The organism is Candidatus Thiodiazotropha endolucinida, from assembly GCF_001715975.1.
GTDB classification, from domain to species: domain Bacteria; phylum Pseudomonadota; class Gammaproteobacteria; order Chromatiales; family Chromatiaceae; genus Thiodiazotropha; species Thiodiazotropha endolucinida.
The window spans coordinates 1-115,015 of record NZ_MARB01000002.1 but is presented as its reverse complement, the minus strand read 5'-3'; the positions used below and the strand labels follow the sequence as shown (position 1 = coordinate 115,015).

Annotated in this window: 113 protein-coding genes (1 of these 113 cut by a window edge); 48 read left to right on the top strand and 65 right to left on the bottom strand. The window is 53.7% G+C overall.

Features of this window, described 5'->3' with window-relative positions; translation table 11 throughout:
* The 7 genes from atpA to CODIS_RS01850 form a co-directional block, all read right to left on the bottom strand.
* On the bottom strand, positions 1-1,162 hold the 5' portion of the coding sequence (gene atpA / locus CODIS_RS01880) for a F0F1 ATP synthase subunit alpha (RefSeq protein ID WP_069121034.1). It extends 380 nt beyond the left edge of the window; 1,162 of the gene's 1,542 nt are visible here — the first part of the coding sequence; it begins with the start codon at positions 1,160-1,162; its stop codon lies off the left edge, out of view.
* A 13-nt stretch (positions 1,163-1,175) separates the two neighbouring features.
* Positions 1,176-1,670 (bottom strand): F0F1 ATP synthase subunit delta, encoded by a 495-nt coding sequence (locus tag CODIS_RS01875; RefSeq protein WP_235615105.1) that lies wholly within the window; start codon positions 1,668-1,670, stop codon positions 1,176-1,178.
* A gap of 54 nt (positions 1,671-1,724) precedes the next feature.
* The gene (locus tag CODIS_RS01870; protein ID WP_069121032.1) at positions 1,725-2,195 is read right to left on the bottom strand and encodes a F0F1 ATP synthase subunit B; all 471 of its coding nucleotides are present in this window, start codon (positions 2,193-2,195) and stop codon (positions 1,725-1,727) included.
* Positions 2,196-2,250: 55 nt separating this feature from the next.
* Positions 2,251-2,481 (bottom strand): F0F1 ATP synthase subunit C, encoded by a 231-nt coding sequence (gene atpE / locus CODIS_RS01865; protein ID WP_068994713.1) that lies wholly within the window; start codon positions 2,479-2,481, stop codon positions 2,251-2,253.
* A gap of 42 nt (positions 2,482-2,523) precedes the next feature.
* Complete coding sequence (atpB, locus tag CODIS_RS01860) at positions 2,524-3,384, bottom strand: F0F1 ATP synthase subunit A (RefSeq protein ID WP_069121031.1); 861 nt, start codon at positions 3,382-3,384, stop codon at positions 2,524-2,526.
* A gap of 10 nt (positions 3,385-3,394) precedes the next feature.
* A complete protein-coding gene (locus CODIS_RS01855) occupies positions 3,395-3,775 on the bottom strand; it encodes an ATP synthase subunit I (RefSeq protein WP_069121030.1) in 381 nt (126 codons plus the stop codon).
* 212 nt (positions 3,776-3,987) lie between these two features.
* Entirely contained in the window at positions 3,988-4,290 is a 303-nt protein-coding gene (locus tag CODIS_RS01850; RefSeq protein ID WP_154722972.1) for a hypothetical protein, read from the bottom strand.
* A 199-nt stretch (positions 4,291-4,489) separates the two neighbouring features.
* On the opposite strand from CODIS_RS01850, the gene CODIS_RS01845 reads away from it, so the two are divergent.
* Positions 4,490-5,293: a peptidoglycan-binding domain-containing protein gene (locus CODIS_RS01845; RefSeq protein ID WP_069121029.1), complete on the top strand. Its 804-nt coding sequence runs from the start codon at positions 4,490-4,492 to the stop codon at positions 5,291-5,293.
* A 213-nt stretch (positions 5,294-5,506) separates the two neighbouring features.
* Here the strand turns inward: CODIS_RS01845 and CODIS_RS01840 are convergent, their stop codons facing one another.
* The 4 genes from CODIS_RS01840 to mnmG form a co-directional block, all read right to left on the bottom strand.
* Entirely contained in the window at positions 5,507-6,388 is an 882-nt protein-coding gene (locus CODIS_RS01840) for a ParB/RepB/Spo0J family partition protein (RefSeq protein ID WP_069121028.1), read from the bottom strand.
* 13 nt (positions 6,389-6,401) lie between these two features.
* Complete coding sequence (locus CODIS_RS01835; protein ID WP_069121027.1) at positions 6,402-7,193, bottom strand: ParA family protein; 792 nt, start codon at positions 7,191-7,193, stop codon at positions 6,402-6,404.
* Between the two features lie 74 nt (positions 7,194-7,267).
* Positions 7,268-7,930 (bottom strand): 16S rRNA (guanine(527)-N(7))-methyltransferase RsmG, encoded by a 663-nt coding sequence (rsmG, locus tag CODIS_RS01830; RefSeq protein WP_069121026.1) that lies wholly within the window; start codon positions 7,928-7,930, stop codon positions 7,268-7,270.
* Positions 7,930-9,804, bottom strand: coding sequence for a tRNA uridine-5-carboxymethylaminomethyl(34) synthesis enzyme MnmG (gene mnmG, locus CODIS_RS01825; protein WP_069121025.1), 1,875 nt, complete (start codon positions 9,802-9,804; stop codon positions 7,930-7,932). Before mnmG ends, rsmG begins: the two co-directional genes overlap by 1 nt.
* An 86-nt stretch (positions 9,805-9,890) precedes the next feature.
* On the opposite strand from mnmG, the gene CODIS_RS01820 reads away from it, so the two are divergent.
* From CODIS_RS01820 to CODIS_RS01810, 3 genes are read left to right on the top strand one after another with little or no spacing between them, the layout of a single operon-like run.
* A complete protein-coding gene (locus CODIS_RS01820; protein ID WP_069121024.1) occupies positions 9,891-10,808 on the top strand; it encodes an AAA family ATPase in 918 nt (305 codons plus the stop codon).
* Between the two features lies 1 nt (position 10,809).
* Entirely contained in the window at positions 10,810-11,781 is a 972-nt protein-coding gene (locus CODIS_RS01815; protein WP_069121023.1) for a DUF58 domain-containing protein, read from the top strand.
* Positions 11,765-13,747: a transglutaminase TgpA family protein gene (locus CODIS_RS01810; RefSeq protein ID WP_069121022.1), complete on the top strand. Its 1,983-nt coding sequence runs from the start codon at positions 11,765-11,767 to the stop codon at positions 13,745-13,747. The genes CODIS_RS01815 and CODIS_RS01810 overlap by 17 nt, the downstream gene beginning before the upstream one ends.
* Before the next feature lie 6 nt (positions 13,748-13,753).
* On the opposite strand, the gene CODIS_RS01805 is transcribed toward CODIS_RS01810, so the two are convergent.
* From CODIS_RS01805 to rpmH, 6 genes are all read right to left on the bottom strand, one after another.
* Positions 13,754-13,990: an HP1242/YdcH family protein gene (locus tag CODIS_RS01805; RefSeq protein ID WP_069121021.1), complete on the bottom strand. Its 237-nt coding sequence runs from the start codon at positions 13,988-13,990 to the stop codon at positions 13,754-13,756.
* A gap of 133 nt (positions 13,991-14,123) precedes the next feature.
* Positions 14,124-15,470, bottom strand: coding sequence for a tRNA uridine-5-carboxymethylaminomethyl(34) synthesis GTPase MnmE (mnmE, locus tag CODIS_RS01800; RefSeq protein ID WP_069121020.1), 1,347 nt, complete (start codon positions 15,468-15,470; stop codon positions 14,124-14,126).
* Between the two features lie 18 nt (positions 15,471-15,488).
* On the bottom strand, positions 15,489-17,153 hold the full coding sequence (yidC, locus tag CODIS_RS01795; protein ID WP_069121019.1) for a membrane protein insertase YidC: 1,665 nt from the start codon (positions 17,151-17,153) through the stop codon (positions 15,489-15,491).
* The gene (gene yidD / locus CODIS_RS01790) at positions 17,146-17,382 is read right to left on the bottom strand and encodes a membrane protein insertion efficiency factor YidD (RefSeq protein WP_069121018.1); all 237 of its coding nucleotides are present in this window, start codon (positions 17,380-17,382) and stop codon (positions 17,146-17,148) included. The genes yidC and yidD overlap by 8 nt, the downstream gene beginning before the upstream one ends.
* Positions 17,367-17,732, bottom strand: coding sequence for a ribonuclease P protein component (rnpA, locus tag CODIS_RS01785; protein WP_069121017.1), 366 nt, complete (start codon positions 17,730-17,732; stop codon positions 17,367-17,369). Before rnpA ends, yidD begins: the two co-directional genes overlap by 16 nt.
* 13 nt (positions 17,733-17,745) lie before the next feature.
* A complete protein-coding gene (rpmH, locus tag CODIS_RS01780; RefSeq protein ID WP_069121016.1) occupies positions 17,746-17,880 on the bottom strand; it encodes a 50S ribosomal protein L34 in 135 nt (44 codons plus the stop codon).
* A gap of 265 nt (positions 17,881-18,145) precedes the next feature.
* Between rpmH and dnaA the strand changes: the two genes are divergently transcribed.
* The 4 genes from dnaA to gyrB all read left to right on the top strand — a co-directional run bounded on the left by dnaA (position 18,146) and on the right by gyrB (position 24,433).
* Positions 18,146-19,480: a chromosomal replication initiator protein DnaA gene (gene dnaA, locus CODIS_RS01775; protein WP_069121015.1), complete on the top strand. Its 1,335-nt coding sequence runs from the start codon at positions 18,146-18,148 to the stop codon at positions 19,478-19,480.
* A gap of 226 nt (positions 19,481-19,706) precedes the next feature.
* Positions 19,707-20,807, top strand: a complete 1,101-nt coding sequence (gene dnaN, locus CODIS_RS01770; RefSeq protein WP_069121014.1) for a DNA polymerase III subunit beta — start codon at positions 19,707-19,709, stop codon at positions 20,805-20,807.
* Between the two features lie 36 nt (positions 20,808-20,843).
* The gene (gene recF, locus CODIS_RS01765) at positions 20,844-21,920 is read left to right on the top strand and encodes a DNA replication/repair protein RecF (protein WP_069121013.1); all 1,077 of its coding nucleotides are present in this window, start codon (positions 20,844-20,846) and stop codon (positions 21,918-21,920) included.
* A 107-nt stretch (positions 21,921-22,027) separates the two neighbouring features.
* Positions 22,028-24,433: a DNA topoisomerase (ATP-hydrolyzing) subunit B gene (gene gyrB / locus CODIS_RS01760; protein ID WP_069121012.1), complete on the top strand. Its 2,406-nt coding sequence runs from the start codon at positions 22,028-22,030 to the stop codon at positions 24,431-24,433.
* A gap of 181 nt (positions 24,434-24,614) precedes the next feature.
* Here the strand turns inward: gyrB and CODIS_RS01755 are convergent, their stop codons facing one another.
* The 6 genes from CODIS_RS01755 to CODIS_RS01730 all read right to left on the bottom strand — a co-directional run bounded on the left by CODIS_RS01755 (position 24,615) and on the right by CODIS_RS01730 (position 29,940).
* On the bottom strand, positions 24,615-25,337 hold the full coding sequence (locus CODIS_RS01755) for a lysophospholipid acyltransferase family protein (protein ID WP_069121011.1): 723 nt from the start codon (positions 25,335-25,337) through the stop codon (positions 24,615-24,617).
* Positions 25,334-25,888 (bottom strand): D-glycero-beta-D-manno-heptose 1,7-bisphosphate 7-phosphatase, encoded by a 555-nt coding sequence (gene gmhB, locus CODIS_RS01750; protein ID WP_069121010.1) that lies wholly within the window; start codon positions 25,886-25,888, stop codon positions 25,334-25,336. Before gmhB ends, CODIS_RS01755 begins: the two co-directional genes overlap by 4 nt.
* Before the next feature lie 18 nt (positions 25,889-25,906).
* Complete coding sequence (locus tag CODIS_RS01745) at positions 25,907-26,242, bottom strand: MazG nucleotide pyrophosphohydrolase domain-containing protein (protein WP_069121009.1); 336 nt, start codon at positions 26,240-26,242, stop codon at positions 25,907-25,909.
* A complete protein-coding gene (gene glyS / locus CODIS_RS01740; RefSeq protein WP_069121008.1) occupies positions 26,239-28,329 on the bottom strand; it encodes a glycine--tRNA ligase subunit beta in 2,091 nt (696 codons plus the stop codon). Before glyS ends, CODIS_RS01745 begins: the two co-directional genes overlap by 4 nt.
* Positions 28,322-29,260 (bottom strand): glycine--tRNA ligase subunit alpha, encoded by a 939-nt coding sequence (gene glyQ / locus CODIS_RS01735; RefSeq protein WP_069121007.1) that lies wholly within the window; start codon positions 29,258-29,260, stop codon positions 28,322-28,324. The genes glyS and glyQ overlap by 8 nt, the downstream gene beginning before the upstream one ends.
* Before the next feature lie 230 nt (positions 29,261-29,490).
* The gene (locus CODIS_RS01730) at positions 29,491-29,940 is read right to left on the bottom strand and encodes a DUF2780 domain-containing protein (RefSeq protein ID WP_083220496.1); all 450 of its coding nucleotides are present in this window, start codon (positions 29,938-29,940) and stop codon (positions 29,491-29,493) included.
* A gap of 190 nt (positions 29,941-30,130) precedes the next feature.
* Between CODIS_RS01730 and CODIS_RS01725 the strand changes: the two genes are divergently transcribed.
* The 9 genes from CODIS_RS01725 (at position 30,131) to CODIS_RS01685 (ending at position 39,074) form a co-directional block, all read left to right on the top strand.
* Positions 30,131-31,174: a tRNA (5-methylaminomethyl-2-thiouridylate)-methyltransferase gene (locus CODIS_RS01725; RefSeq protein ID WP_069121006.1), complete on the top strand. Its 1,044-nt coding sequence runs from the start codon at positions 30,131-30,133 to the stop codon at positions 31,172-31,174.
* The gene (locus CODIS_RS01720) at positions 31,171-31,410 is read left to right on the top strand and encodes a sulfurtransferase TusA family protein (RefSeq protein WP_083220495.1); all 240 of its coding nucleotides are present in this window, start codon (positions 31,171-31,173) and stop codon (positions 31,408-31,410) included. Before CODIS_RS01725 ends, CODIS_RS01720 begins: the two co-directional genes overlap by 4 nt.
* A complete protein-coding gene (locus tag CODIS_RS01715; RefSeq protein ID WP_069121005.1) occupies positions 31,407-32,543 on the top strand; it encodes a cation diffusion facilitator family transporter in 1,137 nt (378 codons plus the stop codon). Before CODIS_RS01720 ends, CODIS_RS01715 begins: the two co-directional genes overlap by 4 nt.
* Before the next feature lie 340 nt (positions 32,544-32,883).
* Positions 32,884-34,290 carry a glutamate--ammonia ligase gene (glnA, locus tag CODIS_RS01710; protein ID WP_069121004.1) on the top strand — a complete coding sequence of 469 codons (1,407 nt, stop codon included), beginning with the start codon at positions 32,884-32,886 and terminating at the stop codon, positions 34,288-34,290.
* A 115-nt stretch (positions 34,291-34,405) separates the two neighbouring features.
* Positions 34,406-34,906, top strand: a complete 501-nt coding sequence (locus tag CODIS_RS01705; RefSeq protein ID WP_154722971.1) for a DUF4124 domain-containing protein — start codon at positions 34,406-34,408, stop codon at positions 34,904-34,906.
* A gap of 369 nt (positions 34,907-35,275) precedes the next feature.
* Positions 35,276-36,352, top strand: coding sequence for a nitrogen regulation protein NR(II) (gene glnL / locus CODIS_RS01700; protein WP_069121002.1), 1,077 nt, complete (start codon positions 35,276-35,278; stop codon positions 36,350-36,352).
* Positions 36,345-37,754 (top strand): nitrogen regulation protein NR(I), encoded by a 1,410-nt coding sequence (gene ntrC / locus CODIS_RS01695; protein ID WP_069121001.1) that lies wholly within the window; start codon positions 36,345-36,347, stop codon positions 37,752-37,754. Before glnL ends, ntrC begins: the two co-directional genes overlap by 8 nt.
* A 167-nt stretch (positions 37,755-37,921) precedes the next feature.
* On the top strand, positions 37,922-38,323 hold the full coding sequence (locus CODIS_RS01690) for a hypothetical protein (protein WP_069121000.1): 402 nt from the start codon (positions 37,922-37,924) through the stop codon (positions 38,321-38,323).
* 157 nt (positions 38,324-38,480) lie between these two features.
* Positions 38,481-39,074, top strand: coding sequence for a histidine phosphatase family protein (locus CODIS_RS01685; protein WP_069120999.1), 594 nt, complete (start codon positions 38,481-38,483; stop codon positions 39,072-39,074).
* Here the strand turns inward: CODIS_RS01685 and nfi are convergent.
* Positions 39,023-39,673 carry a deoxyribonuclease V gene (gene nfi / locus CODIS_RS01680; protein ID WP_069121164.1) on the bottom strand — a complete coding sequence of 217 codons (651 nt, stop codon included), beginning with the start codon at positions 39,671-39,673 and terminating at the stop codon, positions 39,023-39,025. The genes CODIS_RS01685 and nfi overlap by 52 nt on opposite strands.
* Before the next feature lie 216 nt (positions 39,674-39,889).
* Between nfi and CODIS_RS01675 the strand changes: the two genes are divergently transcribed.
* Positions 39,890-40,609 carry an oxygen-binding di-iron domain-containing protein gene (locus CODIS_RS01675; protein ID WP_305782072.1) on the top strand — a complete coding sequence of 240 codons (720 nt, stop codon included), beginning with the start codon at positions 39,890-39,892 and terminating at the stop codon, positions 40,607-40,609.
* Positions 40,610-40,625: 16 nt separating this feature from the next.
* Here CODIS_RS01675 and CODIS_RS01670 read toward each other — a convergent pair whose 3' ends face one another.
* Positions 40,626-41,594, bottom strand: coding sequence for a hypothetical protein (locus CODIS_RS01670; protein WP_069120997.1), 969 nt, complete (start codon positions 41,592-41,594; stop codon positions 40,626-40,628).
* A gap of 169 nt (positions 41,595-41,763) precedes the next feature.
* On the opposite strand from CODIS_RS01670, the gene hemE reads away from it, so the two are divergent.
* The 4 genes from hemE (at position 41,764) to CODIS_RS01650 (ending at position 45,778) form a co-directional block, all read left to right on the top strand.
* Positions 41,764-42,834 (top strand): uroporphyrinogen decarboxylase, encoded by a 1,071-nt coding sequence (gene hemE, locus CODIS_RS01665; RefSeq protein ID WP_069120996.1) that lies wholly within the window; start codon positions 41,764-41,766, stop codon positions 42,832-42,834.
* 17 nt (positions 42,835-42,851) lie between these two features.
* Complete coding sequence (locus tag CODIS_RS01660) at positions 42,852-43,739, top strand: NAD(P)-dependent oxidoreductase (RefSeq protein ID WP_069120995.1); 888 nt, start codon at positions 42,852-42,854, stop codon at positions 43,737-43,739.
* Between the two features lie 496 nt (positions 43,740-44,235).
* Complete coding sequence (locus CODIS_RS01655; RefSeq protein WP_069120994.1) at positions 44,236-44,670, top strand: bacteriohemerythrin; 435 nt, start codon at positions 44,236-44,238, stop codon at positions 44,668-44,670.
* A gap of 430 nt (positions 44,671-45,100) precedes the next feature.
* A complete protein-coding gene (locus CODIS_RS01650; RefSeq protein WP_069120993.1) occupies positions 45,101-45,778 on the top strand; it encodes a hypothetical protein in 678 nt (225 codons plus the stop codon).
* Positions 45,779-46,018: 240 nt separating this feature from the next.
* Here the strand turns inward: CODIS_RS01650 and CODIS_RS20350 are convergent, their stop codons facing one another.
* The 3 genes from CODIS_RS20350 to CODIS_RS01635 all read right to left on the bottom strand — a co-directional run bounded on the left by CODIS_RS20350 (position 46,019) and on the right by CODIS_RS01635 (position 54,331).
* Entirely contained in the window at positions 46,019-47,320 is a 1,302-nt protein-coding gene (locus tag CODIS_RS20350; RefSeq protein WP_083220494.1) for an Ig-like domain-containing protein, read from the bottom strand.
* A 201-nt stretch (positions 47,321-47,521) separates the two neighbouring features.
* Positions 47,522-50,341 (bottom strand): phosphoenolpyruvate carboxylase, encoded by a 2,820-nt coding sequence (ppc, locus tag CODIS_RS01640; protein WP_069120992.1) that lies wholly within the window; start codon positions 50,339-50,341, stop codon positions 47,522-47,524.
* Between the two features lie 138 nt (positions 50,342-50,479).
* The gene (locus tag CODIS_RS01635) at positions 50,480-54,331 is read right to left on the bottom strand and encodes a DUF3683 domain-containing protein (RefSeq protein WP_069120991.1); all 3,852 of its coding nucleotides are present in this window, start codon (positions 54,329-54,331) and stop codon (positions 50,480-50,482) included.
* A gap of 135 nt (positions 54,332-54,466) precedes the next feature.
* Here CODIS_RS01635 and CODIS_RS01630 point away from each other — a divergent pair, with 135 nt between their 5' ends.
* Complete coding sequence (locus tag CODIS_RS01630) at positions 54,467-54,937, top strand: c-type cytochrome (protein WP_069120990.1); 471 nt, start codon at positions 54,467-54,469, stop codon at positions 54,935-54,937.
* Position 54,938: 1 nt separating this feature from the next.
* Here CODIS_RS01630 and CODIS_RS01625 read toward each other — a convergent pair whose 3' ends face one another.
* Positions 54,939-55,262 carry a PilZ domain-containing protein gene (locus CODIS_RS01625; RefSeq protein WP_069120989.1) on the bottom strand — a complete coding sequence of 108 codons (324 nt, stop codon included), beginning with the start codon at positions 55,260-55,262 and terminating at the stop codon, positions 54,939-54,941.
* Between the two features lie 427 nt (positions 55,263-55,689).
* Here CODIS_RS01625 and CODIS_RS01620 point away from each other — a divergent pair, with 427 nt between their 5' ends.
* On the top strand, positions 55,690-56,160 hold the full coding sequence (locus CODIS_RS01620; RefSeq protein ID WP_069120988.1) for a DUF4124 domain-containing protein: 471 nt from the start codon (positions 55,690-55,692) through the stop codon (positions 56,158-56,160).
* Complete coding sequence (locus tag CODIS_RS01615) at positions 56,160-57,389, top strand: multifunctional CCA addition/repair protein (RefSeq protein ID WP_069120987.1); 1,230 nt, start codon at positions 56,160-56,162, stop codon at positions 57,387-57,389. Before CODIS_RS01620 ends, CODIS_RS01615 begins: the two co-directional genes overlap by 1 nt.
* Positions 57,390-57,399: 10 nt before the next feature.
* Here CODIS_RS01615 and CODIS_RS01610 read toward each other — a convergent pair whose 3' ends face one another.
* Positions 57,400-58,596, bottom strand: a complete 1,197-nt coding sequence (locus tag CODIS_RS01610; protein ID WP_069120986.1) for a TraB/GumN family protein — start codon at positions 58,594-58,596, stop codon at positions 57,400-57,402.
* Between the two features lie 152 nt (positions 58,597-58,748).
* On the opposite strand from CODIS_RS01610, the gene cysC reads away from it, so the two are divergent.
* The 3 genes from cysC (at position 58,749) to CODIS_RS01595 (ending at position 60,876) form a co-directional block, all read left to right on the top strand.
* Positions 58,749-59,357: an adenylyl-sulfate kinase gene (gene cysC / locus CODIS_RS01605; RefSeq protein ID WP_069120985.1), complete on the top strand. Its 609-nt coding sequence runs from the start codon at positions 58,749-58,751 to the stop codon at positions 59,355-59,357.
* A gap of 63 nt (positions 59,358-59,420) precedes the next feature.
* The gene (locus CODIS_RS21130; RefSeq protein WP_069120984.1) at positions 59,421-59,819 is read left to right on the top strand and encodes a hypothetical protein; all 399 of its coding nucleotides are present in this window, start codon (positions 59,421-59,423) and stop codon (positions 59,817-59,819) included.
* Between the two features lie 40 nt (positions 59,820-59,859).
* Positions 59,860-60,876: an AI-2E family transporter gene (locus CODIS_RS01595; RefSeq protein WP_235615104.1), complete on the top strand. Its 1,017-nt coding sequence runs from the start codon at positions 59,860-59,862 to the stop codon at positions 60,874-60,876.
* Positions 60,877-60,880: 4 nt separating this feature from the next.
* On the opposite strand, the gene CODIS_RS01590 is transcribed toward CODIS_RS01595, so the two are convergent.
* Together CODIS_RS01590 and CODIS_RS01585 are read right to left on the bottom strand one after the other, a co-directional pair.
* A complete protein-coding gene (locus tag CODIS_RS01590; protein WP_069120983.1) occupies positions 60,881-62,137 on the bottom strand; it encodes an HDOD domain-containing protein in 1,257 nt (418 codons plus the stop codon).
* 18 nt (positions 62,138-62,155) lie between these two features.
* Complete coding sequence (locus tag CODIS_RS01585; protein WP_069120982.1) at positions 62,156-63,124, bottom strand: dihydroorotate dehydrogenase; 969 nt, start codon at positions 63,122-63,124, stop codon at positions 62,156-62,158.
* Between the two features lie 34 nt (positions 63,125-63,158).
* Between CODIS_RS01585 and CODIS_RS01580 the strand changes: the two genes are divergently transcribed.
* Positions 63,159-63,623 carry a tRNA (cytidine(34)-2'-O)-methyltransferase gene (locus tag CODIS_RS01580; protein WP_069120981.1) on the top strand — a complete coding sequence of 155 codons (465 nt, stop codon included), beginning with the start codon at positions 63,159-63,161 and terminating at the stop codon, positions 63,621-63,623.
* A gap of 33 nt (positions 63,624-63,656) precedes the next feature.
* Here CODIS_RS01580 and CODIS_RS01575 read toward each other — a convergent pair whose 3' ends face one another.
* The 4 genes from CODIS_RS01575 to CODIS_RS01560 form a co-directional block, all read right to left on the bottom strand.
* Positions 63,657-64,667 carry an NAD(P)H-dependent glycerol-3-phosphate dehydrogenase gene (locus CODIS_RS01575; protein WP_069120980.1) on the bottom strand — a complete coding sequence of 337 codons (1,011 nt, stop codon included), beginning with the start codon at positions 64,665-64,667 and terminating at the stop codon, positions 63,657-63,659.
* 54 nt (positions 64,668-64,721) lie between these two features.
* On the bottom strand, positions 64,722-65,198 hold the full coding sequence (secB, locus tag CODIS_RS01570; RefSeq protein WP_069120979.1) for a protein-export chaperone SecB: 477 nt from the start codon (positions 65,196-65,198) through the stop codon (positions 64,722-64,724).
* Between the two features lie 22 nt (positions 65,199-65,220).
* The gene (locus tag CODIS_RS01565) at positions 65,221-65,643 is read right to left on the bottom strand and encodes a rhodanese-like domain-containing protein (protein WP_069120978.1); all 423 of its coding nucleotides are present in this window, start codon (positions 65,641-65,643) and stop codon (positions 65,221-65,223) included.
* A 155-nt stretch (positions 65,644-65,798) separates the two neighbouring features.
* Positions 65,799-66,101 carry an ArsR/SmtB family transcription factor gene (locus CODIS_RS01560; RefSeq protein ID WP_108275606.1) on the bottom strand — a complete coding sequence of 101 codons (303 nt, stop codon included), beginning with the start codon at positions 66,099-66,101 and terminating at the stop codon, positions 65,799-65,801.
* Between the two features lie 355 nt (positions 66,102-66,456).
* Here CODIS_RS01560 and gpmI point away from each other — a divergent pair, with 355 nt between their 5' ends.
* From gpmI to CODIS_RS01535, 5 genes are read left to right on the top strand one after another with little or no spacing between them, the layout of a single operon-like run.
* Positions 66,457-68,013, top strand: a complete 1,557-nt coding sequence (gene gpmI / locus CODIS_RS01555; protein ID WP_069120976.1) for a 2,3-bisphosphoglycerate-independent phosphoglycerate mutase — start codon at positions 66,457-66,459, stop codon at positions 68,011-68,013.
* A 3-nt stretch (positions 68,014-68,016) separates the two neighbouring features.
* The gene (locus tag CODIS_RS01550; protein WP_069120975.1) at positions 68,017-69,315 is read left to right on the top strand and encodes a murein hydrolase activator EnvC family protein; all 1,299 of its coding nucleotides are present in this window, start codon (positions 68,017-68,019) and stop codon (positions 69,313-69,315) included.
* A gap of 54 nt (positions 69,316-69,369) precedes the next feature.
* Positions 69,370-70,707, top strand: coding sequence for a S41 family peptidase (locus CODIS_RS01545; RefSeq protein WP_069120974.1), 1,338 nt, complete (start codon positions 69,370-69,372; stop codon positions 70,705-70,707).
* A 17-nt stretch (positions 70,708-70,724) separates the two neighbouring features.
* Complete coding sequence (locus CODIS_RS01540; RefSeq protein ID WP_069120973.1) at positions 70,725-71,558, top strand: divergent polysaccharide deacetylase family protein; 834 nt, start codon at positions 70,725-70,727, stop codon at positions 71,556-71,558.
* Complete coding sequence (locus tag CODIS_RS01535) at positions 71,486-72,034, top strand: DJ-1 family glyoxalase III (RefSeq protein WP_069120972.1); 549 nt, start codon at positions 71,486-71,488, stop codon at positions 72,032-72,034. The genes CODIS_RS01540 and CODIS_RS01535 overlap by 73 nt, the downstream gene beginning before the upstream one ends.
* Before the next feature lie 19 nt (positions 72,035-72,053).
* Here the strand turns inward: CODIS_RS01535 and CODIS_RS01530 are convergent, their stop codons facing one another.
* A complete protein-coding gene (locus CODIS_RS01530) occupies positions 72,054-72,266 on the bottom strand; it encodes a magnesium chelatase subunit ChlI family protein (protein ID WP_083220493.1) in 213 nt (70 codons plus the stop codon).
* Positions 72,267-72,300: 34 nt separating this feature from the next.
* A complete protein-coding gene (locus CODIS_RS20780) occupies positions 72,301-72,495 on the bottom strand; it encodes a hypothetical protein (protein WP_154722970.1) in 195 nt (64 codons plus the stop codon).
* A 134-nt stretch (positions 72,496-72,629) separates the two neighbouring features.
* Here CODIS_RS20780 and CODIS_RS01525 point away from each other — a divergent pair, with 134 nt between their 5' ends.
* On the top strand, positions 72,630-73,196 hold the full coding sequence (locus CODIS_RS01525; protein ID WP_069120970.1) for a type II secretion system protein GspG: 567 nt from the start codon (positions 72,630-72,632) through the stop codon (positions 73,194-73,196).
* A gap of 104 nt (positions 73,197-73,300) precedes the next feature.
* The gene (locus CODIS_RS20775; protein WP_154722969.1) at positions 73,301-73,669 is read left to right on the top strand and encodes a hypothetical protein; all 369 of its coding nucleotides are present in this window, start codon (positions 73,301-73,303) and stop codon (positions 73,667-73,669) included.
* Positions 73,670-73,715: 46 nt separating this feature from the next.
* Here CODIS_RS20775 and CODIS_RS01520 read toward each other — a convergent pair whose 3' ends face one another.
* Both CODIS_RS01520 and ubiK read right to left on the bottom strand, forming a co-directional pair.
* Positions 73,716-75,227, bottom strand: coding sequence for a YifB family Mg chelatase-like AAA ATPase (locus CODIS_RS01520; RefSeq protein WP_069120969.1), 1,512 nt, complete (start codon positions 75,225-75,227; stop codon positions 73,716-73,718).
* A gap of 45 nt (positions 75,228-75,272) precedes the next feature.
* Positions 75,273-75,518, bottom strand: a complete 246-nt coding sequence (ubiK, locus tag CODIS_RS01515; protein ID WP_069121161.1) for a ubiquinone biosynthesis accessory factor UbiK — start codon at positions 75,516-75,518, stop codon at positions 75,273-75,275.
* Positions 75,519-75,907: 389 nt separating this feature from the next.
* On the opposite strand from ubiK, the gene CODIS_RS01510 reads away from it, so the two are divergent.
* The 4 genes from CODIS_RS01510 to CODIS_RS01495 all read left to right on the top strand — a co-directional run bounded on the left by CODIS_RS01510 (position 75,908) and on the right by CODIS_RS01495 (position 79,041).
* Positions 75,908-76,585, top strand: coding sequence for a TorF family putative porin (locus tag CODIS_RS01510; RefSeq protein WP_069120968.1), 678 nt, complete (start codon positions 75,908-75,910; stop codon positions 76,583-76,585).
* A gap of 70 nt (positions 76,586-76,655) precedes the next feature.
* On the top strand, positions 76,656-76,994 hold the full coding sequence (locus CODIS_RS01505; RefSeq protein WP_069120967.1) for a P-II family nitrogen regulator: 339 nt from the start codon (positions 76,656-76,658) through the stop codon (positions 76,992-76,994).
* Positions 76,995-77,024: 30 nt separating this feature from the next.
* Positions 77,025-78,287 (top strand): ammonium transporter, encoded by a 1,263-nt coding sequence (locus CODIS_RS01500; RefSeq protein WP_069120966.1) that lies wholly within the window; start codon positions 77,025-77,027, stop codon positions 78,285-78,287.
* Between the two features lie 280 nt (positions 78,288-78,567).
* The gene (locus tag CODIS_RS01495) at positions 78,568-79,041 is read left to right on the top strand and encodes a DUF4124 domain-containing protein (protein ID WP_069120965.1); all 474 of its coding nucleotides are present in this window, start codon (positions 78,568-78,570) and stop codon (positions 79,039-79,041) included.
* A 5-nt stretch (positions 79,042-79,046) separates the two neighbouring features.
* On the opposite strand, the gene CODIS_RS01490 is transcribed toward CODIS_RS01495, so the two are convergent.
* Positions 79,047-80,102 (bottom strand): GGDEF domain-containing protein, encoded by a 1,056-nt coding sequence (locus CODIS_RS01490; protein ID WP_069120964.1) that lies wholly within the window; start codon positions 80,100-80,102, stop codon positions 79,047-79,049.
* A 186-nt stretch (positions 80,103-80,288) separates the two neighbouring features.
* A complete protein-coding gene (locus CODIS_RS01485; protein WP_069120963.1) occupies positions 80,289-80,633 on the bottom strand; it encodes a TusE/DsrC/DsvC family sulfur relay protein in 345 nt (114 codons plus the stop codon).
* 224 nt (positions 80,634-80,857) lie between these two features.
* Here CODIS_RS01485 and polA point away from each other — a divergent pair, with 224 nt between their 5' ends.
* A complete protein-coding gene (gene polA, locus CODIS_RS01480; protein WP_069121160.1) occupies positions 80,858-83,560 on the top strand; it encodes a DNA polymerase I in 2,703 nt (900 codons plus the stop codon).
* A 193-nt stretch (positions 83,561-83,753) separates the two neighbouring features.
* Here the strand turns inward: polA and yihA are convergent, their stop codons facing one another.
* The 8 genes from yihA to CODIS_RS01440 all read right to left on the bottom strand — a co-directional run bounded on the left by yihA (position 83,754) and on the right by CODIS_RS01440 (position 91,018).
* Positions 83,754-84,377 (bottom strand): ribosome biogenesis GTP-binding protein YihA/YsxC, encoded by a 624-nt coding sequence (yihA, locus tag CODIS_RS01475; protein ID WP_069120962.1) that lies wholly within the window; start codon positions 84,375-84,377, stop codon positions 83,754-83,756.
* 43 nt (positions 84,378-84,420) lie between these two features.
* Positions 84,421-84,876, bottom strand: a complete 456-nt coding sequence (locus CODIS_RS01470) for a bacteriohemerythrin (protein ID WP_069120961.1) — start codon at positions 84,874-84,876, stop codon at positions 84,421-84,423.
* Between the two features lie 111 nt (positions 84,877-84,987).
* A complete protein-coding gene (gene moaC, locus CODIS_RS01465) occupies positions 84,988-85,467 on the bottom strand; it encodes a cyclic pyranopterin monophosphate synthase MoaC (protein WP_069120960.1) in 480 nt (159 codons plus the stop codon).
* Positions 85,468-85,566: 99 nt separating this feature from the next.
* Positions 85,567-86,106 carry a metallophosphoesterase family protein gene (locus CODIS_RS01460; RefSeq protein WP_069120959.1) on the bottom strand — a complete coding sequence of 180 codons (540 nt, stop codon included), beginning with the start codon at positions 86,104-86,106 and terminating at the stop codon, positions 85,567-85,569.
* A gap of 84 nt (positions 86,107-86,190) precedes the next feature.
* On the bottom strand, positions 86,191-86,739 hold the full coding sequence (gene ppa / locus CODIS_RS01455; RefSeq protein ID WP_069120958.1) for an inorganic diphosphatase: 549 nt from the start codon (positions 86,737-86,739) through the stop codon (positions 86,191-86,193).
* A 413-nt stretch (positions 86,740-87,152) separates the two neighbouring features.
* Complete coding sequence (locus tag CODIS_RS01450) at positions 87,153-89,192, bottom strand: sodium-translocating pyrophosphatase (RefSeq protein ID WP_069120957.1); 2,040 nt, start codon at positions 89,190-89,192, stop codon at positions 87,153-87,155.
* Between the two features lie 162 nt (positions 89,193-89,354).
* Positions 89,355-90,611: a 6-phosphofructokinase gene (locus CODIS_RS01445; RefSeq protein ID WP_069120956.1), complete on the bottom strand. Its 1,257-nt coding sequence runs from the start codon at positions 90,609-90,611 to the stop codon at positions 89,355-89,357.
* A gap of 62 nt (positions 90,612-90,673) precedes the next feature.
* Positions 90,674-91,018 (bottom strand): hypothetical protein, encoded by a 345-nt coding sequence (locus tag CODIS_RS01440; RefSeq protein ID WP_069120955.1) that lies wholly within the window; start codon positions 91,016-91,018, stop codon positions 90,674-90,676.
* Positions 91,019-91,355: 337 nt separating this feature from the next.
* Here CODIS_RS01440 and CODIS_RS01435 point away from each other — a divergent pair, with 337 nt between their 5' ends.
* Positions 91,356-92,765, top strand: coding sequence for an adenylate kinase family protein (locus CODIS_RS01435; protein ID WP_069120954.1), 1,410 nt, complete (start codon positions 91,356-91,358; stop codon positions 92,763-92,765).
* A gap of 128 nt (positions 92,766-92,893) precedes the next feature.
* The gene (locus CODIS_RS21665; RefSeq protein WP_083220492.1) at positions 92,894-93,202 is read left to right on the top strand and encodes a DUF4124 domain-containing protein; all 309 of its coding nucleotides are present in this window, start codon (positions 92,894-92,896) and stop codon (positions 93,200-93,202) included.
* Between the two features lie 55 nt (positions 93,203-93,257).
* Here the strand turns inward: CODIS_RS21665 and CODIS_RS01430 are convergent, their stop codons facing one another.
* From CODIS_RS01430 to hslV, 7 genes are all read right to left on the bottom strand, one after another.
* Positions 93,258-93,788, bottom strand: coding sequence for a zinc ribbon-containing protein (locus CODIS_RS01430; RefSeq protein ID WP_069120953.1), 531 nt, complete (start codon positions 93,786-93,788; stop codon positions 93,258-93,260).
* Between the two features lie 115 nt (positions 93,789-93,903).
* Positions 93,904-95,562 (bottom strand): ubiquinone biosynthesis regulatory protein kinase UbiB, encoded by a 1,659-nt coding sequence (ubiB, locus tag CODIS_RS01425; RefSeq protein ID WP_069120952.1) that lies wholly within the window; start codon positions 95,560-95,562, stop codon positions 93,904-93,906.
* Entirely contained in the window at positions 95,559-96,188 is a 630-nt protein-coding gene (locus CODIS_RS01420) for a ubiquinone biosynthesis accessory factor UbiJ (RefSeq protein WP_069120951.1), read from the bottom strand. Before CODIS_RS01420 ends, ubiB begins: the two co-directional genes overlap by 4 nt.
* A gap of 78 nt (positions 96,189-96,266) precedes the next feature.
* A complete protein-coding gene (gene ubiE, locus CODIS_RS01415; protein WP_069120950.1) occupies positions 96,267-97,016 on the bottom strand; it encodes a bifunctional demethylmenaquinone methyltransferase/2-methoxy-6-polyprenyl-1,4-benzoquinol methylase UbiE in 750 nt (249 codons plus the stop codon).
* Positions 97,017-97,080: 64 nt separating this feature from the next.
* Positions 97,081-97,449, bottom strand: coding sequence for a gamma-butyrobetaine hydroxylase family protein (locus CODIS_RS01410; protein WP_069120949.1), 369 nt, complete (start codon positions 97,447-97,449; stop codon positions 97,081-97,083).
* A 107-nt stretch (positions 97,450-97,556) separates the two neighbouring features.
* The gene (gene hslU / locus CODIS_RS01405; protein ID WP_069120948.1) at positions 97,557-98,894 is read right to left on the bottom strand and encodes an ATP-dependent protease ATPase subunit HslU; all 1,338 of its coding nucleotides are present in this window, start codon (positions 98,892-98,894) and stop codon (positions 97,557-97,559) included.
* Positions 98,895-98,943: 49 nt separating this feature from the next.
* On the bottom strand, positions 98,944-99,489 hold the full coding sequence (hslV, locus tag CODIS_RS01400; RefSeq protein WP_069120947.1) for an ATP-dependent protease subunit HslV: 546 nt from the start codon (positions 99,487-99,489) through the stop codon (positions 98,944-98,946).
* A 219-nt stretch (positions 99,490-99,708) separates the two neighbouring features.
* Between hslV and CODIS_RS01395 the strand changes: the two genes are divergently transcribed.
* The 4 genes from CODIS_RS01395 to CODIS_RS01380 all read left to right on the top strand — a co-directional run bounded on the left by CODIS_RS01395 (position 99,709) and on the right by CODIS_RS01380 (position 106,274).
* Positions 99,709-100,677, top strand: coding sequence for an outer membrane lipoprotein-sorting protein (locus tag CODIS_RS01395; protein ID WP_162420081.1), 969 nt, complete (start codon positions 99,709-99,711; stop codon positions 100,675-100,677).
* A gap of 17 nt (positions 100,678-100,694) precedes the next feature.
* Positions 100,695-103,556 carry an efflux RND transporter permease subunit gene (locus tag CODIS_RS01390; RefSeq protein WP_069120945.1) on the top strand — a complete coding sequence of 954 codons (2,862 nt, stop codon included), beginning with the start codon at positions 100,695-100,697 and terminating at the stop codon, positions 103,554-103,556.
* 211 nt (positions 103,557-103,767) lie between these two features.
* On the top strand, positions 103,768-105,270 hold the full coding sequence (locus tag CODIS_RS01385; protein WP_069120944.1) for a sensor domain-containing diguanylate cyclase: 1,503 nt from the start codon (positions 103,768-103,770) through the stop codon (positions 105,268-105,270).
* A complete protein-coding gene (locus CODIS_RS01380; RefSeq protein ID WP_162420079.1) occupies positions 105,267-106,274 on the top strand; it encodes an ABC transporter substrate-binding protein in 1,008 nt (335 codons plus the stop codon). Before CODIS_RS01385 ends, CODIS_RS01380 begins: the two co-directional genes overlap by 4 nt.
* A 50-nt stretch (positions 106,275-106,324) precedes the next feature.
* On the opposite strand, the gene CODIS_RS01375 is transcribed toward CODIS_RS01380, so the two are convergent.
* The 4 genes from CODIS_RS01375 to CODIS_RS01360 are packed head-to-tail and all read right to left on the bottom strand — an operon-like array spanning position 106,325 to position 110,787.
* Positions 106,325-107,947 (bottom strand): NAD(P)-binding protein, encoded by a 1,623-nt coding sequence (locus tag CODIS_RS01375; RefSeq protein ID WP_069120942.1) that lies wholly within the window; start codon positions 107,945-107,947, stop codon positions 106,325-106,327.
* A 2-nt stretch (positions 107,948-107,949) separates the two neighbouring features.
* Entirely contained in the window at positions 107,950-108,942 is a 993-nt protein-coding gene (locus CODIS_RS01370; RefSeq protein WP_069120941.1) for a thiamine pyrophosphate-dependent enzyme, read from the bottom strand.
* Positions 108,943-108,953: 11 nt separating this feature from the next.
* A complete protein-coding gene (locus CODIS_RS01365; RefSeq protein ID WP_069120940.1) occupies positions 108,954-110,210 on the bottom strand; it encodes a transketolase C-terminal domain-containing protein in 1,257 nt (418 codons plus the stop codon).
* Positions 110,203-110,787: a 2-oxoacid:acceptor oxidoreductase family protein gene (locus CODIS_RS01360; protein WP_069120939.1), complete on the bottom strand. Its 585-nt coding sequence runs from the start codon at positions 110,785-110,787 to the stop codon at positions 110,203-110,205. The genes CODIS_RS01365 and CODIS_RS01360 overlap by 8 nt, the downstream gene beginning before the upstream one ends.
* A 316-nt stretch (positions 110,788-111,103) precedes the next feature.
* Here CODIS_RS01360 and CODIS_RS01355 point away from each other — a divergent pair, with 316 nt between their 5' ends.
* A complete protein-coding gene (locus CODIS_RS01355) occupies positions 111,104-112,039 on the top strand; it encodes a LysR substrate-binding domain-containing protein (protein WP_069120938.1) in 936 nt (311 codons plus the stop codon).
* Between the two features lie 35 nt (positions 112,040-112,074).
* Here the strand turns inward: CODIS_RS01355 and xerC are convergent, their stop codons facing one another.
* Genes xerC through lptM form a run of 4 tightly spaced genes read right to left on the bottom strand, consistent with a single transcriptional unit; the run spans position 112,075 to position 114,651 of the window.
* Entirely contained in the window at positions 112,075-112,992 is a 918-nt protein-coding gene (gene xerC / locus CODIS_RS01350; protein WP_069120937.1) for a tyrosine recombinase XerC, read from the bottom strand.
* Positions 112,993-112,997: 5 nt separating this feature from the next.
* Entirely contained in the window at positions 112,998-113,693 is a 696-nt protein-coding gene (locus tag CODIS_RS01345) for a DUF484 family protein (RefSeq protein WP_069120936.1), read from the bottom strand.
* The gene (gene dapF / locus CODIS_RS01340; RefSeq protein ID WP_069120935.1) at positions 113,690-114,520 is read right to left on the bottom strand and encodes a diaminopimelate epimerase; all 831 of its coding nucleotides are present in this window, start codon (positions 114,518-114,520) and stop codon (positions 113,690-113,692) included. Before dapF ends, CODIS_RS01345 begins: the two co-directional genes overlap by 4 nt.
* Complete coding sequence (gene lptM, locus CODIS_RS20340) at positions 114,517-114,651, bottom strand: LPS translocon maturation chaperone LptM (protein WP_083220489.1); 135 nt, start codon at positions 114,649-114,651, stop codon at positions 114,517-114,519. The genes dapF and lptM overlap by 4 nt, the downstream gene beginning before the upstream one ends.
* Positions 114,652-115,015 lie beyond the last annotated feature (364 nt).

Sequence of the window (115,015 nt, the reverse complement as noted above, 5' to 3'; positions counted from 1 at the left end):
TCTTGATGATCTTGGTCTGCGCGGCACCACCCACACGGGAAACCGACAGGCCGGCGTTGATGGCCGGGCGGATACCGGCGTTGAACAGATCCGCCTCGAGGAAGATCTGACCGTCGGTGATCGAGATCACGTTGGTCGGTACGAAGGCCGACACGTCACCCGCCTGGGTCTCGATGATCGGTAGGGCGGTCAGTGAACCGGTCTGGCCTTTTACCTTGCCATCAGTCATCTTCTCCACATAGTCGGCGTTGACGCGCGCGGCGCGCTCCAGCAGACGGGAGTGGAGGTAGAAGACGTCACCGGGATAGGCTTCACGGCCTGGCGGACGACGCAACAACAGAGAGACCTGACGATAGGCCCAGGCCTGCTTGGTCAGATCGTCGTAGATGATCAGCGCATCTTCACCCTTGTCGCGGAAGTACTCGCCCATGGTACAGCCGGAGTAGGGGGCGAGGAACTGCATGGCCGCGGAATCCGCCGCGGGCGCCGCCACGATGATGGTGTGCTCCATGGCGCCGTGCTCTTCGAGCTTGCGCACCACCTGGGCGATGGTGGAATTCTTCTGGCCGACGGCGACGTAGATACATTTGATGCCGGTGCCTTTCTGATTGATGATGGTGTCGACCGCCACAGCCGACTTACCGGTCTGACGGTCACCGATGATCAGCTCACGCTGGCCACGGCCGATCGGCACCATGGCGTCGATCGCTTTGAGGCCGGTCTGCACCGGTTGGTCAACCGACTTACGCTCGATAACGCCCGGCGCGACTTTCTCGATGGGAGAGGTCTCATCGGCAGCGATGTCGCCCTTGCCGTCCAGGGGGTTGCCCAGCGAGTCGACCACACGGCCCAGCAGGGCCTCGCCCACGGGCACCTCGAGTACGCGGCCGGTACACTGAACGGCGTCGCCTTCACTCAGGTGCTTGTAGTCACCCAAAACCACGGCGCCGACTGAATCGCGTTCCAGGTTGAGTGCCAGACCGTAGGTATTCCCCGGAAACTCCAGCATCTCGTAGGACATGGCGTCCTCGAGACCGTGGATTCGGGCAATGCCGTCGGTCAGACTGATGATCGTACCCTCGTTTCGGGCCTCGGTCTTGAGATCGAATTTTTCGATCTTGCTTTTGATCAGGTCACTGATCTCGGATGGATTGAGTTGCATGATGGCTTCTCGCTTAGATTCCCAATTCGTTCGCCAGTTGCTGCAGTTGTCCACGGACTGAGCCGTCGATAACCATGTCGCCCGCACGGATGTGAATACCGCCGATCAGCTCGGGGTCTTTTTCACTGGTGATGGTGACGTTGCGTCCCAACTTGGCCTTTAAGGCTTCGGCAATGAGTTTTTCCTGCGCCGCATCGAGGGCGAAGGCAGAGGTGACATGTACCTTGCTGACACGCTCTTTGTCCGCTTTCAGCTCTTCAAAGAGCGCGTCGATCTCCGGCAGCACATTGAGTCGGCCGTTCTCGACCAACACCTTGATCAGATTGCCGCCCTCTTCGTCGACATTATCGCCCGCGATCTCCAGCAGCAGTGACACCAGGGCGTCCTGCTCGATCAGCGGATTACCGACGATCGGGGCCATCTCCTGGCTCTCCACCACCGTGGTGAGAAAGCTCAGCATGTCGGACCAGACGTCGAGCTTACCGCTCTCTTCTGCGCGCGCAAACACCGCTTCGGCGTAGGGACGGGCAATAGTGGTTGCTTCACCTGCCATGATTCCGCCTTAAATCTCTTGTGCCAGCTCGTTGACGATATCTTTGTGCGCCGTTGCGTTGATCTCCTTTCTAAGGATCTTCTCAGCACCGGCCACGGCCAGTTCGCCGATCTTTTCACGCAGGTGCTCACGAGCGCGGTTCGACTCCTGCTCGATCTCTGCCTGCGCAGCGGTCAGGATACGCTCGCCTTCTGTGCGTGCGGTGTCCTTTGACTCATCGACAATTTCAGCTGCCCGTTTCTGCGCCTGAGCCACGATCTCAGCTGCCTGCGATTTGGCTTCGTGCAGAACATCCTTGGCCCGCTCTTTCGCAAGCTCCTGTTCGTGCTGCCCGCGCTCGGCGGCGACCAGGCCATCGGCTATCTCTTTTTTGCGGGTCTCCAGCGCACCCATGATCGGGGTCCAGATATACTTCATCGTGAACCACACGAACACCGCAAAAGCGAGCAGCTGACCTATAAGCGTCAGATTGATGTTCATCCCGGAATTACCTCTCGTTGGACGAGATGATAGAGAGTTCGCTCAATGGCCCGGATCAGGCGACAGCGAACAGTACGTACATGGCCAGACCCACGGCGATCATGGGCACGGCGTCGACCAGGCCCATGACGATGAAGAACTGGGTACGCAGCATAGGAATGAGTTCAGGCTGACGTGCGGCGCCTTCAAGAAAGCGGCCACCCAGTACGCCGATGCCTACCGCGGCACCCAGGGCACCCAGGCCCATCATGATCGCGCCGGCAATGTACAGCAGTGCTTGTTCCATTATTGGTCTCCCGTTTAATGAACTAGATAGTTTAAGGTTAAATCAGTGTTCGTGATGCGCCATATCCAGATAGACGATGGTCAGGGTCATGAAGATGAACGCCTGCAATGTGATGATCAGGATATGGAAAATCGCCCAGCCGAGCTGGAGCACGCCACCGAACAAGCCAAGAATCAGCCCGGCATTGTACATGATGGCGATCAGAATAAAGATCATTTCACCCGCGTACATGTTACCGAACAGACGCAGGGCGAGTGAGATAGGTTTCGCGATCAGACTGACAAACTCAAGAATGAAGTTGACCGGAATGAAAAGTATGTTGACCAGGACATTGTTGGATGAGAAGGGCTGCAGGGTCAGCTCACCGGCGAAGCCGCCGATGCCCTTGATCTTGATGCTGTAGAAGAGAACCAGAATGAAAACCCCAATGGCCATACCGAAGGTGGCATTGGGATCGGTCGAAGGCACAACCTTCATGTAGTGGATACCCAGCAGCTTGGCGAGTTCCGGGATCACGTCCACCGGCACCAGATCCATCAGGTTCTGCAGGAATATCCAGACAAAGATGGTCAGCGCCAGGGGCGCCACCAGGGCGTTGCGGGCGGAAAAGGAGCCACGCACGCTCTCATCGATGAAATCGACCAGCCATTCGACGAAATTCTGCAGACCGTTGGGAACCCCGGCGGTGGCCTGCTTGGCGGTCTTGCTGAAGAAATAGAGAAACAGGATTCCGAGGCCGATGGACCAGAACATGGTATCCACGTGGATCGCCCAGAAGCCCATCTCCTTGGCTTCAGCGGCAGATTGCGCTATACCCCAACTCCCATCCGGGTGTTTGCCGAATGTCAGATTGGTCAAATGGTGTTTGATATATCCACTGGAGGTGAGCGTGTCGCCAGCCATACTTAAAAACCTATGAATGCTGTCTATCTTCAATAACCAATACAATCAGCGGAACCGCTACCTGTACGAACAGATAACTGCCCAATAATGCACCAATACTCAGCGGAGTGATGGTGACAATTGTCAATCCGAACATCAGTCCCGTGATGATCAACTTCTGGATTTCGGCGCCAAACATGCGACCGGCTATTTTTTGCGGATCCTGTGCGCGGTAGTGCGTAAAGGATCTGTGGGCAAAATAGCCGTTTGCCACTGCAGCAATCAGACCACCGATAAACCCTGACAGTGCAAAGGTCTTACCGAATGCCAGAAGCATTAACCCGATCAACACCGCCGCTCCGAATTGGAGCGCTACAATGGTACGGATCTGGTTGTTTCCGGTAAGCTGCATGCCGGTTTCCCGGTACCCTTTATATGAGCCTAACCAGCAAGGAGGGAGGAGTATAAGGGGTCTTTGATATAAGGTCAAAGGATAGATGCATAAATTTTTTCATAAGTTGTCAATTTTCGGCAATCGCCATCCGCAACAACCCGGAATATGGGTCAATCGGATATTTTCAAGCCACTTGCCTCTTCTCTGCGAAGGGTCGTTCCTTGACCGTTTCAGCGATATCTGCGGTTGGGGGAGGTGCCGGGACCGCCCCGTGGACCAGGGAGGTTTTCCCAATTGGTACCGGGTCCGCCCTTCGGTCCCGGAGGATTATTATCCCTGTCATAGCGGTAGTGGGGATATGGCCGTTTGTAATACAACCCGGAGCCCGCTCCTCCCACCGGCCCGGGTGGATTGATGCGATAGCGATATCGCCGATCGGGTGAGGCTCCCGGCCCACCCTCAGGCCTTGGGGGGTTCTCCCAGTTGGTACCGGGGCCACCTACAGGTCCCGGAGGATTGTTGTCGATATCCATTGCCAACCCTACATCTGTCGTAAAAATCAACACAAGCGACAGTAAAACCAGCCTGGATCCCCCGATCAATTCATCCTCCCTACTCCAGCATTGAAATACGCTAAATACACCTAAAGTCAACGTAATTAAGTAACAATTATGTACGAATATCACCCCTATACTTTATGTCATATAAAAGTAGAACGAATTGGGGAAGACCATGGAAACAACCTTAATACGAGTAATTAAATACGGTTCGAGAGGCGATGACGTCATTCAGGTTCAACAATATCTCAACAAGGCTGTATCCGTTAAACCCGAACTGGTCACCGACGGTATCTTCGGTGCCAAGTCAGCTGCCAGAACCCAGCAGTTTCAACGCGACAATCAACTCGTTGCCGACGGTATCGTCGGGCCGAACACGTGGGCACAGCTGATCGCGTTAATGAAGAACCTGTTGGGTATACCACCCATTGATAAGGGCAAGCATGCGGAAATACGAAAAAGGGTTTTATCGGAAGCGGGTAAACTTGTCGGCAAGGTGGATTTCTCTCAGCTCATAGGCGGTAGGCCGAAAGGTATCGATATTGTTAAGACCATCTTCAAAGAGGCCGCGAACGTCACCCTGCAGGATGCCAACTTCAAGGATCCCCATAGCAAGGTCTGGAGTCCACAACCATTCGTCGGTGGAAAGAAAAAAAGCTGGTGCGGTATTTTCTGTGTCTATTGCTATCGAAAGGCCGGGCTAAAGACCATCAGGTGGGATATCGCTGTCGGCGCGCCCAGAGGAAATATAGGACTGAATTCATGGAGTCCCCAGTTTGTACAAAACATTAAACTGGCGGACATCGGCGCCGTTGCCACACGCCAGCACCATTTTCTCATAGAAAAGGTCGATTCAGGCAATCCGTTCAAGCCCCGCCTCAATACCATTGACGGCAATCTGCTGGCGGGAAAGATCCAGCGCCGCACTGGTTTTCATCAAGTCGGCAAGGATAATTTCAACTACTACTCCCTGAAGTAGGGCTGCTGCCAGATTGTTGCGCCTGCCGGTGTTCGGGGTCACCCTACCTCGTCTACACGGTGGGTGTTGTCCAGAAAATAAATATATTTGTGCTTATTCGCGTTCATTTGCGGACTAAATTAATCATTCGCGTCTATTTGCGGCTTTCCGATACAACTCACAATCATCAAGTAACCGATTCAGTGGCTGTGTATTGTGGGTAATTTCGTTGCTTCACTTTATATGATCGAGGATCCCTTCGAGTTCATCGAGACTGTTATAGCCGATGACCAGCTTGCCTTTACCCTTGCTCCCCTGTTGCAGATCGACTTTGGCCCCCAGCTTCTCCGACAGGTCAGTGACCAGGCGGCGAATATCGGGATCCATCGCCTGAGTGGCGCGGGCGGGTTTCGGCTTCTCCTCCTGATTCTGTAAGCGGCGCACCAGGCGCTCCGTTTCACGCACTGAGAGTCCCTTGGCCACCACCTGGTTTGCCGCCCGGGTCTGCTCCTCTCCTTTCAGTCCAAGCAGGCATCGGGCGTGGCCCATCTCCAGGCGCCCGCTCTCAACCAGTGCCTTGACCTCTTCGTTGAGCTCCAACAGGCGCAACAGGTTGGTCACGGTTGTACGTGACTTACCGACGGCCTTCGCCACCTCCTGATGGGTCAGCCCGAACTCCAGCAGCAGGCGGCTCAAGGCATTCGCCTCTTCCAGGGGATTGAGATCCTCCCGTTGGATATTTTCGATTAAACCCATCGCCATGGCGGCCTCTTCGGTGACCTCCTTGATCACCACCGGGATCTCATCCAGGCCCGCCTGCTGGGCTGCGCGCCAGCGCCGCTCACCGGCAATCAGTTCGTAGCGCTCATTCTCCACCGGACGTACCACAACCGGCTGGATCACCCCCTGGGCGGCGATGGAGTCGGCCAGTTCGCGCAGGCTGTCGGCATCGAACTCCCGTCTCGGCTGATAGCGACCGCGCTGGATCAGATCCACCGGGAGTCGATGCAGATTATCGTGTTTGGCTGATGTCGTCTGTTTGCTCTCGGCCTCGGCCTGCACACCCCCCAGCAGGGCATCGAGACCGCGACCCAATCCTCTTTTCTTTGTCGCCATATCTCTCTATCCGTCAGGCGGTTTGGGTTTGCACATCGCGCATGCGATGCCGTCTCAGCAATTCACTGGCCAGGGCCAGATATGCAGTGGCACCGCGTGAGCTCTTGTCATACAGCAACACCGGTATGCCATGGCTAGGCGCCTCGGCAACACGCACGTTGCGCGGGATGATTGTGTTGAACACGGCATCCTTGAAATGGGAAAGCAACTGTCCGGAGACATCGATCGCCAGATTGTTTCGTGGATCATGCATGGTGCGCAGAAAACCCTCTATCTGCAGATCCTGATTGAGATGGGTCTGTATCTGTTCCACCGTATTCATCAACGCTGTCAGGCCTTCCAGGGCATAGTATTCGGTCTGAATCGGAATCAGTACGCCATCCGCCGCCACCAGGGCGTTGAGGGTCAGCATATTTAGGGATGGCGGGCAGTCGATCAGGATATAATCATAGCTGGCCTTCGCGGGTGCCAACGCAAGGTTAAGCCGCTTTTCCCGCATCGAACTGTTCATCAAGCCGACTTCCGCCGCCGTAAGATCCGCATTTGAGGGTAGCACATCGAAGCTTGCCTCGGGCGCCCGCTGCACCGCTTCACGCAGGGTCGAATCCCCCAGCAGCAGTTCACAACAGGAGTTCTCCAGGCTATGTTTGTCGATACCACTGCCCATACTGGCATTGCCCTGTGGATCCATGTCCACCAGCAACACCCGTTTCTTCATGGCAGCGAGGGAGGCCGCCAGATTGACGGTGGTCGTGGTCTTACCGACGCCGCCCTTTTGATTGGCGATTGAGATGATGTAACCCATGGCGTATTTCGGTTCCGCGATAACAGGAACTGCCTATCATAACGGTAGTGCCGTTGAAGGTGGTACCCTTTCTGTCACTTTGCATGAAATCCGGCGACCTGGCCGATCCGCACCAGGCAGCGTTCACCCGCCTCGAAGGGAACTCTCAGCGGGATGACATCAGTCGTCACATGGGCCGGCAGTTGCACGATCTCTTGCTCTGGAATGCTCCCTTTCATGGCCAGGATTTCTACCCCCGGCTGGTGCAGGCCGGCACTCAGTGCGAACATATTCGGCAAGGCGGTAAAGGCCCTGGCAATCAGGGTCTTAAAGGGTCTGTCGGCTTGATATTGCTCCACCCTGGCATGCACCGGTTGGACATTCACCAACCCCAATTCCAGCTTGGCTTGTCGCACAAAACGGATCTTTTTGCTGTTACTGTCAAGCAGTACGAAGTCTGAATCGGGCCGCATAATCGCCAGGGGTATCCCCGGCACGCCGGCACCGGTACCCATGTCGAGGCAGGGCCCAGGTTTCAGGTGTGGCAAGAGCGCCAAACTGTCCAGCAAGTGTCGTCCGACCATCTCAAGGGGCTCACGAACCGCCGTCAGATTATAGGCGCTGTTCCATTTCACCAGCAGTGCCAGAAATTCTATCATCAGGGTTTGTTGCCGCGCATCGAGATCCAGCCCCATCTCGATGGCACCCGCCACGAGCCGTTGCCGGCAGGCCGCATTGTCATACGTCTCATCAACCATCAGGCTGACCGCTTTTTCAGATGAATCAACAACAGGGAGATGGCGGCAGGCGTGACACCGGGAATACGCCCTGCCTGCCCGAGGGTTTGGGGCCGATGCCGCTGCAGTTTCTCCATCACCTCCGAAGAGAGTCCGCGTACCGTCGCATAATCGAGTCCATCGGGCAGTAAAACCGCCTCATTGGTGCGCTGTTTCTCTATCTCGCCCCGCTGGCGATCGATATAACCGGCATATTTTGCCTGCACCTCGAGCTGTTCGATGACTTGTGGGTCCGTTTCGCCCGGGCCCAGTTTGGTCAACCCCATCAGTTGCTGATAGGCCACGTTCGGTCTGGCGAGCAGATTGATGGCACAGGCCTCTTTGGAAAGCACGCCCCCCAAGATGGCTTCCGCCTGAGCCGGTTCGACATCGCCGGGGGTAAGCCAGATCCCCTTCAGGCGCTGTTGCTCACGTTCGATGGCTTCACGTTTACGGCAGAATGCCTCCCAGCGACGATCATCGACCAGACCGAGATGGCGTCCGGTTTCGGTCAGGCGCAGATCGGCATTATCCTCACGCAACAACAGCCGGTACTCGGCCCGGCTGGTAAACATGCGATAGGGCTCCAGGGTACCCTGAGTGATCAGGTCGTCCACCATCACTCCGAGATAGGCCTCATCTCTTCGTAGTGTCCACGGCGGTTGTTCCCGGCAGTAGAGCACCGCATTAACCCCGGCCAGCAGCCCCTGAGCCGCCGCCTCTTCATAACCGGTGGTGCCATTGATCTGACCGGCAAAGAAGAGGCCTTGCAGACATTTTGTCTGCAGTGTCGCCTGCAGATCGCGGGGGTCGAAGAAATCATACTCGATGGCATAACCTGGCCGCGTCACATGCGCCTTCCCGAATCCCTTCATGGAACGAACCAGGCGGTACTGGATATCGAACGGAAGACTGGTGGAGATACCGTTGGGATAGACTTCATGGGTATCCAGCCCCTCGGGTTCAATGAAGATCTGGTGCGATTCCTTATCCGCGAAACGCACGATCTTGTCCTCGATAGAGGGGCAGTAGCGAGGCCCGACACCTTCAATGACACCGGTATACATGGGTGATCGGGAGAGACCGCCACGGATGATTTCATGGGTTTCACGATTGGTGTGGGTGATATGGCAGCTGACCTGCCGGGGGTGCTTCTCGGGTGACCCCAGAAATGAAAATACGGGTGTGGGTGTATCGCCTGGCTGATCCTGCAGCTGTGAATAGTCGATGCTGCGGCCATCGATTCGAGGCGGGGTGCCGGTCTTCAGGCGATCGACACGAAAGGGTAGTTCTCGCAGTCGCTGGGAAAGTGCATTGGCGGGAGGATCGCCTGCACGACCACCTTCATAGTTGGACATCCCGATATGGATTCGACCACCGAGAAAGGTACCCACGGTCAGGACCACCGCATCGGCGCGAAACTTCAACCCCATCTGGGTGACGACACCGGTCACCCGTTCCTGCTCAACCAGAAGATCATCCACCGCCTGCTGAAAGATCTCCAGGTTGGCTTGATTCTCCAGGGCATACCGAACAGCCGCCTTGTAGCGCACCCGATCTGCCTGGGCACGGGTGGCGCGCACCGCTGCGCCTTTGCGAGAATTGAGAATGCGAAATTGAATCCCGCCGAGATCCGCCGCATAAGCCATAATTCCACCCAAGGCATCCACTTCCTTGACCAGATGGCCCTTGCCGATACCGCCAATGGCGGGATTACAGCTCATTTGACCCAGGGTCTCGATGTTGTGACTGAGCAGCAGAGTCCGGACACCCATTCGCGCCGCGGCCAGTGCCGCCTCGGTACCGGCATGCCCGCCGCCCACTACAATCACGTCATAACTGTTGGTATAAAACATGGGTCTCTATATTCGGTGCTGGAGTAAAAAATTCTTTAATCGCGAATCGGCTAGTTTAGCCGATACGACAGACACCACGGAAATCTATGAGTTCTGAACTAAAAAAGATTATCGACGCCGCCGGGAGGATCCTACTGGGCAAGCAGGAGGTGATTAAACTCTCCATTGCCTGTCTACTGGCGCGGGGACACCTTTTGATCGAGGATCTGCCCGGCGTCGGCAAGACTACCCTGGCCCATACCTTGGCACACATGCTGGGACTGCACTATCAACGCATCCAGTTTACCAGTGACCTACTGCCCTCGGATATCATCGGTGTGTCGATTTATGAGCGAAGCGAACAGCGTTTTCAATTCCATCACGGACCGGTATTCGCCCAGCTGGTCCTGGCTGATGAGATCAACCGCGCCACACCCAAGGCGCAAAGTGCCTTATTGGAGGCCATGGAGGAGCGGCAGGTCACCACTGATGGCGTCACCCACGGCCTGCCTGAACCGTTTTTTGTCATCGCCACGCAAAACCCGGCCCATCAAGTGGGTACCTTCCCCCTGCCGGAATCCCAGCTCGACCGTTTTCTGATGCGCATCCGCATAGGTTATCCCGAAAGAGAGGCGGAGCGAGAACTGCTAGGCGGCGAAAACCGACGGCAAATGCTCAATAGGATGCCTGCTGTGATAGACAATCAGAGACTGACGGCATATCAGCAACGGGTTTCACAGATTCATGTGGCGGACGCCTTGATCGACTACTGCCAGGACATACTTTCATTTAGCCGCACATGGCCGGACTACCGCCACGGCCTCTCCCCGCGAGCCGGTTTGGCGATCTTGCAAGGCGCGCGGGCGTGGGCGATGATCGAAGGCCGCAACATGGTTTTACCCGAAGATCTGCAGGCTATTCTTCCGGCCACCATTGGCCATCGGCTTCAACCGGCGGGCGATAGCGGTGAGCCTCAGGGCGACAGCCTGGTGATGAACTTAATCAGTTCCGTACCGATCCCTTGAGATGACTACGATAACGACGGGTCAGTGGCTGAAGCGCTTTCGCCGACGCGGGCGGCCGGAGTCCCGCGGCAGGGTCCGCATAGTAGCGCGCAGCATCTATATACTGCCGACCCGCCAGGGAATGCTATTGGCCCTGTTACTGATGACGATGCTGGCCGGTTCTATCAACTATGGCAGTAATCTGGGTCACTTGATGACTTTTCTGCTCGGTGGTATCTGGCTGATATGCATACTGCATACCTGGCGTAATCTACTAGGCCTGATGATACAGCCAGGTGAGGCTGCTTCTGTCTTTGCTGGCCAAACTGCCGATTTTACCCTCCGGGTAATGAATGACAGTAGAGCCGATCGTTATGGAATTGCCATCAAATCCAGAAACCAGCTTGGCGGTAGTGTCGATGTCAAAGCCGGCTCGGATGGCGAGCTGCATTTACCGATCAAGACAGAACGGCGCGGTCTTCTGCCAATACCTGAAATCATCATACAGACTACCTATCCACTCGGTCTCTTTCGAGCCTGGAGTTATGCTCAGCTAGAGCAAAGCTGTCTTGTCTATCCCAAACCGGCCAAACAGGGTAAACCACCAACTAGCGCGATCTACAGTCACAGCGATAGTGGTGACAGAGGCGTCGGTGCTGACGATTTCATAGGATTGCGCAGCTACCGGGTAGGGGATTCGCCACGTCAAATCGACTGGAAGGCTCAGGCCAGGGAGCGGGGACTGCTGAGCAAACAATTTGGTGGTGACAGGAGTGAACAGGTCAGTCTCGATTGGGAACTGTTGAAAGCGTTCGAAACAGAACACCGTCTCAGCCTGCTCTGTCGATTCGTTTTACAGGCTGAGGAACAGGAGCAATCTTACAGTCTGCAGATGCCTGGTGAAAAGATTCCTACCGGCTCGGGACCCTTACATCAACAACGTTGTCTCTCACTGCTTGCCCGCTACGGCACTGACAATGAAACAGCCGGTTGACTACACGGTAACACCGGCTTTCATGTCGAAGCTCACCTTGATCATGGGCTTGGCGTTATTGCCGCATGTCAGCAACATCCCGCTAAACATTTCACTCTATTTATCTCTATTGTTCATATGGCGCATCGCCGGTCTCCATTCAAGCAAACTGCAACCCGGGCGCTGGTTGCTTCTGGCGGTTACTCTCGTCTCAATCTCTATCGTCTATTCACAATACCAGACCCTGCTGGGTCGAGACGCGGGTGTCGCGCTATTGGGAATAATGTTAATGCTGAAGGTAATGGAGATAAAAAAGCGCAGGGATATCTATATTTCAGTATTTATCTCCTACTTTGTCATCATTACACAATTCCTGTTCAGCCAATCATTACTACTGACACTCTATCTCATTATCATCGTTACCTGTCTCACTGCGTTGTTACTGGAGATAAACCGGGTAACTCCTGCGCATAATTTTCTGCCGCCAATCATAAAGACAATACAGATAACCTCCCAGGCATTACCCATTGCAATCATTCTGTTCATCATATTTCCACGCATCACTCAACCGCTGTGGAGCTTTGGTTCAGAATCATCTGCCAGGACGGGTCTCAGCGATCGAGTCACACCGGGATCTGTCAGTGATCTTATCGAATCATCGGAGGTGGCATTCAGGGCAGAATTCAAACAACCCCCACCGCCGACTCAGCAGCGCTATTGGCGCGGTTTGGTACTGTGGGATACCGATGGGTATAGCTGGTACACAGATAAGGAACAGCCGATAACCAATATCAATACGCAATTGACCATGTTAAGCCAGCCGGTCAAAGATGAAATCTTCCTGGAACCACATGATGAAAAGTGGCTGATCGCGCTTGATGTTCCGCTCGAAGCACCTGCCCGAAGCAGACTGACCGATGACTTTCAATTAGTTCACAATGAAAGGGTGACTAAACCAAAAAACAATAGCCTTCACTCCTTAACCAAGTACAACATGTCAAACCTGACACCCATGCTGCGTCAAAGGGCATTGAAGCTTGGTGTGACAGTAACGGATCAGCAACGTAAACTGGTTGCACGATGGAAGAGAGAATCAAACAATGACAGTGAGATGGTTGAACAGGCCTTGCGCTTTTTCAACACCAATCCGTTTGTATATACACTCTCTCCGCCGACATACCTGAGCAATCCCGTTGATGAGTTTCTATTTGAAGGCAGGGCAGGCTTTTGCGAACACTATGCCACCAGCTTCAACCAACTGATGCGAATTGCGGGCATACCATCACGTCTTGTATTGGGCTATCAAGGCGGTGAATACAATGAGTTGGGTGACTACTTCATTATCCGCCAATATCACGCCCATGCCTGGTCAGAGGTATGGCTGGAAGGACGGGGTTGGGTAAGAATCGATCCAACCGCTGCAGTGGCCCCGGAACGGATCGAATATCCCTTGCGACTCGCTTTCGGTGAAGAGGGTGCGCCAGCCATGTTCGAGCTGGATGGGAGTGGATTGGCCGCATCGATGATCCGTCATTTCACTCATGCACTCGATAGTGCCAATATCCGATGGCGTCGATGGATTATCGGATACAGCCGGGAGCACCAGTTTACCCTGATGCGCAATTTCGGTTTCAACACCTATACGACAATTCAATGGAGCCTGATTACTGTGGGATTGGTGGCGATTGTTTTGTTGGTTGTCGTCTTCAACATCGTACGACAGGGCAGGTTACGGCTCACCCCAACACAACAACTCTATCAACGCTTTTGTAATAAGCTGTCAAAGCTTGGCATCACCCGCAGAGCCTATGAGGGTCCCATGGATTATGCTAAGCGGGCTGCTCGCAATCGTCCGGATCTGGCGGACCAGATCATGGCGATCATCGATCTCTACATCAGGCTGCGCTATGCCTCACAAACGAGGGATTATGAACAACAGCGTACATTTGCGCGACAGGTTCGTCAGTTTCGTCCGCGACGAAGATGACACCACTCAACCATGCAAAAAGGCATACAGCCTGTCTTTCAACAATACCCGGCGCTTCTTCATCTCCTCCATGTGGAAATCCGAAACAGGGTTGTGCAACTCCTCAAGATTGCGGATATGCGCATCCAACCAGTCATATTCATCCATCAGGTTGTGGAAAACATCGTTACTGGCGCGTAATTCGGCAATCTTATCGGCGTATTCCGGAAATTCATGTAACAGATCATGGGGTTCACCCAACATAATTCCGCCTCCTCGTTCATTTCGTTAACCTATTGCACCACAGTTAGCCCCGACTTTACCATGGCTGCAATGTGCTTGATCAAAAAAATCGTTAATGATACAGCTTCAATTACCCACTGCCTGAAGTCAGGCCCTATTTTCCGATACAGAAGCTACTGAAGATACGCCCTAACAGATCATCAGCCGTGAATTCACCGGTAATCTCAGATAACGACTGTTGAGCCAAGCGCAGATCTTCAGCCAACAATTCACCCGCCTGATCTCGTTGCAGGCTCAACTCCCCTTGACGGAGATGCCCGATGGCGCGTTCCAGGGCGTCCAGATGACGGCGTCTGGCGATAAAATCACCCTCACCCAGATACCGGTAACCCACACACTGCTTAAGGTGGGCTGTCAGCAGATCGATGCCATCGCCACGGGTGGCCGACAAGGCGACCTCAACCTCTGACTCATCCTCAAGTATGCTGGGAGTGTTGCCGGCAATATCGATTTTATTGCGGATCAGGGTAACCGGGACACCCTTTGGCAATTGATCTCTATCGATGGCGAGGTGATGCGGGTCAGTAGAATCGTCAAATACCCAAAGTACCCGATCAGCCTGTTCGATCTCCTTCTTTGCGCGACGAATCCCTTCTGCTTCAACCGGGTCATGACTCTCCCGCAGACCTGCGGTATCGATAATGTGCAGCGGCATGCCATCGATGGTGATGCGTTCACGCAGCAGATCCCTGGTGGTACCGGGTATATCGGTGACGATCGCGGCCTCAGCACCGGCCAGGGCGTTCAGCAGGCTCGATTTTCCGGCATTCGGTCTACCCGCGATTACCAGGGTCAATCCATCTCTCAGCAATCTGCCGCTATGTGCGCTTTGACGCGTCGATTCGATCTCATCGAGGATTAAATGTAAACGCTCACTGACATTACTGCAGGTGAGAAAGTCGATCTCCTCCTCCGGGAAGTCGATGGCTGACTCCACATAGAGACGCAATTCGATCAATGACTCCACCAGCCGGTCTATCTTGTTTGAGAATGCTCCTTGCAAGGTACGCGTGGCCGATCGAGCCGCAGCCTGGCTCTCCGCATCGATCAGGTCTGCTATCGCTTCGGCCTGCACCAGATCGAGCTTGCCGTTTAGAAAGGCCCGTTCGCTGAACTCACCCGGTCGTGCGAGACGCGCACCCAACTGAAGTGTGCGTTTGAGCAGGAGATCCATAACAACCGGACCGCCGTGCCCCTGCAATTCAAGCACATCCTCACCGGTGAATGAGTGGGGCTTGGGGAAAAAAATGGCCAGACCACTATCGATCACCGTTCGATCCTGATCGAGAAACGGTTTAAAGCGCGCTTGTCTGGGTGATGGCATTGAATCCAACAGGGCGTCGGCGATATCTCTGCATGCGGGGCCACTGATGCGGACGATGCCCACACTCCCTCGCCCCTGGGGGGTCGCTACAGCCGCGATGGTATCAACCGGCTGCATGATGTCAACAAACCCTGATCAGTTCGCCGCTTGTTCGATCTTGCGCGTGATATACCACTGTTGAGCAATCGATATCAGATTGTTGACCACCCAATAGAGCACCAACCCGGCAGGGAAGAAAGCAAAGAATATGGTGAACACAAATGGCAGTGTCATCATGATCTTCGCCTGCATTGGATCAGGTGGCGCCGGATTGAGTTTCTGTTGCACGAACATGGAGACACCCATGATTAACGGCAATATGAAATAGGGATCCTTTTCCGACAGACTTTCAATCCACAGAACCCACGGTGCCTGTCGCAACTCCACGCTCTCCAGCAACACCCAGTAGAGGGCGATGAAAACAGGTATTTGAACCAATATAGGCAGACAACCGCCGAGTGGGTTTATCTTCTCCTTCTTATAGAGCTCCATCATGGCGGCCTGAATGCGTTGCTTGTCATCGCCATAGCGATCCTTGATCGCCTGTATCCGGGGCGTGAACTTGCGCATGTTCGCCATCGACTTGTAGCTGGTTTCCGACAGCTTGAAAAAAGCCGCCTTTATCAGCAGGGTAAGAATGATAATCGACCAGCCCCAGTTGCCGACCCAGTTGTGGATAGTCTTTAAAAGCCAGAAGATCGGTTTCGCAATCACGGTCAACCAGCCGTAATCGACTGTCAGTTCGAGTCCTTCCGCAATCACCTCCAACTGATCCTGCAGCTTCGGGCCAACATAGAATCTGCGGGTCAAGGTGGTGCTTTCACCTGCAGGCACGGTTACTGTGGGAGAGTAACTGCCGATCAAATACTTTCCACCAGAGAGGGCATTGGTATAGTAATGCTCGACCTGATCTTTGGGCGGTATCCAAGCACTCAGAAAATAGTGCTGAATCATCGCCAGCCAACCCTGATCCGATTCGACATTCAGCTTCTTCTTCGCCATATCGTCGAAGTCCACCTTTTCGTACTTGTCCTGAGGGTTGTAGAAGACCCCGCCCGTGTAGGTGTAGGTGGTAAAACCGTTGCCGTCACTACTCGGTTCCATTCGCTGCAACTGTCCGTAATCCCTGGCTGCCCATCCCACGGCGGATTGGTTATCTATCTGATAACGAACATCGGCAAGGTAACTGCCGGGACGGAATATGAACTCTTTGGTGACCTGAATGCCATCGCTATGCGACCAGACCAGTGGCACAACCAGTTCATCACTGCCATCGACCATCTGGTAGTGGTCCTGTTGTACCTGGTATATCGCCTCGTGGTCGGGCGCCTTGCCCTTTTCACTGCCGATCAGGCCTGATTGGGCGATGAAAATGTCGGGTTCCCGCGGACTCAGAAGTTCGACTTTCACATCAGGCTGCTCAAGGGATATGGGGTAATCGAGCAGCAGCGCCTTCTGCACCGTTCCTCCCCGGGTGGATATCTCCAGCTTCAGCAGATCGGTTTCGACGTTTACGATTTTCGCCTGGGTGGATCCGGCGGAGCCCTCCGCGTTCTCCGGTCCGGCGGCAGCAGGCAATTCAGCTGTTACCTCCACTGTCGGTACAGCAGCGGCATCAGCCGAAGTGTCGGTGCTTGCCGGAGTGGATGCGCTCTGTGGCTTTGGCTGGCTTTGCGGACCATAGTCCTGTTGCCAGGCTTGATAGAGCAGCAAACCAACGAAGGCGAGAACAAAGAATAGGATCAGTCGTATATTATCCATGTAACTGCTTTTTTCGGGGTTCGGGTACCGGATCTACACCGCCTTCATGCCAAGGATGACAGCGAGAGACTCGTTTGATAGAGAGCCAGAGACCCTGCAGGGTACCGTGCTTTTCCAAGGCCTCCAGCGCATAGGTGGAACAACTGGGATAAAAACGGCAATGCTGTCCCACAAACGGGCTCAGGATCGTTTGGTAGAGTTTGATCAGAGAGATCACGATGCGGCGCATTTTTCCACCATCTTTCGCCAATGTTGTTCAAGGGAATTCAAACATTGCCTATTCTCGGCATTTACAGCGCCATGTCTAGACACAACCACCAGATCGAGTCCGGTGAGCAGCGCCTGGTTTAGTCTGAAACTTTCCCGAATCAGACGCTTGATGCGGTTTCTATGCACGGCACTGGGACTGCTTTTTTTTGAAACCGCCAAACCGAGTCGTGCGCAATCAAGCTGGTTGGATCTGGCCAGCACCAGAAACAAGCCATCGGAAGAGCGTTCCCCATCATCAAAAACCCGACGGTAGTCGCCGGGCTTAACAAGTCTGCAACGACGGGGAAAAGTCCCTTCGGATGTTGGCAAGGAGCGTATATATTCAGAGTGCCAGGCGTGCACGTCCCTTGGCCCGACGTGCCTTCAGCACCTTGCGGCCGTTACGTGTTGCCATACGCGCACGAAAACCGTGGGTACGCGCCTTCTTCAGATTACTGGGTTGAAAGGTTCTTTTCATAGCTGCTTACCGGTAGATCCGCCAATAAATTGAAAAATAATTTATGGTCGAAAAAAAGACGCGTAGCCTAGTCCTAAACACCTATCCCTGTCAATAGACAATCCGCTAAAAAAAGTGGACGCCTACTCCCATTCGGCTATAGATAACTGCTCCGACCGCAGGTAGACTTGACAGTTCGAAAGGGTATGGCCAGAGGGCGTCGCGGAGCCGGTTAGCTGGTTATAGGAATCGATCTCAACTCATCCAACGCTGCTGGAGAGAGAACTTGAACCTTTGGCAACGATGTACAGAACATCTTGAGCAGGTATTATCACCTCAACAGTTCAACACCTGGATACGCCCGCTGCAAATCGTTGAAGATCAAAACCATCTGAAACTTCTCGCACCCAACCGGTTCGTACTGGATTGGGTACGCAACCACTACCTGGATACAATTCAGGATCATCTGAATAGTTTGTGTGATGGCAATCCGCCGACCGTCAAAGTGGAGATCGGCAGCAAACGACGGCCTACACAAAAACAGAACAACCAGGTTAACTCCAACAAGCTTACCGCCTCCGAGGATAAGAACCCTTCAATCGACAGCAACCTCAATCAAAGCTTCGTATTCGATACATTTGTCGAAGGAAAATCTAACCAGATTGCGCGCGCTGCCTCCATGCAGATCGGTGAAAATCCCGGAAAGGCCTATAACCCGCTCTTTATCTATGGGGGCGTGGGTTTGGGAAAGACCCATCTCATGCATGCGGTGGGCAATATGATGCTAAAGAAAAATCCGCAGGCACGTGTAGTCTATCTTCATTCGGAACGATTCGTCGCCGAGATGGTTAAGGCTTTACAACACAACACCATCGAACAATTTAAGAAGCACTATCGCTCAGTCAATGCCCTGTTGATCGACGACATACAATTTTTCGCCGGCAAGGAGCGCTCTCAGGAAGAGTTTTTCCACACATTCAATGCACTGTTCGAATCCCAACAACAGATCATCCTCTCCAGCGATCGCTTCCCGAAGGAGGTCAGCGGCCTGGAAGAGAGGCTCAAATCGCGATTCGGTTGGGGCTTGACCGTCGCCATCGAACCCCCTGATCTGGAGACACGGGTCGCCATCCTGCAAAGCAAAGCGCTTCAATTGAATGTCGAACTACCAAACGAAGTCGCTTTTTTCATGGGCAAACGGATTCGCTCCAATATCCGGGAGTTGGAAGGGGCGCTACGCAGAGTCATTGCCAATGCCACTTTTACTGGGCGTGAAATCAATCTCGACTTTGCCAAGAATGCCTTGCGCGACATGCTCGCAGCTCATGACAAACAGATCACGATTGAGAACATTCAAAAGACTGTTGCGGAGTATTTTCAAATCCGCACATCTGATCTAACCTCTTCAAAACGCAGCAGATCCATCGCCCGACCCAGACAGATCGCCATGACACTTGCCAAAGAGCTGACAAATCACAGTCTTCCGGAGATCGGTAATGCCTTTGGCGGTAGAGACCATACAACAGTCATCCACGCCAATCGCAAGGTCAAGGAATTGCGTGAGAGCGATCCTCGCATTTCTGAAGACTATTCCAATCTGTTGAGAACCCTCAGCAGTTAATGTGGATAAAATGTTGAGAAAATCGGGTAAGATTAAAATGCCGGGCTATCCACAAACCATCAACAGATAATAGCCAAGAACAGAAAGCGGTAAATCACAAGAGAAAATGAAAAAAACCTATAAGAATCAATTAGTTAATAACTTACCCCCATACTTAACCAGGGTCTAATAATAATAACAGTTCTACTTTCTTAAAAAGAATTAATTAAATGCTGAGTGGATAAACATGAAAATAAAGACAGATAGGGAAAACCTTCTCGAACCAATGCAGAAGATTGCTGGTGTCGTAGAAAGACGCCAAACACTACCTATACTCGCCAATATTCTTGTCAATGCCGGAAACGGTATGATCCAGCTCACAGCCACTGACCTCGAAGTCGAATTGAAAACAGAGGCTCAGGTTGAATGTGAGGGTGAGGCCGATTTCACACTGCCTGCCAGAAAGCTTCTGGACATCTGCAAAGCACTCCCTGAATCTGCCCCGATTACACTTGATGTCAGTGAAGACAAGGTTCGCCTACAGTCAGGCAGAAGTCGATTTTCACTCAGCCTGCTTCCCGCAAGAGACTATCCGGTCATAGAGCCAACACCCAGTAACAACATAATGACCATCAAAGAGGCAACACTCAATCGACTGATTGAAAAGACACAATTTGCAATGGCTCAGCAAGATGTACGTTATTACCTCAACGGCATGTTGTTCGAGATAAACAAGGGTGACTTAAGGACCGTTGCAACGGATGGACACCGACTGGCTATGAGTCAGGCTATGAACGCTGCGCCTGAAGAAATCAACCAACAGATCATTCTACCGAGAAAGGCGGTGTTGGAATTAGGCCGTTTACTCACAAACAATGATAATGACATCAAAATTGAGTTGAGCAACAGCTATATTCGCGTATTACTTGATAACGCTATCTTTACATCAAAACTGATCGACGGCAGGTTTCCTGAATATCAACGGGTGATGCCTACTGGATCAGACAAAGAAGTCGAGGCAGACAAAAACAGTCTCCGACAATCACTTACTCGTGCATCGATTCTATCAAATGAAAAATATCGCGGTATCCGATTTGAATTAAAAGAAAACTTGTTACAGCTTCAGGCCCACAATCCGGAGCAAGAAGAATCGGAAGAGGAGCTCGAAGTGCAATACAGTGGAGAAGAATTGAAAATTGGATTCAATGTTGGATATCTGTTAGATGCAATCAATGCGATAGGAGAGGAGGCAATAATCATAGAACTCAAGGATACAAACAGTAGTGCCCTGATCTATGGTAAGGAAAACGAAGAGAGCAGATACGTTGTAATGCCTATGAGGATCTAGAAAATAATCAGGATTGAAAGCTAGTAACACAACAAATTGCACATAGAAACAATAAAGATCGAGAATCTGCGCAATATAGCCAACGCGGAACTATCCCCACATAAAAAGATAAATATCATCGTCGGGTGCAACGGAGCTGGAAAGACAACCCTATTAGAGTCAATCTATCTACTTGCCAGAGCACGCACTTTCAGACAACAAAAAACAGGACGTCTGATAAGAGAGGGCGAGGAGCAGCTCAGCCTATTTACGTCTTTTCAGACGGCAACAAATAACAGACATCACATAGGCCTACGAAAAACAGTCAGCGGCACTGTGATACGCAAAGATGGCAAGAACCTAAAAAAACGCTCAGATCTTGCTAAATCAATACCACTTTCAATCATCACACCCAATATACAACGCATTATTGAGGATGACCCCAATAACAGGAGAAGACTCTTAAATTGGGGAATGTTCCACGTGGAACACGAATATGCATACCTGGCCAATAGATATAAGAAAACACTGATTCAGAGAAACAACGCACTACGAGGATCGAGAGAGCAGATAAAGGTTTGGGATAGGCAGCTTATCCAGTTGGGTAATGAGATAGACAGGAGAATGTCCAGATATACGAAAATCTGGAATGACACGCTCAATGCTTTAATCGATGTAACAGGCTTAATTAAACCTATTTCACTGGAAGTAAAACAGGGATGGAAAGAGGAATTATCGTTCGCTGAGGCAATAGATAGAAATAGCAAAATAGACAAAGAACGCGGTTTTACAAGTTGTGGACCTCACAGGTCTGATCTGAAAATATTGCAGGATGGAAAACCAATAAAAAATATCTTTTCAAGAGGCGAGGCAAAAATAGCAGCAGTCATCATGCTGCTGTCTCAGACGAAAATATTGGAAGATAGAACAGGGGAAAGTCCGGTTCTATTAGTCGATGATCTGCATTCAGAATTGGATAATGAAAGATACGCACATCTACTCAAGTTGATTGAGGAGATGAAAGTTCAGAGTTTTGCGACGACACTCGATTCAGATAGGTCAAAAAATCTACTTTCTGCAGATGCTTGTCAATGGTTCCACGTGGAACATGGCGATATTTCTTTTCTGTATTGACCAAGCCTTCTCAAATGTAGAAATGGTTCGTATGGATTGAGAAATTATAGGTATAATAGCGCGTTGGATCCCGTTTCCTGGGTTACTGATCTATTCATGGAATTTTTATGAGTTACGATTCATCGAATATCAAGGTTTTGAAAGGTTTGGATGCTGTACGCAAGCGTCCCGGTATGTATATCGGTGATACCGATGATGGTACAGGTCTTCATCACATGGTATTCGAGGTTGTCGATAACTCCATAGATGAAGCGCTTGCCGGTTACTGTAATGAAGTCAAGGTCACTATCCACTCTGATCAAAGTGTGACTGTGAGCGATAATGGTCGTGGCATACCCGTTGACGAGCACCCCGAAGAGAAGAAATCCGCCGCAGAGGTCATCCTGACTGTCCTCCATGCCGGTGGCAAATTCGATGATAACTCTTACAAGGTATCAGGTGGACTCCATGGTGTAGGTGTCTCTGTGGTCAATGCCTTATCCGAAGAGCTTAAACTGAAGATTCGTCGTCAAGGGAAGATCTGGCGACAGATCTACAAACATGGTGTTCCTCAGTCCGACCTGGAAGCGATCGGCGAGACAGAGAGGACTGGTACCAGCGTTACCTTCATGCCGAGTAGTAAAACCTTCAGCAATATTGAATTTCATTACGATATCCTTGCAAAGCGTCTCAGGGAACTCTCATTTCTCAACTCCGGAATCAAGATAATCTTGAAAGAAGAGGCTTCCGGAAGAGAGGATATCTTTAAATACGTGGGCGGGATTCTCGCATTTGTTGAGCATCTCAATCGAAACAAATCACCGTTGCATGAGAAAGTCTTCAGTTTCTGTGATGCACGCAACGATGTAACGGTCGAGATCGCAATGCAGTGGAATGAGTCATATCAGGAAAATATCTTCTGCTATACCAACAATATTCCACAACGGGATGGTGGTACCCATCTGGCCGGTTTTCGTGCAGCACTGACTCGTACCCTCAATCAATATATTGAGCAGACCGGATTATCAAAGAAACAGAAGGTCAACACTTCAGGTGATGATGCCAGAGAAGGTCTGACAGCCGTGCTGTCCGTGAAAGTACCGGATCCCAAATTTTCATCTCAGACCAAGGATAAACTTGTATCTTCAGAGGTGAAGGGTATTGTAGAGACACTCCTCGCTGACAATCTTAACGATTTTCTTCTCGAGAACCCCGCTGAAGCCAAAAATATCGCGGGTAAGATGCTGGAGGCTGCCCGCGCCAGGGAGGCAGCGAGGAAGGCAAGGGAGATGACGCGGCGCAAAGGCGCCCTGGACATAGCCGGTCTGCCAGGTAAATTGGCCGATTGCCAGGAGAAAGATCCCGCTCTTTCCGAACTATACCTGGTTGAGGGTGATTCAGCCGGGGGTTCCGCCAAACAGGGCAGGGACCGACGATATCAGGCTATTTTGCCCTTGAAGGGAAAGATCCTGAATGTTGAGAAGGCCCGTTTCGACAAGATGCTCTCATCCGCAGAAGTGGGTACCCTGATCACCGCATTGGGATGTGGTATTGGCCGAGAGGAGTTCAACCCCGACAAGCTGCGTTACCATCGGGTCATTATCATGACGGATGCCGATGTGGACGGCGCCCATATTCGTACTCTGTTATTGACCTTTTTCTATCGTCAGATGCCGGAGTTGATCGACAGGGGGCATATCTATATTGCTCAGCCGCCGCTCTACAAAGTGAAAAAGGGTAAGCAGGAGCAGTATCTGAAAGATGATCAAGACTTGAACAACTATTTTCTGCAGAGTGCCCTCGACAACGCATCATTAGTGGTTACCAGCGGTGCACCTCCGTTGACCGGCGAGAGTCTTGAAACCCTGTCACGTGCCTTTCTTGCAGTGATGGCCAGTATTCAGCGTCTCTCGCTCAGATATGACGGTGTTTTACTTGAAAAACTGATCTATATGCCGAAAATGGATGAGGCAATGATCGAGAGTGACAGTGAAATTTCTATTTGGATCAATGAGTTAGAGTCAAGGCTCAATACAGATTTGGGAATTTCGGAATCTTGTACATTGAATCGGGTTGATGAAACGGATGCCGATGAAGCGGGAATATTACTGACCCGAAAAGTACATGGAATCGGTAATGAGCATCTAATCCCGTTCGATTTTTTCAGCAGTGTCGAATACCGTAAGATTGTCGAATTTGGTAGTCAGTTGAATGGGCTGCTAAGTGATGATGCGGTGGTCAAACGGGGCGAGAAGGAACGACCGATTTCAAGTTTCAAACAAGCCCTGGATTGGCTGATGGAAGATGCTAAAAGGGGTCAGCATGTTCAGCGTTACAAGGGTCTCGGTGAAATGAATCCTGACCAGTTGTGGGAGACTACAATGAATGCCGACAGCCGACGTCTGTTGAAGGTCAGTATTGAAGATGCAGTGGCAGCCGATCAGATCTTTTCAACCCTCATGGGCGATCAGGTCGAGCCTCGACGTGACTTCATCGAGACACATGCATTGACCGTCGAAAATCTTGATGTCTGATAAATTGAAATGTCCGCAAATAAACGCTAATTAACGCAAATAAAGAAAAATAGAGACATATAGAGTGTCGCTTGCGGTACAACTTTATTCTTAATGAGTCTGCTTTAAACAAATCCTGAAAGACCTGGTTCAGCTAATAACACAAAGATATTTGCTTTAATTAGCGGACTTAATTGTTATATCAGCCCCGGCTCTGAGGCAGATGCTCAACCGTAGACTCGATCCATTCCTCAGCCGCTTGGTTGATCTTCGCTGCGCTAAGACCCTTTGTCTGGATAAGAGGCCCTATGCGGACATCGATGGTACCCGGGTATTTTCTGATATCGCGCCGACGCCAGAACACCCCTGCGTTATGCGCGACCGGCAGTACCGGATAACCCGAATTTTCTGCCAATAACGCACCGCCGATTCCATAGCGTTTGCGTGTCCCAGGGGCAACCCTCGTACCTTCGGGAAAAACAAATACGTTCTTTCCCGATTGGAGTCGTTCTGTACCTTGTTCGATGATCTGTTCGACGGCTTTGCGCCCCGATTTTCGATCGATGGCGATGGGTTTGAAATAGTACATTACCCAGCCCATAAAGGGTACGAAAAGTAGTTCTCGCTTCAATACCCATGACTTTGGGCCTGGTATAAGACTGATGAGTGCAATCGTTTCCCAGGCTGATTGGTGTTTGGCGAAGATTATGCAGCTCCCTTCGGGGATATTCTCTTCACCCTGCAGCCTGTATTTTAAACCGCAGATGTGTTCCAGTCCCCACAGATTGATCCGACTCCAAGCATGGTCGAACCGATGGATGCCGTTCTCCGGAAGCGCCCAACCAATCAGTGTACCGACGGTTGCAATTGTAATGGTGCTGATCAACAGCAGGACAAAATAGAGAATGGATTTGAAAAGGATCATTGGTTAGTTCTTTGTTGTTCGATCAAATGCTCGGTTACGCTAAAGAGATCCTTGAATACAGGTACTTGAGGATAGGTTGCTCTAAGTTTTTCAACCGTTTTCTCGCCGTTGCCAGTGCGAACCAGGATCGGGTATGCCTTGATACTGATCGCAGCTTGAATATCCCTCAATGAGTCACCAATCACCGGTACCTCCTTGAGTGATTGTTGGGTGCGAAGACCTATCTCCTCATAGAGACCTGTTTTGGGTTTTCGGCAGTCGCAGTGATCTTCCGGTCCATGGGGACAAAACAGTATGGCTTCAATGCTTCCACCCACCGCTTGCACAGCATCGATCATTTTTTGATGAATGGCATTCAATGTCTCGATGTCGAACAGGCCACGGGCAAGACCGGACTGATTTGTGGCGACAAATACACGGTAACCAGCCCGGCTGAGTTTGGCGATGGCCCGCAGGCTGTTGTCGATGGGTATCCATTCATCGGGGCTCTTTATATATGCGTCCGAATCCTGATTGATTACACCATCCCGATCTAATATGACAAGTTTCACAGAAGTAAGTACTTACTTTTAGTCCACATCACGAAATTCAGAGACCCGGATACGACCGTTGATCATACGGGATTCGCGTATACTGAGTTTTTCCATTTTGTCCCAAAATGCCTGATTGAGATCGAAATCCTCGGCGATGGCAGTCCCCATGACCAGTATTAGAAGGTCCGCCACCTCTTCCGCCAATGCCTGTTTACTCTTACCCTTGGTGACACAACTGGAGATCTCACCCAGCTCCTCCGCCATCAAGGCGACACGATAGGTTAGCTCTTCCCCCCCTGTCTCGTGAAAACGATGTTTTTCGTGGAATGCCCTTACCTCCGCGAGCATATCCTGGTATGAGTCCCGGTTCATTTGTGCCCTTCCTGAGTCTGCAGTCTGGAGATGTCGGCCACGCTGAGGAACAGACCTTCCAGTTGTTTCAACAGAGTCAGGCGATTGTTTCGTACAGTAGTATCATCGGTCATGACCATGACCTGATCGAAAAAATGGTCTACCGGTTCCTTGAGACCGGCCAGTATTTTGAGTCCCTGCGTGTATTCGCCGCGTTCGAACAGGGGTTGGGCCTGAGGTGTCAATTCATCAAGTTTGTTGGCGAGGGTACGTTCGGCATCATCTTGAAAGAGTGAAGGATCGGCGCGTTGCGCCAGTTGTTCTTCGCTCTTTTTCAGGATATTGCGTATGCGTTTGTTCGCAGCGGAGAGGCTTTCCGCTTCCGGTAATTTGCTGAAGTCGTTCATGGCATTGATTCGACGGTCGAAATCCGCCAGATTGCCGGGCTCTACTTCGGCTACCGCCTGAAACAGATCGATACTCACACCGTCATCGATGTAGATGCCTCTGAGTCTGTCCATCATGAACTGATGGACTTCATCCACCACAGCTGTTTCAGTCAGTTTACCTGACATGGAGTGTGAAACTGCATCGAGAAGTTCTCGCAGATCAAGCGTAAGTGAGTGCTCACGTATGATGCGCAGTGCTCCCAGCGCTGTGCGTCTCAATGCAAAGGGATCCTTATCACCGGTCGGCTTTAAACCTATCCCGAAAATACCGATCAGCGTATCGAGTTTTTCAGCCAGCGAGATAGCGATACCGGTTTTTGTCTGTGGCAGTTGGTCACCGGAGAAGCGTGGCATATAGAACTCGTCCAAGGCTTGTGCCAGTTCCGGATCCTCGCCGTCTCGCAATGCCTGGTAGCGTCCCATGACACCTTGCATGGATGGAAATTCGCCAACCATATGTGTCATGAGATCACACCGGCTCAACAGTCCGGCTCGTTGTGCGAGTTCAGGATTGCCCTGTATATGGCTTGAGATCTGCTTGGCAAGGTCAGCTACGCGCTCTGACTTTTCATACATGGATCCAAGCTTGTTCTGAAAGACCACCTTTTTTAGGGATTGCAGATGATCCTCGAGTCTGACCTTGCCATCCTGTTGCCAGAAAAACATCGCATCCGCCAGCCTTGGGCGAATCACACGCTCATTTCCTTCTCGGATGATTTTTGGTTTCGGGCTTTCGATATTGGCAATGGTGACGAACTGATTCATCAGTTCGCCATCACCATTGAACAGGGGGAAGTATTTCTGATGGCCTTTCATGGTGGCGACCAGGGCTTCCTGAGGCACCTCGAGAAAACGCTCTTCAAAACTGGCGGATATCGCTACCGGCCACTCATTAAGTGCGGTCACCTCGTCAAGCAGGTCCGGATCGAAGTCGGCCGTGGCGGCGACTTCGGCTGCACTTTTCTCAACCAAGCTATGTATCTTCTCTCTTCTTTCCTCAAAGCTGGGAATGACATATCCAAGGTCCTGCAGCACCGAGCTGTAGTCTTCCGGATTGTAGATGGTGATTGCTTCCGGGTGATGAAAACGATGACCATAGGTCAGGCGGTCGGACTGTGCATCGAGTATTTCGCAGGGTACGACCTGTTCACCATGAATAAATGTCAACCAGTGTACCGGCCGCACGAATTGCGCCTCGGAATCACCCCAGCGCATGCGCTTGGGTATGGGAAGCCTGTTCAACGCCTGAGTTGCGATCTCCGGCAGAAGGTCGACGGCCGGTTTTCCAGTCTCATGAATACGATAGCTCAGCCACTCCCCCTTGTCGGTTTCCAGGCGTTGCAACTGATCTACCGTGGTATTGCAGGAACGGGCAAAGCCCTCCGCAGCCTTGGTTGGATTACCGGCCTCGTCGAAAGCGGCCTTGATCGCCGGGCCACGCCGGTCGATTTCACGATCGGGTTGACGTACGGCGCAGTCTCTGATCAGCAATGCCAATCGGCGTGGAGTGGCATAACTCTCGATCTCTGCGTGACCGAGATTGGCCTGTTCGAGTCCGAGAGTAAAATTCTCTTTCAGCGAGGCAGACAACTGCTTGAGTGCTTTCGGGGGCAACTCTTCGGTGCCGAGTTCAAACAGCAGGTGGGCCTGATCAACCATTGGCTGCCTCCTTTGTCGACTTCAACATAGGAAAGCCGAGTCGTTCGCGGGCGTCATAATAGGCTTGTGCCACATCCCGGGCCAGGCCGCGTACTCTTAGGATGTAGCGCTGACGCTCGGTGACTGAGATGGCATGACGGGCATCCAGCAGATTGAAGGTGTGGGAAGCCTTGAGAACCTGCTCATAGGCCGGTAGCGGCAGGCCCAGTTCAATCAACTTTTTGGACTCCTTCTCACACTGGTCGAAATGACCGAACAGGAAATTCACATCGGCGTGCTCGAAATTGTAAGCGGACTGCTCCACTTCGTTCTGATGGAATACATCACCGTAGGTCACTATACCCTGAGGGCTTTCGGTCCAAACCAGATCGAACAGGCTCTCCACCCCCTGGAGGTACATGGCAATACGCTCCAGTCCGTAAGTGATCTCTCCGGTCACGGGGCGACAATCCAACCCGCCTACCTGTTGGAAATAGGTAAACTGGGTTACCTCCATGCCATTCAGCCAGACCTCCCAGCCCAGGCCCCAGGCGCCAAGTGTGGGAGATTCCCAATTGTCTTCAACAAAACGAATGTCGTTGCTAGTGAGATCGAGGCCGAGCATCTCGAGGGAACCGAGATAGAGTTGCTGGATGTCCTTGGGTGAGGGTTTCAGTACGACCTGATACTGATAATAGTGCTGCAAGCGGTTTGGATTTTCGCCATAGCGACCGTCGGTGGGTCGACGGGAGGGTTGCACATAAGCGGCATACCAGGGTTCAGGCCCGATTGAACGCAGAAAGGTTGCAGTGTGGAATGTGCCGGCACCCATCTCCATGTCGTAGGGTTGCAGGATGACGCAGCCTTTGTCTGCCCAATAGTTTTGCAAAGCGATGAGCAGATCCTGAAAGGTCCTGATTTCACTTCGATTCGATTCTGTCACTTGATTCACATCGAAACCCCGATTGATGCGGTAGAAAACCGCGTAAGTATAACGATGCTCTCAGTCAATGGCTAACCCGAGCATTGTCCCGGTATCTGATCGCAGTTGGATTCAGAACGGTCTGCAGGTATAGGGTTGTGGATAGTGTCGGCGGTTCGGGTATTGAGTACCGGCCCGGGGATGGTGTCGGCCTCAGCGAGGCCGCTGCACAGATTGAGTACCTGTGAGGAAGGTTTGATCTACATGGCTAGCGCTCCTTTCATCACTTCCATCACGGTGCCGCCGCCCGCCTGTTGCAGGTATTCGAGTACGATGGGTGTGAACTGACCGATCATATCCGGTGACAGCCCCAGCTGACTGAACGATGTGGCCAGACCAGCCAGATTGCCCAATCCACTCTCACCACCCAACATGGATGCCACGGCACCGGCTCCGCTTGTGGCGTCGCTCAATGAGGGTGCGGCGGCGATAAGGCTGTCTAAATCGGGCACCACGGCTGCGATCTGGGAGAAATCCTCGTTGGTCAGACGATTTTTTGCCAGTTCGAACAAGGCACCGGCACCTCCGGCAGCCTGTTCGGTGGTAATACCCAATTGGCTGGTCAGGCTATCCAGCAGGCTATTGGCGGATACAGCGGTGGAGGAGAGAAAAAGCAGACACGCGAGGGCCAGGTTACGAACGACATCCATGGTGTACTCCGATTAAAGTCAACGTTTTTCGATGTTTACAATTCGATACAAGTGTTAGAATGGGACCATTATATCCTTATACCCTACATTGCTTTTTATACTCTTTTGTAAATTATTGTGAGGCCATTAATACCGCGTATAGCGAGAGTAGTTAAGGTATAATTCCGCACTTTTTAAACAGCACAAATCGATGAGCGAACAACGAAAAGCGGTAGCATTGATTTCCGGAGGGTTGGACTCTCTGCTGGCTGCACGTGTGATCCAGGAACAGGGCATCCATGTGGAAGGCATCAACTTCTTCACCGGTTTCTGCGTCGAAGGCCATACGCATGCCATACGCAAGCGGGACCAGAAGAAGGAAAAAAGAAACAATGCCCTTTGGGTTGCAGAGCAACTGGGCATGAAACTGCACATCGTCGATATCATCGAGGAGTACAAACAGGTACTGCTCAATCCCAAACATGGATATGGGGCCAATCTGAACCCCTGTCTCGATTGCAAGGTTTTCATGGTGCACAAGGCTTATGAATGGATTAAGGCCAAGGATTTCGATTTCATCATCACGGGTGAGGTGATCGGTCAACGACCGATGTCGCAACGCAAGGAGACAATGCCTATCGTATGCGATGAATCAGGCGCCCATGACCTGTTGTTAAGGCCGCTTTGCGCCAAGAATTTGCCCATGACAAGGCCTGAGATAGAGGGCTGGGTTGATCGAAACCGGCTTTATGGTTTTTCCGGACGAAGCCGCAAGCCACAAATGGCGCTGGCGGCGCAATTCGGTATAGAGGACTACGCACAGCCTGCCGGCGGCTGCTGTTTTCTTACCGATGAACAGTATGCAGTGAAGCTGAAGGATCTTTGGAACGCCCGCGGGAGTAAACAGTATGAGTTGGATGACATCATGCTGCTGAAGGTAGGCAGGCACCTGCGGCCATCGAGCCGTTTCAAGGTGATCATCGCCCGTGAAGAGGGCGAGGCCAATTTCCTACAAGGCTATCGGAAGCGTTATCCGCATATCAATACAGTGAGTCATGGCGGTCCGCTGGCCTTGATCGATGGCGAAATCAATGAGCGGGATATCGAGTTGATTGGGCGTGTAGTGGCCCGTTACAGCCAGGGACGGAACGCGGCGGAGGTTGAACTGCGCTTTACCGATCTATCGGGCGATAGCCGGTCATTGAAGGTAGTGCCGATGCCGGCCCACCAGGTCCCGAAGGAGTGGTTGATTTGAACCGCAGGATAATCGACTGTCGCCGCCTGCTCTGTCCGATGCCGGTGATCAATGTGCAAGATGCCGTCGAAGGTCTTCCTGCCGGTGACCAGGTCGAGGCAGTTTGCACCGATCCGGGCGTGCTTAAGGATATCCCGGCGTGGTCACGCATCAATGGCCATCGTGTCATAGAGGCAAAGAGCCTCGGCGGGGAGTACATTGTGATAGTGGAAGTCGTGCAGGACAGCGAATCATGAGTCGGGAAGAACGCTATGACGTCAGTCGCCGGGTTGCCGTAGCAGGCGCATTGACCAATACAATATTGGCTTTCGTCAAATTGTTCTTCGGTTGGTTGGGTCATTCCCAATCCCTATTGGCGGATGGTGTGCATTCGCTATCCGATTTGCTGACAGATGCCCTGGTGCTGTTTACCGCACGGCATGCAAAAGAGGCCCCCGATGAGGAGCACCCCTATGGTCACGGTCGGTTCGAGACCATCGGTACCCTGGTGCTGGGCGGTTTTCTGATCGCAGTTGGTGTCGGGATTGTCTGGGATGCCGCAGATCGGTTGTTTACACCCGAACAGCTGTTACAGCCGGAAACCTTTACCCTCTATGTGGCCGCCTTTTCCATTCTTGCCAATGAGGGGCTGTTTTTCTACACACGCTACTTCGCCAACCAGATCAATTCAAACTTGCTGCGGGCCAATGCCTGGCACCACCGAACCGACTCCGTCTCTTCGGTTGTGGTGTTCGTAGGTATTGGCGGCACCATGATGGGCCTGCCCTATCTGGATGCCATCGCTGCAGTACTTGTCGGGTTGATGATACTCAAAATCGGTTGGGATCTGGGTTGGACGGCATCCCAGGATTTGGCGGATGCGGGTCTCGAAGAGGAGTCGTTGTCGCAGATTCGCGAAGTGATCGGCGATATTTCAGGGGTCAAGAGTGTACATATGCTGCGTACCCGGAAGCTGGGAGGTCATGCCATGGCCGATGTGCATGTCCAGGTCGATCCCTGGGTGAGTGTCTCCGAGGGGCATAGAATCGCCGAAGTGGTTCAGTACGGATTGATCGACCGGGTGGACGTACTGGAAGATGTCACGGTCCATATCGACCCGGAGGATGATGAGGCTGGGCCCTCCTGTGCCCACCTGCCGCTTAGATCGGAGGCAGAGGCCACACTCGACCGGCTCTGCAGTGGCGTTTCCTGCTATGACCAGAAAGCGCGCGTGGTTCTGCACTATCTTTCAGGGCGCATTGATGTCGAGCTCTACTTGCCATTACACTGCTTCGTCTCTAATCAGCAAGCAGAGCAGTTAAATAACGATTATCAGGCGGCGGTCAGGGGATCGGAGATATTCAGGGATGTTCACATCTGGTTCGGATAGCACTGTTATGGTGCGCGAAAAAATTGACATGCACTATAATAGTGCGCTTACTCTGGCCTTATTTGTCAACACCATTTGCCTTATCGGTTGACAGCTTGAAGCCTATTCCAGTGGAAGATGCGGTAGAGTCAGATTAACTCTCTAATTTTTATTGCGTTTCAAGACTTTTTATTGGAGATGGAACTGCTTGGAATTGACATTGTAAGACCTTTTTTTTCGAGTGGCATGAAATCTGCTTTTCTGCGTTATCCAAAGCGTCCGGTATCCTTGGCCGGCTGCATAAAGCTACGAATGGCTGATTGTGCTCAGCATTTAATAACTGAAAATCCTGGAGATTAAGATGGCCGTAAAAGCCCTGAAGATGATCAAAGACAATGACGTGAAATTCATCGATCTGCGTTTCACCGACACTCGCGGTAAGGAGCAGCACGTCACACTGCCCACCACCCAGGTCGATGAGGACTTTTTCACCGACGGCAAGATGTTCGACGGCTCATCCATCGCCGGTTGGAAAGGCATCAACGAATCGGACATGATCCTGATGCCCGAAGACGATAGTTCGGTCATCGACCCCTTCGCCGACGAAAACACCCTGATCATCCGCTGCGATATCCTGGAACCCTCCACCATGCAGGGTTACGAGCGTGATCCCCGCTCCTTGGCCAAGCGTGCCGAGGCCTATCTCGCCTCCACCGGAATCGCCGACGCGGCCTTCTTCGGCCCTGAGCCCGAGTTCTTCGTCCTCGATGATGTGCGCTGGAGTATCGACATGAGCGGCTCGATGGTCAAAATCGACTCCGAAGAGGCTGACTGGAACTCCGAGCGTGTTTACGAAGACGGTAACATCGGTCACCGTCCCGGTGTAAAGGGCGGCTACTTCCCGGTCCCCCCGGTCGACTCCCTGCATGACCTGCGCGGGGCCATGTGTCTGGCCATGGAGGAGATGGGTGTGGAAACCGAGGTGCATCACCATGAAGTGGCCACCGCCGGCCAGTGTGAGATAGGCACCAAGTTCAATACCTTGGTGACACGTGCCGACTGGGTGCAGATCCAGAAGTACTGCACCTGGAATGTGGCTCATGCATACGGCAAGACCGCCACCTTCATGCCCAAGCCGCTGGTGGGCGACAACGGTTCCGGTATGCATGTGCATCAGTCCCTGGCCAAGGGAGGCGAGAACATCTTCGCCGGCGACCAGTACGGCGGTCTCTCAGAAACCGCGCTCTACTACATCGGCGGTATCATCAAGCACGCCCGTGCCCTGAATGCCTTCACCAACGCTTCCACCAACTCCTACAAGCGCCTGGTGCCCGGCTTCGAGGCCCCGGTCATGCTGGCCTACTCCGCCCGGAACCGCTCCGCCTCCATCCGTATTCCATGGGTCTCCAGCCCCAAGGCCCGTCGCATCGAGGTGCGTTTCCCCGATCCGACCGCCAACCCCTACCTGGCCTTCTCCGCCATGCTGATGGCCGGCATCGACGGTATCCAGAACAAGATCCATCCCGGCGACGCCATGGATAAGGATCTGTACGACCTGCCGGCTGAAGAGGCCGCCAGCATCCCGACAGTCTGTCACAGCTTCGATCAGGCACTTGAGGCACTGGATGCGGATCGTGACTTTCTCACGGCGGGTGGTGTATTCACCGACGACCTGATCGACGGCTATATCGACCTGAAAATGGAAGAGGTCACTACCATGCGAATGACGACGCATCCCGCTGAGTTCGATATGTACTTCAGTCTGTAAAGCGTCTCGATTTGTTTTGATATTTTGTAAAAAGCGCCCCTTATGGGGCGCTTTTTTGTGGTTATGCGAACATAGTCGCTTGTTTAGTTGGGTATGACTGGTCTATTCTTTGTGCATGCGTATTGTCGTACTGTTAATGATTCTGTTGATGGCATTGCCCCTGTTCGCCAGGGATGTCTACAAATACATCTCCGAAGACGGCGAGGTGATCTATTCCGAACGCTATCATCCGGATGCGGAACGCATTAAGGTCACCGACAGCAAGAAGTCAGCCGTGCTGTCACCGGATGATCAGAGTGATGAGGCCCGTGCGGCGGCGGGTGAATATGCCACCTTTACAATCGACCAGCCGAATGATGATGAAACCATTCGCAATGAAGACGGTTCGGTTCCGGTAGGCATCACCCTCTCGCCCGATCTTGCCGAAGGCCATGTGATTCACCTCTATGTGGATGGCACCAAACTCGATTCGGATATCAAGCAGACTCAACTCATCCTTCAGCAATTGAGTCGTGGCACCCACTCTTTGCAGGCAAAGATCGTCACGAGTGAAGGGGAGTCCCTCAAAGAGTCCAATAGCATCACCTTTCACCTGCGCCAGCCGGCGGTTAATTAAGACCCTCTCGGTCAATTATCAATAATTTGGCCTGCTTAATGGCTGGGTCGATTGGATTGGTGTCAACAGGCCCTGGGCCCAGGCGTCTGTGAAACGCTCAAATCACATGCAGGGGCAAGCCTGCCGGCCAGCTGTGCACTATAATGGTGCATAAGTTGGATTTGTTAATTCTGGTTGTATTGAGTTGCCGTCGTACTCGATGGCGCATCGCCATGCAACATTGTGATCTGGTATCCAGACTGTGACCCTAACCAGAATTTCTGCCTTCTTAATCAATCATTTAACAGGTCAAGCGGACAGTCACCATCGATGGGACAAGATTATGCTTAGGTTCGGAAGTGTTGGCCCGCAAATTGCTCAAATTAGGCCATGACTACCGATCAGGCAATCACAGGCATGGAGAAACGGGTACTCGATAATCTGAGTACCGCCATTCTGCTGTTTGATAGGGAGTTCAGACTGCAATATATCAACTCTTCAGCTGAGATGATGTTTGGTGTCAGTGCCCGTAAGGTGATCGGCATTCCCGCCGGCGAACTGGTCAGCTGCTCCGGAAATGTGGTGCACGAAAACCTTGAAAGGTCATTGCAGACCGGCCAGCCATTCACTGAGCGGGAACATCAGATAATTGTTCATGAAGACAAAGAGATCATGGTCGATTGCACTGTGATACCTATAAGGTTGGATCAGTATGTCAATGAATTTCTGGTCGAGATTCAGCAGGTCGACAGGCAGCTGAGAATTTCGCGGGAGGAACAGTTACTGGCACGTAACCAGGCCAGTCGGGCATTGGTGAGAGGCCTTGCCCATGAGATCAAGAATCCCCTGGGCGGACTCAGGGGCGCGGCACAGCTGCTGGAGAGAGAGCTTCCCGATGCCGCCCTGGCGGAATATACCCAGATCATCATAGAAGAGGCCGACCGGCTGCAGAATCTGGTGGACAGGATGTTGGGACCGAACAAGATTCCGGTGATGAAGCGAGTCAACATTCATCAGGTGCTTGAACGGGTCTGCAGTCTGGTGCGGGTGGAGACCGGTCCGGGGCTGGAGATCATCAAAGACTACGATCCGAGCATTCCCGATTTAAAGGGGGATATGGATCAATTGATCCAGGCATTTCTCAATATATTGAGAAATGGCGTTCGAGCTGCTGGGCCCAGGGGGACCATGGGGATAAACAGCAGAATCCTTCGTCAATTCACAATCGGCAATATACGCCATCGCCTTGTGGTGTCGATCGAGATCTCGGATAACGGACCGGGTATTCCGGCTGAGCTTCAGGAGCGAGTCTTTTTTCCATTGGTATCGGGTAGCGACGGCATGGGTTTGGGTCTCTCAATCTCCCAAACCCTGATCAACAGGCATCAGGGTTTGATCGAGTTCACCAGTAAGCCGGGACATACGGTTTTTAGAGTATTACTTCCACTGGAGCAGGTAGATGGATAGATCATGCCGGGTATGGGTCATCGATGACGATCGCTCGATTCGCTGGGTGTTGCAGAAGACCCTGGAAAAAGCGGATATGGATGTCACCTGTTTCGAGAGTGCGGACGGGGTGATGAACTATCTGGATAAAGAACAGCCGGATGTTGTGGTCTCGGATATCCGCATGCCGGGAATGGATGGATTGGAACTGCTGGAGTTGCTTCATACGCGTTATCCGGATATGCCGGTGATCATCATGACCGCCCATTCTGATCTCGAGAGTGCTGTATCCGCCTACCATGGCGGTGCTTTCGAGTATCTGCCCAAACCCTTTGATGTGGATGAGGCCGTACAACAGATCAGACGGGCATGCCGCCAGCAAATCTCGGAGGATGAGAAACCAACTCAGGACAATCTTGATCAGGAGAAGGTGATTATCGGTGAAGCACCGGCGATGCAGGAAGTATTCCGTGCCATCGGACGCCTGGCGAGATCGAACATTACCGTATTGATCAATGGTGAGTCCGGTACCGGAAAGGAGCTGGTGGCCCATGCCTTGCACCGTCACAGCACTCGTTCCACTGGTCCGTTCATCGCATTGAACATGGCCGCAATACCGAAGGACCTGATGGAATCGGAGTTGTTCGGTCATGAGCGCGGGGCCTTTACCGGCGCGCAGACACGCCGTACCGGACGTTTTGAACAGGCCGATTGCGGTACCCTGTTCCTGGATGAGATCGGGGACATGCCGGCGGAATTGCAGACGCGATTGCTTAGAGTGTTAGCCGACGGTGAATTCTATCGGGTTGGTGGTCATGAGCCGGTCAAGGTGGATGTACGTATCATTGCCGCCACTCATCAGCATCTGGAAGGATTGGTAAAACTGGGTTCCTTCAGGGAAGATCTGTTCCACCGCTTGAATGTCATACGTATTCATATTCCCTCATTGCGTCAACGGCGGGAGGATATTCCGTTGTTGATGAAACATTTTCTCAAAAGCGCCGCAGAAGAGCTTGCGGTTGAGACGAAGTTGTTGTTGCCGGAGACAGAAGCCTACCTGAGCCAGTTGGAGTGGCGGGGCAATGTTCGCCAATTGGAAAATACGGCTCGCTGGTTGACGGTAATGGCCTCCGGGCAAGAGATACACGTTGATGATCTGCCGAGCGAATTGAAAGAGCGCAGTGACACGCAATCCGCCTACCCCGAGGACTGGCGACAACAATTGCGCGATTGGGCGAGAAAAAGGCTTCAGGAAGGTGGTGAAGGCATACTCAATGAGGCAGAACCGGATTTCGAATCGGCAATGATCGAAATAGCCCTGGAGCACACCGCCGGCAGACGGCAGGACGCGGCCCGCTTGCTTGGCTGGGGGCGCAACACCTTGACCCGAAAAATCAAGGAGCTTGGTTTGGAGGGGTCTTGAGTCTTAAATGTCTCAGCCTTGGTTTCCCTCCCTTACTATTAACCCGCTATCGATATGTTTGCTTGGCGTGCGCATGACGTTATGATTCAAGCCTGATTCAGGCGGCGATTGATTCAAATCGGTGGCTGCCGATCGGATGAGTGTTAACAGTCCCTGGGTAAACAGTTATGGATTCCAGTTCAGTCGAGCTGCCTGGCAGTGAAGTCGAATCAATCGTATTTGAAAACGGCACCCTTACGATACGGTTTTCACGCGCCATTATCATTAAAACCATGAGTGGTTCAGATGAACGGACCCGATGGTGGCAGGCGGGTGCCTTGGTGTATGAAGGCGCAGAGCTCGAAACAGATATACCTGTGTGTCCCTGTATCTGTGAAGGCGGTGATGTGGGTGAGAATGTCTATACCTACAGGGATATGGTCCCGATCCCTCTCAACAGTCAGGGCCGGGCCCGCTGCGATCTGAAGTTTGATAAGAGTGATGAGCGGCTCCAGGCCTGGGCCGGGGGCGTCAGATTGGTGATGGATGATCGTCCGCGCTATATCGAACATATACGCAATTCGGATTGATATTCGAATATAGGCTTCGAAACTCATTCAATGCGGGCAAGGTGACAGAAAGCAGTAAAGTCGATGGGATTCATCTTGATGAACCTGATTCTGTTCGACTATTGAGATCGTTGCGGCGAATTGGCCGTTTTGTTGAGGCTTCACACAATCTATTGCCATGCAAATTACGTTAATCAGACACGGTAGACCCGAATATCAGCTGAGCGGCCGTGTCAGAGCCGATGAGTTGCCATCGATTGCCGAACGATATGACGCATCAGGCATCATGGACACCCCACCCACAACGACAATCGATGCAATAGCAGGGCATGATATTGTCGTTTGCAGCCACCTTAAGCGCTCCCTGGAGTCGGTTAGTGAGCTTGGTATCAGTGATATACATCTCTCGGATCCGCTGTTTGCAGAAACCATGATTCCGCACTTTGACACCGGATCGATAGCACTGCCCGTTGGGATCTGGGTTGGTCTATTGAGGCTGTTATGGTTACTGGGTTTTGCCGCGAACGGAGAAGCGCTGTCGAAAGCGCAATATCGGGCGGAACAGGCGGCAGAGAAGTTGATGGAGCTGGCAACAGGTGAAAACCATGTAGTCCTGGTTGGTCACGGCCTTTTCAACTATTTTATTGCAGGCGCTTTGTTGAAAAAGGGTTGGTGTGGACCTAGAAAACCCGGAAGGGATTATTGGGAGTTCGGCTGCTATCAACCAGATGCCAAGCGATGGGCGGCGCGGGTTGTTTCAGGTAATTTATAACGGGGTGTACAAGCCAGCACCAGCTCGATCGAGCGCTCCAGGGAGATCTTGTGTCCGATGGATATATAGAGAGGTTTCACGCCGCTACGCGTACGTAAAACGGCACCTATCGTCTCATCCTTGTCGATCAGTGGAACCCATCCCCCCTTCTCCGCAGGGACAGTGGCATGGCTTCCGATCAAACGGGTTTTGGCGACGCCCACGCTGGGTATGTCGGTATACACTCCGAGATGGCATGCAAGCCCGAAACGTCTTGGATGTGCTATACCCTGTCCATCGCAGAGAAAAATATCGGGAGGTTGCTGGAGTTTGGATAGCGCTTGCAGAATGGCGGGTACTTCCCGGAAAGAGAGCAGGCCTGGAATATAGGGGAAAGAGGTGGGTAGCCTGGCGATCGCCTGTTCCAGGGGCTGCAGTTGGGGATAACTCAAGACAACAATTGCGGCACGTGTGATACTGCCATGTGCCTCGAATCCCACATCCACACCGGCAATGCGCTGCAGTTCAGCGTAACAGTTTCGGCCGACGACCTGCCGCCTCAAGCTATTCTGCAGGGCAACCGCTTCAGTTGGTGAGAGGTTCCAACCATGGGATAACATCTCGGATTCCACCATTGGTTTATAGAGTAGTTTTACAATAGTCGGCTGATTTTTCTTGAAATATACTATGATCCAGTTAAGCTTTTCCGAGTTCTGTCGATAATTGTCCCATATTGGCCATTGAATTCATCGCCAGCCGATCTTTTGGACACATGATATTTAGATGTAGCAAAGATTATGTCAGTTGAGTTATTTAATAATGGTAGTCACATCTGTGTGGCATTCAGAGATCTGGTATCGGGTGAAGCCGTCCAGGCGAATCAGTTTCTGATCTATGATCATCAACACGCGGCATTGATCGATCCAGGCGGTGAATTGACCTATTCCCGCCTGTTCATGGCCATCAGTGACTACATGAATGTCAAGAGACTGGACTATGTCATCGCGTCGCATCAGGATCCGGATATCGTCGCATCGGTGAATAAATGGCTGGTGGGCACCGACTGTAAGGTGGTGGTTCCCGCATTGTGGGAACGTTTCATACCCCACTTTACCCGTCCCGGCCGGTTACAGGATCGGGTTGTGCCGATTCCCGATGAGGGGATCAACCTGGAACTGGGCAATATACGCTTGATGGCCCTGCCTGCGCATTTTCTCCATGCAGAGGGTAATTTTCAGTTTTATGATCCGGTCAGCCGTATCCTTTTTTCGGGTGATCTCGGCGCCAATCTTCCCCCGGGTGATCTGAATGCCCCGGTGAAGAAGCTATCGGAGATCATGCCTTACATGGAAGGCTTCCACAGACGCTATATGAACTCGAACAAGGTGTGCAACCTGTGGGCGAACATGGTTCGTCAACTCGATATCGACATGATAGTACCGCAACATGGCCGGGCGTTTCTGGGTAAAAAGGTTGTCAATGAGTTCATCAATTGGATAGATGGCCTTGAGTGCGGTGTCGACCTGATGACGCAAAACAACTATCGCTTGCCCTAGGGCCTGTTAACAGGCCCTAGTCCCTCGCTGTTTGTCGGTCCGAGGCAAGTTCGCCGATCCAGAATCCCAGATTCTTCTCGATAAACTCCTCCACGGGCATGTAGTGCGAACCGTCGCAGGAGAAGGTGAGGCCCAACATGCCATTCATGATATTGATTGAGGCGCTGCGTAGATAGATGGTTTCGTCGGCAAAACGCAGTGCCTTGAACTCACTGAATACCTCGCGTATCTGATGTGGTGATACTTTAGCCCTTTCCGGATAGCGGTGGAGAGGGTAGGCCAGTACGATATCCGGGTCGACGATCTCGTCAACACCATGCACCTGGTAGGTATACGGATCGTTAAGCACCCAGAATGAGCAACGGCCGCTGGAGTAGTGGATCTTACAGTGAAAAATCCCATGTTGTGTCATCAGGTCATAGATGGTCGCATGAACCGAATCGATATTTTCATCCAGCCGGCTCTGGATCCTCTGCTGCATGAACAGGGTGCCGCGCACCGCGGGATCGCCTTTGAATTGCTGCCAATGTTGTGGTTCCTTGATGAGGCCTTCATCGGCAACCAGTTTGTCGAGGGAGAAATCGGCGGCAATGAAACCCAGCAGCGCCTCATCCCTCCTGACGGCCTGAAGCGCGGTGACACACTCCCTGTCAGAGAATTGGCTGTGGTAGACCGAAGAGAGCATGATGCCCTTGAACGGCAGATTGTTTTTCAAATAAGGGCGTTTGGAGAGGTCCCTCCCCCGCCAGCTTTTGTCCGCCTGGCCTGGCAGAATCAGTGATGATATCTCTTGTCCCTCCAGGTCCCAGGCATAGAGAAATTCACAGTTGGTGATCTGATCGATGTGTTCGAGCAGCACCCGGTCCAGTGCGTCGATATCATCCCAGACAGGAATACAGTGCCTGGCCAGCAGCGATAACGGCTCAGCCACAGTCGAGGCAAGGGCGTCCTTCTTGGCAAGGATGATCTGTTTTACGGGTGTCATAGATTTCTCATTACAGCATTGCTTTTACGCAGATAGTATCCCATACACGGATAATGGCTAAAATGGTGAGTTGGTGATTCTGCGTATTAAACATCGAGTGTCTACGGGCACTGTTTTGCGTGTACAATCGGCTGCTGTTTATAGCGTAACCGTTTCGAAGGATATCTCTGTGGCTAGATTGAAAAATGACCGATTTTTGCGGGCGCTCTGCCGTGAGCCAGTGGATGTGACCCCAGTCTGGATGATGCGCCAGGCCGGTCGGTATCTACCTGAGTACCGGGCCACCCGCAGCAAGGCGGGAAGTTTCATGGATCTGTGCCGTAACCCGGATCTGGCCTGTGAAGTCACCATTCAACCTTTGGACCGCTACCCGTTGGATGCGGCCATTCTCTTTTCCGATATTCTTACCGTACCTGATGCCATGGGACTTGGCCTCTATTTCACCGAAGGCGAAGGCCCCCATTTCGAACGGCCGGTACGGGATGAAGCCGCTATCGAAGGATTGGCAGTGCCGGATATGGAGGATGACCTGGGCTATGTCATGGATGCCGTCCGTACCATTCACCGCGAATTGCAGGGGCGGGTGCCGCTGATCGGGTTCAGTGGCAGCCCATGGACCCTGGCGACCTATATGGTAGAGGGTGGCGGCACCAAGAATTTCTCAAAGGTAAAAGGGATGATGTTTGACCGCCCGGATTTGATGCACCGACTGTTGAGTAAAATCACTGATGCAGTCGCTGCCTATCTGAACGCGCAAATTGATGCCGGCGCACAGGCTGTGATGATCTTCGATACCTGGGGTGGTGTGCTGACGCCGCAGCACTATGAGGCCTTCTCGCTTGCCTACATGCGACAGATACTGCAGGTATTGAAGCGTGAGGTGGAGGGCCGCAAGGTACCCGCTATCCTATTTACCAAGGGCGGTGGATTATGGCTGGAACAGATGGCTGACAGCGGATGTGACGCATTGGGTATCGACTGGACCTTGAGCCTGGCCGATGCAAGGCGTCGTGTAGGCGATAGGGTTGCCCTGCAGGGTAATCTCGATCCCTGTACCTTATATGCATCGCCGCAACGGATCAGGGAAGCGGTGGCTCAGGTGTTGGCCAGTTTCGGCAAGGGTAGCGGCCATGTGTTTAATCTTGGCCATGGTATTCATCCCGAGATCGACCCTGAACATGCGGGCGTGTTTGTGGAGGCGGTGCATGATCTGAGCCGCGACTACCATGCTGAAGAGTAATCCGTGAGGGAAAGACGATGAAAGTAGCACTGCTGGGGCTTGGCTTGATGGGTCTTCCGATCGCCCACAGACTGGTTCATTGTGGCCATGATGTGATTGCCTGGAACCGCTCGAAAGAACGATTGAAGATCGCGAAAGAGGAAGGATTGAGCGTGGAATCATCACTCACTGCAGCAGTGACTGCCGGAGAGGTATTGATTCTGACCCTCAGTGATGCCGAAGCGATCAAAGATGTGCTGTTCGACAGCTCGGTGAAGCCGTTGATAAAGGGTAAGTCGGTACTGCAGATGGGCACCATCTCTCCCGATGAGAGTCGTGACATCGGCGCAAGTGTGGAAACGGCGGGTGGAGACTATCTCGAGGTGCCCGTATTGGGGAGTATTCCGGAAGCAAAATCCGGTGAACTGATTGTCATGGCGGCAGGTTCAGAGAGCGCATACCACCAGACCCTGCTGATGCTGCGGGGGCTTGGAAAGGAGGTTGAGCACCTTGGGCCTGTAGGTAAGGGTGCTGCAGTGAAATTGGCAATGAACCAATTGATCGCCGCGCTTACCGCAGGATTCTCACAGAGTCTCGGCCTGATTCGCGCAGAGGGTGTGGAGGTGGAACAGTTCATGGGGTTATTGCGCCAGAGTGCCCTCTATGCGCCCACCTTCGACAAGAAACTGAAGAAATTCATGGAGCACGACTACAGCAATCCTAACTTTCCCTTGAAGCACCTGATCAAGGATATCGCCCTGTTTCAGCAGGTGACAGAGGCATCGGGTATGAACAGTGAAATTTCAAATGCCACGTTGAAGGTTCTTATAAACGGTCAGAATGCAGGTTACGGGGATGAGGACTACTCATCCCTCTATGAAGCGATCAATCCGGGATTCGATGCAGAAACAGACATCGGTTGTTAACAGTCGATTCTACAACGACAGCCTGTTTCCATGACGGGTGTCGGAGATACGCCCGGCGACTGAGATAATCCCATCACCGGGCGATGCCGCTTATCCGATGAGTACCGATGCAATAATACCGAGCAGAATGAGACCGACTGCGCCGATAATGGCCTTTTCACTGCCTAACATAGTTGTAGCCTCCTTTAACAAACACCTTAAATAAAGAGTCGTTATGTCTTGCCTTACAACCAGTCCCTTGGATCTGGTTATATGTATACACGTGGTGCGAAAAAATTGAATTTCAATATTTGCAATCAAATACCATAATATTTATAAGGCATTAAGCTTTGTAATATCTATATCGATGATTTGTTGAATAATATGGTTCACTTGCAGACAAACAATCGGTCGATCCCCGTGGCTTATCTGGCAGAGTGTTGATCGAAATCAAAGGTCTGTACAGGTCAATCGAGTAGCATGCCACGGTTTCCGACAGCCGCTACGAGAGTCCATCGTGAGTCCATATCATTTGCCCGTGGTTGATATTACTGAATTACCAAGTGTGGCCCTGACATCCATGAACGAAGTCCACATGGAGGAGGTCGGCCTGATCAATCGGCTGGGTGAGATGGTGTTGCAAGCCATTGATGGCGCTCTCGATCCTGAACAGATCAGCCATCTGCTGGCTGAGTGGGTGGAGCATACTCGTGCCCATTTCGAGGGTGAAAACAGATTGATGGAAAGCTATGCCTTTCCGCCCTACCCTGTACATAAGGCGGAGCATGCTGAGGTGCTAACACGAATCGAGTCAGTGCAGGATCAGTGGTTGAGGGAGCAGGGATTACAGCAGCTTGCCGACTATATCTTTGTTGAATGGCGGGCCTGGTTTGACCAGCATGTGAAGAGCATGGACATGGTTACCGCACAGTTTCTCAGCCAGGTCATGTAACACCGATCGATTGATTTGCGGAGGCCAGGGCGGTAGAGGCTACTCCACCGCCCATTTTCATTCAGCCAAGCAGTACTGCGGCGACAATTCCGAGTACCAAAATGGCTATTGCTCCAACGATTGCCTTTTCACTACCTAACATGGTGATGTCCTCCAAGTTTGACACTGACCATAAAAGTTCACGCAACTCGATGTAAACGCTGTGCAGCATTAACACTGCGCAGAGTAGGGTAATTGCTCTTGACGCAGAAACAACTGATTAATATCAATAAATTAGCTATTAATAGGCGCTTCACGAGCAAAATTTGGACTATTTCTCCTTTCCTGGTACTTTCCGATGGTGAACGTCGCGTAGGTCAGGAATATGCCCATTGACTGCCTTTTCATGGTAAAACTCCCTATCTAGACCTCTTCTTTGACAGAGTTAAATATGAGTTTGTTGTTTAGTGAGCGCCCGGGAAGGCATGAACGCCATCTGCTGCGAAAACATGAGAATCCCCTTTTCCCTGAGGCGGCCCGCCAGCTGACACAAGCGCAATTGAGGGAGGCCCAGCGCCGCGATCATGAGGAGCTGGTGGCCTATATCGGATATTTACGCGGCCTGGTCGGAGAGGCTGTGGCGCTAGGTCCACATGAACAGAGCGATGTCATTTTGGGATTGAAGGAACGGCTCGACCAGGCCTATGAAACAGCATGTCGCCTGGCTGATGATCAAACGCCCAACAAAGAGGCGATTAAAAAACTGGTGGAAGTGATCATGCGATCGGTGTGGAAGGGTTCGGGGAATGACTCCCTTGCGCATCAAGAGTTGGAACAAGAAGAGATAGCTCGCCGGGCACATTATGAGTTGCTTGAAAGCCCCCTGGTGGCGGACCTTCTGGATCCTGAATCACCGATTGCCCAGGATGAGCTGCTGCCTGCCCTGTTGAGTGCCGATCAGGCCGAGTTCGAGGCCGCAGTCACCCTGTTTGATCCGGTCCAGCTGAAAGCCCTCCTCACCCAGGCGGTAAGTCAACCTATTCCCGATGCGAGCGGAGAGATTTTCGAACAGGGAGTTGCGCGCATGGAACAGATAAAAGCACGGGCCAAATCACTTCAGGTCGAATAAGTTCGCAGACGCTGGCCCGTGTCGTGTCGGTTAGAGAGTAAGCTGACAGACAATCGACAAAAAGGCGGAGACGCATACGGGTGGCAGAATAGAATGGGAATGAGCACCTATGGATATGCATTCCCTCCCAGGAGCGTGGAACGGTAGAGTAGCGGTTATTTTGTGGTGATTTATGCCTATTCGCGGCCTGTTCGATTAGGTTTTTTACCGGTCTGATCTTCAGATTGTTTTAAACAGCCCCTAGAATCTGTCGGCAAAATTCTGCGTCCAGTAGATGACGTAGGTGGATGCGGAGTTTTCAGCAACCGCGGTACCCACTTCGCTAAAACCGGGATTCATGATATTGGCGCAATGACCGGGGCTGTCCAGCAAAGCGGACACGGTGCTCTCCTCATCAGGGTAACCGGCCGCGATATTCTCGCCATATGTGCGCCAGATATACCCAGTAGCAGTAATACGGTCTCCCGGATCTGAATCGTCAAGACCGGTATGGCTGAAAAAGTTGTTGTCGGCCATCGATGTGGAGTGGCCTTGAGCGGCCTGCTCGAGGCTGCAGTGCCAGGCGAGCGACGGCGCCGCCGGATAGTTGGTGGTGCCGCAGGATCTTGCTACGGCCCTGGCGTCGTTGATCAGGCTTAGCATAGCCTTATCGCTTGTGCTCATACAGAGATCGATGGTGCTTTGTGGTGTCTCTCCCAGGTTATATTGTGATCCCGTAGTGAAGTTCCAATTGACACTCGCCACAGGATTGCCGGCCAGGTCCTGCAGGTTACCGGCAAGGGTGACAGTGTATGTTGTTGCCGCGGTAAGTGCCGCATCAGGGGTCAGCGATAGGCGGTTGTTTTGGTCGTCGTAGCTGACGCTTGCCGAAACAGGGGAGGAATCGACACTTAGCTGCAGGCTTTGATTGTTGATCAAGGATTCCAGCAGTGGCTCGTCAAAATCCACACGGATACTGGTTGTGACTGAGACATCGGTGGCGCTTGGTTGTGGTACTCTTGCCACGATGGTGGGTGGCGTGCTGTCCACCATTGGCGTTACGGTGATGGATATCGCCGCACTGTCGGAGAGCTCGCCATCGTTTACCTGCAGCAGGAAACTGTAGGTGGTTGCCTGTTCGACGCTTGGAGCTATGAAGCTGAGGGTTGGACTTGCCACGTTCACCAAGCCGATCGATGATCCCTGGGTCTGACGCCAGATAAAATTCAGGGTATCTCCATCCGGATCGCTTGAGCCGGAACCGTCCAAAGTCACGGTCTCACCCGATGTGGCCAGTTGTGAGGCAGTCACCCGAGCGGTGGGCCGTTGGTTTGTCTGCACCGGATCAGGTGGTGCTGTCTCTTCTGTCTCGGGTGGGGTTTCATCACCGGCAGCCGGAGTATCCTGCTCTGCCTGGTCTTGAGTGTTGTTCTGCTCAGTACTGTTGGTGCTCGAAGTATCGCTGCTCGAGCCGCCGCCGCAGGCACTCAGCGTAATTCCCAGTGCTATGACTATCACCACCAGAGTTTTATTCTTGATCAACAACATATTCTTAATCTGCATTTCTATTTGATGCACCAACAGACAGGGTCTGCCGAATCGCTTCTTTTTAATCGGCGCACGGTGAGAAAACTACAGTAAAGAAAAGTGATGACCAATGGTTGAGTTCACAAATATGCAAGCAGCTTCACAAACATGTCCGGTTGAGACCGGAATGTTCGATGACAAGATCAGCTGCAGGGCATCCTATCCTTTGCGATACGGTTAACCGGTATTTCGCAGTCCAGCGGAAATGGCGTTGATTGAACGCAGTAGCGGACGCAACCACATCTCTTCCTCTTCCTCCTGGAGATCGGTGTGGCGATAGTGCCTGAGAAGACCCAGCTGTATGTGGTTGAGGGGGTCGAGGTAGGAGTCGCGACGACTGAGCGATTTTTGCAGTACTGGCATGTCATCCAGCAGATTATCTATTCGGGCTATCTTAAGAATCTGCTTCCTGGTCCGCTCGTATTCGAGTTCAATTTCGCTGAAGATTCGATCCCGTGTGGAGTTGTCACCACAGAGGTTGGCGTACTCCCAGGCGATGGTCATGTCGGTTTTGAACAGCGCCATCTGAGCATTGCTCAGTAGCGCGTGAAAAAAGGGCCAGTGCCTGTACATAGCCTGCAGGGTTTTCATGCGGCCTGGCTTTTGCCTGCGCCATTGCTCAAGCGCAAAGCCGATGCCGTACCAACCGGGAATGTTCTGCCTTGCTTGTCCCCAACCGAATACCCATGCAATAGCCCTGACCGATGATTTGGAACGATTGCCCTTACTACGATGCGAGGGACGTGAGCCGATATTCATCATTCCGATCTCGTTAACCGGTGTGGCCTCATAGAAGTAGTCGAGAAAGCCGTCGGTGCCTTCGGTCAATTTTCGAAAATGTTGTTCGCTGATGGTTGCGATCTCTTCCAGGGCTTCGAGATATTGTTGTTTCTCCTCCCTGATATCGCGTACTTCACCAAGACTGGCTTTGAAAAGCCCGGTGATGCCCATGGTCAATTCGAAGATGGCGGTTTCGAAATTGCTGTATTTATTTGAAAGTACCTCGCCCTGCTCGGTAAATTTTATCTCCCCTTTAACCGTATTGCCGGGCTGGGCAAGAATGGATTGATGGGTGGGGCCGCCACCACGGCCTACCGTGCCTCCACGACCGTGAAAGAGTCTGCACTGAATACCTTGTTTTTCCGCAAGCGCGATAATACGCTTTTGGGTTTGATAGAGATTCCAGGCTGAGGCCATGATCCCGCCATCCTTCGCGGAGTCCGAGTAGCCGAGCATGACTTCCTGTCGATCATTATTGGCGTTAAGCAGCTGCCGATAACAACTATTGGAAAACAGTTCGTCGAGGATCGATTCACTGTTCTTCAAGTCATTGATGGTTTCGAACAGGGGTGAAATTTCAAGCTGACAAAACCAGGCGCCGTTCTGCAGACCGATAAGACCCGAGAGGCTGCCAAGGAATGCGACCTCCATGATGTCACTGGCATGGTGGGTCATGGAAATTACATACTGTCCAATCGCGAGGGGACTGATATCGCGTTTACTGTCCGCAATAAGGTCAAATACCTCAAGTATGTCACGGGTCTCTTGAGAGAGTTTATCCACCTGCAACGGTTGTGTCGTACCCTCGGTAATCACGCTGTCGAGCAATTGTATGCGCTGCTGACTGTTCAGTTTCTGATACTCGGTCTCATCGCCGGTAATACGGAGAATCTCAGCCACGGCACTCGTGTGCAGGGAGGACTCTTGTCTGATATCGAGGCGTGCCAGGTAGAAACCAAAGGTCTCGGCAAGATGGATCAGGTCCTGCAGCTCACCCTCTGCGGCATCTTCATCGCCATGGCTGAGCAATGAATGAGATATCAGCTTGAGATCACGTTGGAAGGCTGTCTCGGTGGTGTAGGCTTCCGGATTCGAATCCTGTATTGGCGTTGGCGCCGCCTCGACGGTTTGCAGTGACTGTTTCAGTCTTTCGCGAACAATGAACAATTTACGCCGGTAAGGTTCATCCTCGAAGCGTCTGGGATTGTCTTGGAAGAAGGCTTGATAACGTTCGTTGTCGGATTTGAGGCTCTCGTTGAACGACCAGTTGGGGGTACAGAACCTGTCGGAGAAGGTCAGCTCCGCAATCAGCTTGTCGACACGACGAATATACTCACCCAGTATGGTTTGCTGTTGCAGTTTCAGTGCAAGGCGGGTGACTTCCGCTGTGACAAAGGGGTTGCCGTCACGGTCTCCGCCGATCCAGGAACCGAATCGAATAAAGGGTGGCAACTGGATACCATGATACTCCTGATGGTCGGCATAGACCCGGTCGATGCCGTTCTGAAGGCGGCGAAAAACCTGGGGGATAGCTTCAAACAGGCTGTTTTGGAAGTAGTAAAGCCCAAGACGTATCTCATTCCGAACCTCGGGTCGCACCGCCCTCACCTCTTCGGTTTTCCATAAGATCTGGATTTGCGTCTTGAGCGATTTAATCGCCGCTTGCCGTTGGTTTATGCCGCGTTTCGGTGCATCCAGCACCTCGCTTGTGAGGAATATTCGCCGTAACAGTTTCATGACGACCAGGCGTTTCGATTCTGTCGGGTGGGCGGTAAAAACCGGTATATAGGCTGCATCATCGAGAATGTTTTGCAGTTGCTGTGGTGCAATGCCCTGTTTGCGGAAGCCACGCAATGTGTGATCGAAAGACCCCTCCCAAAGCTCGCTGCCCTTGCCTGCAATACGCCGGCGTTGACGATGCAGAAACGCCTCTTCTGCGATGTTTACCAGCATGAAATAGATACTGAAGGCGCGTACCACGGCACTGAGCATCTCCGGTTGCAAGGATTCGATCAGTCGGGTGAGGCGGTTATAGAGTGCACGATCAGGTTTTGCATGCAGTTTCAGGTAGCCTTTACGCAACCGTTCAACGACTGTGTAAGTCTCCTTGCCCACCTGTTCGTGCAGGACTTCACCCAGCAGTACGCCGAACAAGTGTACGCGCTGGCGCAGTGCCTTATCATGCTTGATGCAGGCTTTCGCGAAGGTATCGGTCATAAAACTCACCTTAAATATGCTTATTATTGTATTGAGTATGAGTAAACAGTAGCAGAAGTAAGGCGCACATGATTACACCCGAACCACTCAAATAATATTGAAACGACAGTCGATGTGAATAAGGGGGATAACGTCTGGCTAGACCAATACAAGCTCGATGCCGTCCTGCATCAGTTGATCGATGAAACGCTGTTGCCACGCCTCCCCATGCAGCTGTCGGATGGTTTCAAGCACCAGATACTCAGGTCTTAAGGCGGTCTCGTCGGTGTAGCGACTGAGTCCCTGCAGGCAGGCTGGGCAGCTTGTCAAAAGCTTAATCTGCGGTACGGCAGCCGGGTCATTTTTGAGCAGTCTATCTATGCCATTGTGGAGTTCTTCCGATTTCCTGAAGCGTAACTGATTGGCGATGTCGGGGCGGCTGGTTCCCAGTGTGCCCGCTTCGCCGCAGCAGCGGTCGCTCAGCAGTATGGGTTTGCCCATCAGGTTGCTGGCAACCTGTTGTGGTGTGTAGTGTTTGATCGGGGTGTGACAGGGATCGTGGTATAGATACTCGGTCTGCTGATCACCCGGTAACGAGATTCCCCGCTCCATCATGTATTCGTGAATATCGAGCAGGCGACAGCCGGGAAAGATCTTCTCGAACTGATATTTCAGCAGTTGGTCCATACAGGTGCCGCATGAGACCAGCACGGTCTTGATATCCATGTAGTTCAGGGTATTGGCAATACGGTGGAAGAGGACCCGGTTCTCGGTGGTGATGCGATGTCCGCGTTCGTGGAGGCCGGCTGCGGTTTGCGGATAGCCGCAACAGAGATAGCTGGGCGGCAGGACCGTCTCCGCCCCCAGTTCACAAAGCATGGCAAGGGTGGCCATACCGATTTCACTGAACAGACGCTCAGAACCGCAACCGGGAAAATAGAAAATCGCATCACTCTCTTCATTGACCTTTCTTGGGTTGCGCAGAATCGGCACAGAGTCTGTGGTCTCCAGCTTCAGGGCATCCCGCAGGGTCAGTTTGAGCGGTTCGACCCGTATCGGTTTTTGCACCATCTCCACCACCATTGCCTGGGGCTTTGGTGTTCCTGTGGTGGCTTTGGGTGGTTGGTTTTTGGGCTTGCGCATACCGGCCTTGCCAGCCAGGGTGTAACCGAGATTGAGCCCTTTGAAGCCCCATTCCGCCAATCCCTTGCGTAGCCAGCGGATGGCGGCGGGGTGAGTGATGTTGAGAAAGGTCAACGCGGCGGCTGTGCCGAGGTTTCTGCGCTTTTTACCCCGGTCCACGAGGATTTTTCGCATCATTGTCGTCACTTCACCGAAATCGATATTGACCGGGCAGGGGTTTTCGCATTTGTGACAGACCGTGCAGTGGTCCGCGACATCGTTCATCTCAGCGAAGTGTTGCATGGAGATACCGCGACGGGTCTGTTCTTCGTAGAGAAAGGCCTCCACGATCAGACCGGTGGCAAGGATCTTGTTGCGGGGAGAATAGAGCAGATTGGCGCGGGGTATGTGGGTCATGCAGACCGGTTTACACTTACCACATCGCAAACAGTGCTTAATCTCGTCGTTGAGTGTGCCCAATTCACTCTCTTCGAGGATGATGGCCTCCTGTTCCAGCAAGCGCAGCGAGGGCGTATAGGCCATCTCCAGATCGGCACCCTCGATCAACTTGCCGCGATTGAACCGGCCCTGGGGGTCGACCTCCTGTTTGTATTCAGCGAAAGCGGTGAGTTTATCCGCTTCCAGGTATTGCAGTTTGGTGAGGCCGATGCCATGTTCTCCCGAAATCGCCCCACCGAGAGAGATCGCCAGATCCATTATACGGTCAACAATGCGGTCTGCTTGCTGCAGCATGGCATAGTTGTCTGAGTGGACAGGTATATTGGTGTGCACATTGCCATCGCCGGCATGCATGTGCAGGGCGACGAACAGGCGGGAATCTCGCAGACGGGCGTGGATATCACGCATCGCCCGGCGGATTCGGCGTACCTCCTGCCCGGAGAATATCTCATCCAGGCGGGTGGCGATTTCGTTGCGGTAAGAGACCACCAGGTCGCGTCTGAGCAGCAGGTCGAGCAATCGGTCACCGGGCTGGACTGTGCGCTGAACAGCCTCGTCTAAGAGTGCGCCATGGGCGTCGGCGGGGGCGTCGAGCTGAGTGAGCAGCGAGTGCCAGCGTTGGCGGGCCTGTGTCACCGCCTCCCGCGCCAGATCGAGCTTCGCCTGTAGGATGGAGCGGTTTTCGTCACTCGTCTCAAAATCGTCATCCGGTTTGCGCATTGAGTGGTCACCGGCGAGATAGGCAATAACCTCTTCGGCGATTCGAATCTTGTTCTTGATCGACTCCTCGATATTGATACGTTCGATGCCGCGGCTGTAGTCGGCCAGCTTGTCCAGTGGGATGACCACATCCTCGTTGATCTTGAAGGCGTTGGTATGGGCTGAAATCGCTGCCGTGCGGGCGCGGTCGAGCCAGAAATTGCGGCGCGCCTCCGGGCTGCTGGCGACAAAGGCCTCCCCTTCCCGGGCCTCTGTCATGCGTATGACCTCTGTGGCCGTGTGCTCCAGCCTCTCTTCATTGTCACTGGCAATATCGGCCAACAGCACCATTTTCGGATGCTCATGGCGGGGTGCCTTGGTGGAGTATTTGACCGCTTTCAAGTAGCGCTCATCCAGATGTTCCAGGCCGACCAGTTGAACCTCATCGTGCCTGTCGAGATAGCGCTTGATCTCGATGATGGCAGGTACTGCCTTACCGATGTCGCTGCCGAAAAACTCCATGCACAGGGTGCGTACCTGTTGCGGCATCCGGTGCAGGATAAAACGTGCCGAGGTGATCAGGCCGTCGCAGCCCTCTTTCTGAACACCGGGAAGCCCGGCTAGGAATTTATCGGTGACATCCTTACCGAGACCCGCCTTGCGAAAGGCGCTTCCCGGCATGCTGAGGATCTTTGGTTCGGCTTCCGGCGTATTGTTGCCGCTTTGATAGCGGGTAAGCCGGAACCGTACCTCCTCCTGTTCATGGATCTTGCCAAGATTATGGTTGAGGCGCTCGATCTCGAGCCACTCACCATTGGGCATCACCATGCGCCAGCTGGCGAGATTATCGAGGGTAGTACCCCAGAGCACCGCCTTCTTTCCGCCCGCGTTCATGGCGATATTACCGCCGATGGTCGAGGCATCCTGGGAAGTGGGATCGACCGCGAAGGCGAGACCGTTTGCCTCCGCCATCTCGGAAACACGGCGTGTAACGACACCGGCGCCGACACGGATGGTCGGGATCTTGTCATCGACACCGGGCAATGCGCGATACTCAATCTGATCGATGAAATCGAGTTTTTCGGTATTGATTACGGCGCTATGGGGATCGAGAGGTACGGCGCTGCCGGTGTACCCCGTACCTCCGCCACGGGGGATCAGCGTCAATCCGGAATCGATGCATGCCTTGACGATGGGGGCGATCTCCTGCTCGGAGTCGGGAGTGATCACAACGAAGGGTATCTCTACCCGCCAGTCGGTTGCGTCCGTGGCATGGCAGACACGGGCGAATCCACTGAAATCCACGTTGTCTGGCCGGGTCAAACCGATGAGATTGGTCTTGCTGCTGCGGCGTAACGCTATCAGTTCGTCAAATCGCCGATCGAAGCTGTTCACGGCTTCCCGTGCCGCAAGCAACAGGGTCAAGGCCTTCTGATTGCCGTTGGCGCGGTTTTCGAATTGATCAAGGCGATGTTTCAACGCCCCGATCAGGGCCTCTCGACGTGATTCATTGTCGAGCAGGTCGTCCTGGAGGTAGGGATTGCGGCTGATAACCCACATATCGCCAAGTACTTCAAACAGCATCCTTGCAGAGCGTCCGGTGCGGCGAGTTCCCCGTAGCTCCTCGATCAGTTCCCACATGGGCTTGCCAAGGAACCGGATGACGATCTCCCGGTCAGAGAAGGACGTATAGTTGTAAGGAATCTCACGTATTCGTGGCGATGGCTGCATATCGGTCTAGGGTCAGGAGGCGTGTGGCGAGGTAACAATCAGATCGACTATTGTAGCCTAAAAAAGAATGGCCCTTCAGTTTACAATTATAGAATTTATCAATACATCATCCTGTCGATTCATGGGGGATTTTCGATGAAGTGGAAAAACAAAAGTATCACTGGGAGTATGCTCTCCTTGACGCTGGCGTCATCGTTGATATGCGCATCGCCGGTAGCCTGGGCCGATGACATAGAGAGGGCGGTCGAATACCGTCAGGGCGTGATGAATGTCTTCGGCTGGAATATGAAGGCGATGTCCAACATGATGAAAGGCAAGATTCCGTTCGACCAAAAGGTGTTCGCCCATCATGCAAAAGACCTGGCAAGTGCCTCCGGGCTGAATCTGTTGCCAGGCTTTCCCGAGGATTCAGAATCTGAGGAGAGTGATGCGCTGCCGGAAATCTGGATGGAATTCGATGACTTCGAAGCCAAGTATCAGAAACTGGCAGAGGCGGCCAGGAGCCTGAGTGAAACCGCTGTCAATGGAGATAAGGCGTCCCTTGGCAAGGCTTTGGAGACGACGGGCAAAGCCTGTAAGGCCTGCCATAAGAAGTACAAAAACTGAATCAGGGAAAATCGGGGCCGGTGTCGCTCTCCGTCAGGATGCGGTCGATACTGCAGGCGATATTGAATTGATCGCTCTCGGCGGAATCGCTGCGAATTACCTTTGCATCCGCCAGCAGAGGGGGCGTGATGGAATGACCCGGTATGATGGCAATGGTTATCTTGGTGCCGGGTGCCATCTCCCTGTCGGAGCTCATCAGCAGGCCTGAATTGCTGAGATTCTTTACCTTGCCGGTGGAGACCTGACTCTCGCCTTCGATACGGTATCGGACCTCGCCATCCACCACCATCCGATAAAAGTCGCGCTTCTCGATAAAGTCATTCATATCTAATGTCTCCCCTCGGCATTGTCAGATATGGAACCCCTGGATTTCTAATCTATCAATTTAGAGTCCAGTATGTAGCGATAACAAGCACAAACCAGTCGTTTTCTTCCTGGATTTACACAATCTTGCGAAGGATACTGTGGCCATCTCGAGAGACTGTAGGCCAATCCCGGGGGAAATGACAGCAGTAACTTGTCGCTTGCTGCTGAAGTTATCTCTTGTGAGCGATCACGGGAAGACCCTATGATAGCCATGACTGAACTCAATGATTCATGAATGAAGCGAAAGATTGTTGTCTAATGAGTACGGGCCTCTTAACGTTTAGATCAAACGCGAACAGTGGTTGCTCAAAATCATGGTGCCTGCAGTGTGTGTAGTCCACACTCAGGCATGAGATAGGTCATCAACCGCGTAGTCGAGGATTAGCATGGATATACGTATAACAGTTCTGGCATCGTTGATAGCGGCCTTGCCGGCCCTGCTGCAAGCGGGAGATGTCTACCGGTCTGTGGATGCCGAGGGTAATGTGACCTATACCGATACACCGCCGAAGACAGACAGTACGGTAGAGAAGATCGAAATCCAGCCGGGTCCCTCCGAGGCATCGAGACTCGATACAGAGGAGCGCAATGCGGCCATCCGCAAGGCAATGGAAGAGGCCAGGGCAAAACGTCTGGAGAAGAAGGCTTCTCGAGAAGAGCGGTTATCCAAGGCGCGCGAGGAGCTGGAAGATGCTGAAGCCGATCTGGAACGGACCAAGGAGCTTGGCGATGATGATCGACAATATTTGAGCGGTGGAAGAAGCCGCATCAAACCCGAATATTTCGACCGCATCAAAGAGGCGGAGGATAAAGTCGAGGCCGCACGGAAAAATTTCAAGGAAATCCGCGGCTACTGATGCAGACCTATCTGGTAGGCGGGGCCGTCAGAGACAGGCTCATGGGCAGGCCGGTCAAGGAGCGTGATTTTGTCGTTGTAGGCGCCGATCCCGATATCATGTTGGCCCGGGGATTTCAGCAGGTCGGCAGCCATTTTCCGATTTATCTCCATCCCGAAACCCATGAGGAGTATGCGCTTGCCCGCAGTCGACGATCTGCGGATGGCGCCAAAGGCGACTTCGCCGACGATGGTCCGGTCACCCTTGAGCAGGATCTTGCCCGGCGTGACCTCACCATCAATGCCATGGCAGAGGATGAGCAGGGACGGCTGATCGATCCTTTCGGCGGCCGTGAAGATCTGCAAAGGTGCCTGCTTCGTCATGTCTCCGATGCCTTTGTCGATGACCCCATCCGCATTCTGCGCGTCGCCCGTTTCATGGCACGCTATGCCGATTTCGGCTTTACCGTGGCGCCTGAGACTGAGGCCCTGATGGTTGAAATGGTGGCGGCCGGGAGGTTTGACAAGCTGGTTCCGGAGCGGGTTTGGCAAGAGCTGTCCGGGGCGCTTGGCGAGCCATGTCCCAGATCCTTTTTCGAGACTTTGCGAGGGGTGGGGGCGTTGCAACGGGTGTTTCCGGAAATCGATGCGCTGTGGGGCGTTCCCCAGCCGAAGCATTGGCATCCGGAGGTGGATTGCGGTGAACATACTATGTTGGCGCTACAGGTCGCCGTTGACTTGAGTGATGATCCGGAAGTCAGGTTCGCCACGCTTACCCACGATTTGGGTAAGGCGACCACCCCAGAGCAAATATTGCCAAGTCACTATGGCCATGAGGCTCGCGGCGTAAAGGCGATTCAACGGTTTTGCAGTCGTATTAAGGCGCCGACCCGTTTTCGCGAACTGGCCTGCCGTTGTGCCACATTTCATGGATATCTGCATCGATTATACGATTTAAAGCCGAAAACGGTTCTGAAACTGCTTGCTGGATTGGATGCCTTTCGCCAACCGCAGCGCTTACAGCAATTCATCCTGGTGTGTCAGGCAGATTACCAGGGACGACTGGGTTTTCGGCAACGTCCCTACCCTCAAGCGCATGATCTGATGCGCATCTACCAGGTTGCCTCAGAGGTGTCATCGGCAACCCTTGATCCTACGCTGATGGGCAGGTTGTTAGGCGATGCGATTCGTCGAGAGAGGATTAAGCGTATAAGTGACGTAATGAACTCGCTCGAAGCAGCCGTCGATTGAGGATGGCGGCTCAATCGACCAGGCGTTCGAAAATCCTGAATCCGGCGACATAGGTGCCAATCGCCGAACCCAGGGTACTGAAAAGAAAAATCAACAGGGTTCGGGAGACCCGGTTTTTCCACCAACCACGAAATGATGTGGTGTCGTTGCGCAGACGCGCGAAGTCGGCAACTGTCGGTTTGCGTAGAAACAGCTCAGCGGCGGCGGTCACCATGCCGGCGCCAATGGTCGGATTCAGTGAGGTCAGCGGTGCCGCGAAGAAAGCGGTGAAGACGGTCAACGGATGGGCGGCGGCGAGTAAAGCGCCCAGGGCGGACAAGCCGCCGTTTATCAGGACCCAGTCGACCACCAGCTGCCAACCCAATGATGGGCTGCGTTGAAAGCCGATAATAAAGCCGCTCAGTATCAATACCACGATGATCCATGGAATCAGCTTCGGCCAGCGACTGGGTTTGGGTTCCTGTTCGAGTTGCCTGATCTGCTCATCAGGAGTGGCGGTAGGATTTTGCAGGTAGTTGGCGATACCGTTCATATGACCGGCGCCCACTACAACCAACAGATCTTCATGCCCTTTGCTTGTGACTTCCTGCAATAATCTGGCGGCCATATATCGGTCGCGTTCGTCGATCAGCGGTAGGTAGAGGTCTTGGCGGTCTTCGGCAAATTCGGCGAAGGTCGTCTCGAGAATATCTCCCTCTTTCAGATGCTCGATCTCCTCTTCGGAGACCTCCTCCTTGGACAGAATGGTGCCGAGGATGCCGGTGAAGAGGGCAAACCGCTTCCACCATGAAAGATTGCCTGCCACCCGCTTGAGTGTGGTGCTGATCTCCCTGTCGATCAGCAGCAGGTCGCGATGGGATTCCCGGGCAAGGCGGATAGCTTCCCTCTGCTCCTCTCCGGGGGAGATGTTGAACTGGTCGGCCAGCCTTTGCTGATAGGCGCCGAGGGCTAAATTCGCCATCACCATCATCACCCTTTTCTCCCTGACGACCTTTAGCAGATCCATTTTTGCCAGGTCGTCCGGATTGATCAGCGCATTGTAACGGCTTGGACACAGCTCTACCGCCACCGCATCGTAGTCACCGGTTTCAAGGAGTTGTTTAACCTTTTCCGCGCTTGAGCGCGATACGTGGGCTGTGCCCAAAAGGGTTATCTTGCTATCGCCAAGAATCACTTCCCGTTGTGGTTCCCGATCTGTCTGGGGCATGGTGTTATGTCATTCAGTTACAAAAGCCTGCCATTCTAACAGCCTCTGCATTGGAGAGTGTGGATAATTCGCTTGAATTTTGTATGGCGTTTGCCTGATTTCCAATTTACAGGTAGCGTAGGCAACTGACTTGGAGTGGTGGATTGAGCGTGATGAACAAAAACATTGTCTGGCATGAAGCGACGGTCACACGTGAACGGCGTGAAAAGATGAACAGGCACCGGGCCAAGTTGCTGTGGTTTACAGGGCTCTCAGGATCCGGCAAGTCAACACTGGCCCATGCGCTGGAGGAGGAGCTGCACCAGAGGGAGTGTCGCACCTATGTCTTCGACGGAGACAACGTTCGTCATGGCTTGTGCCGCGATCTTGGATTCAGTACCGAAGACAGGAGTGAAAATATCCGTCGAATCGGGGAGATGGCAAAGCTGTTCGTGGATGCGGGTGTGATCGCCCTTACAGCCTTTATCTCGCCCATTCGTGAAGACAGGGAGCGAGCCAGAGGGTTGTTTCCTCACGGGGATTTTATTGAGGTTTACGTAAGCTGTCCTCTGGAGGTGTGTGAGACCCGGGATGTAAAAGGGCTCTACAAAAAGGCGCGATCGGGCGAGATACCGAACTTCACCGGAATTTCCGCGCCCTATGATGTGCCGGATAAACCTGAGATAGTCATAGAGACTCAGGATCGGACAGTACAGGAGTGCGTTCATGAGTTGATCGAGGCACTGGAACAGCGAGGTGTGATACCCACCAAGGTGGTATAGCGGCCGGTTGCCTAGGGCCTGTTAACAGGCCCTAGATCGTTTCGCCTTCAGGAGGAAAAATCGTTGTCACATAGATTAATCATCACCATTGCGTTGATAAGCCTGCTCACGGCATGCCAGACCTTGGGGGAGCGTAAACGCGCACAAACGTTGCAAGACACATTACGCAGCTACGAGGCGACCGTACGTTGGAGTTCAGGTCAACATGCGTCGAAGTTTCAAGATCCGGAACATGCTGCGACGGACAGAACCCCGGGGCGTGCGAATATCAGGGTAACCGGTTATGAGGTGATTCAGGGACCGACCATGCTGGGTGATAAGCGTGCTGTTCAGACTGCGGTTATCCAATTTGTGTTTCAGGAGAGCCAGGTCGTAAAGGAGATCGCGGATCAGCAGGAGTGGCTCTACGATGAAGCGCAGGAAAAATGGTATTTGAACAGCCAACTTCCTGAATTTAAGTAGCAATCCCGCAAGCGCCTGATATAACGAATAAGCAGTGAACGTGCAGCCACACCAATTTTCGCCCACCTCCCGTTTTCTGCTGTCCATGGCTGCATTCGTGGTGGTTGTGGCGGGTATGAAGGCGGCCGATACATTACTCATCCCTTTTCTGTTATCTCTTTTTATCGCCGTTATCTCTGCGCCACCGCTGTTTTTTCTGAAGGGGAAAGGCGTGCCCGGCGGTCTGGCGATGATACTGGTCGTCGGTATGATCATAGTGACAGGCGTGCTGATGGCCTGGCTGGTCGGCGGGTCGTTGGATGACTTCACCAACAATCTGCCCAAGTACCAGGAGAGTTTAAAGCTGCAAAGCACCAACTTTGTCACCTGGCTCTCCACCCTGGGTGTGGAACTCAATGTTCAGACCATCACGACCTATTTCAATCCGGCGAAGGCGATGGCGATGGCCGGCAAGTTGATGGGCGGCCTCGGCAATGTACTGACCCAGGCCTTCCTGATCCTGATTACCGTGATCTTTATGCTGCTGGAGGCGAATGCATTCCAGGCAAAATTGAAAAATCACGCGGAAAGTCCCGAGCGATCACTGGCCAGAGTGAAGGCAATCACATCCAGTATCAAGCAGTATATGGTGATCAAGACCTCGACCAGCATGTTGACCGGCATTTTGATCGGTGTCTGGTTGTGGATATTGGATATCGACTATCCGGTGCTCTGGGGAGTGCTGGCGTTTCTGTTCAACTATGTACCCAATATCGGCTCCATCATCGCCGCGGTACCGGCGGTACTGCTGGCACTGATTCAGTTCGGACCACAGGCGAGTCTATGGACGGCTGTGGGATACCTGGTGGTGAACAGCCTGGTGGGAAATGTCATTGAACCGCGCTTCATGGGAAAAGGCCTGGGGTTATCGCCGCTGATCGTCTTTATTTCCCTGGTCTTCTGGGGATGGATACTGGGGCCGGTGGGTATGTTTCTCTCGGTGCCTTTGACAATGACCATGAAGATCGTACTCGACAGCAATCACGACACTCGTGGATTGGCTGCCATGCTCGGATAAGATCTCAGGCCGTCAGCATCTGTTTGGCGCGGGCAATCTTTTCTTCCGCCTTGTCCAGGATCTTCAGACTGAGTTTTGGTGTCAACTCACCCAGATTGAGCCGTTTTACAGCAGGGACCTGATCAAGGGTCGGCAGATGCTTCATCTCATCACTGCCGATATAGGTATGCAGTTGGGAAACGATGACCAGGTCAGCATAATCCCCCTCCCCTCCATGCTCCCGTAACCAGTTTTCCGCCTCTTCCGTAACCAGTATCAGGTCGTCGATGAAGCCCCAGCTACGCAGTATCTCGCTACCGATGGGGCCACGTAGATCGTGCATTACCTGCGCCAGCTTTTCATTGTCATTGGCGACCTCGGTATAGTTTTCCGCGTAGCTGAGAATTGCCACGTTGCCGATATCGTGCAGTAGTCCGGCAAGCAGGGCATGCTCGGCATTGAAGCGACCGGAGATTTTGGCTAGGACATAAGAGATAGCGCTCACCTTGACGCTATGCTCCCATAACCGGCGCATCTGCTCTTTCAAGACACTCGAATGTGTATTGAACAACTCTCTCAATGCGAATGTCAGGACCAGCTTATGGGTCGTGTCGGCGCCCAGGCGGACGATCGCGGCGGCACAGGAGTCGACCGGCGTCACACCGGCATAGAGAGGACTGTTTGCGGCACGCACGAGCTTGGTTGTAATCGCCGGATCGGTCTGGACGATATTGGCCAGTTTTCTCGCATTGGTTGTTTCGTCCCGCATAGCCCGGCCAACACGTACGGCCACATCGGGTAGACTCGGCAATACCAGTCGGTTGGTATTGAGGTCATCGAGCAGGACCTGTGTCATCCTGCTTTCGGCAAGTATCGGATCTATGATTTGGCTATCGCTGCCTAACTCGGTCGCGGTAAACCCTTCATCGTCATTCAAAAGGCCCTCAAGCAGACTGTTTTCGATCACCAGGTAGTCCGTTGGGGACATGGCCTCTACGGTGTAGCGTCTGGGGATCAAATTGGCGATGGGGCTCTGTGCCTGAGGGGAGTCATCGAGGATCTCAGTGACCCGGCCGTCAGTGGAGAGAAGCCGTAACTTGCCTTTGATGAGGTAGAGGCTGAATGGCGTGATATCTCCCTGCTCCAGGATCTTAAGACCCCGCCCGGCTGAATGGATCTGTATGGAACGACCAAGCAGCTCAAGTTGAATGTCGTTGAGTTGATCCAGGGGATGAAACCGCTTCAGGATTTCAGGTGTGGGGTGTACGACAATCTCACTCATGCTTAAGACTATCCTTTTTCAGCAACCACATTTTGCGGTCGGTTGTTGGTTCAACTGCAGTGTCCCGACGAGCTGATCGACTGATTGCAGTTTGTGGCGCTCCATATAGCGCATAATCCCAGTATTGATAGTTTTACAAATTAACGGATCATAAAAAAGGGCTGTGCCCACACCGACAGCACTGGCGCCTGCGATCATGAACTCAAGGGCATCCTCTGCCGAAGCAATCCCCCCCTGGCCGATGATGGGGATATTGTGATCGCGGCAGACTTGATAGACCTGATGGACCTTCAACAGCGCCACCGGTTTTATCGCCGGCCCGGAAAGGCCGCCCTGGTTATTGCCTATCAGGGGGGTACGGCTATCGATATCGATCGCCATGCCCATCAGGGTGTTGATGACGGCGAAAGCGTCACTCCCCGCCTCAATACACCCTTTTGCATTGGCAGCTATATCTGTCTGATTGGGCGAGAGTTTTGTGATCAGTGGCTTGCGTGTCGCCTTTCTGCACGCCTCCACCACGCGTGCCGACATCGCCGGATCGTTACCGAAAGCGACACCGCCCTGCTTGACGTTGGGACATGAGATATTGATCTCTATGGCATCGATGGGTGAGTCGTCGAAACGCCGGGTGACTTCAAAATACTCTTCCACCGTGGAGCCGGAGACGTTGGCGATGAAACGGGTCTCGGTGAAGTCGAGGGAGGGAAGAATCTCATTGATGACATGATCGACACCGGGATTCTGTAGTCCGATTGCATTCAACATACCATCCGGTGTTTCATAGACTCGATGGGGTTGATTGCCCAGGCGTGGCTCCAGGGTGGTCCCTTTGAGGCAGACGGCGCCGGCATCCCGATTGCTAAAACCGCTCACCCTTGTGTACTCTTCGCCGAAACCGACACATCCTGAGAGCAGTACAATGGGTGAATTGAATTTAAGTCCACAGAACGCTGTCTGCAGGGTTGAGGGGCCGCTATTGTTCATCAATCTATTCTTTTTCTCCAGCCGGGGGTGAGGAGTGTTTCATGTTGTACTCTACGAGCCGGAAATTCCACCGAATACCGGTAATATCATACGCCTCTGTGCCAATAGTGGCAGTAAATTACATCTGATTCACCCCCTGGGCTTCGATCTGGATGATAAAAGGCTGCGGCGGGCCGGGCTCGATTACCGGGAGTGGGCCGATGTCGGGGAGTTTGAGACCATCGAGGCGTTTATGGAGAGGATTGCGCCGAAAAATCTCTATGCCTGCACCACCAAGGCGCAGCGCTGCTATGCGGATGTGACATTTTTACCCGGTGATGCGCTGTTGTTCGGTCCGGAGAGTCGGGGCCTGCCGGCAAATCTGCTGGGCGGATTGGAAGCGACTCAACGTATCCGTATTCCCATGCTGCCGCACAGTCGTAGCCTGAATCTTTCCAACGCGGTCTCGTTGATTCTCTATGAGGCCTGGCGTCAAGCGGGCTTCGAGGGAGGAGTTTGATTGGATTTGGATTGAGGGGTTTCCGGCATTGAATTACAGACCTTCGGCCTTTTGCCGCCTCTCCAGCAGGTTGTGCACGGCCTCTTTAGGCGCCAATCCCTCATACAGCACCCGATAGACCTGCTCGGATATCGGCATCTCCACGCCATGCCTTTGCGACAGGGCGTAGACCTCCTGGGCCGCGTGTACCCCTTCCACTTCCTGCCCGATACTCAACCGGGCCTTTTCCATGGAGAGACCCTCGGCAAGGGCCAGGCCCATGCGGCGATTGCGGGATTGGTTGTCGGTGCAGGTCAATACCAGGTCGCCCAGTCCGGCAAGCCCCATGAAGGTCTCCTGCCTGCCGCCGAGTTTGAGGCCCAACCGCATGATCTCAGTCAGCCCGCGCGTGATCAATGCAGCTCGGGTGTTGGCGCCAAACCCGAGTCCGTCGGCGATACCGGCCGCAATGGCAAGGACGTTTTTGCTGGCGCCGCCTACCTGTACCCCGACCAGGTCATCGCTGGTATAGGCACGAAACCAGGGGGCGTGGAGGAGTTCGGCAATGCGTTCCGCGTGTTCTGTTGTAGTGGCTGCAACAGTGACAGCGGTGGGTAATCCCCTCGCCACCTCGCCGGCGAAGGTCGGTCCGGAGACGACAGCCAGCTCTCGACCGGGCAACCGTTCGGCGGCAACCTCGCTCAAAAGTTGCTGTGTTTCCGGCTCAAAACCCTTGGTTGCCCAGGTGATGCCGGGCTGGGCTTGCAGCAAGGGGGCTATGTTGGAGGCAACACTTTGAAAGGCGTGGCTGGGTACGGCGATAAGGATCTCTGAAGCGCCGTGTAAGGCCTTGTGCAATTCGATTTCAGGATGAAGCAACGGTGGAAATCCAACCCCCGGGAGGTATTGCTTGTTTTCCCGGTCCCGGATCAGCGCCTCGATCTCCTCTTGCAGATGACCCCATAGGCTGACCCTGTAGCCGTTGCCGCTGAGCAGTATCGCCAGGGCTGTTCCCCAGGATCCGGCCCCGAGTACCGCGATGGTACTGTTATTCGGCTCATCCATGGCGCTGAATTCGCTTCGAGTTCATAAGGGCCTGTTACCAAGTAACCATTCGGCTTAGTGCTGGGCTTCGCTCTCGGCCTGTGCCTTTTTCGCCAACTCCTGTTGATGCTGTGCATACAACATATCGAAATTGACCGGTTGCAGCACCAACTGCGGGAAACTTCCCTTCATGACAATGTCGGAGATGGCCTCGCGTACAAAGGGGAACAGCTGATTCGGGCAGTAGGCGCCAAGCAGCGGGCCCATCTCCTGATCGGGAAAGCCTGCGATGCTGAAGATCCCCGCCTGCTTGACTTCTACCAGGTAGGCCGTGTTGTCTCCCACCTTAGTGGTCACCGTGACAGAGAGCGTCACTTCATATGCGGTGTCAGAGAGTTTGTTTACCTCAGTGTTGAGGTTTACGCCGGTCTCCGGTTTCCACTCTTGCTGGAAAACCGCCGGCGTGTTTGGTGTTTCGAATGAGATATCCTTGGTATAGATTCGCTGCAGGGCGAATTCTCGATTCTGTTCGTCTTGTTTGGCATCTGTCATGACTGCTTCCTATGAGGTGGGGCTACTTGGATTTCCGGGTAATGGGAAGATTCGCACTTTGCCAGGCAAGTATACCCCCTTTCAGGTTGTAAACTTGTTCGAATCCGGCTTTTTTCAGTTGCGCAGTGGCTGCAGAGGACTGGGCACCGGAGCGACAGCTGATAATTATCGGTTTCTCCTTGTATTTATTGAGTACACCTATCTGATTGGCGAAACCGTTACTGGGTATGCTGATCGCATTGATGATGTGACCCTTGTTGAAGTCGGCTGCCGGTCTTACATCCACCACCACGGCATCCTGATGGTTGATCAGCTCAGTTGCGGCGACGGGATCGACGGCGTTTTTGTCACCGACAAGCAGGTTGAATATCAGGAATCCGGCCACTACGACAAACGTAAGGACGAGTATCCAGTGATTCATCGTGAATTCGATGAGCTGTTGCATTGGTGCCTCTTATGCAGATTAATCTATCAAGGGGGGGAGAGTTTATAACAGGAGGGCAATAGGGTTAAGGGCTGATTGCCGATAACCATGAGAAATGATTCGACATCACTAATCAGCGACAGCCCGCCTGAGGCGGGAACGGGCAGAATCAGCCTTCAGCTGTGTGTGCAGAAGACCTCGCGCATCATTCCGATCAGTTTAAGGGTTCGAAAATCGCTGACCCGGTAATAGACGCGATTGGCGTCTTTTCGGGATGCGAGGATGCCCTTATCCCGTAGTATGGCAAGATGCTGAGAGATATTGCTCTGTGAAGTGCCTACCTGCTCCACAATATCCTGTACACTCACCTCCTGGCCGCCCAGAGTACAAAGTATTTTCAGGCGCAACGGATGGGACATGGCCTTGAGTGAGCGCGAAGCACGGTCGACGTCTTCATCGGTGGCAAATAGATTTTCCATCCCCTCTGTCTCCTGGAGATTGAGGGGTTGGGTGCTTTTGTCGTATTTGTTTTCCATGAAACCAGCCTTTTTACCAGTAACTAGGGCCTGTTAACACTAATCCAGTCGGCCCTCCCGGGACGATCGTCAATCCGGCAAGGCGCGACAGAGCCCATCGGATTAATGTTAACAGGCCCTAATACAATAATACGCTGTTTTTCCACCGAATGAGAACCCCTTTATATTATCCGGTTAATCAGTGCGCGATTCTGGCATGCTAATCCCGACTTCCCGTGGATTCTGGCTTGCTTCGGGGATTGGTGATTTAATGGGCGATTGGCCTAATCATGAGTAGTAGATATTCAGAGAACAAATAATGACGGAGAGACCCAAACCGGTTGCCCTGATCATCCTTGATGGCTGGGGTTATAGCGAGGACACGGAAGCCAACGCCATTGACAATGCAGTTACGCCGGTTTGGGATCGCCTTTGGCGTGAGCAGCCTCACACCCTTATCAATACGTCCGGGGCCTCTGTCGGTCTCCCGGGAGGGCAGATGGGTAACTCCGAAGTGGGTCATCTCAACCTGGGGGCTGGACGGGTGGTCTACCAGGAGTTTACCCGGGTCAGCCGCTCGATCAGGACAGGCTCTTTTTTTACTAACAAGACCCTCACTGAAGCGGTTGACAAGGCAATCGCCAGGCAAAAGTCGATACATATCATGGGGCTCCTCTCTCCCGGTGGCGTCCATAGCCACGAGGAACATATTCATGCCATGATCAAGCTGGCCGTTGAGCGGGGGGCGGAACATGTCTATCTTCATGCCTTTCTGGATGGTAGGGATACCCCGCCGAAGAGTGCCGAGGCTTCGATCATTGCGGCGAACGCTGTTTTTGCCGAATTGGGCAGAGGACGGATCGCAACCCTTAGCGGTCGCTACTACGCTATGGATCGTGACAACCGCTGGGATCGAACCGAACAGGCCTACGATTTGCTTGTGGCGGGTAAGGCGAACTATCAGGTGGAAGATGCCCGACAAGGCCTGCTTGATGCCTATCTACGGGGAGAGAGTGATGAGTTTGTCAAGACTACGTCTATCGTGCCTGCCGGAGAGGAACCGGTAACCATAGGTGATGACGATGTAGTGTTTTTTCTCAACTACCGCGCAGACCGGGCCCGTCAGTTGACCAGCGCCTTCGTCGAAGAGGACTTTGCGGGTTTCGAACGCAAGCAAAGTCCCAGTCTAGGTGAGTTCGTCAGTCTCACCCGCTACCACAAACGCTTCGAGATACCGGTCGCATTCCCTCCGGAAAAGTTGCGTAATGTATTCGGTGAAACCATCTCCAAGCAGGGGTTGCGCCAATTGCGACTGGCCGAGACGGAGAAATATGCCCATGTCACCTTCTTCTTCAATGGCGGTCGTGAGCGGCCGTTTGAGGGGGAGGAGCGTATCCTGGTGCCGTCGCCCAAGGTGGCGACCTATGATCTGAAGCCTGAAATGAGCGCCGAGGAGGTCACCGATCATCTGGTGACGGCGATTGGGGATGGCAAACATGATGTCATCATCTGCAATTACGCCAATAGTGACATGGTGGGGCACACCGGGAAATATGAGGCGGCAAAAATCGCCATCGAGACCCTGGACCATTGTCTGGGCAGGGTTTTGAAGGCCATTCGTCTGGCAGGCGGTGAACTGCTGATCACTGCGGATCACGGTAATTCCGAACAGATGGAAGACCATGAGAATCATCAGCCGCACACGGCGCATACAACCAATCCGGTACCGTTGGTTTATGTTGGCCGGGGCAATGCGGAACTGCTGGAGGGCGGCGCCTTGTGCGATATATCGCCAACGCTGCTGAAAATCATGGGACTGGCTCAACCTGATGAGATGCAAGGTCATCCATTGATTAACTTTACGCGGGAGGTTTGATAGATGGGGCGGGCGAGCGGCCTGATGGTTCTCTCACTGGGATTGATGCTTAGCCTCTTATCCCACCCCATTATCGCAGAGGAGTCCGAACAAGAGGCCAGAGCCAAACTGGAGCAGGTAAAAGAACGCATCCAATCACTGCAGAAACAGTTACGCTCAACCCATGGCAAGTGGGAGCAACAAAGCCAGGCCCTGCAAAATACAGAGAAGCAGATTGGAGACTTTGCCCGCCGAATCCGGGTGACGGAACAGAGTTTGAACCGACAGAAGCGCCGTCTTGCCGGGCTTGAAAGTGAGCGTGCCGATGCACGCCTTCACCTGGATCAGCACCGTGCCTCGCTTGAGCGGCAGCTACGCGCGGGCTATGCCATGGGGCGGCAGGAAAAGTTGAAAATACTACTCAATCAGCAGGATCCCGCGGTAGTCAGTCGTATTATGGTGTACTACGATTATTTCAACTCGGCCCGTGTGCAGCAGATGAACACAATCAAAGAGAGTCTGCGGCATCTACGGAGCATCGAGCGGGAGATAGCTCAGGAAGAGCAGCGTTTGCAACAGCTGTTGTCAAAGAACCAAAACCAGAAACGACAGCTTGAATCGGCCAGGACCGGACGAAAGAAGATCATCGCGAGTCTCAACAAGCGCTTGAAGGACAAAGGGGCGGAGCTGGATGGTCTCAAGTCGGATGAGAAGCAACTTCGATCGCTGCTTGCACAGATCCAGCAGGCGCTCTCTGACATCCCCCTCGACTCCACCGCTCATGTTCCCTTCAACTCCCGTAAAGGCAAACTGCCCTGGCCCTCCCGCGGCAGGCTGGTGGCGCGCTTCGGGTCGGAGCGGGAAGTGGGTAAACTCAAGTGGGACGGGGTGCTCATCGCGGCTCCGGAAGGGCAGGAGGTTCACGCCATTCACCACGGCAGGGTCGCCTTCGCCGATTGGTTGCGGGGTTTCGGGTTGTTGCTGATCATCGATCACGGCGACGGTTACATGAGCCTTTATGGCCACAACCAGAGCCTCTTCAAAGAGACCGGCGAGTGGGTTGAGCCGGGAGAGGTGGTGGCCCAGGTGGGCAACAGTGGCGGCCGGACATCGTCCGGGGTCTATTTCGGCATCAGACACAATGGACAGCCGAAAAACCCGATCCAGTGGTGTCAGCGCATAAAAGGCAGAAAAATTGCCGATTGGGGACGTAAAATCAGACAAAAGGAACTATCTTTTTATGCAATCACTCACACTTTTCAAGGGTCAACGCCGGTGATGCCTTTGGCTATTGGACAAACTGCCGTACAACCATTGAGCTAGGGCCGATTGGATGAGTGTTAACAGGCCCTAGCTGTAAGTTAATAGGTAAAACAGATGATAAGAGTAGTAAGACAAGCTTCTCTGCGAGGTCTTGGTCTGATTATAGTTTGTGTCAGTCTCTCACTGACCGCATTTCAGACACTGGCGAAAGAGGAGCTGGAGAGCCTGCCCCTGCAACAGCTGCGTACATTTGCCGATATCTTCGGGCGCATCAAGGCCAACTATGTGGAGCCGGTTGAGGATGAGGTGCTTCTGGAGAACGCGATTCGCGGCATGGTTTCCGGTCTCGATCCTCATTCCAACTATCTGGATGCGGATGATTATAAAGAGCTGCAGGTGGGCACCAAGGGCGAATTCGGCGGCCTGGGTATCGAAGTGGGCATGGAAGACGGCTTCGTCAAAGTGATCTCCCCCATTGACGACACCCCCGCTCAGCGTGCGGGGGTCCGTAGCGGTGACCTGATTGTTCGCCTCGATGACACCCCGGTCAAAGGGCTCAGCTTGAACGAAGCGGTCGCCCTGATGCGCGGGAAACCCGGCACCTCGCTCGAATTGACCATCGTGCGGAAGGGGGAAGAGAAGCCGCTCAAGATTATCGTGGTGCGCGACATCATCCGGGTCGTCAGTATCAAGAGCCGTCTTCTGGATGAACGTTTTGCCTATCTGCGCATCTCCCAGTTCCAGACAAATACCACCAGTGACATGCTGAAATCCCTTGATAGACTGAAAGGCGAAGTGGAAGGGTCACTGCTGGGCATGGTGCTGGATTTGAGAAACAATCCTGGCGGGGTATTGAATGCCGCCGTTTCCGTCAGCGATGCCTTTTTGGAGTCCGGATTGATCGTCTACACGGAGGGGAGAGAGAACGATTCCCAGCTACGCTTCGAAGCGGCGCCGGATGATGTTCTCGATGGTGCACCGATTGTGGTTCTGGTGAATGAAGGCTCGGCGTCGGCCTCGGAGATCGTGGCGGGCGCACTGCAGGATCAGAATCGCGCCGTCATCATGGGTAGCCGCACCTTCGGCAAGGGTTCGGTGCAGACCATCATTCCCATTACCGACACTGCCGCGGTCAAGTTGACGACCGCAAGATACTTCACCCCTTCCGGGCGTTCGATCCAGGCGGAAGGGATCGAACCCGATATCGAACTGGAGGACCTGACCGTTTCGAAAGCGGAGGATACCCAGGTCAAGCCGATCAAGGAGTCGAATCTTTCCGGTCATCTTCTCAATGGAAACGGAAATGGGAAAGGGACGAAAAAGAGTGAAGAGAATAAAGAGAGTCAGGCCGATGAGAACCGGGATATGGTCAAGAAAGACTATCAGTTGGGTGAGGCACTGAATCTGCTCAAGGGTCTGGCCATTCTGCGTAGCAAGAAAACCACAAGTTGAGTGGAGAAAGGCCAGCGATGCATCGCCTTGGTTTACTGATCTGCTCGATATGCCTGTTTGCAACCACATCGGTCGGTATGGCGGATGAGGGCGATACCGCATCACCGAACCCGGTGAAGATAGCCCTGATCATCGACGACCTGGGAAACCAGAAGGATGCGGGGGAGCGCGCGCTGGCCCTGCCGGGGGCGGTGACCTACTCCTTTCTGCCGCAAACCCCTTTTGCCTGGCAGCTGGCGAGCAAGGCGCACGCCTCGAATAAAGAGGTCATGCTGCACCAGCCCATGGAATCGGACAACGGCAATCCCTTGGGCAATGGGGCACTGACCCTGGCTATGTCGAGGGAGCGATTCATCCATACCCTGCAACGCAATATTGCGTCCGTTCCCTATGTCGCAGGGGTCAACAACCATATGGGAAGCCTGTTGACCAGGGATCCCACGGCGATGCGCTGGCTGATGAGCGAGTTGCGCGCCAGCGGGCTCTATTTCATCGATAGTCGAACCACCGACGCCACAGTCGCTGAACGCGTTGCCGGTAAAAATCTGATTGCCGCTTCACGACGGCACGTGTTTCTCGACAATACACCGAAAGAGGCCGAAATCAGGCGTCAGTTGGAACAATTATTGTTCAAGGCGCGCTCTCAGGGTCATGCGATCGGTATTGCCCATCCCTACCCTCAAACCCTGAGCGTACTTCAAGAAGAGTTGCCTAAACTAAAACGACAGGGTGTTGAGCTGGTACCTGTCTCTGAACTGATCAATAGCGGGAGGCCACTATGGCACGCGTACTCGTCCCCCTTGCCGAAGGATGCGAAGAGCTCGAAGCAGTCACCATCACAGATCTACTGACACGGGCCGATATCGAGGTGGTTACCGCCGGCCTTAAAGACGGGCCGGTGAAGGCCTCGAGAGGCATCACCCTGGTGCCGGATACCACCCTCGATGCCGTCATGGATCAGGCGTTCGATATGATGGTGTTGCCCGGCGGCCTGCCTGGCGCCGACTACCTCGATGCGGATCCCCGCATCCATGAGATGCTGAAACGCCTCAATCAACAAGGCAAGTTCACCGCCGCAATCTGTGCCGCACCCAAGGTGCTGGCCGGCGCCGGCCTGTTGCAGGGACGGCGAGCGACCAGCTATCCGGGGGTGCTGGACAATATGGATCTGCCCCAGGTCGATGTACAGCTTGAACGGGTCATCAGCGACGACCGGGTGATCACTTCCCGGGGGCCGGGCACGGCAATGGATTTCGCCCTGGAGCTGATCGAGCAACTGAGCGGCCGGGAAACCAGAGACCAGGTAGAGCAAGGGCTGGTGCGCTGACTTTTACCGTTATCCACGCTTAGCTTCTGTCCAGACGTCGATAACCTATGGCCTCGCTGATATGCGGGGTCTCCACCTCCGGGCTCGCCTCCAGGTCGGCGATAGTGCGCGCCACCTTCAAGATACGGTGGTAGGCGCGCATCGACAGACCAAGTTTTTCGATGGCCCGGTGCAGTAGTGCGTTGCCCTGCTTGTCCGGCGTGAAAAACTTCACGATGTCCAATTCCAGCAGAAATTAAGAGTGGGGGTCCTATTTATGCAACTGCTTAGGCACAGATGTCGATAGCAAAGATCTCCGCCAACAATTTCATCCAATCGACGATCCACTGGCGCCGATGTTCATAGCTCTTGCCGGTATGTGAATCAACGCAGCAGTGAAAGGCGAGACGAACACAGTGGGAGACGCAGCGGTAATAAGGGGTGGTTTCCATTGATACCTGGACTTTCCTTGGCTTGGGCATGATATCGCTCCTTGATATCGAGGACTAACGAGAGATCGCCATATTGGTTTGTTTTTGGCAAATTTAGGGTGGATGTCCTATTTAACTGATGGTTATTGGCGTAGCCTGTATGACCTTCATACGAGTTTATACTTATGAAAAAATATTTTAAATGGTTACTACCGATATTAATTGTCTCAATAATTGGAATGGTGGCAACTATGCCGAATGTAGATAGTCATGGGTATTGGTTAGGAAAAAGCAAGAGCGATATAAGATATTTGAAGGATGCTGTCAATGAATATTGGCAAGACCATAAACAACTTCCAAGTGCGGAAGAGGGACTCATTAGTTTAGCTAACAATGCTAAGCAAAAGAATGATTCTAATCAGAAACGTTATCTAAACCGGCTGCCACGAGACTACTGGGGGAACAACTATGTCTATAATATTATTGAAGACGGGAAGAAATTCGAAATATATTCCGCCGGCCCAGATGCAGTAGATAATGAAGGTAAGGGAGATGACGTAGTGATAGAGGATAAGCAATATAGTTGTGAATTATACAATGACTGTTTGACATCAAGGGATTATGCTTATCGGGTCTTTATCGTAACTATGCTAATCACGATCACGATTATATTATTGGCGTTGATATTTTTAATTGGCGCCCACATCATGCTAAGGGTAAAGGATAAAAGTGCCAGTAGTTCTATTCGGTAATCATTTACGATTTATAGAAAAATATTTAATATAAATAATAGTAGTTGGGAAGACCCGATAAATCTTCTTTCGATAAAAAAATGGTCTGAAACAGAAGATGCGTTATGACAAATTCTCACAGTATTTGTGATCTAAACTTGCTACCTGAATTAGAACGGCAAACTGATAACGATGTGCGTTGGAGTGCTGCGGCGACACTTACAGACTATGCAATGTACCTCCCAGATCATGTGTGGCCTATTATATTGAAACACGGATCTAGCAGTGATGAGGACCTAAGGACTGCCGTGGCAACTTGCCTTTTAGAGCATCTTCTCGAGTATCACTTTGAAGCGTATTTTTCAAAACTCGAAAAAGTAATTTTAGATAGTAACAACAATTTGAAGGATACTTTAAGTTTGTGTTGGAAATTAGGTAAATCTGAATTACCAGAAAATTCTGCTAGATGGGAGCCTTTAATTCAATCCAATTAGCTTAAACACGAAGTGTTTTCAAGACAGTCTTTATAAAGCTACTGAGTTAGCTCCTGTCCAAACGCCGATATCCAATCGCCTCACTGATATGCGCTGTCTCCACCTTAGGGCTCGCCTCCAGGTCGGCGATGGTACGCGCCACCTTGAGGATGCGGTGGTAGGCCCGCATAGACAGCCCCAGCTTTTCGATGGCCCGGTGTAAAAGCTCGTTGCCCGCTTTATCCGGGGCGGCCACCTGTTCGATATGCACGCCTTGCAGGACCTGGTTGGTGCAGCCCTGCCGGTCGAGTTGTATTTCGCGGGCATCGATGACCCGGCGGCGAATGGTCTCGCTCGACTCCTCTTGTCTCTGCGGCGATTGACGGTTGATCTGCAGCGGCTGCCTGGGCACCTCCACATGCATGTCGATGCGATCCAGCAGGGGACCCGAGATGCGCATGCGGTAGCGAGTGATGCGGTCGAGAGTACAGTGACAGCGGTTGCTGCCGTCTCCCAGGTGGCCGCAAGGACAGGGGTTCATCGCCGCGATCAGCTGAAACCTTGACGGGTAGTCGACCTGGCGGTTGGCGCGGGAGATGGTGATGCGACCATTTTCCAGGGGTTCGCGCAATACCTCCAGGGTATGCCGATCGAATTCGGGGAGTTCGTCCAGGAACAGCACGCCGCGGTGCGCCAAGGAGATTTCGCCGGGTTTCGGATTGCTGCCGCCGCCGACCAGGGCCGCCGCCGAGGCCGTGTGATGGGGGGCGCGGAAGGGTCTTTGACGCCACTGGGCGGGTTGGAAAGCCCTGTTGTTGGCCACCGAGTGAATGGCTGCGGACTCCAGCGCCTCCTCCTCGCTCATAGGGGGCAGGATTCCCGGCAGGCGGGAGGCAAGCATCGACTTGCCAGTGCCGGGCGGACCGATATAGAGCAGTGAGTGGGCACCGGCGGCGCTGATCTCCAGGGCGCGCCGGGCATGACTCTGTCCGTAGACATCGGCCATATCGAGTCGGCTCTTTTCACTCGCCTCGATACCGTGCGTGCTTTTGTATTGTGCCAACGGGTTGACACTGTTGAGGTGTGAACAGACTTCGAGGAGGTGGCTGGCCGGATAGCACTGGAGTCCGTTGACCAGTCCCGCTTCACCGGCATTCTGTTGCGGCAGGATCAGGGAGCGCCCGGCGTCGCGCGCGGTGAGCGCTGCAGGCAGTATGCCGCTGATCGGGCGCAGTTCGCCGGACAGGGCAAGCTCGCCGCTGAACTCATAGTGGCTCAAGGGGTCCATCGTCAATTGATTCGAGGCGGCCAGGATGCCGAGGGCAATGGGCAGATCGAATCGCCCCCCCTCTTTCGGCAGATCGGCAGGCGCCAAATTGATGGTGATGCGCCGGGCGGGAAACTCAAACTGGCTGTTGATCAGTGCCCCTCTGACCCGGTCTTTACTCTCACGCACCGCCATTTCGGGCAAACCGACGATGGAGAGGCCCGGAAGGCCGTTGGAGAGATGGACTTCCACGGTGACCAGGGGTGCTTGTACGCCCTCTTGAGCGCGGGAATAGAGAATGGCGAGTGACATAGATTCCTTCCTTGGAATAGCGTTCGATCCGATGCTGATGAAGCGCTAGCCGGTTTTATCTTCCAGTTCCTTGATCTGTATCTCCAGCCGCTCAAGCTTCTCACGTGTACGTGCCAGAACCGCCTGCTGAACCTCAAACTCCTCGCGGGTCACCAGGTCGAGCTTGGCAAGTCCGGACTCCAGGGTGGCGCGTATGTTTTTTGCCACATCGGCCTGTAATGCCTGGATACCGCTGGGCATTGTCGCCGAAAGCCGGGTCGTCAGTTCATCGATAAGTTTCGGATCAATCATGCGGCAGACAATAGCCAGTGACGACCCCTTTGTCCAGCGAAAGAGGACGCGGTTCCGGATAATCTTTGTGGCGAAATTCCCCTTGCAGGATTGATAGATGGAACAGCGCTGGTTCATCGATCCACCCGCAGATATATCGATCCGGCCATTTCGCACCAAGCCGGTGCACAGGTCTGGTGCAAGGGGATCGGTTGTGATCACAAACCATGCACGGCCATGTGAACCGGTCAGCATCATGCCTACCAATTATTGGGTATTTCCTGCAATTTCAACAGGTTGGAAAAGTTGGCACGAAGTCTGAAAAGACAGCAGTAGTTTCGCCTCGTCAAGCTATGAGTCGAGTTAACTGATTAACCCATGTTTCTAATTGATTAAGAGGAAGTATAACGATGAAGATGAACCGTCTTGCCCAAGCCTGTGGCGTTGCGATGTTAGGGCTATCGTCCATCGCTGCGGCGGAAGTCAGCACCAATATCGGTGTTACCAGTAACTACATCTGGCGCGGGTTGACCCAGACCGACAACACCACCGCATTGTCCGGTGGCTTCGATTGGTCTGGCGAGTCGGGTCTCTATGCGGGTACCTGGCTGTCTGAGGCCTGGGACGATTATGAGCTCGACCTGTATGGCGGTTACGCCGGCGAGGTGGGCGACTTCGGCTATGATGTCGGCCTGATCCATTACGCCTATTCAAGCGACGCAGAATCTGATTTCACCGAGCTTGCCGTGAGTGGCAGCTGGCAGTTTCTCACCGCCGGTCTCAACTATGTCTTCTCTGCGGAGGATGCGGTCGAGGTTATCGAAGAGGATCTCTACTACTATCTGGGCGCCAGCTTTGACCTGCCGCAGGACTTCTCCATCGGCCTGACGGTCGGTTTCGTCGAACCGGATGGCGATGGCGATGATGATTTAGAGGACTACACCCACTATCAGGTCGACCTGACCAAGGCCACCGGTGATTTCGGCGACGTTACCCTGAGCGTCTCTGACACCGATCTCGATGACACGGACGCTGCCGGTGAAGACTCCGATATGCGTTTCTTCATCTCTTGGAGCAAAGGCTTCTGAGACAAATCGGCTTGAGTTAACTATTTGATGTACAGCCCGTTCAGTGACGGGCTGAACGAGGAGCAATCAGATGAAAATGGTTTCAGCAATCATTAAGCCGTTCAAGCTTGATGATGTCCGCGAAGCTTTGTCCGAAGTGGGCGTGGCGGGTATCACGGTCACCGAGGTCAAGGGTTTTGGGCGTCAGAAGGGACACACCGAACTCTACCGCGGTGCAGAGTACGTGGTCGATTTTCTACCCAAGATCAAGGTCGAAATCGCCGTCGATAACGACATTGTCGATCAGGTGGTGGAAGCGATTTCCAATGCCGCCAAGACCGGCAAGATCGGTGACGGCAAGATCTTCGTCACTGACGTGGAACAGGTCGTTCGTGTGCGTACCGGTGAAACCGGTCCCGAAGCGCTGTAACTCACTAGCAACATTTATTTGGAGAGTATCGTGGAAGCGATTACACAACTCAGTTACGCACTGGATACCTTCTACTTTCTGGTATCCGGCGCGCTTGTCATGTGGATGGCGGCTGGTTTCGCCATGCTCGAGGCCGGTCTGGTGCGAGCCAAGAATACCGCTGAAATCCTGACCAAGAACGTCGCCCTGTTCGCCATCGCCTGCATTATGTATATGTTGATGGGCTACAACATCATGTACCCGGGGGACGGCAACGGCTATTTTCCGGCGCTCGACCTGGGCTTTATGTTCGGTGGCGACAACAGTGTCGAAGATGTGCTGGCCAGCAATGGCGAGACCTACTATTCCGGTATGTCAGACTTCTTTTTCCAGGTGGTCTTCGTCGCCACCGCCATGTCCATCGTTTCCGGCGCCGTGGCCGAGCGGATGAAGCTCTGGGCCTTCCTGCTGTTTGCCGTGGTAATGACCGGTGTCATCTATCCGCTGCAGGGTTACTGGAAATGGGGCGGCGGTTTTCTGGATGCTGCCGGTTTCAGCGATTTTGCCGGTTCTGGCGTGGTACACCTCTGTGGCGCAGCAGCAGCCCTGGCGGGCGTCATTCTGCTGGGAGCCCGTAAAGGCAAGTACACTGCCGATGGTCGAGTCAATGCCATACCCGGTGCCAACCTGCCATTGGCCACGTTGGGTACATTCATCCTGTGGCTGGGTTGGTTTGGCTTCAATGGTGGATCCGAGCTGAAGATCTCAGATATCGGCGAAGCCAATGCTGTCGCCGCAGTTTTCGTCAACACCAATGCAGCCGCAGCCGGCGGCGTAGTGGCGGCGCTGCTTACCGCACGTGCGCTGTTTGGTAAAGCGGATCTGACCATGGCGCTCAACGGTGCGTTGGCAGGTCTGGTGGCAATCACGGCCGAGCCGTTGACACCGGTTCCTTTGGAAGCAACCCTGATCGGCGCTGTTGGCGGCCTGCTTGTGGTCTTCTCCATCATCACAATGGACAAGATCAAGATCGACGACCCGGTGGGTGCTATTTCGGTGCATGGCGTGGTCGGCATGTGGGGCTTGATTGCGGTTCCTCTGACCAATAGCGATGCCTCAATCGGACCGCAGTTACTCGGTTTGGGAGTAATCTTTGCCTGGACGTTCGTCGCCAGCCTCGTGGTATGGCTGATCCTTAAAATTGTGATGGGTATCAGGGTCAGCGAAGAGGAAGAGTACGAAGGTGTCGATCTCGGCGAGTGTGGACTGGAGGCCTATCCTGAGTTCACCGGAAACCGGGGTTCAGGTCTGTAATACATCTGTTGGATGATCCTCCCTTTAAGGGCGCTTCGGCGCCCTTTTTTTATATCCGGTTCAGTTCCCATCATCCCGCTGATCAAATTCAGTTCAGAAAGCCGTATATGGAGGGGTATAATCCCCATTCACAAATGCTCAATTCAGACCGAGCCATTCATTACGATAGATGTCATCATTGAGGTAGACTGGCCCTAAGCCGGTGAATTAGCCAGTACGCGCCACAAGCGGAACGGTAAAGACACGAGGGTGATAGATATATCTGCAAGGAGCTGCTCAGATGTTGGATACAACAAGTAAATTACCACGGCTGTTTACGCAATCTCTGCTGTTTGTACTGTTGATGGCGGGCTTACAACTGCAGGCGGAGGTCTATAAATGGGTGGATGAGCAGGGTCGTGTGCACTTCAGTGACCGGCCGGTGACGGGGGAATCCACAGAGATAAGGATCAGGGAACAGGAGAGTCCCCAGCCAGCGGCGGGACAACATGACAGGCAGATGGAGATGCGGCGCATGCTGGATGTCTATGCAGAGGAGCGTGCGGAGAAGAAAGAGGCAAAGCAGAAGCAACTGGCTGAGCGGAAAAGACGCAAGCAGAACTGCGTGCGCGCCAAAGACCGCTACAATTCCCATCTTCGGGCGACAGGTATCTATAATTTAGGCAATGACGGTGAGCGGCGTTATCTGAGCGAGCAAGAGCGTGCGCGGCATATAAAACGGCTTAAAGCCGATATCACGCGCTGGTGTCGGTGAAGGGGTTACATATAGGTGATTTCCGCCTCGCTGACAATCCGGTTTCTCCCCTCCTCTTTGGCCTGGTAGAGGGCCTGATCGGCACGTTCGAGCAGGGTCTCGGGACTGTCTCCCCTGCGACAGCTGGCAGCGCCCACCGAAACCGTAACCGATGGCAGTTTCTCTTTGGTGCTTCTCTTAATCAGTATCAGTTTAGCAACCGACTGGTGGATCGTTTCGGCGATGCTTATTGCATGGGTGATATCCGTTCCCGGCAGAAGCACGGTAAACTCCTCTCCACCATAGCGCGCGGGAAAGTCCACATCCCGCAACTGGTCTCTCATGATCAGTCCGACACGGCGAATAACTTCATCCCCGATCACATGGCCGAAGTTGTCATTGAACCGTTTGAAATGGTCAATATCGAGCATCAGTATGGAAAAAGGGGTGGATGCACCGTTGTGCGCCTCGACCAGTTCGTGCATACGTTTGTTGAGCGCACGCCGATTGAACAATCCTGTCAGCGCGTCAGTGGATATCTCATCGCGTAGCTTTTTCACTTCGGATTGCAGTGACAGACTCTGCTCTTCGGCCGACTCGAGGTGGTCTTGCAACATACGATTGTTTTGCATCGCTTGTGTGGTGGCCTGCATCAAGGTCTGTGCTATGCCGCGCAGATCTTCGAGACTGGGATTGGCATCCAATGCATGGCTCTGATTTAGCAGGGTCTCGCTGAAGAGATCGGTTTGGCTACAGTTGTTTGTCACTCCTTCGAGAACCTTGAATAGTAGATTGTGCAGGTCAGCCAGGTGGTCGTCCAGCTTGTCGTTTTCAGCGCCCTCGAGGCAGAGATTTTCAAACAAATGAAACAGAAAATGGCTGTCCAGATGGCCGGTTTTGTTGAGCTGGGCATCGATTATTCGTGTTAATTCACCATGACGCTGAGTGACATACTCATAGGCAACATGGTAACAGACAGGTGTAATGGGAATGTTGTAACGAATCAGCAGGTCCGTTGCCTGGGTATGCCATTCATTGGCCTCATCCGCTGCATCCAATCTGAAGCAGTGTGAATTGAGCATGGTAATCTGTACCGACTTATTATTGTCCCTGATTATTGGTGGAGATTATCTTTCCGGATCTTTCGGTTTCCCTCGTTTGCGACCGAAACGGCCACATCTTGAGGAATATATGGCAGGTAGTGTTAACGGATTGGCATTAAAAAAGGGGCTGGTCGCCCCTTGTAAGCTTAGGTGTTGAGAATTTTGTCAGTGCACACTGCCGAATGAAAGGTCCAGTGAGTAGGGTGGCAGTGGAATACCGGCAATCTTACACGCTTGGACTACCGGGCCCCTTGGAAAGAGCGTATAGAGATATCTTTTGCCGCCTCGATCCTTGACTTGTGTTGTCATCGCCTTAAGCACCAGTCTGGCGCTGCAGGTGGTGCCATGTTCTTCGCAGTGGTGGCGCAGGAAATGGATTATCTCCCAATGCGCATCAGTTAACTCGATATTCTCTTCCGAAGCCAAGGCAATCGCCTGCTCTTCGGTCCACTCATCGAAACCTTCCGGTGTGTTGCTGTTCTCGACAGCCATTGGGTTCATTTCGGGCATGGTCGTCTCCAGTGGTGATGGTCGTTCGTTTTAGCTTCATGCATTTATAGTTTTAGGGGCTCGATTGAGTCCATGCTCTAAAAAGATAGATCAGATTTTCGGAAAAACCAAGAAAAATAGTAGGACATAGTGCGGTCACACGGCAGGTTTGTGAAACTGGCGACAAAAGGGTCTGATTTAGCTACTATCTTCAAGCAAAATTTTATATGGATTTTCCGCTGCTTATGTCTAAATCATCCCAATTTGTCCTGGTCGATGGCTCCTCCTACCTGTTTCGCGCCTATCATGCCCTGCCCGACCTCAGTAACTCGCAAGGTGAACCAACAGGTGCGATTGTCGGCGTACTGAACATGCTGCGTCGGTTGATCAGCGATTTTGATCCCGACTATATGGTGGTCGTATTCGATGCACCCGGCGGCAGTTTCAGAAATGAGATTTATCCGGAGTATAAGGCCAATCGCCCCCCTATGCCGGACGATCTGCGCGATCAGATAGAGCCTCTGCATGCGATCATTCGGGCGATGGGCTTGCCGATGCTGGTGGTACCTGGGGTCGAGGCGGACGATGTGATCGGCACCTTGGCGCGACAGGCCACGGAACAGGGGATAGAGACTATGATTTCCACCGGCGACAAGGATATGGCACAGCTGGTGAATGAACGCGTCACGCTGATCAACACCATGTCAGAGACCACCACCGATATGGCGGGGGTATTGGACAAGTTCGGTGTCAGGCCCGACCAGATTATTGACTACCTGGCCCTGGTAGGTGACACGGTTGATAATATACCGGGTGTTCCGAAGTGTGGTCCTAAAACCGCGGCAAAGTGGCTGAATATCTACGGCACCCTGGATAATCTGATCGCTCATGCGGATGAGATCAAGGGTAAGATCGGCGAGAATCTGCGCGCCAGTCTGACACAATTGCCGCTCTCCCGTGAACTGGCAACCATAAAGCTCGATGTCAGCCTTGAAATGAGTCCAACTGATTACCGACCGGTTGAGCAGGACAGTGCTGAATTACGGCGTCACTATCAATGGATGGGATCGAACCGCCTGCTCGCAACCCTGGATGACGTGGAAACGGATGAGCCACAGCAGGCAGCGGAACAGACCGCTGTAAACTATGAGACAGTCTTGAGTGAGCCGGCGTTGAAAAGATGGATCGCGCAGCTGGAGGCCCATGGCTTGTTCGCCTTCGATACGGAAACCACCAGTCTCGACTATATGCAGGCCGAACTGGTCGGGCTCTCATTTGCGGTACGCCCTGGCGAGGCAGCGTATGTCCCTGTTGGTCACGACTATCCGGGTGCGCCAACTCAGCTGCCACGTGAGTTAGTGCTTACTTACATGAAGCCGCTGTTAGAGAATCCAAAACTGAAAAAGGTGGGTCAAAACCTGAAATACGATATGAGTGTATTGGCCCGTTACGGCGTCGATATGCACGGCATCGCGTATGACACCATGCTCGAATCCTACGTGCTCGATTCCACAGCTACACGGCATGACATGGACTCCATGGCCAAGCGCTATCTGCAACATGAGACAATCCACTTTGAGACGATAGCCGGCAAAGGCAAGAAGCAGTTGACCTTTAATCAAATTGATCTGGAGTTAGCCGCCCCATATGCGGCTGAAGATGCGGATATTACCCTTCGCCTGCATAATTATTTCTGGCCGAAATTCGAAAGTGAGCCTTTACTAACATCATTATTGACGGAACTTGAGGTGGCGTTGATTCCGGTGTTGTCGAGGATGGAGCGAACCGGTGTGGCTATCGACAGCAGTATGCTGCGTAAGCAGAGCGATGAGTTGGCAAGCAGTATGCACCAACTCGAACAGAAGGCCTATTCCCTTGCCGGCCATAGTTTCAATTTGGGTTCACCGAAGCAGATTGGGGAGGTCTTCTTCACCGAACTGGCACTCCCGGTGATTACAAAGACACCCAAGGGGGCGCCCTCAACGGCGGAATCGGTGTTGGTCGAATTGGCGGAACAGGGGCATGAGCTGCCGGCAGTGATTCTGGAGCATCGCGGTCTCTCCAAGCTCAAATCGACCTATACGGACAAACTGCCTGAAATGGTCAATCCGCAGACCGGACGAGTACATACCTCATACCACCAGGCGGTGGCGGCAACAGGACGACTCTCCTCCACCGACCCCAACCTGCAGAATATTCCCGTACGCACAGAGGCTGGCAGGCGCATTCGCCGGGCATTTGTAGCGCAACCGGGCTGGAAGATGCTGGCAGCGGATTACTCCCAGATAGAATTGAGGATCATGGCCCATCTGTCAGGGGATGAAGGGCTTCTGCGAGCATTTTCCGAAGGCATGGATATCCATCGGGCTACTGCGGCGGAGGTTTTCGAAGAGCCGCTGGACCGTGTGACAACGGAACAGCGACGCTCTGCCAAGGCGATCAACTTCGGTTTGATCTATGGTATGTCAGCATTTGGTCTGGCGCGTCAGTTGGGTATTGAGAGAAACGCGGCCCAGGCCTATGTGGATCTCTATTTCAAACGCTACCCCGGCGTGCAGGCATTCATGGATCGGACGCGTGAACTGGCCCATGATCAGGGTTATGTCGAGACCCTTTTCGGCCGCCGTCTTTACCTGCCTGATATCAACGCAAAAAATCATCAACGCAGGACGGCGGCGGAGCGTACGGCGATCAATGCGCCGATGCAGGGGAGTGCGGCTGATATCATCAAACGCGCCATGTTGGCTGTAGACGCTTGGATACTGGCCAGTACACCGCCCGCGCGACTTCTTATGCAGGTTCATGATGAGCTGGTGCTGGAAGTCGAAGAATCCTATGTCACTGAAGCAAAAGGCATTATTGCGAATTTTATGGAGACGGCGGCCAGTTTGGCAGTGCCCTTACTGGTGGATGTCGGGGTCGGCGAAAACTGGGATCAGGCGCATTGAACTTTATATAAATTCACCAGTCTATCTAGCTGTAAGTCGTACGACGAGGGTCGCTTTTCCTCCCTTTGCGACCCATCCTTCCCGGTGACCCCATCCGGGAAGATCCGGCCCCGTCAGTCTCTCCCCTTAGGCTGATGGGGCTTTCTTTTTTTTAGCGGCCAGCGGCCAGCAGTCAGCGACCAGCAGGTTGCGGTCAGGGGGATGGGTTTGTGTTCGAGTCCGGTTCCAGTTCGAACCACAGGTCCAGCACCCGGTGGCACTCGTCAATGCCCTGTTTTTTCAATGCGGAGAAGCGTTGGATTGAGATCTCCGGGCGATCACCGAGCTCCTTTTTGACCTTCAACAGGGTGTTTTTGGCAGCGCCGGTCTTGAGTTTGTCGGCCTTGGTCAGGAGGATGTGTGTCGGCAGGCCATGGTAGGTATTCCATTGCAACATCTGCAGATCGAACGCTGTCAGCGGATGACGGATATCCATCAATAAAACCATGCCCCTGAGACATTGCCGTTGTTCGATGTAGTGTGCAAGTGTCTTTTGCCACTCTTTTTTGATCGATTCCGCGACCTTGGCATAGCCATAGCCCGGCAGATCTACCAGCCGACGGTCGCTGTCCAAAGAGAAGAAATTCAGAAGTTGGGTCCTGCCTGGTGTTTTACTGGTTCGTGCCAGAGATTTCTGTCCGCATAAGGCGTTCAGGGCGCTGGATTTTCCGGCATTGGAGCGTCCGGCAAACGCCACCTCGAAACCGCTGTCTGTCGGGGATTGGGAAAGTCGGGCCGCACTTTTCAGGAAATGGGCCCGGTGATAATAGGGATTCATGGCATTGCTACTAGGTCTCGAAATGCCATGGCGGCTGTTTGGGTCAGCTGCTCCAGAGTCGCTGGATCCAGGATTTTTTGCTCAACCTGGGTTGAGCGCCTGCCTTGAGGAAAAAGCCGCTATATTGCATGTCCTCTTCCATGATGTGCTTGGTCAGCCAGGTCTTGAGAAAGTGCATCAGCTCAAAACCGATGGCGGTCTTGCCGGTGGCTACTTTTTCTTGCAGGTCTGCCACGGACTGGAGCAGCTCTTCATGTATCTCTTTATGGTCTTCATAACCAGGGTAGTTGAGGATTCGCATCAAGCTCTCTTCAACCGCAAAATGGATCCTCGTGTAGTCAGCCAGATCACCCAGGATACTCTTCACTACATCACTGCCATGGCGTTGATGAATGGCTTCATGCATCTTGTTGACGAGCTCGACGAGCATCTTGTGCTGTTCATCGATTTCTTCAATGCCGACACTGAGTGCGTCGGACCATTCTACGAATTTGCTCATAACTGCTTCCCTATGCCTGCGAGTAATGTCTGATTTGACAACAGAAAATCCCGGCATTGTGACAGGGATCACGCAGCCGTACAACTTAGTGCGGCAGGATTGTTTTTAACTTTAGTCGGTTTTTTTCCACTCGCCCGACTTTCCCCCGCTCTTTTCCGTCAGCCGAATGTCGCTGATTATCATGCCCCTGTCAACGGCCTTGCACATGTCATAGATAGTCAGGAGGGTGATCTGGGTCGCGCACAAGGCTTCGATTTCAACACCGGTCTGGCCTACGTTTTCCACGTGGGTATGGCAGTGGATTGCATTCTCGCTCTCATCTGGACGAAGGTCGATCTCAACCTTGGTCAGTGAAAGCGGGTGGCATAGGGGAATCAGTTCCGGCGCCCTCTTGGCGGCCATAATGCCGGCGATGCGTGCGACACCGAGCACGTCTCCCTTTTTATGGCTACCTTCCAAAATCATCCGCAGTGTTTCGGGTTGCATGGTGATACGGCCCTCTGTGATGGCCCTGCGCCTGGTCGATGGTTTGTCTCCGACATTGACCATATGGGCCTCACCGGCGGCATTGAAGTGAGTGAAATCAGTCATGAGTGCTCCTGTCCTTCATGGACAACAGAGTTTGAACAACCAAACGACTCTCCTCGGGCCTTGATTGGCGCTTTTCCGGCTAAACAGCGCCGACAGGCCCTATTGTCCAGCGTCAAGCTCAATCTGCTTGGAAACCTCTCGCGATTCAAAGGTCATATTCTCCAGGTCTGCCATGACATAGGTTGCCGGTGATTTTCCGACACCACCAATCGTACCGGGATTGACCAAATGGGTGACACTGCCTTTGATATTCACGAGTTGCTCGATTTTTAATTTATGGCTATGCCCGCAACAGACCAGGTCCCAGTCACCGGTTGCAGCCATGGCTCTTGCGTAGTGGGGATAGTGGACGAGAAAGATATTACGTCCTGCCAATTCGACCGCGGCATCCATGCCGTGGTAGTGAAAATTGTTCTCATCCCGGCTTGCAAGCCGTCCCAGGGTATAGAGATCACCGCTATTGTTGCCATGGATGACATGAACCGGCAAGTCATACTTGTCCAGACAGTGTAGCGTACTCGGCGCGACCACATCGCCACAGTGCAAAACAGCTTCCGCCTCCTCGGCCTTGGCCGCCTCAACAGCGGCTTCCAGCAAGGGAATATGATCGTGGCTGTCAGAGAGAATGCAGATTTTCATCGCGTACTACTTCCTCGCTGCAGTACCGGGATATACGGGATATAGGGGAGTAAACTTAGCCATGAAGGGCCGGCCGTTCATGGTTTAGAAGTTCGGTTTTTCCGGTGCGTCTTTGTACATCTGTACCGAGTTGCTGACCTCCTCTTTGGCGGCCTCGGCACCTTCCCAGCCCTTAACACGTACCCACTTACCCTCATCGAGGTCCTTGTAATGTTCGAAGAAGTGGGCAATGCGTTCCATCAGTTCCTCAGGCATGTCGTCCGCCGATTTGACATGTCTCCAGCGACTTGAAACGTCATCCGCCGGTACCGCAATGACCTTGGCGTCATCACCGGATTCATCGGTCATTTTCAAAACGGCTACCGGTCGGCAGCGGATCACAGAGCCAGGGATCAACGGGAAAGCGGTGGGTACCATCACGTCGCAGGGGTCTCCATCGTCAGATAGCGTGTGTGGGATATACCCGTAGTTGGCCGGATAGTGCATGGCGGTGCGCAGGATGCGGTCGACAAACATGGCGCCTGTCTCCTTGTCCACCTCATATTTGACCGGATCGGCGTTGGACGGGATTTCGATAATGACATTGATTTCATCAGGAATATTGTTTCCTGAGGCGACTCGGTCCAGATTCATATTTGAGACCCTTGCGGTTGATCGTAGCTGACTATATCCGGCAGGCGGGCCGGAATTCGTGTGAGGTGTGAAGATTACGGATAACCTCGTCGGGTGTCTAGCCCAAAGCCTGTGTGAGATTGCGAAATGTTCAAACTGATGTCCACAGTAGGATTGTGGAATTATCCGGGTTTCCGCATCTAATCAGGCCGCACAGGCGCTTCCGGGCCCGATGAGTGAGAAAGTAATTTGTACGGCAGCCTTGAACACCAATTACCACAATTCAGGAGATGCTGATCAACGGTTTTTTGTCCAGGTATGGCGTCCATTTACGGTTTGTGAATTTTGTGTCAGGTATCCGTACGACCAGGTAGGGGCCGTTACGAAAAAGGGGAGCCGAAGCTCCCCCGTGCGTGTTGACAGCGCTGGCTCTGCTAGAGAATAGGCACGATCAGCAGGGCAACAATGTTGATGATCTTGATCAGCGGATTGACCGCGGGACCGGCGGTATCCTTGTAGGGGTCGCCTACCGTGTCGCCGGTGACCGCCGCCTTATGGGCATCCGAACCCTTACCACCGTGGTTGCCGTCTTCGATGTACTTCTTGGCGTTATCCCAGGCACCGCCACCGGCGGTCATGGAGATGGCCACGAACAGGCCGGTGACGATGGTGCCGATCAACAGGCCGCCCAGCGCCTTGGCGCCGGCGTCACCGCCCATCAGCCACCCGATGCCCAGGGCCACTACGATCGGCATCAATACCGGTAACAGCGATGGGATGATCATCTCCTTGATGGCCGCTTTGGTCAGCAAGTCCACAGCACGTCCGTAATCCGGTTTCTCGCTGTGATCCATGATGCCGGGTTTTTCCCGGAACTGGCGACGCACTTCGTTGACAATGCCGCCGGCGGCTTTGCCAACCGCTTCCATGGCCATGGAACCGAACAGGTAGGGGACAAGTCCGCCAATGAAGAGACCGATCAATACCGCTGGATCGGAGAGTTCAAAGCTGATGGTCTTGCCTGCGTGCTCCAGGGTGCTGGTGAAGTCGGCAAACAGCACCAGGGCGGCCAGACCGGCGGAACCGATGGCATAGCCCTTGGTGACGGCCTTGGTGGTATTGCCCACGGCATCCAAGGGGTCGGTGATATTGCGGATCTTCTCATCCAGTTCAGCCATTTCGGCGATACCGCCGGCGTTGTCTGTGATCGGGCCATAGGCATCCAGTGCAACGATGATACCGGTCATGGAGAGCATGGCGGTCGCCGCAATGGCGATGCCGTAGAGTCCGGCCAGGTCGTATGAACCCCAGATTGCGGCACACACCGCAATCACAGGCGCAGCTGTGGACTTCATGGAGATGCCCAGGCCGGCGATGACATTGGTGCCGTCACCTGTGGTGGAGGCTTGGGCAATCTGACGCACCGGCGAGAACTCGGTAGAGGTGTAGTATTCGGTAATCACTACCATCGCGGCGGTCAGAACCAGGCCGATCATGGCAGAACCGAACAGCTGCATGGTGTTGAAACCGCCGACTCCGTCCATGATCATGTCAGTGGCGAAGTAGAAGGCGATGGCGGCGAGGAGACCGGATACGATCAAACCCTTATAAAGAGCGGGCATGACGTTGGTGTCTGTGTCCTTTGCCTTGACAAAGAAGGTACCGACGATGGACGCGATGATGGAGACACCGCCCAATACAAGCGGATAGAGTATCGGTGCTGTGCCGGCATCGGCCATCAGCAGACCGCCGAGCAGCATGGTTGCAACCACGGTAACGGCGTAGGTTTCGAACAGATCGGCTGCCATGCCGGCGCAGTCGCCCACGTTATCACCCACGTTATCGGCGATAACCGCGGGGTTGCGGGGGTCATCCTCGGGGATGCCCGCTTCAACCTTGCCTACGATATCGGCACCCACATCGGCGCCTTTGGTAAAGATACCGCCACCAAGTCGGGCGAAGATGGAGATCAGCGAACCGCCAAAGGCCAGGCCAACCAGGGGATGCAGGGGATCCTCGACCCCCATGGCGATGAGAATGGCGTAGTAACCGGCCACACCCAACAGTCCAAGTCCGACAACCAGCAGGCCGGTAATGGCGCCGCCGCGAAATGCGATCTGCAGCGCCGCGTTGATGCCGTTGTCGGCAGCTTGAGCCGTGCGCAGATTGGAGCGAACGGAAATATGCATGCCGATGTAGCCGGCAAGGCCTGAGAAGACGGCGCCGATGGCGAAACCGACCGCAGTCGCGGTTCCGAGGAAGTACCAGAGTATGACGAACAGGATTACGCCGACGATACCGATAGTGGTGTATTGGCGGTTGAGGTAGGCCTTGGCGCCTTCCTGTACGGCGCCGGCTATCTCTCGCATCTTCTCGTTGCCTTCGGGCTGCGCAAGTATCCATTTTACGGATAGGAAGCCATAGGCAAGCGCGGCAACCGCACAGGCTAGGGCGAAGATTAGTTCTGTGTTCACTTATACATCCTCCAATGAGATAGACGAAATGGGTTCTGGTAACAATTCATTTACACCACCTGAGCCCTGACGCAGTCCGGTCAGGCCGGTTTCGATCAGCAGACCATTCTGGCAGGGTTGGGCGCACAAAAAAAGGGGCTTTTAAGCCCCTATTGATTTAGATTAAAGTTCAAAGCTGTCCAGTTTCCTGGGTACCGCCACACCCTTCATGGTGACATAGTCTGGCATGCCGTTTTCAGTGTAGGGAGGATAGGCCTCGCCCTTGATCAAAGGATAGAGGTACTCCTTGCAGGCGGCCGTGATGCCGAATCCGTCATCGGTGATGAACTCCATCGGCATCATCTTTTCGACATTCGCCACCTCGCTCAGGGGGGCTTCGCCGATACTCCATTTGTATGGGCTGGAAGACTCCCGCACCACTGTGGGCATGATGGAGTTTTTACCCTCCAATGCCTTCTCCACTGCCGCCTTGCCCAAGGCATAGGCCTGCTCGACATCAGAGGCCGATGCAAGGTGACGGGCGGCCCGCTGCAGGTAGTCGGCCACGGCCCAGTGGAATTTGTAACCCAGGGCGTATTTGATCATGTTGGCGACCACGGGAGCGGCGCCACCCAGCTGGGCGTGGCCGAAGGCGTCGCGAGTACCCTGTTCGGCGAGAAATTTACCATCCGGCCAGTGACAACCCTCCGAGACCACGATGGAACAGTAACCGTGTTCCTTGACCTTGGTGTCGACCTTGGCGAGAAACTTCTCCTGATCGAATTCCACCTCTGGGAAGAGAATGACAACCGGTATGCCGTTGTCCTCAACCAAACCGCCGGCAGCGGCGATCCAGCCGGCATGGCGGCCCATGACTTCGATCACGAATATCTTGGTCGATGTGGCAGCCATTGAGCGTACATCGAAAGATGCCTCCAGTGTGGAGACGGCGATATACTTGGCTACCGAACCGAAACCCGGACAGTTGTCGGTAATCGGCAGGTCGTTGTCCACCGTCTTGGGTACATGAATCGCCTGTACCGGGAAACCCATCTTTTCAGACAGCTGGGAGACTTTGTAGCAGGTGTCGGCCGAATCACCACCGCCGTTGTAGAAGAAGTAGCCGATATTGTGGGCCTTGAAAATCTCAATCAGGCGCTCGTATTCCCTTTTATTGTCTTCCAGGCTCTTCAGCTTGAAACGGCACGACCCGAAACCGCCGGAAGGCGTGTGTTTGAGAGCAGCGATATCCTCAGCCGATTCGGCGCTGGTATCGATCAGGTCTTCGGTAAGCGCGCCTATGATGCCATTGCGTCCGGCGTAGACATTGGCAATCTTATCGGGGTGTTGGCGGGCGGTTTCGATAACCCCGCAAGCGGAGGCATTGATCACCGCGGTGACCCCGCCCGATTGGGCATAGAAGGCATTTTTAGCAGTCATTTATTATGATCCCCTTAGTTTATTGATATCTATTTAAAAATCCGGGTACGTATCAATGGCCTCTATAGGTCACCTCTCTCTCTTGCCGCATGATCGGCCTGAGCCTGCAGCAGGGAGACGATGCATTCCGTGAGGTCGTCGTATTCGTCGACACCGGTGCCATACTGTTGATAACCCCGGTAGAAAAACTGGCAGCGGTATTTGCGGCTGCCGGTTTTGAAAACAATGAAATTGCAGCCCTCTTGATTCCAATAGATGACCGGACAGCTCGATAGCTCTCGATCGGAGGGCATCAGGCGTATCTCGGCATCTGCAATCTGGGTTTCAACTTTACCTCCGTAACGTTCAGTCAACGTGGTTTCGATGATCCAGTGTTCAGATTCTGTTATATCTGGAATTTCAGGCATGAAGGCCACTCTGCATTAGGTCACTGCATGAGGCAGAGAAGAATAATCTAATTGATCTGTTTAGTACACAAAGTCCGTTGACTTTGCGGGAAATCTTGGATTAGCTTACCCAAGCTCACAGCTGGCGGCTAATGCAAAACTTGGATGGAGCCATGGATTTTCTTAATTGATACACCCGACAAAGGGATCTGACAGTGGAATTATGCATGAAGAGTACCTGTAGCAACGGTGGCCGGATTAAGCGAAAAAATATCGTGGGTGTCTACGAGATCCAGCTTAAATAGCTGTAATAAAAGGAAAAACAACTTTTTGTTTGTAGCGTTGGAGATATCAGGGGATGCGAATTGTAATACTGGGGGCACCGGGGTCGGGTAAGAGGACACAGACAGACCTGCTGGCTGATAAATACGGCCTATCCCCAGTGATGACGGGCGAGCTGGTGAAGGATGCTGTGCTGAAGCGGACGCCACTGGGTCTCGAAATTAAAGGACTGCAGGAAGCCGGCAGGGTGGTAACTGAGGATATAGTCCTGGCACTGCTGCGTGAGCGGTTGCTGAAAACTGAACTCCAGGATGGTTTCGTACTGGACGGCTTTCCCAGAAATCTCCTGCAGGCGCTGACTCTCGATGAACTGATGATCGAGATCGATCAACCCTTAGACCTGATTCTGCTGATCGATATTGAGACAGACACCCTCATGGAGCGCCTGGTGGGGCGACGCACCTGCCGCAGTTGCGGGCTGCTCTACAACATCTATAGGAACCCTCCGGTTGTTGATGGTGTGTGTGATGTCTGTGGTGGACGCCTGCACCAAAGGTCGGATGACAACGAAGAGACGGTCAGCAGTCGAATTCACGTCTTCGACCATCTGATATCGCCCCTGATCACCCACTATGGGAAGCAGGGTAAATTGGTCAAGATTGACGGCAATGGCGAGATCCATCAGGTTTTCCAGCTTATCTGCAAGACGATCGATGAAGGAAGCCGGCAATCCGGTCAGGATGCCTCGATTGAAGCTCCGCCGGTACTCGAGGAGCGTACAGAGGAGAGCGATAAGAGCCTGGTACTTGAAGAAGCAACCACCCGATCTGCCGCAGAGACAGTGGCTCCTGTGACTGTTGCAAGCCGGGAGAAGAAGGAAAAGGTTCCTGCTCCGATCAAGGTGGCGAAGAAAAAGGCGAGCCGAAAGAAGACTGATACGAAACGGGCAGCCAGGAAGCAGACAAGCAAAAAAAAGCCGGCTGCCAGGCAAGTGGCTAAGAAAAAGGCTTCCAAAAAGAAGTCGAGCACACGGACAGCGGCAAAGTCACGCGCGGTTAAAAAGAAATCAAGCACTCATCGGACTGCGCAGAAAAAGCCGGTAAAAAAGCAACCAAGCAAGAAGAAGCCAAGCAAGAAGAAGATGCCGAAATCTGAAGTGGCTCCAAAGAAGAAGGTCGCGACAAAAAAGGTTGCTACAAGGCCGTCAACCGGGAAAAAGGCAAAAGGCACAACCGGAAGTACCAAGAAACGCAGCAAGGTATCGGCCAAGTCCGATCGAACAGCTCTACGGCAGCGTGGCAAGGCGGTAAAAAAGCGCGCGAAAGTGAAAGCAAAAGCAAAGAAGAGGGTTTCCACCAAGGGCGTGGCCAAAAAGAGGACCCCTAAGAACACCGGATTGAAAAAAGTGACGGCAAAGGTTTCATCCGGCAAGAAAACAGCGGTGAAAAAAACTAAATCCAAGCGTTCCAAATCCAGGAAGAAGTAGAGACTTGGGTAGTGACTGTAAACAGCTAAGTCATGCTTTCTGTTGCTTGGGAATAATATTCGTTTGTCATAAATACCCAAAAAACGTAAGGTAATAGACATGGACCTGTGACATGGGAATCACACTTCATGGATAGGCTTAACTACTGCTTAGGATTAATCTTCGGCCCTCTTCTGCTTCTCTCGGTATTGCCTGCTCAGGCCGCCATGTATAAATGGTACGATGAGCAGGGCAAGTTGAACTACACACAATCCCCTCCTCCTCCTGGAAGCCGGCGGGCCACTATCAATAGCGACAGTTTCAGTTCGGTGAATATGCGCAAGGTGCCGACGATCAAGCGTGCCAACACAACCAAACGAAGCAGAAAAAAGGCGAGTAGGGTTGTTAAGAAGAGGCGAACCAAACGGACTACGCGTTCTACTTGTTCGCTGCGCTAGCCGGCCACAAGAAGAGAATATCCGAATCAGCGTTTTCTGCTCGTTGTTCGCTGCGCTACCCCTTTGACATTGAGGAGCGTTTAAATTCGGTGCCCTTGCAGCCGGAACAGGGTGGGATGTGTCCGGTTTTTTTGAAGTGCATCTCCTTGTTGCAGCTTGTGCAGACAAGGGTTCCGGGCCCCGTAACCTCGCCAGTGTGATAGAGTGACGATTGGCTGGCCCGTTCGGCGAGTTTCGCCAGCTCCAGCTTGGTTTGATCGGCAACCCCGGTGAACATTTCAAACAAGCGGTTTTCCACCTGCTGCACATCGAAGCGCCACCAGGCGGAGAGCTGCTCACCGGTCTCCAGCAGGTAGTTGGCCGCATCCTTCATGTCACGCTCGATGTAACCAGACACCTTCTCCGCTTCCTCCCGGCTGAGCTCACCCAGTTCGATCAATTTCTCTCTGGCATCCGCCAAGTACTCCTTGATACCTGGAAGGGTATTCTCCCTGGCGGACTCCGCCGCTTTGTGTACCTCATTCAGCATTTTATCGTAGGCTGAGGCCAAACGATCAAAGGGATCTTGGGGTGTCGAAGGTGACATGGCTGACTCCTTGGATCTGGGTGCCAATTCTTGTTGCTCTACAGATAATGATGGATCAAATTTCCGCTATCGCCAAGGGTTGGAATTCGTGGCTGTTGCCTGATTGCGGTGGTATTCAGTCTGCCGTATCGAACCAGCCTTTTATCAGCAGAAAACCTCCACCTGCACCCAACCCCGTTCCCAAAACGGTGGCCAGGGTTATTGGCAGCAATCCGCCACTGCCAAATACCAGCAGCAGAGAGCCGCTTAGCAGCATGGCCCCTCCTGCAATGGTGGTGATGGTATTCCGGTGGTTTTGGCGCAGCTGTTTGCGCAGCATGTCGAGTTCATCTGATTTCCATTTGAGCTCAATTCGGCCGGATGCCGCATCGTCGATGATCTTATTCAGCTTTTTAGGTAAATCGGGCAGGTGTTCGGCAATTTCAGGCAGGTTCTGTTTAAGCTTGCCGACGAAGGCCCGGCGTCCGATCTGCTCGCTCATCCAGCGTTCAAGAAACGGCTTCGCGGTGGTCCAGAGGTCGAGCTGAGGATAGAGTTGCCTCCCCAGGCCCTCTATGTTGAGCAGGGTCTTCTGCAACAATACCAGTTGCGGCTGAACTTCCATATCAAATCGTCGGGCGGTTTGAAACAGCCTAAGCAAAAAATGGCCAAATGAAATCTCACTCAGTGGTTTTTCGAAGATCGGTTCACTGACCGTGCGTATAGCCGATTCGAACTCCTCGACCCGGGTTACTTCGGGTACCCAGCCCGATTGGATATGGAGTTGAGCCACGCGTTTGTAGTCACGGTTGAAGAAAGCCAACAGATTTTCCGCCAGGTAGCGCTTATCCTCCTCGGTCAGGGTTCCCATGATGCCGAAGTCGACAGCGATATAACGGCCGTTGGGTTCGACAAAGATATTACCGGGGTGCATGTCGGCATGAAAGAAGTTGTACTTGAAGACCTGGGTGAAGAAGATCTCGACACCTCGCTCCCCAAGCAATTTCATGCTGATGCCCTGTTGCCGCAATGCATCGATGTCACCCACGGGGGTACCGCTGATACGCTCCATGACCAATACATTCTGTCGGGTCAGATCCCAGTAGACCTCCGGGACATAGAGGGCGTCGCTGTTGATAAAATTGCGCCTCAATTGGGAGGCATTGGCTGCCTCGCGCATCAGGTCCAATTCGTCGAATATGGTCTTCTCATACTCCTGAACGACCTCCACCGGTCTCAGACGACGACCCTCCTTCCAATATTTTTCAGCCAACCGGGCGATGGTGTAGAGCAGATCCACATCCCGTCGGATGGTTTTTTCAATCAGTGGTCGTAAAACTTTGACGACCACTTTTTTTCCATCCTTCAACTGAGCTGTATGCACCTGTGCAATGGACGCTGAGGCGAGCGGTTGCTCATCGAAGGCCTCCAGTAGCTCGTCGATGGGCCGGCCATAGGCCTTCTCGATTATGGCTCTGGCCTTCTCTCCCGGGAATGGTGGTACCCGGTCCTGCAGCTTGGCCAACTCATTCGCCAGGTCATCGGGCAATAGGTCTCGCCGTGTGGAGAGAATCTGGCCGAATTTAACGAAAATGGGTCCGAGATCCTCCAGCGTCCGACGGATACGGACCGGATAGGGTGAGCGATCCTTGCGAAACCAGAACCAGGGAGATAGGTAGATAAGAAATCGAATCGGCCGGAACAGATGTGTGGCGAGGATGACCTCATCCAGGCCATGGCGCAGCAATACAAGGTTAATGTGGATCAGCCGGATGGCCTGGGAGGGGTGAATCACGAGGCCTTGTCCTTATCATCCAGATGCTGCCTCAGTCGCTGTACCCGGGCCTCGAGCCGGTCCGCGTCATCGCGCAACCGGTCGATCTCATCGAGGAAGGTGGATATTTCATGTCGGGAAGGAAGCAGGCGCAGCTCTTCCTGGAGATACTCCTGAAGATTCTGTTCTGTGGTTCTGTTTACTGAGCGTCCCCAGCTGATCGCAGATTTCACCAGCTTGCCTATTTCGTGGGCGGCTATATCGCCGGTAACGCGCGAAAGCTGCTCCTCCCAGTCGATATCAAGATCAGCCAGGAGGGCGCCGAATTGCTGTGCAAGTGCGGTATCACCCTCAATCTCGACCGTGCCCTTGAAGAGTTGGTCCGCGCTCTTTCTGGTACCGCGCATACGCATCAGGTCGAAGGGAGAACCGCGTAAACTGCAGTCGGCCTGACCTTCGTAATCATTCAGGACCTGGATACCGTTCGGGTCGGGGATGAGATAGAGGGGGGCTCCCATGCCCAGCAGGTCCAACCGGATCACCTTGCCATGCATGGGTGTGAGCCGGGCGGGAGTCTCCGGATCGAGGTGAATGGCCTGATTCAAAAGCGCTTCGAGGGTTGCAGAGAGAGCCGCGGTAATGGTCATGGCAGATTCTTCCTGCGATCCGGTGTCACTGCGAGGGGGATTATCTGAGGGCTGGCGGGCAACATCGATCGATAATACCTAGAGTTTATAGCCCCGATGAATAGCCACAACACCTCCGGTCAGATTGAAATAGTCACAGCGTTCGAAGCCGGCATGCTCCATCATACCCTTGAGTGTCTCCTGGTCCGGGTGCATGCGGATGGACTCGGCCAGATAGCGATAGCTCTCCTCGTCATCGGTGATCAGTTTGCCGATTTTCGGCAACAGGGTGAACGAGTAGAGATCGTAGACCTTCTCCAGGGCGCGATGGGTGGGTTTGGAGAACTCCAGCACCAACAGGCGTCCACCCGGTTTTACGCTATGGAAGATTGTATTCAGCGCCAGCTGTTTATCGGTGACATTGCGCAGACCGAAGCCGATCGTGACGCAATCGAAATGGTTGTCGGGAAAGGGCAGATACTGAGCATCGGCCTGTACATAATGCAAATTACCGACCCGTCCCTGGTCTTCCATGCGCTCTCTGCCGACCTGCAGCATCGCGGCATTGATGTCGGAGAAGACCACCAGTCCGTCATCACCCACCAGGCCGCTGAACCTGGCTGAAAGATCTCCAGTGCCGGCAGCCAGGTCCAATACCCTGTGCCCCTTGCGGACGCCTGAAAGCTCGATGGTTTGACGTTTCCACAGACGATGTATTCCGAGAGACATCAAGTCGTTCATCAGGTCATATTTATTGGCAACCGAATCGAAAACCTGGCGAACCCTGCCAGCCTTCTCACCGACAGGAACGTCCTGATAGCCGAAATGTGTGGTCTTCTCATCCTTCATCAATCTATACCTGTCTAAGCGGGCCGTATCCGGGCAGATCTATACCACCGCCAGCGTCTGTCGTTTAAGCCGAGGGCGCTTTGCGCTCATACCCGGCGGTTTTCAGCCGTTGCAGATAATCCTGCCAGTTCCGCTCGTAGTTCAGGCCGAGCTGATAGAGCGTATCCCAGGAGTATATGCCGGTGTTGTGCTCATCATCGAAGTGTAGACAGATGGCATAGTTTCCCACAGGATCGATATGGGCAATATTCACCTCTTCTTTGCCGACCTGCAAGACCTCTTGCCCGGGTCCATGGCCCTGCACCTCGGCAGAGGGGGAAAATACTCTGAGATACTCCGCGGGATAACTGAATTTACTGCCATCGTCGAAGCTGATTTCCAGAACACGGGACTGCTTGTGCAGATGGATCTCAGTCGGATTGGGATGTGACATGGTTTACTCTCACTCTGTGTTAACAGGCCCTAACTGCCAGTCTGCATTCTATCCCCGGATCGAACCGACTATACCCGGTTGGTACAGGGTGATCTGGTCTGTAAGCCCTATAGAATGTACTGACTCAGATCTTCGTCCGCCGCCAGCTGTGAGAGTTGATCATCGACATAGTTCTCATCGATGACAATGGTCTCTTCGGCATGCTCCGAGGCCATGAAAGAGATACTCTCCAGCAGGCGTTCCATCACTGTATGCAGGCGGCGTGCGCCGATATTCTCTGTCCTTTCATTCACTTGCCAGGCGGTCTCCGCAATGCGGCGTATACCCGCTTTGCTAAAGCTCAGGCGCACATTTTCCGTCTCCAGCAGGGCCTGGTACTGCTCGGTGAGCGAGGCGTCCGGCTCGGTAAGGATGCGGGTGAAATCATCGGTCGTGAGTGCGGACAACTCCACCCGGATAGGTAATCGGCCCTGGAGCTCGGGGATCAGGTCGGATGGCTTGGCGAGATGGAAGGCGCCGGATGCAATGAACAGAATATGATCGGTCTTGACCATGCCGTGTTTGGTGGAGATGGTACATCCCTCCACCAGGGGCAGCAGATCGCGTTGCACCCCCTCGCGGGAGACGTCCGCTCCCCGGGTCTCGGCACGGCTGGTTACCTTATCCAGCTCATCGATAAAGACGATCCCATGTTGCTCCACCATCTCCAGCGCCCGCAACTTGAGATCCTCTTCATTGATGCGCTTGGCCGCCTCTTCGTCACTCAGGACCTTGAATGCATCCTTGATGCGCAGTTTGCGGCGTCGCGTGCAGCCACTCCCCAGATTTTGGAACATGCCCTGCAACTGGCTGGTCATCTCCTCCATACCGGGAGGCGCCATGATCTCGACCCCTACCGGGGTGGCGTTGACCTCGATATCGATCTCCTTGTCGTCAAGCCCGCCACTTCGCAGTTTGTCGCGGAATTTCTCCCGGGTCGCATCGGAGATCCCCGAACTGGTCTCGCTGTCGCCCCAACCCGAGCTGGAGGGTGAGGGCAGCAAGGCGTCTAGAATCCGCTCCTCGGCGGCCTGACTGGCTTCACCGGAAACCTTGGCCATCTCACCTTCCCGCACCATTTTGACGGCAGAGTCGGTCAATTCGCGGATGATAGAATCGACCTCTCTGCCGACATAACCGACTTCGGTGAATTTGGTCGCTTCCACCTTGAGAAAAGGCGCGTTGGCCAGTTTGGCCAGGCGTCGAGCGATCTCTGTCTTGCCGACGCCGGTGGGGCCGATCATCAGAATGTTTTTTGGCGTGATCTCATTGCGCAGGCTCTCGGAAACCTGGGCGCGACGCCAACGGTTGCGCAGGGCGATAGCCACGGCGCGCTTGGCGTCAGTCTGGCCGATAATGTGCTTGTCCAGTTCAGCGACGATCTGTTGGGGGGTTATTTCCGACATCAATGATTTCCGCAAATTATGGTCCGACTCAGAATACCTGGTGAGCGATCTAGGTTTTGCTGTCCAACTCTTCCAGTACGAGGTTATGGTTGGTATAGATACAGATATCGGCGGCGATACCGAGTCCCTTTTCGACGATCCCGCGGGCCCCGAGTTCCGTGTTTTCCAACAGTGCGCGGGCTGCGGCCTGGGCGAAGCTGCCGCCGGAACCTATCGCCATCAGGTTATGCTCCGGTTCGATCACGTCACCGGTGCCGGAGATGATCAGCGAAGTCTCCTCGTCGGCGACGCACAGCAAGGCCTCCAGTCGGCGCAGCGCCCGGTCGGTGCGCCAGTCTTTGGCCATTTCAACGGCTGCGCGGGTGAGGTGCCCCTGGTGCTTCTCCAGTTTGCCCTCAAAACGCTCAAACAGGGTAAATGCATCTGCCGTGGCGCCGGCGAAGCCCGCAATGACCTTTCCTTTATAAAGCTGCCTCACTTTACGCGCATTGCCTTTCATGACGGTATTGCCAAGCGAGACCTGGCCGTCGCCACCGATAACCACTTTACCGTTACGCCTGACTGATAGAATGGTAGTGCCTCTGAAGTTTTCCACGCCGATCCCGAGAGTATTTAATGAGGGGGCGATTGTACCTGAGGTGGGGGCCGGTGAAAAATCGACAACCGTTCGAGCATGATTCGCACAAGGTTTGGGAGGCTACATTTCAGTATCCTTCAATCCCTCCGGAGTGATCTCTCACTGTCATTGAATTTCAAAAATATTAGGGATTTCACTTCCTTGTTTGACGTCGGTATCCATGGCAGAGTCACGCGTATGTTTATCAGGCCCATCAGAATTGCGTTTTTTTGCATGGTCTGCTTTGCCTCGACTGCACCGGCAGACGATTCAGGCCGACCGGTGCCATCGTCTTTGAACGCCCATGAGATAGCCGGGCAGGTCTATGTCGCGGCGCACGGCGGACTGGTAAAGAATGCGCTCAGCAAGCGCAGTGGCCGGGAGGTTGCATTGGTTGTCAATCGAGCGCCGCAGGCGATGCGTAGCCGCAACAGGGTGCCTGGAGTTCAGACCTTCGACACCTATGTCAATAATGTTCCGCAAGACCCTGCCATAGCGAGTCAGCAGATGGCGATCCTGACCTCGGGCAAGACCAAGGGCACCGGGGTGCTGTTCACACGCTACACCGATCCGCAAAAGGGCAATCTGATATCGATGTGGTTGCCCGCACTGCGTAAGATCAGGCGTATCAACGAGCCATCCCATGAAGATGTCTGGTTCGGCACCAATCTGACCTATGGTGAGTTGGTGCTGCGTCGGCCAGAGGATGAAACCCACGAACTTCTTGGCGAAGGCGTTATGCAGGAGTGTCTGGCCGTCATGCAGCTGCAACGCTGGGAGCAGACCCGCTATACACGCGACCTGCCCGCGCCCCAGTGCGGGCACAAAGGCAAACCGGTATACCATCTGAAAAGCACCACCAAATTTCACAATTGGTGGTATGACTACCATGTCAGTGATATCGATAAAGAGACATTCGCCCTCTATCGAACTGTCTATTATAAAGGCGATGAAAAGGTTAAGACGGTATATATCGATTGGCAGTCCCTGGATCAACCGGATCCCCGGATCGCCTATCCGCGCTATATTTATGCGATCACCCATGGGGACGGTAAGGACAGTCTTGTCTATGTGCCCCGCAGTACCATCTCACTCAATGTGGATCTGCCGGATAGTTTCTGGTCCGAAAAGACATTGCAGAATTACAACAGAACCAGGAAGCCGTAGCGGCTTTTGCATGATTGATGGCTAACGGCAACTATGCGGACCGCTATGCACGTTTTGTGCTGAAATACCGCTGGGCTGTGATCACGCTCTGTTTCGCCACCACAATCTGGGCGGCCTTTTATATCGACAAGGTCAACCTGCGCAATGATCCGGATTCCCTGCTCCCCCTCTCCAACCCTTACATTGCGACCAATCTCTACACGGAGATGACCTACGGTATGGGCAATCTCATGGTATGGGGCATGAAGATCAAGCAGGGCGATATCTATCAGCCTTGGTTTATTCGCATGGTCCAAGCGTTTTACCGTGACGTGACTGCGCTCGATTACGCCAACAGCGGTAACTTTGTCGGCCTGCCCTCGCCGAAGTTGCGCAATATCGGTATCGATCCAGGGGGAAGTCTCGATTTCAGCCGCCTGCTGCCGGCCAACGGCCTCTCGGACAATCCGTTTGAACAGCACAACCAGATTGCCTATCTGCGTCAGGGATTGGAGAAGCATCTGGTGCTGCAGGCCCTGCTGCTCTACTACCAGGATAGATCCGGTGAAAAGTGTGACATGGTGGGGGCGGATGGCGAGATCAGCACTGCATCCATGGCTCGGTTGCATCAGCAGTGCCGGCCTATGGGGACATTTATCATCGGCGATTTCAGTAATGAGCTGAAACAGAACCATCTCAGCTGGATTGCCGATATGAAGGCGCTGATGGCCGATTACCAGTCGCGCTACGGCGACCGGGTGGAGTTCACCATATCCGGCGAACCCTATTTCCTGGCGACCATGGTACAGGAACTACGGGACAAGGCGTGGCTGTTCGCTGTCTCGCTGCTGATTATCCTGCTGATTCTCTGGTATGAGTTTCGCCATTGGAGCTGTGCAGTGCTGCCCCTGCTGGGCGTCGGTATGACGATCATCCTGACGCTCGGACTGATGGGCTTCACACAATTCAAACTGACCACCATGATGGCGTTGACGCCGATGCTCTTGTTGGCCATCGGTATCGGCCACTCGATGCAGATCACCCGGCGTTTCATGCAGGAGCTGGGACAGACCGGCGACAAGGAGGAGGCGGCATATCGATCGATACGTTCGACAATCGTACCCGCGGCACTCTCTATCGGGACCGACCTGCACGGCTTTTTCGCCATCTCATTTGTCGATATCTCTTTTTATAAGGCCTACGCCTATTTCGGCATCTTCGGTATGTCGACGCTGATTCTGACCACCACGACACTGATACCTCTTCTGATGCTGACCTTTCCCCCCACCATCCATAGTCATGAACATGAGCGCGGCTGGGAGTTACGGCTGGCGTCAGGGCTGACGGCCCTGATCACAGGCCGCTGGAAATGGGTGCCGGTGGTGGCGGTGATCGCCGTCTGGTTACTCTCAGCACACTATGCGGAATTAGGCCGCGGCTTTACCGCAGTCATGGCCGGTGAGGCGGGTAGAAGCGATCCGGAAGTGGCCCGTATCCAGGACGAGTTCGACATCATGCCCGGTGTGGAAAAAGGTATCCACTATCCGCGTGCGGCATTCAAGGATCACTACCTGTTGGGTGAGCTGCTGGGAGATGGTGGTGAAGTGAAGCCGATTGCGGATCTGCGGACCCTTTCCCGCCAGATGCCTGGTGTTATCACGGCCAACCTTCTGGTGCGTTCCAAAGCGGGAACCCTGCCAACTTGCGGACTCGATGCCTGGGACCGGGAGGGTCGCCGGGTCATCGGGCCTGAGCGCTGTTTCGATGAGCAGGAAGATCCCCCTCAGGGGGTGTTTAATGATGCGACCGTGCTCGAAGCGCTTTCGAAATTTGAGGATTGGCTGCGTGGCCACCCCAATATCGGTTACACCATCTCTTATGTACAGTTTGTAAAAACGCTGAACATGATCCTCAATACACCGCCGCTGGAGCCTCCGCTGGGCCATATGAATCTTCATGCCATACCGACCCTGGCACATATAAAACAGTTTCCATACGCCTATCGCACCAAAGGTGGACAGGGTTACCTGCCTGACCCGGATGAGACGGTACAGTTATACAACGGCATGTTGGTGACCGGGGCGGGGGCCGGGGATCTGGATAGTTTTGTCAACACACGAAACTGGGATGAGGGTGTGATTGTCGGCTTTGTCAATACCATGGATCCAGTGGAGACACACCGTACCATCGTCGATTTCCAGAGCTACATCAACACCCATCAGGACGATCCCGGGATGGATCAGTTGCGATTCGGCATTGCGGCTAACGAGACGATTCAAATACCGAATGAAGAGGGGCGCAGTATCATTACCGATGACACCATACCGGGTAAGGCCGCGATCGGTGGCTTTCTCGGGGTGACCGAGGCGACCCGCGATGTCGCGTTTAAAGAGTGGCTAAACGCCCCGGTGGCGACATCGGTCACAGTCTTCATCATGACTCTGTTGATGTTCAGGTCTTGGGTGGTGGCGTTTATCCTGATCGGTCTCTGTTTCATTACCCTGATGACTCAGTACGGTCTTGGCGCCTATATGTCCTCCATCGGCGAGTGGTCGGCAAATCTGGCGTTTCACGTACAGGTGGCTTTGAGCATCGCCATGGGGCTGGGTGTCGATTATGGCGTCTACATGGTTTCCCGATTGCGGGAAGAGTATCAGGCCAATGGCGGCATCTGGAAGGCGGCCCTGCGCAAGACACAGGCCACCACCGGATCGGCGATCATTATCTCCATGGTTGTGCTGCTCAGCAGCTTTATCCCCCTGATGAATACCGAACTGGCAAACCTCTGGTCGGTGAGCCTCTATATTTCGGAGGCGCTGATCATGGATGTCTTTATCGCCCTCACAGTATTGCCGTTGATGGTCTATTGGTTAAGGCCGAGGTTTGTATTCCCTCTCTGAATGAGTCGGCTGTAAATGCCCTGACCTTCTTACCACCGTGGCGTTGCCTATGATTAGGTTCCATCTCAATTGGAGTGTGGGCATTGTTCATGTCAGGTTTGTACGAGTGGTTCTCTAATATGCCAATTGAGTTGAGATCCAGTATGGGAAATGGATGATCCACACTCTAAGATTAAGAGTAATGCGTGCGCCAGATACGTTAGATAACACAATGACCTTCAGACAACGACATCACTATCTGTTCATCCTGCTGATATTTGGCATCCTGGCTCCGCTCTTGCTTTGGGCCAGCGTCCATTTCACCCGCCAGCATGGATTGACGGGGCTGGCCGAGGAGACAGAAAATGATCTAATGATCTTTGCGCGCAAGCTGGAGGACTACCTGACCGGTTATGACCGGCTTGTCGGTTCCGTAGCCGCAAGTCGACAGGTGGGCGCCCTGCTTAGAAATTCCCGGGATAAAAAGATCGTCAGCGTGGCGAATACCTATCTCCAGACACTCAACGAGGAGGTGCGTGCCAGCGCCATCTATGTGATGGATCTCGGCGGTAATACCCTTGCCGCCAGCAACTGGCAAGCGGAGAAGACCTTTGTCGGCAATAATTACGGCTTTCGCTACTATTTCCAACGCGCTGCAAAAGGCCTGATGGGGCGCGACGTGGCGATTGGCACGACCTCCGACGTGTTGGGCTACTATGTCGCCCGTCCAGTTCTCGATCCCGGATCGGATCAGATCATTGGTGTTGCAGTGATCAAAGTCACACTGGACGAGTTGGGCCTGCTCTTCTCCGACCTGGATCTACGCCTGTTGGTGGCCGATCGGGAGGGTGTGATCTTTCTCACCAGTGAATCACGCTGGCACTTGAAGAGTCTGCGACCTATAACCACCTCAACAATCGAGAAGATAAGCCGGTTCAAGCGCTATGCGGATTCTCTTTTCACGCTTTTGCCGATGCGAGAGGAGCGATACTGGGACGGTGTCTCTAAACTGGTGGTTCTCGATGATGGGGTGGAGTACCTGACACAGGCCACGCTATTACTCTCCCGTGGATGGGAGATGCATGTTTTCAAACCGACCAAAGATGTAAAAGAGCATGTCTACTTTGCCGTGACTGCCAGCCTCCTGCTGAGCGCGCTGCTCTTTCTGACGGCACTTTATATGAATCAGAGGTATCGTTATCTGAAAGATTTGAAGGCCGCGGCTATCCACGATTTTCTGACCGGTCTCTATACCCGGCGTTATATGGAGGATGCCGCCAATGCCCAGATCAGCCGGATCGGTCGCGGTCAGGTGAATACTATTTCGGTGGCCATGATCGATATCGATCACTTCAAGCAGGTCAACGACGAGTTCGGTCATCGGGCGGGCGATCAGGTATTGCGTGCGGTAGGCAAGGCTATCGCTTCTGAGGTGCGCCAGGGTGACATACCGGTCCGATATGGCGGTGAAGAGTTTCTGGTGATCATCAACGCATGTAATGAGTGTGATGCGGCCCACTTGGTGCACCGAATCCTTGAGCGGCTCAAATGTCTGCATTTTCGTGGTCCCATCCGAAAGCTTAAAATCACGGCGAGTGCCGGTGTCGCCCACTATCGGAAAGGGGGTACCTTGGAAGATCTCCTGCAACGGGCGGATGAGTTGCTTTACAAGGCGAAGGAGGATGGGCGTGACCGCTACTACGACGACGAATGCAAAAGGCCGGAAACACCATGATCAGACTTTGCATAATCCTCATAGTCACGCTGTTCGTCACACCGATCTCAGCGTCCGATGAATCATTGGTTATCTACGGTTCCCGCCAACAGGCGTTGATGGCACCCCTCCTGCAGGCCTATCAGGCATCGAGAGGGGTAGCGGTCCGGTATGTTCAGGATAAATCCGATACACTGTTGCAGCGCCTGGCTGAGGAGGGTGATGCGTCTCCGGCGGATCTGCTGCTGACGGCTGATATCGGTGTATTGGAAGCTGCAAGGGAGATGGGTCTGTTGCAGGCAAAGCAATCTCAGCTGCTCAGCAGCCTGATCCCGGCTGAATATAGAGACCCTCAGGGCTTTTGGTACGGACTCTCCCTGCGCGCCCGGATGCTGCTGTATGTCCCCGGTCGTATCCCCCGGTTTGAATTGCGGGACTATGCGGATCTATCATCTTCCGCGCTCGAGGGACGGGTCTGCATGCGTGATTTGAAGCACGTCTACAATCAGTCATTGATCGCCGCCCTGCTCGCGCGTTGGGGCGAGAAGCGAGTGAGAGCGTGGTTGAGCGGGGTCATCTTCAATCTTGCCAGACCGCCACAGGGGGGGGATCGTGATCAGGTGCGTGCGTTAGCGAAGGGGGAATGCGATGTGGCGGTGGTCAACAGCTACTATTTTGCCATGATGTTGGACAGCGACAATGAGAGGGATCGGGAAGTCGCAAACCGGGTGTCCCGGGTCTGGCCAGAAACTGGCGTGCATGTGAATATCAGTGGTGGTGGGGTCACTCATTATTCGCCGCACCCTCAATTGGCGATCGATTTCCTGGAGTTTCTGGCCGGGTTTGACAGCCAGCGCCTGTTCGCTGAGCTGAATCATGAATATCCTGTCGTGGCGGGCGTGCCCGTGTCACACACTTTAATGCGATTGGGTGCGTTTGAAGCGGACTTTCGTCCATTGGCACTGATTGCCCGCCAGCGTGAGAAGGCTTCAAAAGTGATTCATGACCTCTCAAATACAGACTAAACGATTGTGTGGCATTCTATGAAAAAAGCCTTCCCTGGCAAGATGACGAATCAGATATTCTCGGGTTCCATTTTGATTGCACCGCAAGGACACTCCGCGGCGCACATACCACACCCCTTGCAGTAGTCATACTTGAACTCGAATCGATTGCCCGGCCCCAGCTTGGTGATCGCGTTGTCGGGGCAGACGCCATAGCAGTTGTCGCACTCGAAGCAGTTGCCGCAGGACATGCAGCGGCGTGCCTCGTAGGCGGCATTGACCTCGTCCAGGTCGCCCACCACCTCCGCGAATCCGCTCTGACGCCGGACGATGTCGAGCATCGGCCGTACCGTGCGGGGGGCGTCTGAGTAGTACCAGGTGTTCATTTTGGCGATGTCGGCAATCTCGTGTTTATCGGGTTTGATGTAGGTCTCCCCCTTGAGCCAGGCATCGATACTGCGGGCGGCATGCTTGCCATGGCCGATGGCAGTGGTCACCGTGCGCGCGGAGGGCGCCATGTCGCCGCCGGCGAAGATGCCTTCGGCGCCGGTCATCATCTGTCGGTCGACCTGTACCGAGTCTGCTTCGATCCTGACCCCCTCCAGGGGTGTCAGCAGATCGGTCTCGACCCGCTGGCCCAGGGCCTGGATCACTACGTCCGCAGCGAACGGCTCGAACTGACCTGACGGTTGAGGCCACTGCGCTTCGCTGTCGACCATCAGTTCCAACTGCAGGCTGCCGTCCCGGATCTCCCGGATCGCCCGCAAGGGCAGGATCTCCACCCCCTCTTCCAGGGCCTCACGGATCTCCATCTCATGGGCCGGCATCTTCTCGCGCGCCTCGAAGACCACCTGGGTGACCCGGGTCGCCCCCATGCGGATGGCGGTGCGGGCCACGTCGATGGCGGAGTTGCCGCCGCCGTAGACCGCTACATGGCCACGCAGCGCCACATGCTCCTCCTCCTCAACCGAACGCAGTAGGCTGACGGCGTCGAGCACCGGTACGCTGTCGTCGGCGGGGATTTCGATCCGTTTGGCCTGCTGCGCGCCGATGGCGAGGAATACCGCATCGAAGCCATTGGCTTGCTTGAAGCCCTGGATGTCGTCGATGCGGGTATTCAGCACGATCTCCACCCCCATCGCCTCGATACGCTGAATCTCCGCCTTCAGCTTTTCCCGCGGCATGCGGTACTTGGGGATGCCGTAGCGCACCATGCCGCCGGCCTGGGGGGAGGCCTCGTAGACGGTAACCTGGTGACCGAAGCGGCACAGGTGGTAGGCGCAGGCGAGTCCGGCCGGACCGGCACCGACCACCATCACCCGCTTGCCGGTGTCCCGACCCGGTTCGACCTTCCAGCCCTGGCGCAGGGCTTGGTCGCCGAGAAAGCGTTCCACCGAGTTGATGCCCACCGCGTCGTCCACGTGGACCCGGTTACAGGCGCTCTCGCAAGGGTGGTAACAGACCCGTCCCATGACGGCGGGAAAAGGATTGTTGAGCATGATTTCCCGCCAGGCCTTTTCGTAGTGGCCCTCTTCCGCATGGTAGAGCCAGGCCTGGATATTCTCGCCTGCCGGACAGGCGTTGTTACAGGGAGGCAGGCGGTCCAGGTAGACCGGCCGATCGGTACGCCAGGAACCGGTCTTGTTGAGCAGACTGCTGCCCACGTCGAGGGTAATCGCAAAGGGTTTTTTCATGCTCAGTCTCCCTGCTCGTCGATGAGGCCGAAACGGCGGATGTTATTGTCCGCCACCGTCTGAAGCTGGGCCAACTGTGTCTCGTTCTTCAGGGTGTGGGCGAAGCGGCGCTGTAGTTTGAGGTAGTCCGATACCGGAACTTTGCGGCGGATCTTGGTGGAGGCGGTGATTTCACCGTACTCCGCCTCGAACAGGGGGTAGAGTCCGCTCTCCACGGCGAGCCGGGCGATCTTCACCGTATCCGCGGGCTTGGAGCCCCAGCCCAGGGGGCAGGGCACGAAAACCTGGATATATCGGGCGCCCCGGATCGACATGGCCTTTTCCACCTTGGCTTCCAGGTCATGCAGCCGGTCTACGCTGGCGGTCGCGACGTAGGGAATACCGTGGGCCATGGCGATCAGGGGTAGATTCTTACCCTTGTCGAAATCGGCCCCGGGTTCCGGACCCACCGGCATGGTGGTGGCGGTGCGCGCCGAGCCGGGTGTGGCGGAGGAGCGCTGTACCCCGGTGTTCATGTAGGCCTGGTTGTCGTAGCAGATGTAGAGCACGTCATCGTTGCGCTCGAACATGCCGGAGAGCGCGCCGAAACCGATATCGGTGGTACCGCCGTCGCCTCCCTGGGCGATGACCCGTACATTCTCCTTCCCTTTGACCCGCATGGCCGCGGCGATGCCGGTGGCGACGGCGGGGGCGTTGCCGAACAGAGAGTGCATCCAGGGGATGCGCCAGGCCGACTCAGGATAAGGGGTGGTGAAGACCTCCAGACAGCCGGTTGCATTGGCGGCGATCAGCTGGTTGTCGGTGGCGCGCATGGCGGCATCGATGGCGTATCGCGCGCCCAGGGCTTCGCCGCACCCCTGACAGGCGCGGTGGCCGGAGTCGAGGGAGTTGGAGCGGTCCATGGTCGCCTGCACCGTACGCTGGGCCTCGTCGAGCAGGCGATTGCCCACGGTGAGGGTGCCAGTTTGATAGAATTTCACTTGTTGATGTGGCATGTCGCTCCTCCTCAGGCTGTCTTGGCGGCGTCGACCACGCCAACCTCACGCAGGATGTTTTCCGCCGCAGATCCGGAACGGGTGTGTGCCCGCTCCCGCGCCAGCTCCCGTTCCACGATGTCGCACTTGATATCGAGGAAGCTGGTCTCTTCCAAATCGTCCTGCATCGCCCTCTCAAACAGATCGGTGAGTGACTTGCGAGTGATGGGGCGTCCACCGAGTCCGCCGATGACGGTGTAGACAGGCGTACTCAAGCCACGGGTCGACATGCGGACATTGTTGGCGACGATGCCGCCCATGCCCACCGCCAGACATTTCTCGAACACCACAACCCGTTGGCACTCCAGCAGTGCGTTTCGCAGGAGTTCCTTGGGGAAGGGCCGGTAACAACGGAGGGAGATGGCGCCGATCTTGTGTCCCGCATCACGCATCGTGTCGATCACATCCGCGATGGTGCCGATCACCGAACCGAGGGTGACGATAATAGTCTCAGCATCCTCTGTCCGGTAGTTGGAGATGAGTCCACCCGAGTCGCGGCCGAAGATGGTTTTGAACTCCTCGGCGATCTCCGGGATCAGCTCCAGGGCCTGCATCTGCTTGTGGTGGGCCAGGTAACGCACTTCGGTGAAGGCCTCAGGTCCCACCATGGCGCCGATGGAGATCGGCTCCGCCGGATCGAGCACCTGACGCGGCTCGAAAGGAGGGAGAAAGCGGTCCACCTGTTCCTGCTCGGGTATATCCATCCGTTCGTAGGCGTGGGTGAGGATGAAACCGTCGACGCAGACCATCACCGGCATACTCAACTTCTCGGCGATGCGAAAGGCCTGGATATGCAGATCCAAGGCTTCCTGGTTTGTCTCGGCGAAGAGTTGGATCCAGCCGGCGTCACGCATGGACATGGAGTCAGATTGATCGTTCCAGATGTTGATCGGTGCGCCGATGGCCCGGTTGCCCACCGTCATCACGATGGGCAGGCCGAGACCGGAGGCGTTGTAGACCGCCTCGGCCATATAGAGCAGGCCCTGGCTGGCGGTGGCGGTGTAGGAGCGGGCGCCGGCAGCGGAGGAGCCAATGGCCACGGAGAGAGCCGCAAACTCCGACTCCACGTTGATGAACTCGCACTGTTTCAGGCTTCCGCTCTTCACCATCGTCCCCAGGTCCTCCACGATGTGGGTCTGGGGGGTGATGGGATAGGCGCAGATTACCTCGGGGCGGCACAGGGCCACCGCTTCCGCGATACCGTGTGAACCTTCGATCTGCTTAAGCATGGGTCGCCTCCTGCAGCGCCGAAGTTTGCGCCATCGCGTAGGCGACCTTGGCCGCGGTGATATTGGTCTGACCCACCTTACCGGGGAACTTGGTCTCGATCGCCTCGATAACCGAGTCGATTTTGATCACTCCGGTGACCGCCGAGAGGGCGCCGAGCAGGACCGCGTTAGGCACCGGACGTTTGACATGGGTCAGTGCGATGTCGGTGGCGGGCACAGTGCAGACGTGTCCGTCGGGCAGGTGTTCAACAGCATTTTCGATACCGAGCTCTTCGATGGTCTTGCCGGTATTGATCAGCAGATGGCCGTCTTCGGTGAGGCCGTTGAAGACGTCGATGGCATTGAACAGTGTCGGATCCTGGATGATCAGGATATCCGGTTCGAGTACCGGTTCGCGCAGACGTATCGGCTGATCGTCGATACGGCAGAAGGCGACCACCGGGGCGCCCATGCGTTCGGAGCCGAAGCTCGGTACCGCCTGGGCATGTTTGTCTTCGAGGAAAGCGGCGACGGAGAGCATTTCGGCGGCAGAGACGACCCCCTGGCCACCGCGTCCGTGGATGCGGATCTGAAACATGTGTCTTTTCTCCTGTGAGGTAGATTATCCGGCGGCCTTGTGAGCAGACGGACGAACCTGACGGATTGGGTGAATCCGTACACCTGATGAACAAAAAGATGATGCGTGCTTGTTCTTGTCACCGGAAAAATACCGGCGCGAGTTATTGTGCTGCATAACATGAGCGCTTTCTGTTGTAACAGCCGATGGGTTTTGGCTGTGTGGCGCTCTTGTTGGTGTGAATTCAGATTGTATCCGAATCCACGGGGGCGAAGTATCTACAGGCCAATTAATAATGTAAAATAATATATAGTGCATATATATAAATATTAATGATATGGATCTCCGGCAACTTAAGTCATTGGTGCTCCTGGTTGAATACGATTACAGCGTGAGCCGGACAGCGCAGAGTCTGCATCTGGTTCAACCCGCTGTCTCACAGCACATCAAACAGCTTGAGGCGAACCTGGGTACAAGACTATTTTTGCGCCAGGGTAAAAGACTGGTTGGTTTGACTGAGGCAGGGGAAAGGGTCCTGCACTATGCGCGCAACATCCAGGCCGATACGGCCAATATCCTGGCGGTGGGTCAGGATCATGTCTCCGAGGATGTCGGTACCCTGCGTATCGGCACTACCCATACACAGGCGCGTTACGTGCTACCGCCGGTCATCCGGCAGTTCAGCCTGGCTTACCCGAAAGTGGAGCTCCAGATACTGGAGGGCAGGCCGCAGCAGCTGGTCGACATGGCGGTTCAGGACAAAGTGGATTTTGCCATCTGTACCGAAGCGCTGAGCAACAACCCGGCGCTGCTGGCGATACCCTGCAACCGGTGGAATCGCTGTCTCATAGCGCCAGATTTACATGCAGTGTTTAAACGCAAGCAAATTACCCTCAAAGCGCTCTGTAGATACCCGATCATCACATATGTAGTCGGGTTTACGGGCCGTGGGCATCTGAATGATACATTCAGCAATGCAGGGCTGATGCCGCATGTGGTCTTGAGTGCCACAGACACCGATGTGATCAAGACCTACGTCAGAGAGGGCTTGGGGATCGGCATCATCGCGGAATTGGCCTATGAGCGTGAAAAGGACCGAGACCTGGGGATGCGGGAATTGAATCACCTGTTTCCCTGGGAGGTGACGAAAATCGGCTATCGAAGGGATAAATATCTACGTAATCATCAACAGCGGTTTATCGATCTGTTTCGGGCTGCGTCCGCACGCATGGAAAGCGCCACGGAGAGTGCTGATCCAGGTAAAAGCCGCTAGGGCCTGTTAACACTGTTTACATACCATTCGCCGTCTCAATCCCGCTTCTTCTTGGCTCTGGGGTGGGCCCGGTCATAGACATCGGCCAGGTGTTGAAAGTCAAGATGGGTATATATCTGGGTGGTGCTGATGTTGGCATGCCCCAGCAGTTCCTGAACGGCGCGTAAATCGCCGGACGATTCCAACAGATGAGTGGCGAAAGAGTGACGCAGCAGATGAGGGTGGACATTGCGGGGTGTTCCCTGGGCGACGGACCAGGCATGGAGTTGGCGCTGAATGGTGCTGCGATTGATTCGCCTGCCCCGTACGCCGACGAAGAGTGCAATCTCATCCTCAGTCGCCATTTGCGGCCTGATCGCAAACCATTGCTCAAGGGCCTGTTTGGCAATTTTACCCACGGGCAGGCGTCTCGCTTTCGCCCCCTTGCCAGTGACTTCGACCAGCTGTTCCTTGAGGTCGATATCCTGCAGATTGAGATTTACCAGTTCCGCCAGGCGGAGTCCGGATGAATAGAAAAGTTCCATGATCGCTCTATCGCGGACAGCGACCGGGGAGTCGTCAGTGATATCCAAGAGGCGACTGACCTGATCCGGGTCGAGGGTGACAGGCAGCTTGCGCCTTACCTTGGGTGCGCGGACACCGAGTGCCGGGTTGGAATCAAGCTGCTGTTCCCGAATGAGAAAATTAAACAGTCCGCGCAGGCTGGAGAGTTCGCGATGCAGGCTTTTGGCCGCCAGTCCCACCCGGTGTCGTGTCGCGATGTAGTGCCTTATATGGTGTTGAGTGATCTCTTCCCAGCGGGTTAACTGTTGCTGCTCCAGCCAGGCCATAGCCGCTTTCAGATCACGTTTGTAGCTCTCCAGGGTGCGGGGCGAAAGGCGTCGTTCATGCCGCAGGTAGTCAAAATAAAGCGCTATCCACTCCTGGAGTTGCAGGCTGCTGGGAGAGGACACGGATACTAAATACCGGGGAGGGAGACGGCCTGCAGGGTGCGGCTGATTATCTCCCCAAGGCGGGTGAGAAATTCGGTGCCATGATGAGGGGCGAACCTATCGGCATCACAGCTACCGATGGCGAGCAGACCGAGCACCCCCTCGCTCTTCAACGGGATCAATGCAGTAGAGGCGATTCGATCACCTTCGGTACCGAAGATATAGTCGAGTTGATCCTGGTCGAGTTTTCCGCAGATCGGTTGATTTTGACTGAAGAACTGTTCAAATGTGTCGGTTTGACCACTCAGGGTCTCGTCCAGATGCTCATCGATATTACTGGCGGAGAAAAGTCTCAACTCCACGGCATCGGCCTTGAAATCGTCATGCAACTCATCTTCCAGTGCATTCAAGACCTCTTCGAAGGTGGCGGCATCGATCAGTTCCAGGGTCAGCCGGTGCATGCGATCCTGTAACTGACCATTGGTTCGCGCAACCTCCAGTAGTTCCGAGAGCTTTTGTTGAGACTCTTGAAGCTGGCTGCGCAGCGCCTCGACCTGGCGTTCGATCAGAGAGACAGCCGCACCGCTTTCGTGAGGTATCTCGATCTTGCCAAGCAGTTCCGGGTGGTTAGCGAAGAAATCGGGGTGGTGATTCAGGTATTCGACCACCTGTTCTTCCAGTTCATCCACTTGTGTAGATTCTTTAGGGGCTTTTTGTTTCATAGGTCGATGGTTCCTTCGTACACGATCTCTGCCGGACCTTCAATAAGTACGGGTTGGCCTTCTGAGTGCCACTTTACCACAAGATCGCCGCCAGGTAGGTGTACCAAGACCTCTTCATCAAGCAGACCAAGCCGGCGGCCGGCTGCTACGGCTGCGCTGGCGCCTGAGCCACAGGCCAGCGTTTCTCCGGTGCCGCGCTCAAACACACGCAATCGGATCTCTGTGGTGCGGTCGATCTGCATGAAGCCTACATTGGTGCGATGCGGGAATCTGGGATGATTCTCGATCAATGGTCCCAGTTTTGCCACATCCGCCTGATCGACACTGGGTACGATGAGCACCGCATGTGGATTTCCCATCGATACCGCAGACAATGATACCTGTTGATCGTCGACATCCAGGAGATAGGTATTTGCCTGTTGTGGCGCTGTAAAGGGTATCAATGCAGGCTCGAAGATGGGAGCGCCCATGTCGACCTCCACATGGCCGTCAGCCAAGTGTCGCAGGGAAATCTTACCTGCCAGGGTTTCGACCGGGATTGAAGATTTTGTGCTCAGCCCCTTCTCTTTGACAAAGCGGGCAAAGCACCGTGCGCCATTGCCGCAAGCCTCGACTTCTGAGCCATCGGCATTGTAGATCCGATAATAGAAATCGGTATCGGTCGATTCGGGGGGTTCGATCAGCAATATTTGGTCGCAACCGATACCGAAGTGCCTGTCTGCCAGTTTTTGCAGTGTCTTTGGTGATAAATCGATGGATTGACTGATCGCATCGATTACCACAAAGTCATTGCCGAGACCGTGCATTTTAGTGAAATGGAGTTTCATGAACCTGGCGCTTCTGCCGTTTTATCGTGTTGCACCTTATCCGGCATGAAGAGCGGTCCCTTCTGGCCGCATGCAGTGATGATCAGGAGTAGCGCCAACAATAGAATTTTTAGTTGCAGTTGTATTGGCACCGGTTCTCTCCCGTTACTTGTATCCCAGACTCTGCATGCTTAGCATACATCAATTGATGTCACTAGGGCATTTACGGAAGGTTCAGCTTTGTATTTCCTAATTGTGGCGGCCGGTGCATAGATGATAATGGCGAAACCAACCGCTACAATGACTACTGTCGTCAGGGCCATTACGGCAGTGTTTCCCGCTATCCCCATACTTATATGCCGATGGTGTGGATGGAGAGTAACAATGAGCAGGATGCCAAGGATCAAAACTCTTATAGGTGACTGCTGTTTGTTTATCGAATCCGGCTTCATGGCAAAAGAGCGTTGCTTGATGGCTTTTTATGGGACGGTGCTAGAGCCAATGCAGGTAAAGGAA

Excerpts from the sequence above, each read along its gene's own strand:
- CODIS_RS01445 (WP_069120956.1), bottom strand. The coding sequence starts at position 90,611 with ATGACTGCTAAAAATGCCTTCTATGCCCAATCGGGCGGGGTCACCGCG.
- CODIS_RS01840 (WP_069121028.1), bottom strand. The coding sequence starts at position 6,388 with ATGGCGACAAAGAAAAGAGGATTGGGTCGCGGTCTCGATGCCCTGCTG.
- CODIS_RS01435 (WP_069120954.1), top strand. The coding sequence starts at position 91,356 with ATGCGAATTGTAATACTGGGGGCACCGGGGTCGGGTAAGAGGACACAG.
- ubiE (WP_069120950.1), bottom strand. The coding sequence starts at position 97,016 with ATGAAGGATGAGAAGACCACACATTTCGGCTATCAGGACGTTCCTGTC.
- CODIS_RS20780 (WP_154722970.1), bottom strand. The coding sequence starts at position 72,495 with ATGCCCAAGCCAAGGAAAGTCCAGGTATCAATGGAAACCACCCCTTAT.
- ntrC (WP_069121001.1), top strand. The coding sequence starts at position 36,345 with ATGGATAGATCATGCCGGGTATGGGTCATCGATGACGATCGCTCGATT.
- CODIS_RS01380 (WP_162420079.1), top strand. The coding sequence starts at position 105,267 with ATGATCAGACTTTGCATAATCCTCATAGTCACGCTGTTCGTCACACCG.
- CODIS_RS01390 (WP_069120945.1), top strand. The coding sequence starts at position 100,695 with ATGGCTAACGGCAACTATGCGGACCGCTATGCACGTTTTGTGCTGAAA.
- CODIS_RS01370 (WP_069120941.1), bottom strand. The coding sequence starts at position 108,942 with ATGCCACATCAACAAGTGAAATTCTATCAAACTGGCACCCTCACCGTG.
- CODIS_RS01505 (WP_069120967.1), top strand. The coding sequence starts at position 76,656 with ATGAAAATGGTTTCAGCAATCATTAAGCCGTTCAAGCTTGATGATGTC.
- CODIS_RS01625 (WP_069120989.1), bottom strand. The coding sequence starts at position 55,262 with ATGAATGACTTTATCGAGAAGCGCGACTTTTATCGGATGGTGGTGGAT.
- CODIS_RS01815 (WP_069121023.1), top strand. The coding sequence starts at position 10,810 with ATGACTACGATAACGACGGGTCAGTGGCTGAAGCGCTTTCGCCGACGC.
- CODIS_RS01540 (WP_069120973.1), top strand. The coding sequence starts at position 70,725 with ATGCATCGCCTTGGTTTACTGATCTGCTCGATATGCCTGTTTGCAACC.
- CODIS_RS01535 (WP_069120972.1), top strand. The coding sequence starts at position 71,486 with ATGGCACGCGTACTCGTCCCCCTTGCCGAAGGATGCGAAGAGCTCGAA.
- CODIS_RS01385 (WP_069120944.1), top strand. The coding sequence starts at position 103,768 with ATGACCTTCAGACAACGACATCACTATCTGTTCATCCTGCTGATATTT.
- CODIS_RS01590 (WP_069120983.1), bottom strand. The coding sequence starts at position 62,137 with ATGAGTGAGATTGTCGTACACCCCACACCTGAAATCCTGAAGCGGTTT.
- CODIS_RS01460 (WP_069120959.1), bottom strand. The coding sequence starts at position 86,106 with ATGAAAATCTGCATTCTCTCTGACAGCCACGATCATATTCCCTTGCTG.
- CODIS_RS01715 (WP_069121005.1), top strand. The coding sequence starts at position 31,407 with ATGAGTCGGGAAGAACGCTATGACGTCAGTCGCCGGGTTGCCGTAGCA.
- CODIS_RS01660 (WP_069120995.1), top strand. The coding sequence starts at position 42,852 with ATGAAAGTAGCACTGCTGGGGCTTGGCTTGATGGGTCTTCCGATCGCC.
- CODIS_RS01355 (WP_069120938.1), top strand. The coding sequence starts at position 111,104 with ATGGATCTCCGGCAACTTAAGTCATTGGTGCTCCTGGTTGAATACGAT.
- CODIS_RS01345 (WP_069120936.1), bottom strand. The coding sequence starts at position 113,693 with ATGAAACAAAAAGCCCCTAAAGAATCTACACAAGTGGATGAACTGGAA.
- CODIS_RS01620 (WP_069120988.1), top strand. The coding sequence starts at position 55,690 with ATGGATATACGTATAACAGTTCTGGCATCGTTGATAGCGGCCTTGCCG.
- yidD (WP_069121018.1), bottom strand. The coding sequence starts at position 17,382 with ATGCGCCGCATCGTGATCTCTCTGATCAAACTCTACCAAACGATCCTG.
- rsmG (WP_069121026.1), bottom strand. The coding sequence starts at position 7,930 with ATGGTTGATGAGACGTATGACAATGCGGCCTGCCGGCAACGGCTCGTG.
- mnmE (WP_069121020.1), bottom strand. The coding sequence starts at position 15,470 with ATGCAGCCGGTTGATACCATCGCGGCTGTAGCGACCCCCCAGGGGCGA.
- CODIS_RS01805 (WP_069121021.1), bottom strand. The coding sequence starts at position 13,990 with ATGTTGGGTGAACCCCATGATCTGTTACATGAATTTCCGGAATACGCC.
- mnmG (WP_069121025.1), bottom strand. The coding sequence starts at position 9,804 with ATGTTTTATACCAACAGTTATGACGTGATTGTAGTGGGCGGCGGGCAT.
- yidC (WP_069121019.1), bottom strand. The coding sequence starts at position 17,153 with ATGGATAATATACGACTGATCCTATTCTTTGTTCTCGCCTTCGTTGGT.
- CODIS_RS01470 (WP_069120961.1), bottom strand. The coding sequence starts at position 84,876 with ATGAGCAAATTCGTAGAATGGTCCGACGCACTCAGTGTCGGCATTGAA.
- CODIS_RS01745 (WP_069121009.1), bottom strand. The coding sequence starts at position 26,242 with ATGAACCGGGACTCATACCAGGATATGCTCGCGGAGGTAAGGGCATTC.
- secB (WP_069120979.1), bottom strand. The coding sequence starts at position 65,198 with ATGACAGATGCCAAACAAGACGAACAGAATCGAGAATTCGCCCTGCAG.
- gyrB (WP_069121012.1), top strand. The coding sequence starts at position 22,028 with ATGAGTTACGATTCATCGAATATCAAGGTTTTGAAAGGTTTGGATGCT.
- CODIS_RS21665 (WP_083220492.1), top strand. The coding sequence starts at position 92,894 with ATGGATAGGCTTAACTACTGCTTAGGATTAATCTTCGGCCCTCTTCTG.
- moaC (WP_069120960.1), bottom strand. The coding sequence starts at position 85,467 with ATGACTGATTTCACTCACTTCAATGCCGCCGGTGAGGCCCATATGGTC.
- CODIS_RS01420 (WP_069120951.1), bottom strand. The coding sequence starts at position 96,188 with ATGACCATTACCGCGGCTCTCTCTGCAACCCTCGAAGCGCTTTTGAAT.
- CODIS_RS01820 (WP_069121024.1), top strand. The coding sequence starts at position 9,891 with ATGAGTTCTGAACTAAAAAAGATTATCGACGCCGCCGGGAGGATCCTA.
- CODIS_RS01565 (WP_069120978.1), bottom strand. The coding sequence starts at position 65,643 with ATGCAACAGCTCATCGAATTCACGATGAATCACTGGATACTCGTCCTT.
- cysC (WP_069120985.1), top strand. The coding sequence starts at position 58,749 with ATGAACAAAAACATTGTCTGGCATGAAGCGACGGTCACACGTGAACGG.
- CODIS_RS01705 (WP_154722971.1), top strand. The coding sequence starts at position 34,406 with ATGCGTATTGTCGTACTGTTAATGATTCTGTTGATGGCATTGCCCCTG.
- CODIS_RS01430 (WP_069120953.1), bottom strand. The coding sequence starts at position 93,788 with ATGTCACCTTCGACACCCCAAGATCCCTTTGATCGTTTGGCCTCAGCC.
- CODIS_RS01755 (WP_069121011.1), bottom strand. The coding sequence starts at position 25,337 with ATGATCCTTTTCAAATCCATTCTCTATTTTGTCCTGCTGTTGATCAGC.
- CODIS_RS01835 (WP_069121027.1), bottom strand. The coding sequence starts at position 7,193 with ATGGGTTACATCATCTCAATCGCCAATCAAAAGGGCGGCGTCGGTAAG.
- CODIS_RS01810 (WP_069121022.1), top strand. The coding sequence starts at position 11,765 with ATGAAACAGCCGGTTGACTACACGGTAACACCGGCTTTCATGTCGAAG.
- CODIS_RS01725 (WP_069121006.1), top strand. The coding sequence starts at position 30,131 with ATGAGCGAACAACGAAAAGCGGTAGCATTGATTTCCGGAGGGTTGGAC.
- CODIS_RS01845 (WP_069121029.1), top strand. The coding sequence starts at position 4,490 with ATGGAAACAACCTTAATACGAGTAATTAAATACGGTTCGAGAGGCGAT.
- CODIS_RS01850 (WP_154722972.1), bottom strand. The coding sequence starts at position 4,290 with ATGGATATCGACAACAATCCTCCGGGACCTGTAGGTGGCCCCGGTACC.
- ppc (WP_069120992.1), bottom strand. The coding sequence starts at position 50,341 with ATGACCGATACCTTCGCGAAAGCCTGCATCAAGCATGATAAGGCACTG.
- CODIS_RS01510 (WP_069120968.1), top strand. The coding sequence starts at position 75,908 with ATGAAGATGAACCGTCTTGCCCAAGCCTGTGGCGTTGCGATGTTAGGG.
- CODIS_RS01855 (WP_069121030.1), bottom strand. The coding sequence starts at position 3,775 with ATGCAGCTTACCGGAAACAACCAGATCCGTACCATTGTAGCGCTCCAA.
- CODIS_RS01585 (WP_069120982.1), bottom strand. The coding sequence starts at position 63,124 with ATGAACAATAGCGGCCCCTCAACCCTGCAGACAGCGTTCTGTGGACTT.
- CODIS_RS01630 (WP_069120990.1), top strand. The coding sequence starts at position 54,467 with ATGAAGTGGAAAAACAAAAGTATCACTGGGAGTATGCTCTCCTTGACG.
- atpB (WP_069121031.1), bottom strand. The coding sequence starts at position 3,384 with ATGGCTGGCGACACGCTCACCTCCAGTGGATATATCAAACACCATTTG.
- CODIS_RS01375 (WP_069120942.1), bottom strand. The coding sequence starts at position 107,947 with ATGAAAAAACCCTTTGCGATTACCCTCGACGTGGGCAGCAGTCTGCTC.
- CODIS_RS01650 (WP_069120993.1), top strand. The coding sequence starts at position 45,101 with ATGAGTTTGTTGTTTAGTGAGCGCCCGGGAAGGCATGAACGCCATCTG.
- CODIS_RS01550 (WP_069120975.1), top strand. The coding sequence starts at position 68,017 with ATGGGGCGGGCGAGCGGCCTGATGGTTCTCTCACTGGGATTGATGCTT.
- ppa (WP_069120958.1), bottom strand. The coding sequence starts at position 86,739 with ATGAATCTGGACCGAGTCGCCTCAGGAAACAATATTCCTGATGAAATC.
- glyS (WP_069121008.1), bottom strand. The coding sequence starts at position 28,329 with ATGGTTGATCAGGCCCACCTGCTGTTTGAACTCGGCACCGAAGAGTTG.
- polA (WP_069121160.1), top strand. The coding sequence starts at position 80,858 with ATGTCTAAATCATCCCAATTTGTCCTGGTCGATGGCTCCTCCTACCTG.
- CODIS_RS01485 (WP_069120963.1), bottom strand. The coding sequence starts at position 80,633 with ATGCCCGAAATGAACCCAATGGCTGTCGAGAACAGCAACACACCGGAA.
- ubiK (WP_069121161.1), bottom strand. The coding sequence starts at position 75,518 with ATGATTGATCCGAAACTTATCGATGAACTGACGACCCGGCTTTCGGCG.
- CODIS_RS01685 (WP_069120999.1), top strand. The coding sequence starts at position 38,481 with ATGCAAATTACGTTAATCAGACACGGTAGACCCGAATATCAGCTGAGC.
- CODIS_RS01520 (WP_069120969.1), bottom strand. The coding sequence starts at position 75,227 with ATGTCACTCGCCATTCTCTATTCCCGCGCTCAAGAGGGCGTACAAGCA.
- glnL (WP_069121002.1), top strand. The coding sequence starts at position 35,276 with ATGACTACCGATCAGGCAATCACAGGCATGGAGAAACGGGTACTCGAT.
- CODIS_RS01615 (WP_069120987.1), top strand. The coding sequence starts at position 56,160 with ATGCAGACCTATCTGGTAGGCGGGGCCGTCAGAGACAGGCTCATGGGC.
- hslU (WP_069120948.1), bottom strand. The coding sequence starts at position 98,894 with ATGTCGGAAATAACCCCCCAACAGATCGTCGCTGAACTGGACAAGCAC.
- CODIS_RS01545 (WP_069120974.1), top strand. The coding sequence starts at position 69,370 with ATGATAAGAGTAGTAAGACAAGCTTCTCTGCGAGGTCTTGGTCTGATT.
- CODIS_RS01410 (WP_069120949.1), bottom strand. The coding sequence starts at position 97,449 with ATGTCACATCCCAATCCGACTGAGATCCATCTGCACAAGCAGTCCCGT.
- CODIS_RS01635 (WP_069120991.1), bottom strand. The coding sequence starts at position 54,331 with ATGCAGCCATCGCCACGAATACGTGAGATTCCTTACAACTATACGTCC.
- CODIS_RS01360 (WP_069120939.1), bottom strand. The coding sequence starts at position 110,787 with ATGTTTCAGATCCGCATCCACGGACGCGGTGGCCAGGGGGTCGTCTCT.
- CODIS_RS01365 (WP_069120940.1), bottom strand. The coding sequence starts at position 110,210 with ATGCTTAAGCAGATCGAAGGTTCACACGGTATCGCGGAAGCGGTGGCC.
- CODIS_RS01490 (WP_069120964.1), bottom strand. The coding sequence starts at position 80,102 with ATGCTCAATTCACACTGCTTCAGATTGGATGCAGCGGATGAGGCCAAT.
- CODIS_RS01730 (WP_083220496.1), bottom strand. The coding sequence starts at position 29,940 with ATGGATGTCGTTCGTAACCTGGCCCTCGCGTGTCTGCTTTTTCTCTCC.
- CODIS_RS01870 (WP_069121032.1), bottom strand. The coding sequence starts at position 2,195 with ATGAACATCAATCTGACGCTTATAGGTCAGCTGCTCGCTTTTGCGGTG.
- CODIS_RS01690 (WP_069121000.1), top strand. The coding sequence starts at position 37,922 with ATGGATTCCAGTTCAGTCGAGCTGCCTGGCAGTGAAGTCGAATCAATC.
- glnA (WP_069121004.1), top strand. The coding sequence starts at position 32,884 with ATGGCCGTAAAAGCCCTGAAGATGATCAAAGACAATGACGTGAAATTC.
- CODIS_RS01395 (WP_162420081.1), top strand. The coding sequence starts at position 99,709 with ATGTTTATCAGGCCCATCAGAATTGCGTTTTTTTGCATGGTCTGCTTT.
- CODIS_RS01440 (WP_069120955.1), bottom strand. The coding sequence starts at position 91,018 with ATGCCTGAAATTCCAGATATAACAGAATCTGAACACTGGATCATCGAA.
- yihA (WP_069120962.1), bottom strand. The coding sequence starts at position 84,377 with ATGAATCCCTATTATCACCGGGCCCATTTCCTGAAAAGTGCGGCCCGA.
- gpmI (WP_069120976.1), top strand. The coding sequence starts at position 66,457 with ATGACGGAGAGACCCAAACCGGTTGCCCTGATCATCCTTGATGGCTGG.
- CODIS_RS01525 (WP_069120970.1), top strand. The coding sequence starts at position 72,630 with ATGAAAAAATATTTTAAATGGTTACTACCGATATTAATTGTCTCAATA.
- CODIS_RS01670 (WP_069120997.1), bottom strand. The coding sequence starts at position 41,594 with ATGACACCCGTAAAACAGATCATCCTTGCCAAGAAGGACGCCCTTGCC.
- CODIS_RS01610 (WP_069120986.1), bottom strand. The coding sequence starts at position 58,596 with ATGCCCCAGACAGATCGGGAACCACAACGGGAAGTGATTCTTGGCGAT.
- dnaN (WP_069121014.1), top strand. The coding sequence starts at position 19,707 with ATGAAAATAAAGACAGATAGGGAAAACCTTCTCGAACCAATGCAGAAG.
- CODIS_RS01575 (WP_069120980.1), bottom strand. The coding sequence starts at position 64,667 with ATGGATGAGCCGAATAACAGTACCATCGCGGTACTCGGGGCCGGATCC.
- CODIS_RS20775 (WP_154722969.1), top strand. The coding sequence starts at position 73,301 with ATGACAAATTCTCACAGTATTTGTGATCTAAACTTGCTACCTGAATTA.
- CODIS_RS20350 (WP_083220494.1), bottom strand. The coding sequence starts at position 47,320 with ATGCAGATTAAGAATATGTTGTTGATCAAGAATAAAACTCTGGTGGTG.
- atpE (WP_068994713.1), bottom strand. The coding sequence starts at position 2,481 with ATGGAACAAGCACTGCTGTACATTGCCGGCGCGATCATGATGGGCCTG.
- nfi (WP_069121164.1), bottom strand. The coding sequence starts at position 39,673 with ATGTTATCCCATGGTTGGAACCTCTCACCAACTGAAGCGGTTGCCCTG.
- dapF (WP_069120935.1), bottom strand. The coding sequence starts at position 114,520 with ATGAAACTCCATTTCACTAAAATGCACGGTCTCGGCAATGACTTTGTG.
- CODIS_RS01495 (WP_069120965.1), top strand. The coding sequence starts at position 78,568 with ATGTTGGATACAACAAGTAAATTACCACGGCTGTTTACGCAATCTCTG.
- rpmH (WP_069121016.1), bottom strand. The coding sequence starts at position 17,880 with ATGAAAAGAACCTTTCAACCCAGTAATCTGAAGAAGGCGCGTACCCAC.
- CODIS_RS01560 (WP_108275606.1), bottom strand. The coding sequence starts at position 66,101 with ATGGAAAATCTATTTGCCACCGATGAAGACGTCGACCGTGCTTCGCGC.